At 65.7% G+C, this 104,142-nt stretch carries 100 protein-coding genes, 4 tRNA genes and 4 pseudogenes (1 of these 108 only partly in view); 50 read left to right on the plus strand and 58 right to left on the minus strand.

Features of this window, described 5'->3' with window-relative positions; all coding sequences use genetic code 11:
• The 5 genes from ACQR50_RS04850 to ACQR50_RS04870 form a co-directional block, all read right to left on the minus strand.
• Positions 1–1,085, minus strand: partial view of an efflux transporter outer membrane subunit gene (locus tag ACQR50_RS04850; RefSeq protein ID WP_428970018.1) — the 5' portion only. Its footprint begins 448 nt before the window's first position; 1,085 of the gene's 1,533 nt are visible here — the first part of the coding sequence; its start codon is at positions 1,083–1,085; its stop codon lies beyond the left edge, outside the window.
• On the minus strand, positions 1,078–2,253 hold the full coding sequence (locus ACQR50_RS04855; RefSeq protein WP_428970019.1) for an efflux RND transporter periplasmic adaptor subunit: 1,176 nt from the start codon (positions 2,251–2,253) through the stop codon (positions 1,078–1,080). The genes ACQR50_RS04850 and ACQR50_RS04855 overlap by 8 nt, the downstream gene beginning before the upstream one ends.
• Complete coding sequence (locus tag ACQR50_RS04860) at positions 2,246–5,467, minus strand: efflux RND transporter permease subunit (protein ID WP_428970020.1); 3,222 nt, start codon at positions 5,465–5,467, stop codon at positions 2,246–2,248. The genes ACQR50_RS04855 and ACQR50_RS04860 overlap by 8 nt, the downstream gene beginning before the upstream one ends.
• A 134-nt stretch (positions 5,468–5,601) precedes the next feature.
• The gene (locus tag ACQR50_RS04865; RefSeq protein ID WP_428970021.1) at positions 5,602–6,888 is read right to left on the minus strand and encodes an ATP-binding protein; all 1,287 of its coding nucleotides are present in this window, start codon (positions 6,886–6,888) and stop codon (positions 5,602–5,604) included.
• 55 nt (positions 6,889–6,943) lie between these two features.
• Positions 6,944–7,615 (minus strand): response regulator transcription factor, encoded by a 672-nt coding sequence (locus tag ACQR50_RS04870; protein WP_428970022.1) that lies wholly within the window; start codon positions 7,613–7,615, stop codon positions 6,944–6,946.
• 132 nt (positions 7,616–7,747) lie between these two features.
• Between ACQR50_RS04870 and ACQR50_RS04875 the strand changes: the two genes are divergently transcribed.
• The 4 genes from ACQR50_RS04875 to ACQR50_RS04890 all read left to right on the plus strand — a co-directional run bounded on the left by ACQR50_RS04875 (position 7,748) and on the right by ACQR50_RS04890 (position 11,197).
• Positions 7,748–8,005 carry a hypothetical protein gene (locus tag ACQR50_RS04875; protein ID WP_428970023.1) on the plus strand — a complete coding sequence of 86 codons (258 nt, stop codon included), beginning with the start codon at positions 7,748–7,750 and terminating at the stop codon, positions 8,003–8,005.
• Positions 8,006–8,238: 233 nt separating this feature from the next.
• Positions 8,239–9,831, plus strand: coding sequence for a Tad domain-containing protein (locus tag ACQR50_RS04880; RefSeq protein WP_428970024.1), 1,593 nt, complete (start codon positions 8,239–8,241; stop codon positions 9,829–9,831).
• Complete coding sequence (locus tag ACQR50_RS04885; protein WP_428970025.1) at positions 9,828–10,424, plus strand: TadE/TadG family type IV pilus assembly protein; 597 nt, start codon at positions 9,828–9,830, stop codon at positions 10,422–10,424. Before ACQR50_RS04880 ends, ACQR50_RS04885 begins: the two co-directional genes overlap by 4 nt.
• Positions 10,415–11,197, plus strand: a complete 783-nt coding sequence (locus tag ACQR50_RS04890) for a TadE/TadG family type IV pilus assembly protein (protein ID WP_428970026.1) — start codon at positions 10,415–10,417, stop codon at positions 11,195–11,197. Before ACQR50_RS04885 ends, ACQR50_RS04890 begins: the two co-directional genes overlap by 10 nt.
• Before the next feature lie 70 nt (positions 11,198–11,267).
• Here ACQR50_RS04890 and ACQR50_RS04895 read toward each other — a convergent pair whose 3' ends face one another.
• The 4 genes from ACQR50_RS04895 to ACQR50_RS04910 all read right to left on the minus strand — a co-directional run bounded on the left by ACQR50_RS04895 (position 11,268) and on the right by ACQR50_RS04910 (position 15,335).
• Entirely contained in the window at positions 11,268–13,610 is a 2,343-nt protein-coding gene (locus ACQR50_RS04895; protein WP_428970027.1) for a bifunctional diguanylate cyclase/phosphodiesterase, read from the minus strand.
• Positions 13,611–13,946: 336 nt separating this feature from the next.
• Entirely contained in the window at positions 13,947–14,147 is a 201-nt protein-coding gene (locus ACQR50_RS04900) for a hypothetical protein (RefSeq protein WP_056439252.1), read from the minus strand.
• Positions 14,148–14,156: 9 nt separating this feature from the next.
• Positions 14,157–14,378: a hypothetical protein gene (locus ACQR50_RS04905; RefSeq protein ID WP_428970028.1), complete on the minus strand. Its 222-nt coding sequence runs from the start codon at positions 14,376–14,378 to the stop codon at positions 14,157–14,159.
• A 150-nt stretch (positions 14,379–14,528) separates the two neighbouring features.
• The gene (locus tag ACQR50_RS04910) at positions 14,529–15,335 is read right to left on the minus strand and encodes a transporter (RefSeq protein WP_428970029.1); all 807 of its coding nucleotides are present in this window, start codon (positions 15,333–15,335) and stop codon (positions 14,529–14,531) included.
• A gap of 248 nt (positions 15,336–15,583) precedes the next feature.
• Between ACQR50_RS04910 and ACQR50_RS04915 the strand changes: the two genes are divergently transcribed.
• From ACQR50_RS04915 to ACQR50_RS04930, 4 genes and pseudogenes are all read left to right on the plus strand, one after another.
• A complete protein-coding gene (locus ACQR50_RS04915; RefSeq protein ID WP_428970030.1) occupies positions 15,584–16,831 on the plus strand; it encodes a DUF2254 domain-containing protein in 1,248 nt (415 codons plus the stop codon).
• A gap of 543 nt (positions 16,832–17,374) precedes the next feature.
• Positions 17,375–19,006: a methyl-accepting chemotaxis protein gene (locus ACQR50_RS04920; RefSeq protein WP_428970031.1), complete on the plus strand. Its 1,632-nt coding sequence runs from the start codon at positions 17,375–17,377 to the stop codon at positions 19,004–19,006.
• 377 nt (positions 19,007–19,383) lie between these two features.
• Positions 19,384–20,337 (plus strand): annotated as a pseudogene (locus tag ACQR50_RS04925) (IS481 family transposase); the annotation flags it as partial.
• A gap of 3 nt (positions 20,338–20,340) precedes the next feature.
• A pseudogene (locus ACQR50_RS04930) lies at positions 20,341–20,655 on the plus strand (transposase); the annotation flags it as partial.
• A 450-nt stretch (positions 20,656–21,105) separates the two neighbouring features.
• Here the strand turns inward: ACQR50_RS04930 and ACQR50_RS04935 are convergent.
• The 4 genes and pseudogenes from ACQR50_RS04935 to ACQR50_RS04950 form a co-directional block, all read right to left on the minus strand.
• The gene (locus ACQR50_RS04935) at positions 21,106–21,588 is read right to left on the minus strand and encodes a DUF421 domain-containing protein (RefSeq protein ID WP_428970032.1); all 483 of its coding nucleotides are present in this window, start codon (positions 21,586–21,588) and stop codon (positions 21,106–21,108) included.
• On the minus strand, positions 21,588–22,115 hold the full coding sequence (locus ACQR50_RS04940; protein ID WP_428970033.1) for a hypothetical protein: 528 nt from the start codon (positions 22,113–22,115) through the stop codon (positions 21,588–21,590). The genes ACQR50_RS04935 and ACQR50_RS04940 overlap by 1 nt, the downstream gene beginning before the upstream one ends.
• A 94-nt stretch (positions 22,116–22,209) precedes the next feature.
• Positions 22,210–22,944, minus strand: a complete 735-nt coding sequence (locus tag ACQR50_RS04945) for a phosphatase PAP2 family protein (RefSeq protein WP_428970034.1) — start codon at positions 22,942–22,944, stop codon at positions 22,210–22,212.
• 105 nt (positions 22,945–23,049) lie between these two features.
• Positions 23,050–23,668, minus strand: a pseudogene (locus tag ACQR50_RS04950) (tyrosine-type recombinase/integrase).
• 198 nt (positions 23,669–23,866) lie between these two features.
• Here ACQR50_RS04950 and ACQR50_RS04955 point away from each other — a divergent pair.
• Positions 23,867–24,337, plus strand: a complete 471-nt coding sequence (locus ACQR50_RS04955) for a J domain-containing protein (RefSeq protein ID WP_428970035.1) — start codon at positions 23,867–23,869, stop codon at positions 24,335–24,337.
• A 129-nt stretch (positions 24,338–24,466) separates the two neighbouring features.
• On the opposite strand, the gene ACQR50_RS04960 is transcribed toward ACQR50_RS04955, so the two are convergent.
• From ACQR50_RS04960 to ACQR50_RS04970, 3 genes are all read right to left on the minus strand, one after another.
• On the minus strand, positions 24,467–24,652 hold the full coding sequence (locus ACQR50_RS04960; RefSeq protein WP_428970036.1) for a helix-hairpin-helix domain-containing protein: 186 nt from the start codon (positions 24,650–24,652) through the stop codon (positions 24,467–24,469).
• 198 nt (positions 24,653–24,850) lie between these two features.
• A complete protein-coding gene (locus tag ACQR50_RS04965) occupies positions 24,851–25,798 on the minus strand; it encodes an SMP-30/gluconolactonase/LRE family protein (protein ID WP_428970037.1) in 948 nt (315 codons plus the stop codon).
• Positions 25,795–26,280, minus strand: coding sequence for a hypothetical protein (locus ACQR50_RS04970; RefSeq protein WP_428970038.1), 486 nt, complete (start codon positions 26,278–26,280; stop codon positions 25,795–25,797). Before ACQR50_RS04970 ends, ACQR50_RS04965 begins: the two co-directional genes overlap by 4 nt.
• Positions 26,281–26,451: 171 nt before the next feature.
• On the opposite strand from ACQR50_RS04970, the gene ACQR50_RS04975 reads away from it, so the two are divergent.
• Positions 26,452–27,381: an alpha/beta hydrolase fold domain-containing protein gene (locus ACQR50_RS04975; protein ID WP_428970039.1), complete on the plus strand. Its 930-nt coding sequence runs from the start codon at positions 26,452–26,454 to the stop codon at positions 27,379–27,381.
• Between the two features lie 98 nt (positions 27,382–27,479).
• Here the strand turns inward: ACQR50_RS04975 and ACQR50_RS04980 are convergent, their stop codons facing one another.
• Positions 27,480–28,424, minus strand: coding sequence for an arginase family protein (locus ACQR50_RS04980; RefSeq protein ID WP_428970040.1), 945 nt, complete (start codon positions 28,422–28,424; stop codon positions 27,480–27,482).
• A 52-nt stretch (positions 28,425–28,476) separates the two neighbouring features.
• A complete protein-coding gene (locus tag ACQR50_RS04985) occupies positions 28,477–28,710 on the minus strand; it encodes a hypothetical protein (protein ID WP_428970041.1) in 234 nt (77 codons plus the stop codon).
• A 233-nt stretch (positions 28,711–28,943) separates the two neighbouring features.
• Between ACQR50_RS04985 and ACQR50_RS04990 the strand changes: the two genes are divergently transcribed.
• A complete protein-coding gene (locus ACQR50_RS04990; protein ID WP_428970042.1) occupies positions 28,944–29,195 on the plus strand; it encodes a hypothetical protein in 252 nt (83 codons plus the stop codon).
• Between the two features lie 402 nt (positions 29,196–29,597).
• A complete protein-coding gene (locus tag ACQR50_RS04995; RefSeq protein WP_428970043.1) occupies positions 29,598–30,653 on the plus strand; it encodes a patatin-like phospholipase family protein in 1,056 nt (351 codons plus the stop codon).
• A 26-nt stretch (positions 30,654–30,679) separates the two neighbouring features.
• On the opposite strand, the gene ACQR50_RS05000 is transcribed toward ACQR50_RS04995, so the two are convergent.
• The 4 genes from ACQR50_RS05000 to ACQR50_RS05015 form a co-directional block, all read right to left on the minus strand.
• A complete protein-coding gene (locus tag ACQR50_RS05000) occupies positions 30,680–32,017 on the minus strand; it encodes a DUF2254 family protein (protein WP_428970044.1) in 1,338 nt (445 codons plus the stop codon).
• A 1-nt stretch (position 32,018) separates the two neighbouring features.
• Complete coding sequence (locus ACQR50_RS05005; protein WP_428970045.1) at positions 32,019–32,951, minus strand: DMT family transporter; 933 nt, start codon at positions 32,949–32,951, stop codon at positions 32,019–32,021.
• Positions 32,952–33,033: 82 nt separating this feature from the next.
• Complete coding sequence (locus tag ACQR50_RS05010) at positions 33,034–33,492, minus strand: hypothetical protein (RefSeq protein WP_428970046.1); 459 nt, start codon at positions 33,490–33,492, stop codon at positions 33,034–33,036.
• A gap of 661 nt (positions 33,493–34,153) precedes the next feature.
• Positions 34,154–35,050: an AraC family transcriptional regulator gene (locus ACQR50_RS05015; RefSeq protein WP_428970047.1), complete on the minus strand. Its 897-nt coding sequence runs from the start codon at positions 35,048–35,050 to the stop codon at positions 34,154–34,156.
• 148 nt (positions 35,051–35,198) lie between these two features.
• Between ACQR50_RS05015 and ACQR50_RS05020 the strand changes: the two genes are divergently transcribed.
• On the plus strand, positions 35,199–35,924 hold the full coding sequence (locus ACQR50_RS05020) for an SDR family oxidoreductase (RefSeq protein WP_428970048.1): 726 nt from the start codon (positions 35,199–35,201) through the stop codon (positions 35,922–35,924).
• A 142-nt stretch (positions 35,925–36,066) separates the two neighbouring features.
• Here ACQR50_RS05020 and ACQR50_RS05025 read toward each other — a convergent pair whose 3' ends face one another.
• The 4 genes from ACQR50_RS05025 to ACQR50_RS05040 all read right to left on the minus strand — a co-directional run bounded on the left by ACQR50_RS05025 (position 36,067) and on the right by ACQR50_RS05040 (position 40,144).
• Positions 36,067–36,963 (minus strand): DMT family transporter, encoded by an 897-nt coding sequence (locus tag ACQR50_RS05025; RefSeq protein ID WP_428970049.1) that lies wholly within the window; start codon positions 36,961–36,963, stop codon positions 36,067–36,069.
• Positions 36,964–37,117: 154 nt separating this feature from the next.
• Positions 37,118–38,842, minus strand: coding sequence for an FAD-dependent monooxygenase (locus tag ACQR50_RS05030; protein WP_428970050.1), 1,725 nt, complete (start codon positions 38,840–38,842; stop codon positions 37,118–37,120).
• On the minus strand, positions 38,839–39,264 hold the full coding sequence (locus tag ACQR50_RS05035) for a MarR family winged helix-turn-helix transcriptional regulator (protein ID WP_428970051.1): 426 nt from the start codon (positions 39,262–39,264) through the stop codon (positions 38,839–38,841). The genes ACQR50_RS05030 and ACQR50_RS05035 overlap by 4 nt, the downstream gene beginning before the upstream one ends.
• A gap of 391 nt (positions 39,265–39,655) precedes the next feature.
• Positions 39,656–40,144, minus strand: a complete 489-nt coding sequence (locus ACQR50_RS05040) for a MarR family winged helix-turn-helix transcriptional regulator (protein WP_428970052.1) — start codon at positions 40,142–40,144, stop codon at positions 39,656–39,658.
• Between the two features lie 105 nt (positions 40,145–40,249).
• On the opposite strand from ACQR50_RS05040, the gene ACQR50_RS05045 reads away from it, so the two are divergent.
• The 3 genes from ACQR50_RS05045 (at position 40,250) to ACQR50_RS05055 (ending at position 43,641) form a co-directional block, all read left to right on the plus strand.
• Positions 40,250–41,368: an amidase gene (locus tag ACQR50_RS05045; protein ID WP_428970053.1), complete on the plus strand. Its 1,119-nt coding sequence runs from the start codon at positions 40,250–40,252 to the stop codon at positions 41,366–41,368.
• On the plus strand, positions 41,365–42,624 hold the full coding sequence (locus ACQR50_RS05050) for a carboxylesterase family protein (RefSeq protein WP_428970054.1): 1,260 nt from the start codon (positions 41,365–41,367) through the stop codon (positions 42,622–42,624). Before ACQR50_RS05045 ends, ACQR50_RS05050 begins: the two co-directional genes overlap by 4 nt.
• Before the next feature lie 72 nt (positions 42,625–42,696).
• On the plus strand, positions 42,697–43,641 hold the full coding sequence (locus ACQR50_RS05055; protein WP_428970055.1) for a LysR family transcriptional regulator: 945 nt from the start codon (positions 42,697–42,699) through the stop codon (positions 43,639–43,641).
• On the opposite strand, the pseudogene ACQR50_RS05060 reads toward ACQR50_RS05055, so the two are convergent.
• Positions 43,638–43,874 (minus strand): annotated as a pseudogene (locus tag ACQR50_RS05060) (IS3 family transposase); the annotation flags it as partial. The gene ACQR50_RS05055 and the pseudogene ACQR50_RS05060 overlap by 4 nt on opposite strands.
• An 8-nt stretch (positions 43,875–43,882) precedes the next feature.
• Between ACQR50_RS05060 and ACQR50_RS05065 the strand changes: the two are divergent.
• Entirely contained in the window at positions 43,883–44,083 is a 201-nt protein-coding gene (locus ACQR50_RS05065; protein WP_428970056.1) for an ATP-binding protein, read from the plus strand.
• A 111-nt stretch (positions 44,084–44,194) separates the two neighbouring features.
• Complete coding sequence (locus ACQR50_RS05070; protein WP_428970057.1) at positions 44,195–44,857, plus strand: Dps family protein; 663 nt, start codon at positions 44,195–44,197, stop codon at positions 44,855–44,857.
• Between the two features lie 203 nt (positions 44,858–45,060).
• Here the strand turns inward: ACQR50_RS05070 and ACQR50_RS05075 are convergent, their stop codons facing one another.
• On the minus strand, positions 45,061–47,385 hold the full coding sequence (locus ACQR50_RS05075) for a GH92 family glycosyl hydrolase (protein ID WP_428970058.1): 2,325 nt from the start codon (positions 47,383–47,385) through the stop codon (positions 45,061–45,063).
• Between the two features lie 438 nt (positions 47,386–47,823).
• On the opposite strand from ACQR50_RS05075, the gene ACQR50_RS05080 reads away from it, so the two are divergent.
• On the plus strand, positions 47,824–48,879 hold the full coding sequence (locus tag ACQR50_RS05080; protein WP_428970059.1) for an SPL family radical SAM protein: 1,056 nt from the start codon (positions 47,824–47,826) through the stop codon (positions 48,877–48,879).
• Positions 48,880–48,932: 53 nt separating this feature from the next.
• On the plus strand, positions 48,933–49,364 hold the full coding sequence (locus tag ACQR50_RS05085; protein WP_428970060.1) for a hypothetical protein: 432 nt from the start codon (positions 48,933–48,935) through the stop codon (positions 49,362–49,364).
• A gap of 275 nt (positions 49,365–49,639) precedes the next feature.
• Here the strand turns inward: ACQR50_RS05085 and ACQR50_RS05090 are convergent.
• The 10 genes from ACQR50_RS05090 to ACQR50_RS05135 all read right to left on the minus strand — a co-directional run bounded on the left by ACQR50_RS05090 (position 49,640) and on the right by ACQR50_RS05135 (position 59,514).
• A tRNA-Glu gene (locus ACQR50_RS05090) sits at positions 49,640–49,714 on the minus strand.
• Positions 49,715–49,771: 57 nt separating this feature from the next.
• Complete coding sequence (recJ, locus tag ACQR50_RS05095; RefSeq protein WP_428970061.1) at positions 49,772–51,526, minus strand: single-stranded-DNA-specific exonuclease RecJ; 1,755 nt, start codon at positions 51,524–51,526, stop codon at positions 49,772–49,774.
• An 89-nt stretch (positions 51,527–51,615) separates the two neighbouring features.
• The gene (locus tag ACQR50_RS05100) at positions 51,616–52,302 is read right to left on the minus strand and encodes a prolyl hydroxylase family protein (protein WP_056439303.1); all 687 of its coding nucleotides are present in this window, start codon (positions 52,300–52,302) and stop codon (positions 51,616–51,618) included.
• Positions 52,303–52,375: 73 nt separating this feature from the next.
• The gene (locus ACQR50_RS05105; RefSeq protein WP_428970062.1) at positions 52,376–53,380 is read right to left on the minus strand and encodes an RcnB family protein; all 1,005 of its coding nucleotides are present in this window, start codon (positions 53,378–53,380) and stop codon (positions 52,376–52,378) included.
• Positions 53,381–53,522: 142 nt separating this feature from the next.
• Positions 53,523–54,074, minus strand: coding sequence for a (2Fe-2S)-binding protein (locus tag ACQR50_RS05110; RefSeq protein ID WP_428970063.1), 552 nt, complete (start codon positions 54,072–54,074; stop codon positions 53,523–53,525).
• Positions 54,075–54,110: 36 nt separating this feature from the next.
• The gene (locus ACQR50_RS05115; RefSeq protein ID WP_428970064.1) at positions 54,111–55,235 is read right to left on the minus strand and encodes a CaiB/BaiF CoA transferase family protein; all 1,125 of its coding nucleotides are present in this window, start codon (positions 55,233–55,235) and stop codon (positions 54,111–54,113) included.
• Between the two features lie 148 nt (positions 55,236–55,383).
• Entirely contained in the window at positions 55,384–56,568 is a 1,185-nt protein-coding gene (locus ACQR50_RS05120; protein ID WP_428970065.1) for an acyl-CoA dehydrogenase, read from the minus strand.
• Between the two features lie 211 nt (positions 56,569–56,779).
• Positions 56,780–58,912: a TonB-dependent receptor gene (locus ACQR50_RS05125; protein WP_428970066.1), complete on the minus strand. Its 2,133-nt coding sequence runs from the start codon at positions 58,910–58,912 to the stop codon at positions 56,780–56,782.
• 75 nt (positions 58,913–58,987) lie between these two features.
• Positions 58,988–59,341, minus strand: a complete 354-nt coding sequence (locus ACQR50_RS05130) for a hypothetical protein (RefSeq protein WP_428970067.1) — start codon at positions 59,339–59,341, stop codon at positions 58,988–58,990.
• Positions 59,338–59,514, minus strand: coding sequence for a hypothetical protein (locus ACQR50_RS05135; protein WP_168371576.1), 177 nt, complete (start codon positions 59,512–59,514; stop codon positions 59,338–59,340). Before ACQR50_RS05135 ends, ACQR50_RS05130 begins: the two co-directional genes overlap by 4 nt.
• Positions 59,515–59,610: 96 nt before the next feature.
• Between ACQR50_RS05135 and ACQR50_RS05140 the strand changes: the two genes are divergently transcribed.
• Positions 59,611–60,228 carry a S24 family peptidase gene (locus ACQR50_RS05140; protein ID WP_428970068.1) on the plus strand — a complete coding sequence of 206 codons (618 nt, stop codon included), beginning with the start codon at positions 59,611–59,613 and terminating at the stop codon, positions 60,226–60,228.
• Between the two features lie 137 nt (positions 60,229–60,365).
• On the opposite strand, the gene ACQR50_RS05145 is transcribed toward ACQR50_RS05140, so the two are convergent.
• Positions 60,366–60,551 (minus strand): hypothetical protein, encoded by a 186-nt coding sequence (locus ACQR50_RS05145; RefSeq protein ID WP_428970069.1) that lies wholly within the window; start codon positions 60,549–60,551, stop codon positions 60,366–60,368.
• A 146-nt stretch (positions 60,552–60,697) separates the two neighbouring features.
• Between ACQR50_RS05145 and ACQR50_RS05150 the strand changes: the two genes are divergently transcribed.
• The 7 genes from ACQR50_RS05150 (at position 60,698) to ACQR50_RS05180 (ending at position 70,125) form a co-directional block, all read left to right on the plus strand.
• The gene (locus ACQR50_RS05150) at positions 60,698–60,925 is read left to right on the plus strand and encodes a hypothetical protein (protein WP_056439331.1); all 228 of its coding nucleotides are present in this window, start codon (positions 60,698–60,700) and stop codon (positions 60,923–60,925) included.
• Between the two features lie 112 nt (positions 60,926–61,037).
• A complete protein-coding gene (locus ACQR50_RS05155; RefSeq protein WP_428970070.1) occupies positions 61,038–63,056 on the plus strand; it encodes an autotransporter assembly complex protein TamA in 2,019 nt (672 codons plus the stop codon).
• A complete protein-coding gene (locus ACQR50_RS05160; RefSeq protein WP_428970071.1) occupies positions 63,053–67,207 on the plus strand; it encodes a translocation/assembly module TamB domain-containing protein in 4,155 nt (1,384 codons plus the stop codon). The genes ACQR50_RS05155 and ACQR50_RS05160 overlap by 4 nt, the downstream gene beginning before the upstream one ends.
• Before the next feature lie 39 nt (positions 67,208–67,246).
• The gene (locus ACQR50_RS05165) at positions 67,247–68,221 is read left to right on the plus strand and encodes a quinone oxidoreductase family protein (RefSeq protein WP_428970072.1); all 975 of its coding nucleotides are present in this window, start codon (positions 67,247–67,249) and stop codon (positions 68,219–68,221) included.
• 141 nt (positions 68,222–68,362) lie between these two features.
• On the plus strand, positions 68,363–68,980 hold the full coding sequence (locus ACQR50_RS05170) for a peptidylprolyl isomerase (protein ID WP_428970073.1): 618 nt from the start codon (positions 68,363–68,365) through the stop codon (positions 68,978–68,980).
• 1 nt (position 68,981) lies between these two features.
• Positions 68,982–69,281, plus strand: coding sequence for a putative quinol monooxygenase (locus ACQR50_RS05175; RefSeq protein WP_428970074.1), 300 nt, complete (start codon positions 68,982–68,984; stop codon positions 69,279–69,281).
• A gap of 259 nt (positions 69,282–69,540) precedes the next feature.
• Entirely contained in the window at positions 69,541–70,125 is a 585-nt protein-coding gene (locus ACQR50_RS05180; RefSeq protein WP_428970075.1) for a hypothetical protein, read from the plus strand.
• A 27-nt stretch (positions 70,126–70,152) separates the two neighbouring features.
• On the opposite strand, the gene ACQR50_RS05185 is transcribed toward ACQR50_RS05180, so the two are convergent.
• The 7 genes from ACQR50_RS05185 to aroQ form a co-directional block, all read right to left on the minus strand.
• Complete coding sequence (locus ACQR50_RS05185; RefSeq protein ID WP_428970076.1) at positions 70,153–70,491, minus strand: hypothetical protein; 339 nt, start codon at positions 70,489–70,491, stop codon at positions 70,153–70,155.
• A gap of 72 nt (positions 70,492–70,563) precedes the next feature.
• Entirely contained in the window at positions 70,564–71,976 is a 1,413-nt protein-coding gene (gene glnA, locus ACQR50_RS05190) for a type I glutamate--ammonia ligase (RefSeq protein ID WP_042490094.1), read from the minus strand.
• A 107-nt stretch (positions 71,977–72,083) separates the two neighbouring features.
• Positions 72,084–72,422, minus strand: a complete 339-nt coding sequence (locus ACQR50_RS05195; RefSeq protein WP_007405799.1) for a P-II family nitrogen regulator — start codon at positions 72,420–72,422, stop codon at positions 72,084–72,086.
• A gap of 160 nt (positions 72,423–72,582) precedes the next feature.
• Entirely contained in the window at positions 72,583–72,918 is a 336-nt protein-coding gene (gene arsC / locus ACQR50_RS05200) for an arsenate reductase (glutaredoxin) (protein ID WP_428970077.1), read from the minus strand.
• A gap of 128 nt (positions 72,919–73,046) precedes the next feature.
• A complete protein-coding gene (accC, locus tag ACQR50_RS05205; RefSeq protein ID WP_428970078.1) occupies positions 73,047–74,399 on the minus strand; it encodes an acetyl-CoA carboxylase biotin carboxylase subunit in 1,353 nt (450 codons plus the stop codon).
• Positions 74,400–74,405: 6 nt separating this feature from the next.
• Positions 74,406–74,894 carry an acetyl-CoA carboxylase biotin carboxyl carrier protein gene (gene accB, locus ACQR50_RS05210; RefSeq protein ID WP_428970079.1) on the minus strand — a complete coding sequence of 163 codons (489 nt, stop codon included), beginning with the start codon at positions 74,892–74,894 and terminating at the stop codon, positions 74,406–74,408.
• Positions 74,895–74,908: 14 nt separating this feature from the next.
• Positions 74,909–75,343: a type II 3-dehydroquinate dehydratase gene (gene aroQ / locus ACQR50_RS05215; protein WP_056439353.1), complete on the minus strand. Its 435-nt coding sequence runs from the start codon at positions 75,341–75,343 to the stop codon at positions 74,909–74,911.
• Between the two features lie 113 nt (positions 75,344–75,456).
• Between aroQ and thiS the strand changes: the two genes are divergently transcribed.
• Together thiS and ACQR50_RS05225 are read left to right on the plus strand one after the other, a co-directional pair.
• Positions 75,457–76,467 carry a sulfur carrier protein ThiS gene (gene thiS, locus ACQR50_RS05220; RefSeq protein ID WP_076715492.1) on the plus strand — a complete coding sequence of 337 codons (1,011 nt, stop codon included), beginning with the start codon at positions 75,457–75,459 and terminating at the stop codon, positions 76,465–76,467.
• A gap of 90 nt (positions 76,468–76,557) precedes the next feature.
• Positions 76,558–76,740, plus strand: coding sequence for a CsbD family protein (locus ACQR50_RS05225; protein ID WP_042490204.1), 183 nt, complete (start codon positions 76,558–76,560; stop codon positions 76,738–76,740).
• Between the two features lie 270 nt (positions 76,741–77,010).
• Here ACQR50_RS05225 and ACQR50_RS05230 read toward each other — a convergent pair whose 3' ends face one another.
• Positions 77,011–78,660 carry a thiamine pyrophosphate-binding protein gene (locus ACQR50_RS05230; protein ID WP_428970080.1) on the minus strand — a complete coding sequence of 550 codons (1,650 nt, stop codon included), beginning with the start codon at positions 78,658–78,660 and terminating at the stop codon, positions 77,011–77,013.
• A gap of 123 nt (positions 78,661–78,783) precedes the next feature.
• Here ACQR50_RS05230 and ACQR50_RS05235 point away from each other — a divergent pair, with 123 nt between their 5' ends.
• The 6 genes from ACQR50_RS05235 (at position 78,784) to leuD (ending at position 84,196) form a co-directional block, all read left to right on the plus strand.
• Positions 78,784–79,485: a CoA transferase subunit A gene (locus tag ACQR50_RS05235; protein WP_061779827.1), complete on the plus strand. Its 702-nt coding sequence runs from the start codon at positions 78,784–78,786 to the stop codon at positions 79,483–79,485.
• Positions 79,486–79,781: 296 nt separating this feature from the next.
• Positions 79,782–80,534 (plus strand): HAD family acid phosphatase, encoded by a 753-nt coding sequence (locus tag ACQR50_RS05240; RefSeq protein WP_428970081.1) that lies wholly within the window; start codon positions 79,782–79,784, stop codon positions 80,532–80,534.
• Positions 80,534–81,169, plus strand: a complete 636-nt coding sequence (locus tag ACQR50_RS05245; RefSeq protein ID WP_056439489.1) for a CoA transferase subunit B — start codon at positions 80,534–80,536, stop codon at positions 81,167–81,169. Before ACQR50_RS05240 ends, ACQR50_RS05245 begins: the two co-directional genes overlap by 1 nt.
• Positions 81,169–81,858: a glutathione S-transferase family protein gene (locus ACQR50_RS05250; RefSeq protein ID WP_428970082.1), complete on the plus strand. Its 690-nt coding sequence runs from the start codon at positions 81,169–81,171 to the stop codon at positions 81,856–81,858. The genes ACQR50_RS05245 and ACQR50_RS05250 overlap by 1 nt, the downstream gene beginning before the upstream one ends.
• A gap of 87 nt (positions 81,859–81,945) precedes the next feature.
• Positions 81,946–83,400, plus strand: coding sequence for a 3-isopropylmalate dehydratase large subunit (leuC, locus tag ACQR50_RS05255; protein WP_428970083.1), 1,455 nt, complete (start codon positions 81,946–81,948; stop codon positions 83,398–83,400).
• Between the two features lie 175 nt (positions 83,401–83,575).
• Positions 83,576–84,196, plus strand: a complete 621-nt coding sequence (gene leuD / locus ACQR50_RS05260) for a 3-isopropylmalate dehydratase small subunit (protein WP_428970084.1) — start codon at positions 83,576–83,578, stop codon at positions 84,194–84,196.
• Between the two features lie 32 nt (positions 84,197–84,228).
• Here the strand turns inward: leuD and ACQR50_RS05265 are convergent, their stop codons facing one another.
• The gene (locus tag ACQR50_RS05265; protein WP_428970085.1) at positions 84,229–84,354 is read right to left on the minus strand and encodes a hypothetical protein; all 126 of its coding nucleotides are present in this window, start codon (positions 84,352–84,354) and stop codon (positions 84,229–84,231) included.
• A gap of 231 nt (positions 84,355–84,585) precedes the next feature.
• On the opposite strand from ACQR50_RS05265, the gene ACQR50_RS05270 reads away from it, so the two are divergent.
• From ACQR50_RS05270 to ACQR50_RS05320, 11 genes are all read left to right on the plus strand, one after another.
• Positions 84,586–84,909, plus strand: coding sequence for a DUF1476 domain-containing protein (locus ACQR50_RS05270; RefSeq protein WP_056439368.1), 324 nt, complete (start codon positions 84,586–84,588; stop codon positions 84,907–84,909).
• A gap of 2 nt (positions 84,910–84,911) precedes the next feature.
• Positions 84,912–85,148, plus strand: coding sequence for a BolA/IbaG family iron-sulfur metabolism protein (locus ACQR50_RS05275; RefSeq protein ID WP_042490079.1), 237 nt, complete (start codon positions 84,912–84,914; stop codon positions 85,146–85,148).
• Between the two features lie 25 nt (positions 85,149–85,173).
• A complete protein-coding gene (gene grxD / locus ACQR50_RS05280; protein WP_056439494.1) occupies positions 85,174–85,497 on the plus strand; it encodes a Grx4 family monothiol glutaredoxin in 324 nt (107 codons plus the stop codon).
• Between the two features lie 245 nt (positions 85,498–85,742).
• On the plus strand, positions 85,743–86,111 hold the full coding sequence (locus tag ACQR50_RS05285; RefSeq protein ID WP_056439369.1) for a BlaI/MecI/CopY family transcriptional regulator: 369 nt from the start codon (positions 85,743–85,745) through the stop codon (positions 86,109–86,111).
• On the plus strand, positions 86,108–87,721 hold the full coding sequence (locus ACQR50_RS05290) for a M56 family metallopeptidase (RefSeq protein WP_428970086.1): 1,614 nt from the start codon (positions 86,108–86,110) through the stop codon (positions 87,719–87,721). Before ACQR50_RS05285 ends, ACQR50_RS05290 begins: the two co-directional genes overlap by 4 nt.
• A 92-nt stretch (positions 87,722–87,813) precedes the next feature.
• Complete coding sequence (locus tag ACQR50_RS05295; protein WP_428970087.1) at positions 87,814–88,671, plus strand: MBL fold metallo-hydrolase; 858 nt, start codon at positions 87,814–87,816, stop codon at positions 88,669–88,671.
• Positions 88,656–89,399, plus strand: a complete 744-nt coding sequence (locus ACQR50_RS05300; RefSeq protein WP_428970088.1) for a DUF4230 domain-containing protein — start codon at positions 88,656–88,658, stop codon at positions 89,397–89,399. The genes ACQR50_RS05295 and ACQR50_RS05300 overlap by 16 nt, the downstream gene beginning before the upstream one ends.
• A 45-nt stretch (positions 89,400–89,444) precedes the next feature.
• On the plus strand, positions 89,445–90,431 hold the full coding sequence (gene nadA / locus ACQR50_RS05305; protein ID WP_428970089.1) for a quinolinate synthase NadA: 987 nt from the start codon (positions 89,445–89,447) through the stop codon (positions 90,429–90,431).
• A gap of 62 nt (positions 90,432–90,493) precedes the next feature.
• Positions 90,494–91,276 carry a carboxylating nicotinate-nucleotide diphosphorylase gene (nadC, locus tag ACQR50_RS05310; protein WP_428970643.1) on the plus strand — a complete coding sequence of 261 codons (783 nt, stop codon included), beginning with the start codon at positions 90,494–90,496 and terminating at the stop codon, positions 91,274–91,276.
• A gap of 23 nt (positions 91,277–91,299) precedes the next feature.
• On the plus strand, positions 91,300–91,695 hold the full coding sequence (locus ACQR50_RS05315) for a hypothetical protein (RefSeq protein WP_428970090.1): 396 nt from the start codon (positions 91,300–91,302) through the stop codon (positions 91,693–91,695).
• The gene (locus ACQR50_RS05320; RefSeq protein WP_428970091.1) at positions 91,692–92,399 is read left to right on the plus strand and encodes a ribonuclease T2 family protein; all 708 of its coding nucleotides are present in this window, start codon (positions 91,692–91,694) and stop codon (positions 92,397–92,399) included. The genes ACQR50_RS05315 and ACQR50_RS05320 overlap by 4 nt, the downstream gene beginning before the upstream one ends.
• A 6-nt stretch (positions 92,400–92,405) precedes the next feature.
• On the opposite strand, the gene ACQR50_RS05325 is transcribed toward ACQR50_RS05320, so the two are convergent.
• From ACQR50_RS05325 to aroA, 7 genes are all read right to left on the minus strand, one after another.
• On the minus strand, positions 92,406–92,825 hold the full coding sequence (locus ACQR50_RS05325) for a DUF4112 domain-containing protein (protein ID WP_428970092.1): 420 nt from the start codon (positions 92,823–92,825) through the stop codon (positions 92,406–92,408).
• Between the two features lie 5 nt (positions 92,826–92,830).
• Complete coding sequence (locus tag ACQR50_RS05330; RefSeq protein WP_428970093.1) at positions 92,831–94,240, minus strand: ABC transporter substrate-binding protein; 1,410 nt, start codon at positions 94,238–94,240, stop codon at positions 92,831–92,833.
• A gap of 26 nt (positions 94,241–94,266) precedes the next feature.
• A tRNA-Leu gene (locus tag ACQR50_RS05335) sits at positions 94,267–94,350 on the minus strand.
• Positions 94,351–94,451: 101 nt separating this feature from the next.
• Complete coding sequence (locus ACQR50_RS05340) at positions 94,452–94,739, minus strand: integration host factor subunit beta (RefSeq protein WP_056439404.1); 288 nt, start codon at positions 94,737–94,739, stop codon at positions 94,452–94,454.
• Between the two features lie 147 nt (positions 94,740–94,886).
• The gene (rpsA, locus tag ACQR50_RS05345; RefSeq protein ID WP_056439406.1) at positions 94,887–96,596 is read right to left on the minus strand and encodes a 30S ribosomal protein S1; all 1,710 of its coding nucleotides are present in this window, start codon (positions 96,594–96,596) and stop codon (positions 94,887–94,889) included.
• A 342-nt stretch (positions 96,597–96,938) separates the two neighbouring features.
• Positions 96,939–97,571, minus strand: a complete 633-nt coding sequence (gene cmk, locus ACQR50_RS05350) for a (d)CMP kinase (protein WP_428970094.1) — start codon at positions 97,569–97,571, stop codon at positions 96,939–96,941.
• Positions 97,568–98,899, minus strand: a complete 1,332-nt coding sequence (aroA, locus tag ACQR50_RS05355; protein WP_428970095.1) for a 3-phosphoshikimate 1-carboxyvinyltransferase — start codon at positions 98,897–98,899, stop codon at positions 97,568–97,570. The genes cmk and aroA overlap by 4 nt, the downstream gene beginning before the upstream one ends.
• Before the next feature lie 95 nt (positions 98,900–98,994).
• Here aroA and ACQR50_RS05360 point away from each other — a divergent pair, with 95 nt between their 5' ends.
• The 3 genes from ACQR50_RS05360 to ACQR50_RS05370 all read left to right on the plus strand — a co-directional run bounded on the left by ACQR50_RS05360 (position 98,995) and on the right by ACQR50_RS05370 (position 99,634).
• Positions 98,995–99,318 carry a TIGR02300 family protein gene (locus ACQR50_RS05360; RefSeq protein ID WP_056439502.1) on the plus strand — a complete coding sequence of 108 codons (324 nt, stop codon included), beginning with the start codon at positions 98,995–98,997 and terminating at the stop codon, positions 99,316–99,318.
• Between the two features lie 87 nt (positions 99,319–99,405).
• A tRNA-Ala gene (locus ACQR50_RS05365) sits at positions 99,406–99,481 on the plus strand.
• Positions 99,482–99,558: 77 nt separating this feature from the next.
• Positions 99,559–99,634: transfer RNA gene (locus tag ACQR50_RS05370), tRNA-Ala, on the plus strand.
• Positions 99,635–100,220: 586 nt separating this feature from the next.
• On the opposite strand, the gene ACQR50_RS05375 is transcribed toward ACQR50_RS05370, so the two are convergent.
• From ACQR50_RS05375 to ACQR50_RS05385, 3 genes are all read right to left on the minus strand, one after another.
• Positions 100,221–101,681, minus strand: coding sequence for a methyl-accepting chemotaxis protein (locus tag ACQR50_RS05375; protein WP_428970096.1), 1,461 nt, complete (start codon positions 101,679–101,681; stop codon positions 100,221–100,223).
• Between the two features lie 132 nt (positions 101,682–101,813).
• On the minus strand, positions 101,814–103,829 hold the full coding sequence (locus ACQR50_RS05380) for a M3 family metallopeptidase (protein WP_428970097.1): 2,016 nt from the start codon (positions 103,827–103,829) through the stop codon (positions 101,814–101,816).
• Positions 103,826–103,954, minus strand: coding sequence for a hypothetical protein (locus tag ACQR50_RS05385; RefSeq protein WP_428970098.1), 129 nt, complete (start codon positions 103,952–103,954; stop codon positions 103,826–103,828). The genes ACQR50_RS05380 and ACQR50_RS05385 overlap by 4 nt, the downstream gene beginning before the upstream one ends.
• Positions 103,955–104,142: the final 188 nt, after the last annotated feature.

Genomic DNA, 104,142 nt, shown 5'->3' on the forward strand with positions numbered 1-104,142 from the left:
CGTTTGCCGCCGTCGAACAGGTTCAGGATCGCGCCCGGGCCGATCGCCCAGAAGATGTTGGGGGCCGCGACCAGTCCCGCCAGCGCCGTGCTCTGGAAACCGCCCGTGCCGCCCAGCGTGATCTGGGGGAAGAAGGCCGCCTTGGCGACGCCGATCCGCGCATTGGCCGCCGCCATGCGCCGCTCGGCCGCCGCGACATCGGGACGCTTGGCGAGCAGCGCCGAGGGGAGGCCGACCGGAATGCTCGGCAGATGGAGCGGGGCATCGCGACGCGGGATGGAAAAGATCGAGGCGGGCTGGCCGACCAGGCTGGCGATCGCATGTTCGGTCACGGCGCGATCCGCCTGCAATGCGGCATATTGGGCGCGCGCTTCGCCGAGCAGCGCACCGGCCCGGCCGACATCCATGCCCGTCGCGATGCCGCCGCGAAAGCGGTTGCGGGTCAGCGCATCGGCCCTGGCAAAGGCATCGATCGTCTGGCTGAGCAGCGCCAGTTGCTGGTCCTGCCCCCGCAAACGCACGAAGTCTGCCGCCAATTGCCCCTGAAGGGCGAGCTTGACCGCCGCCAGATCGTCGCGGCTGGCCTCGGCGAGCGCGCGGCCGGAAGCGACCGAGTTGCGCACACGCCCCCACAGATCGGCCTCATAGGATATGTCGCCCCCCAGCGTCGCGGCGGTATAGAAATCCGGCTGGGAACCGCCACGCAGCGGACGCTCGTCCGACTGCCTGTTGCGCAAGAGGTTGGGCGTCAGTTCGACACGGGGAAACAGCCCCGAACGCGCACCTGCGAGCGTGGCTTTCGCCATGTCATAGCGGGCAAGCGCCCCCGCCAGCGTCGGATTGTCGCTGTCGATCCGCGCCTCCAGCCGGTCGAGCAGCGGATCGCCGAAGCCGGTCCACCAGTCGGCGGGCAGGGCGGTGGTCGCGGTATCCACCGGCCTCCACACCGCGTCCCCGGTGGTCGGTATCTCCTTATACGCGACGGGTGCGGGCAGGACCGGCGGGTGATAGGCCGGGGCCATCGAACACCCGCCCAGCAGCGCGAGTGTCGCGCCTGCGACCCAGCGGCGGAGCGGTTTAGCCATGACGCGTCTGCCCCACCCGGACCAGCTCGCCCTGCGCCAGCGAGTCCGGCGGGTTGTCGACGATCTGTTCGCCGGGGGTGATGCCCGACAGGATCTGAACGGTCGGGCCATTGTCCTGCCCGATATGAACCTGATGCATCACGACATGGCCGCGCGGGTCGACCGTCGCGACCTGGGGCCCGCCGGCACCGAACAGGATCGCGCTGGACGGCACCTGCGCCGCACCCGGCTGTCCGGGCAGGGCGAGACGGGCCTGTGCATAGCCGCCCGGCTTCAACAGGCCATCGGGGTTGTCGGCGAACAGCTGGACGCGGAAGGCGCCCGATTGCGGATCGACCGCGCTCGAGAGGCCCGCGACCGTCGCGGTGAATGGGTGGCCCGGAAAGGCGGGGACGGTCAGCGTCGCGGTCATGCCCGGCCTGATAGTGGCCGACAGCGATTGCGGTACGCTGACATAAACACGGATGCGGTGCGTGTCGGCCACGCCGAACATCGGCGTCTGCGTAGCGGCACCGGGACCGACGAGATCGCCGACCTCGGCATTGCGCGCGGTGACGACCCCGGCAAAGGGGGCGCGGACCACGGCGTAGCGCTTCATCGCCTCCAGCCGCGACAGGGCGGCGCGCGCCTCGGCGACACCCGCCGTCTTGACCGCGAGATCGCCGTTCTTCTCGTCGACCTCCTGCCTGGACACCGAAGAGGTGGTCAGCAGATCGCTCCATCGTGCCGCCGTACTGCGCGCCAGCTTCTCATGCGCGACGGCACTGGCCAGCGCGGCACGCGCTTGGCCGATCTGCTGGTCGAGTTCAGGGGTGTCGATCACGCCCAGGGCCTGTCCGGCCACGACATGGGCACCGATATCCTGCGACCAGCTGCGCACATAGCCGCCGACACGGGGGAACAGCCGTGCGGCTTCCCAGGCCTCCAGCGTGGCGGGCAGATCGAGCGCGTCGGTCGCCGCGCCGCCCCTGACGGGGATCAGGTGGACGGTGGGAATGGCGTTGGTCGTGGACCAGCTGGCCGCCGCCGCGACGTCATGGCTTCGGGCCAGGGTTCCCACACTCACGGTGCCGATCGCCAGGACGGCGGCGGCAAGGCCTGCAATCTTCAGGCCTTTGGGCGTGGGCGTGTCGGCCGACACAGCGGGGGCCGGGGCGGCGTCATGCATGGATGGCTTCTCCGATGGGCATCAGGGGGGAGGGCGCGGTCGCCTGCCAGCGGCGGTGCGCGATGGCGAAGACGACGGGGACGAAGACCAGGGTGGCGAGCGTGGCGCACAGCAGGCCGCCGATGACGGCCCGGCCGAGCGGCGCATTCTGCTCACCGCCCTCTCCCAGACCCAGCGCCATCGGGGCCATGCCGATCATCATAGACAAGGCGGTCATCAGCACCGGGCGGAAGCGGGTGGCGCCCGCCTCCATCGCCGCCTGGATCGCATCGCCGCAGTCGGCCAGCCGTTCGCGGGCGAAGCTGACCACCAGCACGCTGTTCGCGGTCGCCACGCCCATGCACATGATGGCGCCGGTCAGGGCAGGCACGCTCAGCGGCGTGTGCGTCGCGAACAGCATCCACACGATCCCAGCGAGCGCGGCGGGCAGGGCCGAGACGATCACCAGCGGATCGATCCAGCTCTGGAAGTTCACGACGATCAGCAGATAGATCAGGATGACCGCGCCCGCGAGGCCGAGGATCAGGCCGGTGAAGGCGGTGTTCATCGTCTCCACCTGTCCGCGCATGGCGACCGTGGCGCCCTTGGGCAGCTGGCCTTTGGTCTGGGCCAGAACCCGGTTGATGTCGGCGGCGACCGCGCCCAGATCGCGACCCTGCGGCGTCGCATAGACGTCGAATACCGGCTGCACCGCATAATGCGAGACGAGCGCGGGGCTGGGTTCGCGGTGCAGCGTGCCCAGCGCCCGAAGCGTCTGGAAGCTGCCCGGCGCATTGCCGGTGATCGGCAGATTGTCGAGCTGTTCGATGGTGCTGGCGCGATATTGCGGCGACTGCACCACGATCGGATAGGACACGCCGTTCTTCGGGTTGAGCCAGAAGGTCGGCGCGATCTGCGCGCTGCCCGCCAGATTGACCGACAGGCTGCGGGTCACGTCGTTTTCGGTGATGCCCAGGCGGCTGGCCTGCGCACGGTCCACGTCGACCGCATATTCGGGATAGTTGGACGCCTGTTGCAGGCGGACATCGGCCAGCCCCGGCACCTTCGACAGCCGGGCGACGAGCATCCGGGCATAGGCCTCGTTGCCCTTGGTATCCGGCCCGGCGACCTGCACGTCGATCGGGGCGGGCGAGCCGAAGTTCAGGATCTGGCTGACGATGTCGGCGGGCAGGAAGGCGAAGGACGATCCGGGGAAATCCCGGGGCAGCCGTTCGCGCAGCGCCTTGACGAAATCGGCGGTCGGGCGGTGGTCTTCCTTCAGCGTGACCAGAATGTCGCCGTCCTGCGGACCCACGCCGCCGGTATTGGAATAGGCGCGGTTGATGCCGCTGACCGGCAGGCCGATATTGTCGACGATGGTGTCGAGCTGGTCGGCGGGAATGACCTGGCGGATGCGGCTCTCGATATGGTCGAACAGCGCCGCCGTCTCCTCGATCCGGGTGCCGACGGGGGCGCGGACGTGGAGGCTGATCTGGCCCGCATCGACCGCGGGGAAGAAGTTGCGGCCCAGCATCGGCACCAGCGCGAACGACATCAGCACAACGATCATGAAGCCGATGACGAAGGGCCGCCGCCGGGCGAGCGCGAAGTCGAGGAGGCCAGTATAATAGCGCCGCACCGCCTCGAACCCGCGTTCGAAGCCGTGCTGGAACCGGCGCAGCGGGTTGCGGCTCTCCGGGCGACCGGCCTGCGCATCGTGGCTGACCATCACCTCGGCGGTGTGCGCCCCGCCATGATCGCGCAGCAGATAATTGCCCATGGTCGGGACCAACGTGCGCGACAGGATGAACGAGGCGATCATCGCGAACACCACCGCCATCGCCATCGGCGCGAACAGGAAGCCCGCGACGCCCGGCAGGAAGAACATCGGCACGAAGGCGATACAGATGCACAGCAGCGAGACGAAGGCGGGGCCGACGATCTGTTTGGCGCCGTCCAGTATCGCGTCGCGCACCGACTTGCCCTGTTCCAGATGCCAGTTGATGTTCTCGATCGTGACGGTCGCATCGTCGACCAGGATGCCGACCGCCAGCGCCAGCCCGCCCAGCGTCATGATGTTGAGCGTCTGCCCGGCCAGCGCCAGTCCGGCGATGGCGGCCAGGATGGCGAGCGGGATCGAGGCGGCGATGATGACCGTCGACCGCCAAGAGCCGAGGAACAGCAGGATCATCAAGCTGGTCAGCGCGGCGGCGATCACGCCTTCGCGCATCACGCCCGATACCGCCGCCTTGACGAACACCGACTGGTCGGACAGCGGTTTGACGCTCAATCCCGGCGGCAGCGTCGCCGCCAGCCTGGGCATCAACGCCTTGACCTGATCGACGATGGCGATGGTCGAGGCCGACCCGCTCTTCAGCACGGTCATCAGAACCGAGCGCGCGCCATCGACGCGCACCTCGTTACGCTGCGGCGGCGAACCGTCGCGGACATGCGCCACGTCGCGCATCATGACGGTGGTCCCGTCGATCGTCTTGATCGGCAAGTCGTTGAGCGCGTCGATCGCGTCGGGACTGTTGTTCAGGCGGAGATTATATTCGTACTGGCCGATCCTGGCGGTCCCGGCGGGCACGATCTGGTTCTGCTGCGCCAGCGCGTTCGCGACGTCGGTCGCCGACAGCCGATGCGCCTGAAGCGCGGCGGGATCGAGGTCGATCTGGATCTGGCGTTCCTTGCCGCCATAGGGGGAGGGGATCGCCGCCCCCTGCACCGAGGCCAGCGCCGGGCGGATCATGTTCTGGCCCAGGTCGTAGATCTTCTGTTCGGACAGCCCCTTGCCCGACAGCGCGAGTTGCAGGATCGGCACGGTCGAGGCGTTGTAGTTCAGGATCAGCGGCGGGGTGATGCCCGGCGGCATCTGCTTCAGCACGGTCTGCGAGGCGGACGTCACCTGTGCGGTGGCGGTGCGGATGTCGACGCCGGGGCGGAAGAAGATCTTCACGATGCCGACGCCGGACAGCGACTGGCTTTCGATATGGTCGATGTCGCCGACCGTCGAGGACAGCGAGCGCTCGTAATAATAGATGACGCGCCCCGACATGTCGCGCGGCGGCAGGCCGCGATAGCTCCACACCGCCGCGATCACGGGAATGCGGATGTCGGGAAAGATGTCGGTCGGTGTCTCGACCGCCGCGATCCCGCCCCCCAGCACGATCAGGATCGCGAGGACGACGAAGGTATAGGGCTTGCTGAGGGCGAGCTTGACGAGCTGAAGCATGGGCGTCCCGGTGACCGTCAGGGATGGGCGGTGTCGGCGACGGCGCGGGGATCGAGGGGGTGGGGAACCCACTGCCCGTCGTCGACGGGGGGCTTCATCGCGCCAATCGCGGGCGCAGGCGACTTAAATGAATTTCACGCCGACAGGGGCAGCGAGATGCGCACGCATAGGCCCGGCGCGGCATCGGACAGGCCAAGATGGAAACCATGCAGGTGCAGGATCGCCACGACCAGGCTGAGGCCCAGGCCACTGCCGGGAATGTCCTGCACGCCCTGTCCCCGGTGGAACCGGCGCAGCACCGCATCGCGTTCGCCGGTCGGGATGCCGGGGCCGTCGTCCCGAACCTCGATCGCACGTCCTTGAACGTCCTCGACCAGGGCTATCGCGACGCGACCGCCGGGGCGGCCGAACTTGATGGCATTGTCGAGCAGGTTGCTCAGCGCCTCGAACAACAGCTTGTCATCGCCGTCCACCGACCATGGCCGGATCGCGACCGACAGGGTGACGCCGCGATCCTCGGCCAGCGGTTCGTAGAGCTCGGCCACCTGTGCGACGAGGATGCCCAGATCGATCGTGCGGAACCCGGCACGGCGTCGCCCCGCCTCCAGCTCGGAAATGCGCAGCAAGGCGGCGAAACGCTCCAGCACCAGATCGAGATCGGCCGTCGCCTGTCGGATGCCCGCCGTCACCTCGACCGCGTCATGCGGCCGGTGATGCAGCGCGTTCAGGGTCGCGCGGACGCGGGTGAGGGGGGTGCGCAGATCATGGGCAATGGCGTCGGTCGCGCCCTTGACCTGCGCGACGACGCGGCCGACCTCCTCCACCGTCGCATTCACCGTCGTCGCGAACTGGTCGAGCTCGTCATGCCGCCCCGCGATCGGCATGCGGACCGAAAAGTCGCCCGCCGCGATCTCCCGGCTGGCGCGTTGCAGGGCCCGGACCCGGCGGAGCGGTGCCCGGCTGAACCAGATGGCGGCGGTGGTGACGCATAACAGGGTCAGCAGGCCGCTGACGATCAATGTCTCCAGGATCGTCCGGCGCAGGTCGCGCAGCAGGCTGATGTCGCGCCCGACCAGCAACGTCTCTCCCTCGCGGGTGCGCAGCGCGACCAGTCGCAAGGGGCCGCGCGATCCGCCCTCGACATCGACGGGCAGGCCGGGCGGCAGGGGGCGCAACAGGCGGATATTGCCCACGATCGGGGTGCCGTCGGCGGCGATCAGCGACAGATAGTTGAACCCGGCGCGATCGCGGCGCAGCTCGTAGCGGATACGATCGGGCAACTGGTCGGCCGGGACCTGCAACAGGCGCTGCGCGGCGGCATGAAGGATCCGATCGCTGCGCGCGGTCAGGTCGCGGGCGGTCGCGGCATAGACGACGCCCAGCATCGCGATCAGCCCGATGACGAACACCGCCCCCAGCATGGCCGAAAGCCGGAACGTGCTGATCCGGATGATATCGCGCCAGCGCAGCGGCGCGTCAGCCTTCGAAGAGATATCCCTCTCCCTTCACCGTCAGGATCGGGGACGGTCGGCCCGGCCGGTCGATCTTCTTGCGCAGCCGGGCGATATGGACGCTGATGAGATTGGCCCCCGGATCGAAATAATAGCCCCAGACGCGTTCGAAGATGATCCGCCGGGTCATGACCTCCCCGCGATTGCGCATCAGGAATTCGAGCAGGCGGAACTCCATGTGGAGCAGCCGGACCGGCTCGCCATCCACCTTGACCGTGCGGCGGACCAGGTCGCATTCGATCCCGCCCCCGCGCAGCACCACCGCCTCGGCCTGTTCGCGCCGCCGGAGCAGCACCTCGACCCGCATCGCCATTTCGGCGAAATCGAACGGCTTGGTCAGATAGTCGTCGCCGCCTGCGCGGAGCCCCGCGATCCGTTCGTCGACATCGCTCAGGGCGCTGAGCATCAGGACGGGAATGGTGACGTGCCGTTCGCGAAGCCGGGCGACCAGGGTCAGGCCATCCAGTCCGGGCAGCATCCGGTCCAGCGTGATCGCGTCGAAGGCTTCACGGGTGGCCAGGTCCAGCCCGCTATCGCCATCGGCGGCCCGCATGGCGTCGTGCCCGTGCCGATCCAGTTCGGCCATGATCGCCGCAGCGGTGGCGTCGTCGTCTTCGATGACCAGAATGGCTGCCATGGCGCATGGCATAACCCCATGGCCGCGGCGTGGCCAAGGCGCATCGCCGCAGGTGAAATTCATTTAAGTCGGCAGGCGCGAGCTTTGGGAGGACAGAGGCCTTCTCACGGAGTCGGTTCAAAAGGGTTTCGCATGCGCCTCTTCCGCACAGGGATGATCATCATCCCGCTCGGCCTGATCGCTTCTCCTGCCATGGCCTCGCGCAACGACAGGGACATGAGCAACGACTGTTTCGACGTGGCGGCGCCCATGGCCGAGGCGACACCCTGTTTCGAACCCGACCGTCACACCCACCCCCATCACGCTCGCCATGGTCGAAACGCAGCCGGTGTGGCCCCCAAAAGACGCGACACGGCAAGCAACGGCGCACGAAGGAACCCGGCCGAATAGCCGCCGAGCGGACGCCCGTTCGGCGGCTGGCAGCATGTCGAAAGCGGAATGGACCATCGGCAGAGGGGTGATGATCCCCGTCCATAAACCTGCCCTTTACGTTATGCCGATAGGGCAAACGGATGGACTGTCGATTCCCCTGTCATGGAATGTCTCGACGACGGCATCGCCCGTCACGTTTCCCGGCATTCGGCCTTCTTGCGAGGATTGCCGCCGATCGGCGTGGAAACGTCATGTTGCTTTGGGCGTTCTTCCTTATCCCGCTCGTGGCCCTGGTCGGATCGGCCATCGACCTGGGCACCGAATATGTGGCGCGCAAGCAGATGCAGATTGCGTGCGACGCGGCGGTTCTTGCCGGTCGGCGCGCGATGACCGACGGGACCGTCGATGACCGCGTGCGGGCCGAGGCGACCAAGTTCTTCAACTTCAATTTTCAACAGGGCATGTTCGGATCGAAGCCGTTCACGCCCTCCATCTCCAGCGCCACGACGGCGAAGACGACCGTCGTCATCAATGCCGCCACGACGATTCCGACGTCGCTGATGCGGATATTCGGCTTCGTCGAACTGCCGGTGAGCGTCAGTTGCAACGCTTCCCAGGATTTCGTGAACACGGACATCGTCTTCGTGCTGGATACGACCGGCTCGATGCGGGACAAGGCGACGTCCAGCGACTCCCAGACCAAGATCGAGGCGCTGCGTTCGGCGGTGCTGGCGCTATACGATCAGCTGTCGCCGGTGCAGAAGCAGCTGGAGGCGTCCGGCATGCGTCTTCGCTACGGCGTCGTTCCTTATGCCAGCGCCGTGAATATAGGTGCGTCGATCCGAGCGGCCAATCCCAATTACTTGTTGTCCGGTCCGTGGACCTATCAATCCCGGCAGGCCGTGTCTGCCAAGATGAGTTCGGACTACTGCAAATATTACTACGGCAGCTATAATTCTTGGTCCGGCGTCTGCACCTATTTCCGGTATCTGCCTCGGACTTTCGACACCTCACAATACGTGTCAGGAGCAAATGTCGATGTGTCGCAACTCATCGGTACTGCCGACGACAGCGGTGATACACCGGTTAAAACGACGCCCAAGACCGTCACTTGGGCAGGGTGCGTCGAAGAACGCCAGACGGTACGCATGGGCTCAACTGATACGGCGATCCCGTTGGGCGCAACGGATTTGAACATCGATCTGATACCGAACAGCGATGCGACGAAGTGGAAGCCCTATTGGCCAGAAGTAGAATACACGAGTTATATGCTGCGGTATAATAGTAATCGCTTCAAGCCGCAAGTTGCGTGCCCATCACCGGCCGCATCTATGCAGGGATGGACACGGGACGATTTGAATAATTACCTCAATACGCTTGTCCCGGACGGCGGCACCTATCACGACAACGGAATGATGTGGGGTGCGCGCTGGGCTTCGTCCGGGGGTATTTTCGGCAGCAATAACCCCGAAAAGTACAATATGATGCCCGTCAAGAAGTACATCATCTTCATGACGGATGGGCTGTTCGAAACCGGCTATGCTGGCCTCTATTCATCCTACGGCGTGGAGCGGCTCGATGGTCGCGTCACGCCCGGTGGCGACTATTCCGACCAGACCGACCAGCTTGCCCGCCACCAGCAGCGCTTCAACCTGCTCTGTTCGCAGGCCAAGTCCATGGGATATTCCATCTGGGTGATCGGATTCGCCACGTCGCTCGACGCATCGCTGACCAACTGTGCGAGCACGCCCAGCCAGGCGTCCACCTCGTCAAACCAGGCGGCGTTGATGGCGCGCTTCGTGGAAATCGGCAAGAATATCGGCGCCTTGAGGCTGACCCAATGAGGGTGGGATGTGGGGGTGCGCTGCGCCGTATCGGCCGCGATCGTCGGGGCGCCTCGGTCGTCGAGTTCGCCCTGATCTCGTTGCCCGCCATCGTGATCATGTGCGGCCTGTTCGACCTGGGCTACCGCCAATATGTCGCCACGCAGGTCCAGGATGCACTGGACCGCGCGGCCCGGCGGGTCACGATCGGGACCAGCACGACATCCGCCCAGTTGACCGCGATGGTCTCCGACAGCGTCAAGGCGATTTCGCGGGACGCCGATGTCGTCGTCGTTCCCACCAGCTACGGCAAGTTCCAGCAGGTGTCCAAGCCCGAGCCGATCACCACCGACACGGCGCCGCTGGGGCAGTATAATGCCGGGGACTGTTTCCTCGACGTCAACGGCAATGGCGTCTGGGACGCTGACGGCGCGCGCGCGGGCACCGGTGGTTCGGACGATGTGGTGCTGTATACCGCGACGGTGACCTATCCCGAGATCGTACCGATGAGTCGATTGATCGGCTGGAGCGGGATGACCAGGCTGACCGCGACGACCATGTTGAAAAACCAGCCCTATGCGTCGCAAGCCGAGCCGGTGACCCTGTGCCGATAACGTGTCTTGCCAAGCGGTTCGGCCATGTGACGGGCAATCGGCGCGGCGTCGCGATGATCGAGTTTGCGCTCGCCGCGCCGGTGATCCTGTTCATTGGCCTCGGCGGGATCGAGGTCGGCAATTACGTCACGGCGAACCTGCGCATTTCGCAGATCGCGATGGCGGTCGCCGACAATGCCGGTCGGGTCCGCACCACGATCGACGAAGCCGATGTGACGGAGATCATGATCGGCGCGATGAAGATGGGGGAACCGCTCTCCCTGGCGTCCAAGGGGCGGATCATCCTGTCCGATCTCGAACAGCGGACATCGACCACCGGGACGGGCGGCAAGGGACCGGTGTCGGCCACCAATCCCAACGGATACCGTCAATGGTTCCGGTGGCAGCGTTGCGCCGGTGCGCTGGCGGCCCCGTCATCGATCGGCGGTCCGATGAACGATGCCGGGGCCCCGATCACCAATCTGGACGACAAGACGAATGACGATCATGGCGCAGTGGAAACTGCGTCGACCATCGACGGCGTCGGCAAGGCGGGGAGCCAGATCGCCGCTGCGGGCGGCACCGCCGTGATGGTCGCCGAGGTCGTCTATGATTACCAGCCCATCGCGCCGGTCAGCCTGATCACCACCGTGTTCGGCAAGCTGAGGATCAAGCGCGTCGTCGCCTTCAACGTCCGTGAGAGAAACAGCTATTCCCTGCGCAATGACGGCAATCTGACCGGGGCCAAACGCGCGGACTGCCAGATATACAGTGCGGTGGCTCCGACGGTGTAAGTGCCGCGCCGAAACCGGCCTGGGCGTCCGGCGGGATGAATTCGATCCGCCGGACGCCCAGGCCGAACGCCTAGGCGGCGTGTTTGGCGGATCCCGGCTTCTCGACGCCTCGATCCGGCTTCATCAGTCCGGGACGGCCCAGCAGATAACCCTGCGCTTCGTTGCATCCCTCGGCGCGAAGGAATTCGAGTTGCGAACTCGTCTCCACACCCTCGGCCAGAATGGGGATTGCCAGGCTTTCCCCCAGCGCCAACACCGCCCGGATGATCGCGGCCGACTGCGGCGCGATATCCAGTTCGGTCATGAACGAGCGGTCGAGCTTGATCTTGTCGAAGGGGAAGGAGCGCAGCGTCGATAGCGACGAATAGCCGGTGCCGAAATCGTCCATCGCGATCGACACCCCCAGCGACTTCAACTGACGCAACACATGCGTCGTGCGCTCGGGGTCCGTGATCATCGCGGACTCGGTGATCTCCAGTTCGAGCCGGGTGGGCGCTAGGCCGGTCTCGATCAGAATCTGATGGACGAGCCGGGGCAGGTCGACGTGACCGAGCTGGACGGGGGACAGGTTCACCGCGATCTTCCACGGGACGGGCCAGGCCGCCGCTTCCTGGCAGGCACGCCGCAGGACCCATTCGCCGATCGGCAGGATCAGACCCGTCTGTTCGGCAATGGTGATGAACTCGAACGGCGAAACACGCGTGCCATCGGGCTTCGTCCAGCGCAGCAGCGCCTCATAACCGGTGATCTCGCCCGTCTCGACCGATGCCTGCACCTGCCAATGGATGGCGAACTGGTCATGGTCCAGCGCGTCGCGCAGTTCGGTGGCGATACGACGGCGGGCGCGGACCGTCTGGTCCATTTCCTCCTCGTAGAAGCAAAAGTCCGTCGCGATGCTCGATTTCGCGCGGTACATGGCGAGGTCGGCATTGTTGATCAGCGCCGAAATCTCATCGGCGTCCTGCGGCCACAGTGCGACGCCCACGCTCATGCCGCAGCTCAGCGTCGAGCGGTCATATTCGACGGGCATGGTGATCGCGGTCCGCAGGCGATCGATCAGGTCGATCGCATCCTCGTGACTGTCGATGCCGATCAAAGCGACGAATTCGTCGCCGCCCAGGCGGGCCAGGAACTCGCCGGGCCGCGCCAGCGCCTTCATCCGCATGCCGATCGTCGCCAGCAGATGATCGCCCGCGGCATGGCCATGCGTGTCGTTGACTTCCTTGAACCGGTCGAGATCGATCGACAGCAAGGCCAGCGGACGCCCCGGTCCGTCCGGGGCCGCCTGGCGATGCGACCATTCCAGAAACGATGCGCGATTGGGCAATCCGGTCAGGCCGTCATTGCGCGCCAGATGCGCGATGCGCCGCTCCTGCGCCAGTCGCTGACGCACGTCGCGAAGGGCGTAGATCATGTAGGATTTTTTTTCGCTCGTATCGACGCGAAGGGCGATCTCGACGGGGATGGGGGAGCCGTCGGCGGCTTGCAGCGTACGCTGCGCCAGGGAACCCGGCTCGACCGACCCGATGTCCGAAACCCAGTGGTGCAGCGATTGGCCGATGACATCGTCGTCGGTGCCCAACAGCTCGGTGAAGGCGCCGTTCGCGGCGACGATCACGCCGCCGCTTTCCACGATCATCGCATCGACGCTGCCCTCCATCACCTGGGCCAGACGACGCTGCGAGGCGGCGCTTGCGGATATATCGAGGACATAGGTGGCGAAACCCGTGCCGAGTACGACCAGTCCAACCGCCGCGACGGCAAATGCCATGATCATCGTGGCGCTCTGGCTGTCCGCCTGGCCCAGTTCCGGGGCGACCGGAACAACCGTCAGGGCCGCCATGCCCGTGAAATGGAGCAGCACGATGCTCGTCACCATGAGCGCGGTGGCAGGCCATGGATTGCCCCGCTTGCCGCGCGACAAGGCGCGGCGGAACGCCATCGCGCCGAAGAGAACGGAGAACAGGATCGACGCCGTCACATAGGCGGGCGACCATTCCACCAGCCCCCTGGCCGCGAAAGCCATCATGCCGGTATAATGCATCGCGGTGACCGCCAGGCCGAAGAGCATGCCCCCCGCCGCCGGTGCAAACGGACGACGACGGACCGCAACGGCCAGTGCGATCGAACTGCCGAAAATGGCGATGACCAGCGAAAGGGCGGTGAGCAGCGGGTCATAGGCCACCGCCACGCCCGGCTGATACGCCATCATCGCAATGAAATGCGTGCACCAGATGGTCGCGCCGGTCGATACGCCGCCCATGAACACCCAGGCCAGAAGGGTGCCGGGATCGGCGGAGCGCAGCCGCTGAAGCAGTCGGATCGTGATCGCGGATCCCGTCAGGCAGAATATCGCGGCGAGCACGACCAGACGGAGATCATGGTCATAGGCAAGACAGGTTAGAAAGCGCATTGGTCCTCCAGACCGGCGGCACTAGAAACATAAGTTAAACCACTGACTAAAATGGACAGTTAAGGAACATGGTTAATTTTGCGCGATTTGGTCGCGACCTCGACGTTTCGAACCGAGGGCAGCGGCGATTTTTGGGCGGAATGTCATGATGAACGGGAAAAACTCGTCGAGCCTCCCATTCCCCCGATCGTTAACAGGAAGCCCGACGCGAAACCGCATCGCGGTTAATGCGCCGTGCTCTCGATCAGGGGTGCCGCTCCCGTCGCCGCATCGACGATGACGACCTTTCGCGGCGAATGTGCCGGGTCCCGCCCAAGGGCCGCCTGACGTTTGGCCTTACACCTCCCGGATGTCGGGAAAGCTGTAGAGGGAGGGTTCGTCCTCTGCCGTTCCCGTTGCAAACACCGCCATGTCGTCGGGCTGTATCTCCAGCTTCGCCCAGCGGTCCCAGCCGATATGGATGAAGTCCGGCTGGCCGAAGACCCGCACCGCGCGGGCATATTCGTCACCGCGAAAGCCCACGAAGTGCAGGGCCATTCCGGTGGCTCAGGCGCCTTCGCGCCGCGCGCCTGTGATCATGCGCCGGGCGATCTCGCGAACCGCCGCGTCGTCCTTGTCCGGACCGTCCGAAGGATCGCCCAGATGATCCAGGCTGGCTTCCAGAAAGTCGAGCAGGCCGGGATGCTGGGCTTCGACATATTCCATCGTCTTGAACAGCAGATGCTCGGTCGCGATCTCGCGTCGGCGGGTCTGGGCGGCTGAATCCATTATCCTGTCCTTCTTCGGCGTTTCGGAGCCGGGTGAACGCATGACCTTGCCGATCGGGCAAACGCATCGACACCGGCCATGCCTGCGCCGCCGTCCGGCTCCGACGGATCGCACGCTCCCGGAAGATGGGGCGGGGTGTGGACGAGAGGGTCAGAACAGAATGGCGCCGCCCGTGACGAGACGCAGATGGGGCGCGGCCGCATTGAGGCCCGTCGCCGCCAGAATGTCGAACTGAAGGACTTTGGTCGGCCGCCAGGCCGCCGACAGGGCGGCCAGGGCCAGCGTCTCATGCTGATCGGGTTCGTCGTCGCGCTCCAACGACATTTCGGCCGTGGCCGTAACCGCGTCGGTGAACTTGTAGCGCAGGCCGGTGATCTCGTTATAGGCCAGATGGCGCCCATGGCCGGACTGGTTCGCCGCGGCATCGGCTTCCCCCGTCACGGCGATCGCCAGCTTTTCCGTCAGCTCATATTGGACCGGGATGATGATCCCCGTCGACCAGCTTCCCGCACCGATCGGATAGCGCCCCGTCGGCGCGGTCACGAAGGCCTGCACGCCTGCCGAGAAAGGCTTGCCCTTTTGCCCGGCCAGATGCTGGCGGATGGCGAAGGTCACGTCGCCGGTGCCCGTTGCGGTGTCGACCAGCGCCGTGGCCTTGTCGCGCGTCCGGTCCCGACCATAGCCGACCCAGTCGAGTTGAAGCTCGGTGTTTTTGCCGATACCCACGCGGGTCAGGATGTCGGCGGTGACGATACGGTCTTCGCGCTGATCGGGCTGGTCGTCCCGCTGCCAGTCCAGCGCGGATATCTCGAAATGCACCCGTCCCGGCTCGGTCGTGCAACTCGATCCGCCGAGGTTCGGTCGCGTGGGGCAGAAACGGGGTTCGTCTTCGGCAAGGGCAGGAACCCCGATCGTCATCATCGCGGCACCCAGCAGCCAACCCCAAGCCTTCACCATCGCCGCCCCCTGTAACTATCTGATCCATAAGCCTTGCATCGGTTCGTTGGCGCGATGCAACGGTAAAGCCGTGCGTGGTTTCAAGAGAAACGCGTCCGGGGCGCCCGGGGAAAACCACCGATCGAATGAGGGGTGGTGGGCCGAACGTCCGCGCCTTGCGTATTAGCTGCCGTGTACCCGGCGGTTCGCTGTCGGCCTTTGATCGCGTCCGCAGCCGCACCGGCGGCGAAAGGGAATGAAGGACCCCGATGATTTCCAAGGCCCGTATCGCATGGCTGCTCCATCGCATCGCCCGGAAAATATGGTTTCGTGCGGCCCTTATCAGCCTGGCCAGCGTGGTGGTCGCCGCGTTCGCGGGCATTGTCGCCCGGGCGCTGCCCTATCATTTCACCGGCGATATCGGTCAAAATGCCGTCGGTACGGTCCTGCAGATCATCGCCTCGTCGATGCTGGCCGTGACCACCTTTTCGCTGACGGCGATGGTCAGCGCCTATTCGTCCGCGACCCAGCTGGCGACGCCGCGCGCGACGCAATTGCTGATCTCGGATCGCATGTCGCAAAATGCGCTGTCGACGTTCCTGGGCGCCTTCATCTTTTCCGTCGTCGGCATCATCGGCCTGCAAACGCGGCTTTATGGCGGGCAGGGGCGTGTGCTGCTCCTGATCTCCACGGTCTTGCTCGTGGCGCTGGTGGTCGTGACCCTCTTGCGCTGGATCGCCCATCTCGCCGCCTTTGGGCGGATGTCGGACGTGATCGACCGGGTCGAGGATGCGGCGCTGTCCGCGATCGTGGCATTCGCGAAAGACCCCCATCAAGGCGGGCGACCGGCCGTCCCGGTCCCCGCAAGCGCACGACCGGTGTTCTCGCCGAGCATCGGCTATGTGACGCATGTCGATATCGGGCGCCTCGCCGACGTGGCGCAGGATCACGGCATCATCGTGCATGTGGAAGCAATTCCCGGCACCCTGGTGCACAAGGGGCGTCCGCTGCTCCGGGCGGTCGGGGCGCGTGCGGAACTCGATGGCGAATTGTCACGCGCCTTCGTCATCGAGCGGCATCGCGATTTCGATCATGATCCTCGACTGGGGCAGATCGCGCTGGGCGAGATCGCCGGACGCGCGCTGGCACCGGCCACCAATGATCCGGGTACCGCCATCGAGGTGTTGAATGCGCTGCTCAGAACCCTGAGCGAACTTCCGGCGCAGGCGTCGCCACCGGACGAAGAACGGCCGCCCGTGCATGTCCCGCGTCCCTCTGTGGACGAACTGATCCGGGCCGGTTTCGCGCCGATCATACGCGAGGGTGCCGGGGAAGAGGAGGTGGCCATTCGCGCCTTCAAGGTGCTCCACGCCTTGGGGGAAACCCTGCCTCACGCCCTGCCGACCACGCAGGCGCTCGGAAACGAACTGAAGCAGAATGTCGAGCGCATGATGCGCGACCAGGCCGCGTTGGCCAGAACGCTGGCCGTCTATCAGGACGATATGCGGGGGCGGTAGTCTCCCATCGCCACTTCGGCAGCCGAGCCACACAGCAATAGTATTGATCATACGTACAATTGCAATACGTGTTGAGTATATCACATCGTGTCGAACAGCGGATCAATTTGGAAAAACGTGGAATAATGCGCGAATTCACGCATGGTTCCCTGGAAGACAACCAGCCATCAAAAAATCTCAGTTGTTTGAAATTGCGGTGTATTTGAAGAATGTATACCGGTTTTTAACGGGGTGCTTCCTATCAGGCCGCCCGCCGTGACTGCGAAGACGACTTGCATGATCGCTTTGGCGACATACTCGTCTGGAATCCGCGGTCGGGGCTTGTAGTCGGCTTATCGTCAAGTGCCCGCGTATGGCAGGAGGCGAGTATCATCGGAACATGATCTTATGCGCTTTTTTGATAACCTTACAATGGTAAGAAAGCTTGCCCTGTGTTTGGGGATTATTCTAGCGCTGACCTTGACGACGAACTTCGTCATATACACCAAAAAGGATCAGGTTCGCGAAACGACGAATATCAACGAGCACACGTACAAGGTCATCATGGCCTCCAACAAGCTCGTCGAGGCGATGATCAATCAGGAAACGGGGCTTCGCGGCTATCTATTGACGGCCAACCGGGATTTTCTGGCGCCCTATGACCAGGGGGCGTCGGACTTCGACCGCGCCATGACGCAAGCCCGTCAATTGACCCGCGACAATCCGGGGCAGCAGGTTCGCCTGACCGATGTCGGTGCGTTGGCCAAGCGCTGGCGTGACGAGGTGGCGCGGCCCAATATCGCGTTGATGACCGTGCCCGCGACACAGGCGGAGGCGCGCGCCAGTGCGGCGAAGGGACTGGGCAAGGCGCTGATGGACCGGCTGCGTGCACAGGCGGGGGCCGTGATCGCGACGGAAAACCGGTTGCTGGCCGAAAGGCAGGCGTCGCAGGAGGCGGCCTTCGTCATGATTTCCCGCGCCATCTTCGGGGGAATGCTGATCAGCCTGTTGCTGGCCGTCGCCATCCTCGTCCTGCTGGTCCGGCAGATCGCCCGGCCGGTGAACGCCGTCACTCATGGCCTGACGGCATTGGCGAGCGGGAACATGGCCGTGACGTCGATCGATGCCGACCGGCGCGACGAGGTCGGGCAGCTGGCGGCCGCGCTCGACAATCTGCGCGGGCGCTTGCTCGCGGCGGACGAGGCCAAGAACGCGCAGGCCCGCCTCATCGTCGACAGCGTGGGGGCGGCCCTGTCCAAATTGGCGGAGGGCGATCTGCTGTCCCGGCTGGACAGCGATCTCGACGGTCCCTTCGCCGCGATCAAGCGCGACTTCAATCGGGCGGCGGACGCGCTTCAGGCCGCCATGGCCCAGGTTTCCGCCTCGACCGGCGGCATCATCGACGGCGCTTCGGATATCCGCCAGGCCTCGGACGACCTGTCGCAGCGGACCGAGCAACAGGCGGCCAGCCTGGAGGAAACCGCCGCTGCGATGGCCGAGATCACGACCACCGTGCGCAAGACGGCCGAGCAGGCGGGGCTGGCCCGCCAGATGGTCGGCCAGGCCAAGGACGAGGTCCAGCATTCCGGCCGGATCATGGAAGATGCGGTGGCGGCGATGAACGGGATCGAGCGCGCCTCGACCGAAATCTCCGACATCATTTCGGTCATCGACGGCATCGCGTTCCAGACCAATTTGCTCGCGCTGAACGCCGGGGTCGAGGCGGCGCGGGCGGGCGATGCCGGAAAGGGCTTTGCCGTCGTCGCCTCGGAGGTTCGTGCGCTGGCGCAAAGATCGGCCGATGCGGCCAAGGACGTGAAGGCGCGCATCTCGGTGTCCGCCGAACAGGTCGATGCCGGTGTCGGGCTGGTCAACGAAACGGGCCAGGCGCTGGCGCGTATCGTGACGCGCATCACGGAGATCAACCATCTGATCAACGACATCGCCGTCTCTGCGGAAAACCAGAGCAGCGGGCTTCAACAGGTCAACATCGCGGTCGGCCAGATGGACATGGTGACGCAGCAGAATGCCGCCATGGTCGAAGAGGCGACGGCGGCGGTCCGCAGCCTGGCGGGGGAGGCCGACGAACTCTCCCGGCAAATGGCGCGCTTCTCGATCGCCCATCATGCAGGACGGACCACGACGAATATCGCCAGCCTGGACGACCACCGTTATCGGCGCGCCGCCATCGGATAGGACGCCCCGCTGTCGGGCACGACCCGACGGTGATCGCCATCCATGCCCCGCAGCAAGGGTGATCCCCTCGCTGCGGGGCATGGATGGCGCTGCCGGAAATGGAAGGCCCATCCCTGGAGTGTTCGATCGCCGAACATGTCGAATGTCGTCGCGCCCAAGAATGGCGAGAGCATGGAGCGGGTCGGAAAACACGGCTCCGGTCGCAGAAAGGGCTACTGGCCAGGAAGTTTGGCCAAGTTCGGCGCGCGGAATTGCTCTCCCGGCTTTCGGAATGAGTATGAGAGGAAAAGGGCGCACTCAATAGCCAGGATTCGCCCTAGGTGTTTGATCCCACGGTTTGATGGTGCGATCCTTTCGTTCGAATGGAAGGATGCCGTATGGGACAGGTACGTCATGGGTGCGCCACGACCACGCACGCCGTACGAGCAGCAATACAGCGATCGCAAGCTTCGCTCGCGACGCTGAGCCGTGAGTTGGGGATCAACCCGAAGACGGTCGCGAAGTGGCGTAAGAGGGCGACGGTCGAGGACCTGAAGACCGGGCCGAAGGCCCCTCATTCAACGACTTTGTCCGAAGCCGACGAGGCGATGGTTGTGGCGTTCCGACGACACACCCTGCTGCCGCTCGACGACTGCCTCTATGCGTTGCAGCCGTCGATCCCGCACCTGACCCGGTCAGCACTGCACCGATGTCTGCAGCGGCATGGTATCTCCCGCCTAACAGATGTCGAGGGCGACAAGCCAAAGCGCCAGCGCTTCAAGCGCTACCCCATTGGCTTCTTCCACATCGATATTGCCAAGGTGCAGACTGCCGAAGGCAAGCTCTATCTGTTCGTCGGCATCGACCGCACGAGCAAGTTCGCCGTCACCCAACTGGTCGACAAGGCTGACAGGCGTACAGCGTGGGAATTCCTCGAGCACCTGCTGAAAGCCGTGCCGTACCGCATTCACACCATCCTCACCGACAACGGCATCCAGTTCGCCGAGCAGCCCCGCAACCGGAACACCGCCTGGTCCCGTCAGATGCGCTTCGATATGATCTGCGAGGCCAACGACATCGAGCACCGGCTCACCAAACCGAACCACCCGTGGACCAACGGACAAGTCGAGCGGATGAACCGGACCATCAAGGAAGCGACCGTCAAACGCTTCCACTATGAGAGCCACGACCAGCTCCGGACGCACCTCGCCGACTTCATGGCCGCCTACAACTTCGCCCGCCGGCTCAAGACCCTCAGCGGTCTCACCCCCTACGAATACATCGCCAAGATCTGGACGTCAGAGCCAGACCGGTTCATCGTCGATCCGATCCACCAGATGCCGGGACTGAACACTTTGAGCTTCTTCATGACCGCGGGCCAGGTCAGCGACTACGCTGGCGCTGCAGCGCTGCTCGGCGACCGCGGCTACGACGCCGACTGGTTCAGGGACTCCCTCCAAGCCAAAGGTATCCAGCCCTGCATCCCGGGTCGTAGGTCGCGCAACAAACCGGTCCGGTACGGCAAGCTCCGCTACCGGCGTCGTAGCCGCATCAAGATCATGTTCGGCCGCCTTAAGGACTGGTGCCGCGTCGCAACCCGCTACGACCGCTGCCCCACCGCATTCTTCTCCGCCGTCGCCCTCGCTGCCACCGTTATCTTCTGGCTGTGATCAACGAGTCCGGACCCTAGCGATCGATCTGGTTGGGAGATAGCGGGGCTGCCGGATCGGAGATGGGGCAATCCGGATCTTGGTGCGGCTCATACGCAATGACCCATTGCGGATAGCCATCCGGTGACATGGTGATGTCGGCATGGCCAACCGGGTCGTTGCCGGTCTCGATCCACCCGGCCCCGTGGCAATAATCGCAGATTGCCCGCTTGCACCGGAAGCTGACCAGATCGATCTCGGTGTTCCATTGCCCGTATCCCCGGCAAATCGGGCATTTCGCATCGAGGTTCCCGTTTCGTGGCTGAAGCGGGATGATGTCGAAAGCGTGGGGGCTGTTTGGTCCGTCGCAATAGACGACGTTGCTGGCATGGGCGATCGGTCTTCTCCTACACCCCGGCCGAACGAATTATCCAAGATGGGGTTTCCGCCATCGTGACGGAGTGGATGGCGTTACGCAGCACCGGCGTCATTGTCGTCGGGCTGCACCTCGCCACCATCTTTGCGGATGAAGCTGATCTTGCCCTGCGTCTCGAGGATAGCCCAGGCGACCTGATTCATGTGGGCAATACCGGCCAGTCGCATCTCTGCTTCGACCTCTGCGCGCGTGATGCGGTCGCGGCGGAGATTTGCGTCGATCAGTTCACCATCCCGAATGATGACCTGCGGTCGGCCGTCCAGCAGCGTCTCCAGCTTGGGTGAGAGGTAGGTCGCCCAGCTCATCACCAGCGCCCAGAAGGCGAACGTGGCGATAGCCAGGATCGAACCGGTCAGGCTGAAGTCGTTGTGCGTGACGCCTTGCTGGACCAAATCGCCCATTACCACGATGACCACCAATTCGAATGGCGTCAGCTGTCCGATCTCGCGTTTCCCCAGCAGCCGCAGCAACAGGTAGAGCGCCGCGAATGTGACGGAAGCCCGCAGGACGATGTCCATTATGGCAGGACCGGGATGGTGACATGGGCCTTGGTCAGGGGGGTATCGTCATCCAGAAGCGTGACGTTTCCCGCTACGCGCCCGATCAGTGGCGGATTTGTCTGGCCGTCGATTTTGACCTCCAACGTCTCCCCCGCCTTCAAGGGGCCGTACTCAAAGCGATACTGCCCGTCCTTGAAGCTTTCGTTGGCGGGGGCTGGTACCTGGCTGTTGATGGTCAGATCGCGCCACAGGGATGCGTCCACCCCGATCACCGGCTTGGCAATGGCTTGTCGGGCGGTGACCCGGATGTGGGTCTCGAAAAACAGGCCGCTGCGCAGCGGGCGGGCGATCTTCAGCTCCAATGAAGCGGCGGGAGCAGAGACAAACGTCACGGGCGCAGGTGCACCGCCGAGCAGTCCACTCGCCGCGACGGCCATAGCCGTGCCCAGCACAATGAATGCGAGCGGGCTGGCGTGCGCCCGAAGCCCCCGCACGGGTGCCACATGGCGCTCTTCGATGCCATCGGGCAGGTCGGTGTCACCCATCTGCGTCACCGAGCCAATTTGTCTGGCAGACGCGTAGACACGACATCATTTAGCTCAGTCCTCGGGGTCCATCCCATCATGAGGCATAAGGGCCTCATGGGTGAGCCAATGCAATAAACTCAGGTGAATCAGGTGCCGGTTGGGACGATCCCACGTCCTCGCCATTTTGCTGGATGCGAGGCGACGACAGCGCCACTGCACGACGGATGACTGGCGTCGCGCCGTCATCGCTGATGCCACGCTGCCGTTTTGCGAAGCCGCGCTCGGCCCATTGAACCGCTGAATCGATCGCCGCATTGCTCACGCGTTCAGCGATCAGGCCAATGGCGATCCCGGCCAGGACATCGCCAGCATAATGCGTTCCGCGCGGCACCTGTACGACGGACACCGACAGTGCCGCACCACGGGCAAAGACCGCATGGCCTGGATATGCTCGTGCGATGGCCTCTCCGACTGCGACGGCACCAGCGCTGTGCCCAGATGGGAACGAATTCTCCTCGTGGCGGTCGCTATCACCTTGACGCACCCGAGGATCGTCACCGTCTTTCGGGCGCCTGCGGTTGATCACGGCTTTGATCCTGCTCTTAGCCCAGGTGGCAAGGGTGTGAGCAGCCAACATTCTGACGCCGGCCCCGGCGAGGTACGCATCCCGTTGGGCGATACCAACCGCGACCGTGGCGGCGCAAATCATCCGCATCTGTGGCTGATCACCGATCTCGCTGGCGGCACCGATCAACCGCACTGGCCAGCTATCGCGCTCGTTGTTCACCTCTGAGGTGATTTTCTGGTCGGCCTGTTCGACAGCGGTAGGTCTGCGTTCCCCATCCATGGCGGTTCAACAGATGGATCAATCCTTTGGCTCCGTCTCGGCTCAGGCTTTCTCATTCCATGTGGTAAGAAGTTTTCGTTCGTGAGCGTCAGGTTCTGGGTCCGGTTAAACGTCCGTTCGTTCGGCTAATCGAAAAGCGTCCTCCACATCGACCCCCAAATAGCGGACGGTGCTGTCAGCCTTTGCGTGACCAAGGAGAATTTGAACGGCGCGGAGCTTGCCGGTCGCCTTGTAGATAATCGAGGCCTTGCTTCGCCGAAGCGAGCAGGTTCCGTAATCCTGCGGGGGCAGGCCGATGCCGATCACCCATTCCCGTATAAGATAGCCATATCGGCGTGTGCTCATGTGAGCCATGGAATCGTTGCGGCTCGGGAAGACGAAATCGTTGAGTGTACCACCGCGCCGTTCCAGCCAAGCACCTATTGTTTTACGGGCCGTGTTCATCAGATCTAACCGAACAGGACGCTTGGTCTTCTGCTGTACGATGATGGCGCAATCCCGGACACGCCCGCCCGATACCAGATCGCCGATGCGAATTTTGACCACGTTGCAACCGCGTGATTTGCTATCGATAGCAAGGTCGGACAGCGCTCGATCACGTAATCGCTGGTGTTGATCGAGCCAAAAGCGAATGCCCCCAAACCTGCTGCTGCTTAAGCGCCCGCTTGGCACCGACCAACCGGCCTTTATTCCAGGGGAGAAGTTCGTGGAAGGCAAGGCTCATCGCCGAGCGACCCAACGCTTATCTCCATGGCGCGGAGGCGATTGTCGTTTTGTCGAAACACCAAAGTTGCGTATGATGGGAGTGGCCATCTGACGGTTGGTGCCAAAAGCTGCACTTCGCATCGCCGAGAAGGCCCGATTGCGATCACCCGCCAGGTAGCCGTTTGTTTTTTGCGTTGTAGCGACAGGTGACAACCGAATGGCTCTATCACCCGACTATTATGCCGTTCTCGGGGTGCCCTCGACGGCCAGTCGCGATGCGATTCACCGCGCGTGGAAGGCGCTGCTTCGTCAATATCACCCCGATGCCAATCATGGTGTGGACGTTTCTGCTCGCGCGAAGGAGATCAACGAGGCGTATGCCGTTTTAGGCAAGAAGGAAGCGCGCGCTGCCTATGATCGTTTGCAGTCCAGGCCGTCCGTCCATCAGGCTACCGCGGATCGCCCGCTTCACACAAGGAAAGCCGGCAGGCGGCCGATGCGACCTAACCCGTCAATGCAGCCCAGCGGTAGCTTCTCGCAGCCGTTAGATACCAACGACTGGCTGATCGGCCTGCTACTGCTGATCCTCACCGCCGCGCCATTGGGTACGATCCTGGTACTGTGTTACGAGGAGTCTGGATCAACATCTACCGTCCGACATAGCGTGACCGTTCACCGCGTTCCCTAGCTTGCCGCCAAAGCCGTCCACACGTCATCGGGCACGGTCGACAGCCTGCCTCCTAAAAGTCGCCGAAGTCGGGCAGCGGAAAAGGGGTCACGAACGCTTGATCCTGGGTCTTCATGGCATTGAACGACGTCATTCAACCGAGACGGCGGCCTCCGCCCCGTTCCACTTGCCTGCGAGACCCGGCACCTCCTCGAGTTGGCGTACCTTGCTGAAGTTGCCACGCTCGTCCCGATATCTCACGATCTCAAAACCATGCCCTCTCAACTGGGGCACGGCATCCAGTTCCGCAGCGGTCGCGCTGTTCAGGTCGATCATCAACGTCTCCTATGGACCCACATGAACGAACGGTGCTGGATGGCGTGCCATCGATTGCCAGACCGGCGTTTGTTTGTCGGATGGGGCGGGGCAGCGGCTATGCCGAGGTGGTGTCATCCCGATGCGGGTATCGCGATCTCGGGCCGCGCATCTCTGCGGGATGCCGCCCTGCCGGGCAATCGGTGCAACCGGCAGTGGCTATGCCAGATTCAGCATCCAAAGGTGTACGCCGCCAGTCACAAATAAACGCTCTTCGTTCATATCGAACGCGCAATTGCTGCACGTTCCAGGGGTCGGTACCGTCGCGAGATGCGTGCCTGCGGCGTCGAACAGTTCGACCCCCTTTGCCGAACTGCTCCATAGCCAGCCGCGTCGGTCGACGGTGAAGCCGTCGGGTATTCCTTCAGCCACCGTCGCGAACTGGCGTCGGTTCGACAGCGTGACCCCGTCCCAGTCGAATGCATAGATGGCGACCTCGCCCTCGCCATGCTCGGGCGTTTGTGAGGCGTAAAACGTCCGCTGATCGGGCGAGAAGGCGAGGCCATTGGGCTGCGCCATGTCGGCCATCCGCTGCACCGTGCCGTCATTGCCGATCCGACAGATTGCGGTGCGCCCGCTTTCCGAACTGCCGGGCACGCCTTGTTTGGGATTCTCCAGTCCAAAGGTCGGGTCGCTGAACCAGATCGCCCCATCGAGGGCGACGATCAGGTCATTGGGCGCGTTGAGACGGCTGCCTTCTGCTGCCCATGCGATCGGCGTTGCAACGCCTTTACCGTCGGACCGGCTGATTGCGCGGCGACCATGTTCGCAGTGCACCAGCGCGCCATCCGGCATCACGGCATTGCCGTTGATGAACGGCGTCGCGTCGAGCAACACGTCGACTGCACCGTTCTCGCGCCAGCCCAACACACGGCGGCCGACAATGTCACTCCATACCAGCGTTCGTTCGCGCGGCCACCAGGTCGGCCCCTCGCTCCAGCTCGCCCGGTCGTACAGCGTGACGAGCCGAGCGTCACCGAGCACCGCGTTCGCGTCGGCATGGTGGATCACAGGGGGTGCCACCTCGGTCGGCTCGGGCGGTCCGGGCTGACGCAACCGGGCAGGGATCAGCAACGGGGCGAGCGGCGTCGCCTGTGCGCCCGTCATGCCCCGAACGGGTCGCGTGTCTGCGCGGCGGGCGACGTGGCGAACTGGATCATGATCTGGAAACAGGGCTCGTCGCCGATCTGGCCCGATCGGTGCCCCTTGGCATCGGTCGTGTCCTGGTCCTGGCCGAAATGGATGTCGCCCGGCCCCATCTCCACACGATTTCCGTCCATCGTCTCGATGAACCAGCGTCCGCGCAACGGAATCACCCACTGCGGCTTGGGACTTTCGTGCCAGTCCCCGACCCAGCCCACCGGCAAAATCGCGAAGTTGATCGCGCTTACTTCGCCCGGGAACGGCCGCATCCATTGCGGGTCCGCCCCGCCGCCCACGCTTTTCTGACCAAAGCCGGTCATGTGCGACAGGTCGATCCGGCTGCCGCCATCCGCCCCGGTCCAAATATGGAGGAAGGGTAACACCGGCGGCTGCTCGGCATCGGTGCCGTCGTTGTCGAGCGTCACCCCGGTCGGCAGATCGGTCATCCTCGTTTCCTCCACCCAGACGACCCGGCAGGATCGCGCAGCGATGGCCCAACGGCGTAGGGGCGCGGAGGTTTCGTGCGATCCGGAACGTCGCGGGCTTCGGAACCAGCGGCGCGGTCTCACGATTGAGCGCGATCGCCCTGAAGCAGGGCGGCCGTAGAAAGGGCTGGCATGGTTTCCGATACTCCACCGACGCATACCGGCGACCGCGCGAAGGCCAGCACACTGACCATCACCACGGACCGGCCCCGCATCGACGAGGTCGGGGAGGTGATTTATCATCAGGTGAAGCGGATCGATGCGGTTCGCGGGATGCGCATGACGCTGCTGGTGCCGCGTACCTCCGATCGGAAGCCTGCGATCCTCTATGTGCCGGGGGGCGGCTTCACGTCGGCGGCACACCGCAAATTCATCGAGATGCGGCTCGCGCTCGCCCAGGCAGGGTTCGTCGTCGCCGCTGCCGAATATCGGGTCGTGCCCGATGTCTTTCCAGCTCCGCTCGAGGATGGCAAGGCCGCCATCCGTTATCTGCGGTCGCACGCCGACGAATACGGTGTCGATCCCGACCGGATCGGCGTGCTCGGCGACAGCGCCGGGGGCTGGCTGGCGCAGATGCTGGCGATGACTGGCGACACTTCCGACTATGACCGGGGCGATTGGCTGGACATGTCATCCGCCGTGCAGGCGGCGGTGTCCCTCTATGGCATTTCAGACCTGCGCAACATCGGTGCGGGATTTTCCGACACGGTTGGCCAGGTCCATGCCTCGACCGCCTCGACGGAAGCGTTGCTGGTTCACGGCGTCGCGTTCGGCGATTTTGCAGGAGCGACCATCGGCAGCGATCCGGCCAAGGCGCTCGCGGCCAGCCCGATCGGCCATCTGTCGGGGCCAAAACCCCCGTTGTTGCTGATGCACGGCAGTGCCGACGATCTCGTCTCACCGGTGCAGAGCGAGCAGATGGCCGCGGCCTTGCGAGAGCGTGACGCCGAGGTCGACCATGTGGTGGTGGACGATGCCGGGCATGGCAACGGCCCATGGTTCCAACCGGCGTTGATCGAGTATGTCGTCGCGTGGTTCCGGGAGAAGCTCTTCAAGCGCTGACAATCGCAATGCCTTGGCCGCGAACCCGGTCCGCACACAATATGAAGTCGAGTGCCAAGCGGATTGCACGCTCCAATCTGTCAATGTGATCGTTGACGCTATTCGCATTGCCGACGCATCGTCGCCATGAGTGTAAGTCCTAACCGTGCCGCGAGCAGGGCGGACGAGCGTGCGGCATCATCTCGGTCGGGAGCATATTCGGCGATGACGGCTCCGGCTATCGTGCCCCGTGCCGTGAGGCCGTCGAACAGCGCGAGCATATCCTCGTAGCCAAGACCTCCCGGCGTCGGCATCGCCACCGCAGGAAATACGGCCGGGTCCAAGCCGTCGCAGTCGATCGAGAGGACGAAACGGCCTCCCGCGGGAAGACAATCCAGAACGGCATCCGCCCCATCCCGATGCCATTCCCGGCTTGTGACGAGCTTGCTTCCCCAGGCTCGAGCATCGTCATGTTGCCACGCTTCACCGCTTCCAAGGCCCCGTATCCCGATTTGCAGCATAGCCTCGACCCAGGGCAACTCGGCGATCCGACGCATCGGCGAACCATATCCCATATTCTCCCCCCGGATTTCGTCGGCCCAGTCGACATGGGCATCGACCTGTACGATCGTCACCGGATCGTGCCCCTCGAACCCGGCAAGAAAGGGAATGGGCACGGAATCGTCTCCGCCCAAGACAAGCGGGAATGCACCCGCCGCGAGGATGCCTGCTGTTGCGGCGGCGATCCTGCTGCGATTGCCCGCGGCATCGCGCACGCGCGTTTTGACATCGCCCAGGTCTCTTCCGACCGATCTCATGGAGAGTTCTTCGGACAGCAAGGTCCGTCCCGTATCAAAGTCGTGCTGCTTGAGTTGGCCGGCCAGTGCCTTCGACGCGGCTCGGATCACGCCCGGTGCTTGCGCCGAATGGCTGGCGATGGCAGCATCGTACGGCGTTGCCTCGCTTGCTCCGAAAACCGCAACCTGCCCCGGCGCGAGGTCGTCCAGGCGTCCGCCGGGGAGGCCAGCGAAGGTCGGATACTCAAAATCAACAGCTTTGCTCATCGGCATCCAATGATCTTGTGCGGATCTTGTTGCGGATATGGCGCGCGCGCCGTCAGCCGTGGATCGCTCCCGATATCGGACGCCGAATGGACGATCGGCCAATTTTGGGAAGCATTTGAATGATGCGGCGCGCCCGCCTCTGTGTCTGGTCCGACAGTCGAGGCGGGAAGCGCCCCACGACCCGCCATCCGTTGTCGCTGTTGGTCAGGATTATGATGCCGTCGCCGCACGCGCGATTGATCGCGGCGAAGGTGAAGGCCCCCACATCCTTGCCGGTGTTAAGCATCGTCGTGCCGTCGGGAAAGCCAAGAAGCTGTCAGCCTAGGCGAAAGCCGGTCCAGGGCGGACAGCTAGTGGCTTTCGTTCCGGCGCCTATCTCGGATGTCAGGTCGGCCTGTGATTTGCTGCGCTCGTCATGAACCGTTTCAATCCAACAGCGGCGCCAAATTTTTTAAAATAGCCGAAGCGGAACTATATAGTTCTGACCCATGTTGTGAAAACGATTTTGGGAGATCCGATATGAATGATGTTCAGTGGAAAGCTACTGCCATTCTAACCGGTCGCAGGATCGCTACCAAGTTTGGAAACTTGGCTACTTGCATCGCAGAGTTCGAGGCTCTGAACACCGCACAACGCTTGTCCGCAAGGATCATCGTACCGGGCTGTATGAGCATCGGCAAGGGCGCCGCAGTTCGTACTCTTTCTACTGATACAATCCGGGTGCTGGCAGCGCAGCTTTCGGCCGCAAAGCGCCGTGTGCAGGTTATTTGACCTAGGATGCCCAGTTGCGGAAAGGCCAATAATCACCGATAGGGGAGGCGGATTGCACAAACCATTTGTTCGATTCAGTTCACCAATCGGCTCTTTATCATTTTATCAGCTTCGGTGAGCCGCGTAGTTCCCCTAGACATACCGTACGCGGGTGGAAATTCGTGCGAGTTTGCTGAACCAGGAAAGGTTGCGCATTGCTGTTTCCAGTCCGGCATCTGGTAGGTCGGTTCGTCATCGGTTCAATGCACCAGATGCCCGCACCAAACACTTGCCTGCCCCTCTGAAGCTTTAATCGAGCAGCGTTATGCTGCACTGCATCCAAAGTTGCTGCTGCCCGTTAGGCCCGGACCGGACCATGGCTGACCTCATACATCGAGGGCAGGGGATCCTTTGGGAGCAGTTATGAGCGAATGTAGATCATCCCCATCCAACACCAGCAAGCCTCGACTGGCCCTAGCGCTTCAGGGCGGCGGAGCGCACGGCGCCTATGGCTGGGGCGTGCTTGAGCGGCTGCTGGAGGAGGACATCGAGATCGTCGCCGTCAGCGGTGCAAGCGCGGGAGCTTTGAACGGTACTGCCCTGGTCGCCGGGCTCGCCGACGGCGGACGGGCCGGGGCGCTGGCGGGACTGGAGCGGTTGTGGAAGGCGGTCGCAGACGGATCGCCGCTGCGGCCGTTCGACCATCAATGGGGCGGGCCGCTATTCGAGCCATGGTTCCGCCGCTCACTGGAAATGTCCAAGATGATGGGGCGCTATGTCGCTCATCTGTCGCCGCAATTGCGCGAGATGCGCGCGCTGCGCCGAGTGGTGGCGTCGAGCATCGACCTTACCGCATTGACGCGCAATGCGGCATTGCCGCTCTATATCGCCGCGACAGCCGTGTCGAACGGTGCGGCGCGGCTGTTCGGCAACGACGAGATCACGGTCGATGCGATCATGGCCTCTGCGTGCCTGCCCGATCTGTTCGCGGCGGTGACGATCGACGGCGAGGATTATTGGGATGGCGGCTTTTCCGCCAACCCCGCGCTCGAGCCCTTGATCTTCGACGGACATGGCGCGACCGACCTTCTGATCGTGCAGATCACGCCCTTTGCGGTCGAGGACGCGCCGACCTCGCTGGGCGGCATCATCGGGCGGATGAGCGACATCGGTTTCAACGCCTGCCTACTCCGCGACCTGAAGGCGCTTACCGAGATACAGACGATCGCGCGTACGGCGCGGTCCTCCGATCCGGCGATGCAGGCGCTGGCCGCGACCAACCTGCACATGATGCCCGCGCCCCCGGCCCTGGCCGAACGCGGATCGGCCAGCAAGCTCGACACCCGCTGGTCGAAGCTTCAGGAACTGCGCGCGCTGGGCCGTGCCACGGCGGATGCCTGGCTGGATGAGAATGCCGACCAGTTCCGCCGGTCCTCGACCCTGACCGACGACGACTTGCCGGAAGCCGTCGCCGCCTGATCCGGTTCGCCGGTCTGGTCCGTCGATCAGACCGGCGACTGGCCGCAGACGACGCTACTCAGCATGGCGGCTTCGTCATGTAGGCCATGGCGTCGGCAGGCCTGCTCGCACTGGGCAAGGGCCTGACCCATCACGCGCGTTGGGGTATGCGACGCGGCAAGTTGAGCCGCGGTCCGCATGACGCCGGGCATGGCGCGTCTCTGAACGTCCGGCATGACGGGCAGGATAGCCGCCAGCGTATCCAGGATCAGCGCCATGGTCTGATGCTGTCGCGACTCGCTGCTGGCGACCATCAGGCTCTCGATCGTATCGACAAGCTGTAGCGGCAGGCGATCCTCATAGGTCAGCCGCGTGTCGGGGCCTGCGCGGGGCGGGTCCTGCCGCCATGCGACGGCAAGGTCGCGCAGCGCCTGGACAGCGATAGAGCCTACGGCCGGATCCGACCGCGCCGTGGAGATCGCCGTCCAGCCGATCGTGTGGAGATGGTGGAGGCTATAGCCCGCATCGTCCGCGATATCCCGTTTCCGGGTCAGGACCATGGCGGCGCTGACGGCTTGCACGATATCGTCGTCCGCATGAGCGAGGCTGGCCAGCGGGTCGCCGATCGTGACGAAATCGCCGATCGCCGGGTGGATCGCGATACGCAGATCGGGATGCCTGGCAAGCAAGGCCTCAAGCGCGGATATGTTGACGCGGGCGAGGTGGCCGCTGAGCGGCGCGGGAACGACGGTGCCCGTGACTTGGCCGTTGGGGGCCTTGCTGGCGGTGAGCAGGGGAAGCTGGCGTTGCCGTGCCGTGACGGCGGTGTCGACCATCGCCTCGATCAGCGTCGCCGGACGCATCTGATCGATCGTGCCGTAGATCAGCAGGATCAGCGCGAACAGGGCGACCGCGCCCAATATGGTCGACATCATCACGCCGAAGATCGGCGCCCGCGTATGGGTGGTCTGCACGAGCGTGATCAGCGCGAACAGCGAGATGCCGACGAAAAAGCCGAACCAGGCCCGGTTCGACGATCGCCGCAGATAATGGTCGACGATCTGTGAGTTGAGGACGGTCGCGCCCTGCTGCACCGCCAGGATCAGGATCGAGAAGGTGATCGACGTGACGGTGAACAGACTGCCCGCGATCGCCGTCAGGACGCCGATCGCCGACTGCGTGTCGCCGACATATTGGGCAAGCCATCGCCGCAGGGGGCTCCAGGAGCGCGCCGGACCTGCATGATTGTCCAGCCAATCGATCGCCTCCGCCAGAATGACGAAGGCGAAGACGATCAGGGCGGGAACGGCGATAAATTCGAACAGCGAGCGATGCAGGCGCTCGATGGTCGTGCGGACCGTTTGCCGGGCGGGGCCTTGCACCATGTCAGTGCATCTTGCCGATTGAGATCATCAGAATGCCGATGATCGTCACGACCACGCCTGCCAGTCGCAATTTGGTGATCGGGGTTTTCTTCATGCCGAGCCAGCCGAAATGGTCGAGCACGACCGCCATGATCAGGTTGGCGGTGATGAGAAGGCCATTGAAAACGCCCGCGCCGACCTTGTCGATGAACAGGAGGCCGGTGAACACGGCCAGCGCACCGACCAGCCCTGCGGTCGGCATCCACCATCTGACGGTAGCGACATCGTCGCGGGTCGGTAGCGGCATGGGGCGCAGGATGAAGATCAGCAGGAAGAGCGAGGCAACGGGGATGAATGACAGATCGGCGGCCATCCAGGGATTGGTGACGGCGTGGCGGAGTTCGGCGTTCAGGGCTGCGCCGATCGCCTGCAAGCCGCCACAGACGAGGATGAAGGGGTAAAGCAGCTTGCCCGCCAGCCCCTTGCCTTCCTCTTCGTCATCCTTTTTGCCAGCGCCCAAGGTGATACCGATCACGCCGACGATCATGACGGTGCCACCAATCCACGGGAGTGGCTCGAAACCGCTCTTTTGCAGGCCCAGTACGCCGAAGGCATCCAGGGCTAACGATGCCAGGATGTTGCCCGTGACGGTCAGGCCGTTGAGCGGCCCCGAGCCGACTTTGTCGACGAACAGGAGGCCGGCGACGACGGCGGCCGATCCGGCAACGCCGCCAAAGGCGTCATACCAACGGATCTTGGCGAAGCTGTCCATCTGCGGCAGCGGGAAGGGGATCGCGAAAACGACGAAAGTCAGCACGATGATGATCGGGACGAAGGTCACGAAGGCGGCCAGCCACGGATTGACCAGGCTTTTGCGCAGGAGCGCGCTGAGGGCTGCGCCCATGGCCTGGAACGCGCCGCTCAGGACGATCAGCGGATAGGTAAAAGCCAGCATGGCACGCCCCCTGTTTGGCTGTCACATAGTCTGAGTGGGGACCGCCCCCGGCGCTTCCATGCGCCGGGAGCGGCAAGAGGGATCAGTCGACCAATTCGGCCTTCTTCACGCCGTCCTTGTGAACATGCACCTTGTGACGCTGGCCGTCCTTGGTCGCCATGACCTCGACATGCTTGGGCTTGCGGGTCCGCTCGGCATGATCGCTATAGCCTTCCTCGTCGAGCAGCCTGGTGACATGCTCGTCGGTCAGCTCCGAATCCCCGCCATGTGCATCGCCCCTGTCATGGGGCGGCTTGGGCTGATGCTTCTCGTCGGCCTTGACGGCCTGCCACTCAGCCCCGGCGATACGGATTTCCTTCGCCTTGAACTCGGCGGGCTTATCCTCCCCCTTCACGCTGATCGTCTGACCAGCCGACAGGCTCAGTTCGCGTTCACCACCCGGTCCCAGATCGACCAGCTTGTTGCCTTCATCCGTTTTCAGCGTGAAGCGGTGGGCAAAAACATCTTCGACAGTACCAGTCAGCTCAACAATATTGCTCATGTCAGCGTCCTTCAGCTTTTGCCTATGAGGCGCCGCTCACAACCGATTGCATACGATATCGTTTCTGAAATTCGCGCAATGGCATCGATTATTTGGTGAAGCGGTGTCGAAAGGTTGAACATGAAGAAAAGATGAAAATAAAATGACGGGCGGGGCTTTGGTATTATGGAGGCCGTACGCTCGTAAAAGCAAAAGAACGGCACGTGGTCACCTGTTGACGAGGGGGTGCCTCCTATAATTATTTCTTGTGATCAAGTTATTGGCGTATGCGGTAGGCTATATCTGCAATATAGCCATTGATCCGGAGTGGAATTCCTGTCGGAATCACGCAGTGGCTACAGGGTTGCGGGCAGACAATTACGGGTTATCAGAAAGAATTTGCCAGAGAGCGAAGCGCAATTGCATCCAGGAACAATCGCACCTGTGCGTAGATCGGCGTTTCCCGGCTTGTTCACTCAAGCCGGAGATTTCGGCGAATAGGCGCTCACGCCAATCCAAAAGGGTCGGTACGGGCCGCGTCTCGGACTTGATCGGCGGCCAGAGTGAATGAATGGCTGAAATTGGGACCGTGAAAACTGGACGTGGCTGACCGCAACTCCATTTTTTGCCAGCCTCAGCCGATCCCAGGAGTTCGCAACACCAGCCGCAATCCAAGCCATCGTCACAGCGCCATGGCTGCTGCTGGCGCGGCATGGAGCCGTTCGATGTCGGCACGGGGAGGGGCACCGAACAGTCGCCTGTATTCGCGGCTGAATTGCGATGGGCTCTCATAGCCGACGGCAAAGCCTGCCGTGCTCGCCGTGGCACCCTCCGCCAGCATCAGGCGTCTGGCCTCCTGCAACCGCAGCTGCTTCTGATATTCCAGCGGCGTCATGCGGGTGATCGCCTTGAAATGTGCGTGGAGCGAGGAGGAACTCATCCCGGCCTCGGCTGCGACGTCGTCGATGCGGATCGGCGCATCGAAACGGCGGCGGATGGCGGCGATCGCGCGGCTGACCTGATTGAGATGGCTGCCAGCGGTCGCGACGTGACGAAGCATCGGACCGTGCGGTCCGGTGAGCAGACGATAGAGGATCTCGCGCTCGATCAGCGGCGCCAAGGCGCGGATCGTGTCGGGTCGGTCGAGAAGCCCGACCAGCCGGCATGCCGCGTCGATCAAGTCGGGATCGCCAGGGTAGACGCCGAGCACCGGCAAATCCGTACGGACCACCCCGCCGCCTTCGCTCGCCATGAGATCGGCCAGCATCGCGGCATCGAGATCGATCTTGCAGCAGAGATAGGGTCGCTCGGGGCTCGCATCGAGCACATGACCGACCAGCGGCAAGTCGACCGAGACCAAAAGGTAATGGGCCGCATCATAGACCACGCTGTGCTCGCCGATCGACACCCGCTTCGACCCCTGGGCTATTATGCAAAGGGAGGCCTCGTAGACGGCAGGCGTGGGGGTGCTCGGTGCGTCGGCCCGGATCAGCGACACATGCGGCATCACCGTGCTGCAAATGCCTGTGCCCACGACGTGTCTACCAATAAGGGCGGCGAGTTCGGCGATCCGGTCCATGCCGCCGATCCTTCACCACCCGCGCGTCACGGGCAAGCGCCGGGCGATAATTCTGGAGGATCGTGCAAGCCATTCGGACGATCGCTCTACCGCCCGACATGGGCGATGGCCCATCTGCCTCCCGTCACCACAACGGAAGGACTGCATCATGGCAGGAACTATCGACAAGGTCGTCCTCATCACCGGCGCGTCGAGCGGGATCGGGGAGGCAACTGCGCGCGAACTGGCTGAGACCGGCGCCCGGCTGTTCATCGGCGCGCGTCGCGGAGAGCGTCTGAAGGCACTGGCGGAGGAACTGGGCGAGACCGTCGCTTGGCGCGAACTCGACGTCACCGACGGCGCCGACTTCGACGCGTTCGTCGAGGCCGCTGAAGCACGCTTCGGACGTGTCGACGTGCTGGTCAACAATGCGGGTGTGATGCCGCTCTCGCCGCTCGCTGCGCTCAAGCGCGACGAATGGAAGCGGATGGTCGACGTCAACATCCACGGCGTCCTCAACGGCATCGCCGCCGTGTTGCCCCGGTTCGTGGCGCAGAAGAGCGGCCATGTCGTCAATGTCGCCTCGGTCGCCGCGCACATGGTGATGCCGACCGCCGCGGTTTATTGCGCCACCAAACATGCCGTACGCGCCATCACCGAGGGACTGCGGCAGGAGCATGACGAGGTCCGTTCAACGTTGATCTCGCCGGGCGTGGTCGCCACCGAGCTGGGTCATGACATCACCGATCCTGAGGTTGCGGCGGCCCTGACCGGATGGCGGAAGAAGTCGCTGACGCCGGACGCGATCGCGCGAGCCGTTCGCTATGCCATCGAGCAGCCGGAGGGTGTCGACATCAATGAGGTGATCGTACGCCCGACCGCAGCGGACATGTGAGTGCGTGGGCGTGCCGGTGCCGTAGCAGGCACGCCCACACGACCGGTTCGCCGACACGATCTGCTCGTCCGACCACGATGAACCTATGTTCGGTTACGGGAAGCTAGTTAATGGACCTGAGCGGCCGGTTTCGGGTCTGGACCTAGTCCATTGGCAGACCATGCGTAGCGTCCGCGGCGTGACTGGCGTTAGGGCGCTCACCGCGAACGACGACAATGCTGCCCAGCACGATCAGCATTCCGCCCAGCAGGACCGGCCATCCTATCGGATCACCGAAAAGGCCGATGCCGAGCGCGGCACCGATCAACGGCTCGATGTTTATGAACACCCCTGCACTGGCGCTATCGACGCGGGCCGCGCCATACTGCCATGCGGCCGTGGCGAGGAAGGTGGAGAGGAGGCCCTGCCCGATGATCCCGCTCCAGGCGACCGCGCTGAGCGCGAATGGGGGCGCGCCATGGAGCAGCAGGGCGATCGGCAGCACGGTGAGCGTGGCCACAACCAATGTGACGGCGGGCACAGCCATCGCCGATCGCGTCGCAGGCACGCGCTTCAGCGCCAGCAGCCACGCCAGGAAGACCAGTAGCGATGCCAAAGAGAGTGCGATGCCGATCGCAGTGCCGGCACCGCCAGGCTTTCCGGCGATCAAAGCCGCGCCGCCGGTGGCGGCGACGACGCCGATCCACGACGCGCGCGTGACACGTTCGCCCATCAGATAGGCCGAGACCGCGATCAGCGCAGGCATCGCTCCGACCAACAGGGCAGCAAGAGTGACGGTAACCCCGGCCAGCCCCTCGAACTGGATCACAAAGGCCAATCCGTAAAGCGCACCCGTCAGCAGCACCGGCGGCGAACGGAACAGCGCGCGCGTCTCCTTCGTGGCAAGCGCGAATGGACAAGCAGCGATGCTGGCAACGATGAAGCGGAGCAGCACCATATGCGCTGGGTCGAGTTCGCGCAGGGCCAACTTGCCGAGCGGAAAGCCGAGCCCCCAGGCAAGTCCCGCCAGAGCGAGGGCAAGAAGGGCAAGACGATTCATGCCGTTTCGTTGCCGCATTTCGAAGCTTTTAGCGATAGGCGATGCCGGATGGACCAACGTCCGCTACGGCAGAGCCGGATACGAGCAGCGAATGGCCGCAACGGGGTCATCTTCGACATCGACTCAAGGTTATCTTTTTTCAGCAAGGCGATCGTTACACGCGTGGGGCTATCACCGTCGTTCGTATGCCATTCGGATCGGCAAATACGCGTTTACAATAGGCATGGAGTAAGTCCGGACGATCAGCGCGGCCGCGGAAAGCGATGTGACCGTCGGGGCGCACGAGGACCAACGCAGCCTCGTCGTTGATCCCATAGGCCGTATGCGCCTCGCCATCGAGGTCCGATAGCGTCATGGCGTCATCGGCTTCGGGAACGGACGCCCCCAGCACCAGCCTCGGCCTCACCCATTCCCAGGACGTGACCGTCGCGATGGCTTTCCGCAGAGTTGGCATGGCATCGGGGTTGCGTCCGTCGAATGCGAGCAATGTCCACCCCCAGCTTTGGCCATCGGGGTTGTAAAGCTGGGCGAACAGCGTCGTCGAGGCGCCGTCCGCTGCTACGAGCTTCGCGTCAGGCGCCCGTTCGCCCGCCTTGGGCGCATGGCGGCTCAGCAGATCGCGCACGCTGCCGAGATGGTCCTCGCTGATCGGGCTGTCCGGATAGCCGACGGTCAATTGCTGAAGGTCGGCGCTACCCTGAATCAGCGTGCCGATATTCGGCAAGAAGCGGGCGGCGACGTCCATGACCGCATCCTTCACCTTGCCGCGATATACGCTGTTCTGGAACCCGCGCACCTGCTGCGCATCGAGCCGGCGATGCTCGCCACCACGCTCGTGGTCGTAGGAGTCGAGCAGGACCGGATCGCCCGTGCCGGCCAGCATCATCGCGAGCCGCCATGCCACCCCGATCGCGTCGTGGAAGCCCGAGTTCATGCCCTGTCCGCCTGCGGGGAGAGAGAGGTGGCCCGCGTCGCCGACCAGCAGCACCCGCCCCTTGGCGTAATGCGCCGACGCGCCATGCTGGAAGCGGCTGTGCGTCAGCCAGGTCGGGTCGGTCAGCGTCAGCGTCTCGTCCTCCGTCACCTCGCGCGCGATCGCCTGCATCTCTTCCAGCGTCGGATCGCGGTCGGGAATGCCGGTATCGTCGGCGAGGAAGAACAGCCGGTGGTAGCCACCCCAAACCGGCAGCACGCCGCAGAAACCGCGCGGATAATAGAAGAACCAGAGATGGTCGAAATCGGTCGAGCGCCGCCAGCTGAGCTTCGCATCGACCTGCCGGTTCATGCAGTTCGGCAGCTTGTCGGGTACGAAGTCGAGGCCCAGTTCGCGGCGGACGAAGCCCTTCGCCCCGTCCGCGCCGATCATGTAGCGGCAACGCAGCGTCCGCTCGGTCCCGGCGACCTCGGTCTCGTCATCGTCACCGACATCGACGATCGTCAACGTCACACCGTCATCGTCCTGGACAAAGCCGGTCAGCTTGCGTCCCCGTTCGATGCGCGCGCCCTTTGCCCGCGCCTGCTCGGCGAGCGTGCGCTCGATGACGTCCTGCCCGCTGTACAGGACCGGACCATAGGGGCTGGGCACGTCCGCGATCACGACGGGATCGACGACGCGGCCGTTGAGCAATGTGTTGACCTGGGTGATGTCATAGGCGTTTGCGGCGATCGCGTCGCGGACGCCGATGCTGGCAAGCAACTCCTGCGGGCGCGCCCACAGGTTGTTGGCGCGCGACCACTCCTTCACGTCGTGCCGCTGCTCGATCAGCAGGCAGTCGACCCCGTGATGGCCGAGCGCGCAGGCCGTGGTCAGGCCGATCGGTCCGCCACCCACGATGATGACGTCGGCGTCGAACCGAGTGTCGGAAGTCGAACTGGTCATGCTGGGTCCTCCTCGTCGGTGGCGACGAATGATGGCGGGATGTCTGCGAAATAGTCGGCCATCGCGGCGTTCATTGCGCGTAGCGCGGTTATGGCGATGGCAAGGCGCTCCGGCCCGATCCGGTCGAGGATGGCCTGGTCGAGCGGCGCGACGGCTTGTTCGGCCTTGGTCAGCGCGGCGCGTCCTTCGGGCGTGAGGACAATCAGCTTCGCACGCTGGTGATGCGGATTAGGCCGTTGTTCGACCAGGCCGCGGTCGACAAGCAGATCGACCACGCGCTGAACCGCCTGCCGGGTCAGCCCCATGTTGCGGGCGATATGCGCGACGGGCAGTGGATGCGACGAATAGCCCAGCGCGCCCAGCACCTGCCACCACGCCGTCGTCAACCCGGCCGGGCGGACCAGCGCGTTGCCCGCGTCCACCAAACGCCCGTTGGTCTCAAAGACCGCAAGCGCGAGATTTCTTACAGAGACTTCGCCCTCATCCACCAATTTAGCATCCTGTCGTTATGACAATATGCTGTCCAAATACATGTGATCAGGTGAGGTTCCCGCCCGTGCCGATCCATCGATCACGCACGAGCCTCAACAGGCTGAAGATTCTCATTTCACCACCGCTGTCGGAGAAACTCGCAGGGTAGCGGGCAGGGTCGAAGCTCAGCGCTTCCCAGGCGGTTCATCCCACGGTTCGATGATGCGATCCTTTCGATGGAATGGAAGGAAGCCGTATGGGACAGCTACGTCACGGGAGCGCCACGACCAGGCACGCTGTCATTGTCCGCTCCGATCCGACACAGAGATCGCAACGCATCTTTCACTTCGCTTCCGCGAATTGCGCAAGGTTGCTCGAGACACGTTCCAGCAACGCATTCAAGTGGGCGATCTCCTCTCCGGACATGCCTGCGAAAGCCTCGGCATAGAGCGCGCGCGCATGCTCCCATGCTTCGGTCCCAGCGACCTCGCCTTTGGTGGTCAAGGCGACGTCCGATACCCAGGGCTTGTCCGGACGCGGTTGTCGCCGGACGAGATCGTCCTGTTCCATGCGCTGGATGATCCGGGTCATGGTCGGAAGCTTCTCGCCGGCGTGCTTGGCGATTTCGCTGACGCTGGCGACCTTGTCCTGGTGCAGCGTCATCAGCACGCGCCAGCGAGGCATGTCGATGCCCGACGCGCGAAGCTTCGTTTCCATGCCCTCGCGATAGCGGCCACTGGCACGGGCCAGCCAGTAGAAGGGCCAGCTTCGATAGGTGAACGGCGCGGCGGTCCCGGGGCCTGCGCCTGCTGGCGTATCGTTCCTGTCCATCGCAGCGCCATAGGCCAAAACCGTCGTCAAACTAATGGGGTTGAATATTCAACATCCCATGCTAGCTATAGGTTGAATATTCAACGTCAAGGATGGTGAGCGAACTTGCCCGATGCAATTCTCCTCGAGACGATGGCTCTGGGGTCGGAAAGCGGCCCCCGAGTAGCGGTAAAGGACTGCATCGATATCGCGGGCTATCCCACGCGGTGCGGCAGCGCCGCGCTTCGCGACGTCCCGGCGGCCGAGCATCATGCCGTTGTCGTTCGCAACCTGCTCGCCGCAGGTGCCCGGATCGTCGGGAAAGCCAATCTGCATGAGTTGGCCTATGGCGTGACCGGTATCAACGACGCCTTCGGAACGCCGGTCAACCCGCGGTTCCCGGCACTTGTCCCGGGCGGGTCGTCCAGCGGGTCGGCGGCGGCGGTGGCAGCAGGTCTGGTCGATTTCGCGATCGGCACCGATACCGGCGGCTCGATCCGTCTGCCCGCCGCCTGCTGTCACGTCTTCGGCGTAAAGCCGAGTTTCGATCGGGTAAGCCGGGTGGGCTGTCACCCGGCCCGTTCCAGCCTCGACTGCATTGGCATATTGGCGCGCGATCTATCCCGGTTGATGACCGGCATGCGCAGCATCGATCCCGGTTTTGGCGAATGCCCGGTTGCCAGCGGGATACGGCTTGGTCGACCCGCCGGGCTGGCCGATGACCGCATAGAAGCCGCACTCGACCATGCACTCCAAGCCGTGCCTGCGGAAACCGCCTCCGTGGAGCTGCCGGGTCTGGATATGGCGCAGGCGGCAGGGTTGACGATCATCGCGGCCGAGCAATGGGCCGCCTTCGGCACGCTGGCGAACGACGCCCGGCTGGGCGCGGATGTCCGAACGCGCCTCCAGGCGGCAGCGAAGGTGACGACAGAGGATGTCGCCGCTGCGGAACTCGTACGCCATGGCTTTACGCTGGCGGTGGACGCGTTGCTGGAGTCGGTGGATGCGCTGGTCCTGCCGACGCTGCCCGTTCTGCCGCCCGCGCTTGCGGAACTGGGGGACGCCGCCGCTATTTTGCAACTGACGGCGCTGGTTCGCCCGTTTAATCTTTCGGGGCATCCGGCGCTCTCGGTGCCGATCGCGCTGGTCGACGGGCGACCGGTTTCGCTTCAGCTGGTCGGTCGGCGGGGGCAGGACGAACAGTTGTTCGCCGTGGCCCGCGCGCTGTTCGGGGCGGTCGCGTGACCCGGCTGGCGACCGAGGCGCGGCTGTCGCGTCTGGAGGCGGAAAGTGCCATCCGGCACGTCACGGCCCGCTACTTCGCCCTTTGCGACACGCTGGGGCCGGAGACGCCGCTCGATACGCTGCGCGCCTTGTTCACGACCGACGCCGTCTGGCAGGGCGCCGCGCTGCGTTGGGTTCAGCAGAACGCGGCCGCATTCGGCGGGGACCCGGGCAATGTCACGATCGCGGGCGAGAGCGCGGGCGGTATGTCGGTCCACATCCTGAACACCTCGCCGCTCGCCCGGGGCCTGTTCCACAAGGCGATCGTCATGTCCGGCGGCGACACGCGCACCGATGGCCGCGGCATCGCGGATGTCGAGAAGATCGGCATGGACTTCGCAAGGTCGAAGGGGATCGATCCGGCGGCCTCCGATGCGCTGACCAGACTGCGCGGGCTCAGCCCCGAGGAGGTGACCGACGGTCTCAGCATGATCGAATTGTTCCAGCCGAAGCCCGGGCCGCGCACGTTCAGCAGCCCGGTGCCGGACGGCACGGTGATGGTGGATCCCGAGGCGGCCTATCGCGGCAACAAGTCGGGGCGCGTGCCGATGCTCATCGGGTCGACCAGTGCAGATTCGGGCGGTAAGTCGGGCTTCCTTATCGCCGGCGCGCGGGAGGCCGCGCGGGCTGTGGCGGGTGCCGGCGTGCCGGTGTGGTATTATCGCTTCTCCTATGTCGCGGAATCGCTCGGTCAGCCGGGCGCGCTCCATGCCACCGATATCCCGTTCTTCTTCGATACCGCCGTTGCCAAATATGGCGACAAGATGACGCCGAGGGATCAGGCGATGGCGAAGGCGATCAGCGGCTATGTCGTCCGCTTCGCGAAGAGCGGGAATCCGAACGGAGCCGACGCGCCGACCTGGCCCAAATTCACCGTGGCAGGCGACGAGATGATCGACTTCGCCCCCGATGCGGTGCCGGTCGCGCAGCGTGACCCGTGGGGCAAGGAGATCGACGACGCGGTGGCGCGGCTCGCGCGGGCGCGCGCGTCCGGGCATTACACCAGCCTGACGACGCTGGTGGGGGTCCTGATCGACGACCCCGCTGCCCGGGCGGTGCTCGAAAAACACGTTCCCGACCTGGTCCATAGTCCGCAGATCGACATGGCCCGGGGTGCCACCCTGGAGCAGCTGCAGCCCTATATGCCCGGCCTGACACCCGCGAAGATCGAGGCGATCAACGCCGACCTCGCCAAGGTGCCGACCAAGGCCAACTGAGGCTGGCCGAGGAGAGGGGTGGCGTGCCGCCGCGCGCCGCCCTCTGCTCACATTGACGGCATGCGAACGGGCATGCGAAGGATCGACATGCGTCGCCCGCCCAGCATGGCTAGCCTGCGTCTGTTCATGCAGGTGGCCTATAACCGCAGCTTCAGCGAAACGGGGCGCCTCGCCAACCTGTCGCAGCCGGCATTGAGCCGGACGATCCGGTTGCTCGAAGAGCAATTGGGTACGCGCCTGTTCGACCGGGACTCGCGCAACGTCCGGCTTACCCAGGCGGGCGAGATGCTGCTGCCGATCGTCGAGCGTCTTACCGCCGACTTCGACCATGCCTTCTCGGATCTGGCGCTCACCTTCGCGGGGCAGCGGGGACGTGTGGTCATCGGCGCACTGCCGTCGGTCGCGGGCGGGGTGCTCCCCGAAGCGATCGCCAGCTTCAAGGCAAGCCATCCCCAGGTCGAAATCGTCGTACGCGACCATCTGTCGGGCACGCTGCAACGCGAAATGCTGGAGCGACAGATCGATCTGGCCATCACCACGGAGACGAATGCGACAGACATCGCATTCCACCCGCTCTTCGAAGAGCAGCTGGTGCTGCTACTGCTTCCGGGCAGTTCGTTGGACCAACCGGGACCGAGCAACTGGAAGATATTCGCCGATCATCCCTTCATCGCCATGGCGCCGCGGAGTAGCGTCCGCCAACTCACGGACGCCGCTTTCCTGAAGGCAGGGATCGAGGTGCCAGCGCTCTACGAGTGCGGCCAGTTCTCGACCGTGGCGGCAATGATCGGCGCTGACCTCGGTATCAGCGCGGTTCCCCGCTCGATCGTGGACATGCTTCCCGGCACCAATCTCGCGTGGCGCCCCTTACATGGTCCGAGAGTCGCAACCATGATCGGCGTTGCCTGGCCGCAAGCAAGAACGCTGGTACCGGCCGCCGAAGCGTTCCGGCAGCACCTTATCGCCAGCGTCAAGCGCTCCGACCCGGGCGATGTTCGGCTGCCGAAAGTGCCCTAGGTGCTGAGTCCCGGCATCTGGTGGATCCGGTCGACGATGAACCGGTCGGGCTCTGACGTCCGGATCTCGGCGATGTATTCGTAGGGTGTGAGCCCGCTGAGCGTCTTGAGCCAGCGGGCGAAGTTGTAGGCGGCCATGAAGTCGGCGAGGTACGTCCGGAGCTGGTCTTGGCTCTGGTAGTGGAAGCGTTTGACGGTCGCTTCCTTGATGGTCCGGTTCAATAGCTCCAATCGTATTTAGCGTGGCCGATGACGGCGGCGGCGTGCCCCCGGGCGCGCACGCGCTGGTGCTGCAACGCTTCGATCGCGGCCGCGCGAACCAGCCGGGGGTTGGGCTGAGCCTGGCGCTGGTCAAGGCGATCGCCGATCTCCACGGCTTTGTCCTTGCCTTCGCGACGCAGGGCAGTGCGGTGTCGCTCATCTGGCCCGGCGCGGCAAAATGAACATAAATTAATAGAACCCTATTCCGATGGTCGCGTTCACCGTGCGCCGATCAACGGCCTGAGCCGAACTCCATTCCCCCGGCTGAGCCCCTTATCGAAGGAACAGGAACGATGCGTTACGCTTCGCTCGCGCTGGTCGCGTGCCTTTTTGCCGCGCCCGCTTTCGCCCAGACCGGCGACACTCAGACGGGCAACGGATTTCCGCAGAACAGCCTGTCCAGCCAGCCGCATGGCGGCCCGCAGGGCGAGGCGCAGCGTGCCTCGATCATGGCGCTTCAGCAGACGCTGATCGAACTCCAGCAGCTTCAGCTTCAGACCAAGCAGGCGCATTGGAATGTGTCGGGCACGCTGTTCTATCCGCTGCACGAGCTGTTGCAGGACCATCATGACGGTGTCGCCAAATATGCCGACGAAGTGGCCGAGCGGCTGCTGGCGATCGGCGCATCGGCGGACGGCCGCGCCAATACCATCGTCCGCACCAGCCGCGTGCCCGAGATGCCGGGCGGCTTCATCGACGATGCGCAGGTGATCGGCTGGTTTGCGAACAACTACCGCGTGGTCAGCGACGAGATCGGCCAGGGCATCAAGGCCAGCGAGGATGGCGATCCCACGACCTCCAACCTGTTGCAGGAAGTGCAGCACGCGATCGACAAATATCAGTGGCAGATGCGCGCCATGATGCAGCCGACCCCGACCGACGCCAATAACGGCGCGGACCTGAACGGCGGCCGCCCGGTGCCGCCGATGGCACGGACGGCCCCCGGCGCGCGATAGGCATCGACGCCCGTCGCGCTCGACCCGGTGCCGGGGGGCTCAAGGCCTTACGGCAGTTGGGGGCGAATGGGATGATCCTATCGAACCGGAGCCGGCAACGGCCTGCTGGCTCCGGGTACGTCGCGCTCGTATCGCATCTATATGCCGCCCGCATAGGTAAGACCGGATCAGTTGACCGCTGAATCTCGTGTTGTGGGTCCTTCTCACCGCGTCGTGCTGGCAGAATATGGTCGATCCTTGGAGTGCGTCGCCCAGGCGGTGTTCGGCGTCGTCTGCATCGTGAAACGCAACTCGCCACCAGCCATGATCTCGTCGTGCCGCAGATAGGCGCGCGTTACGGGTACCCCGTTCAGCATCACCTTCCCGACATAAGGATGCCGGTCGTCCAGCCGATCGGCGATCACGGTCAGCTGCCGCCCGTTGGGTAGGGAAAGCGCGGCTCGATTTAGAAAAGGACGACCGATCACATATTCCAGGCTGCCGGGCGTCACCGGGTAAAAGCCCAGCGCGGTAAAAACGAGCCAGGCGGACATCTGCCCGAGATCGTCATTGCCGGACAGTCCGTCGGGCGTCGGGCGATACTGGCTCTCGACGATTTGCTTCAGCCGGGCCTGTGTCCGCCACGGTGCCCCGGCATAACTGTAGAGATAGGCGACATGGTGGCTGGGTTCGTTGCCGTGAATATATTGGCCGATCAGCCCGGCAATATCCTCGGCATGGCTATAGTCGAGTTTCGAATTGTCGAATTCGAACATCGCATCCAGCTTGGCGATGGTAGCCGCATCGCCGCCGAGCACGCCGACGAGTGAAGCCTGATCCTGCGGCACGAACCAGCTATATTGCCAGGCATTGCCCTCGGTATAGTCCGATCCGTAGTTGATCGCCGTTGGATCGAACGGCGTGCGGAACGATCCGTCGCTCTTGCGCGCACGGATGAAGCCGGTCCGGGCATCGAAGCTATTCCGCCAGTTGCCTGCACGTCTTTCGAATGTCGCAGCGATATCGGTGCGGCCCATGGCGCGCGCCATCCGTGCGATCGTCCAGTCGTCATAGGCATATTCGACGGTCTTGGAGGCGGCCTCCGGCTCGTGATCGATCGGGACATAACCGCGCTTCATATACTCGCCCAAGCCGCCGTACGGCGCATAGGTCGCGCTCGCGACCATGGCTGCAAGCGCCGCGTCCGCGTCGAAACCTCTGATTCCCTTCAGATAGGCGTCGGCGATCACGGGTGCGGCGTGATAGCCGATCATCGTCCACGTCTCACGCCCCTGAAACTGCCAGACGGGGAGGATGCCATCAGGACTATCCTTGCGGCTGGCCACGAGTGACCGCACGATCTCGCTCGACAGGCTTGCTGGCTGGATGAGGGTCAACAGCGGATGCTCGGCGCGGAACGTATCCCAAAGCGAGAAGGTCGAACGGAATGTGTAGCCTTCCGCACGATGCACCTGATTGTCGGGACCGCGATAGCGACCGTCCGCATCGCTGGCGACGGCGGGTGCCAGCAAGCTGTGATACAGCGCAGTCGCCACGGACGTGGCGATCGGGGCAGGCGCATCGATCTTCACCGCGTCGAGGGCTGCGCGCCACGCCCGGGCCGTCTTTGCCCGGATCGCATCGAAATTCCCGGCTTCGCTCGCCAGGTTTGCGATCGCGCCTGCCTCATCGACCGATGAGATCGCGCTTGTCACTTCAAGCGGTCGGCCCAGGGGGCCGAAATCGAAGCGAGCGACCAGGGCGCGTCCGGCGCGATCCGCAACCGCGTCACTGCCGCGCCCCGGTCCCTGGAAGCCCTTATAAGGGACGTCCGTCTCGGTCGAGACGAACGCATGCCCCTTCAGCGGCGCGGAAAAACGGATCGCAAAGCACAGGTTTCGGTCGGGCGCCCAGCCGCGCGTCTGTCGGCAGCCGGTCACGATGCCGTCGGGACGCAGCCTGATCGAGGACCACAGGACTTTCCCGGGATAGTTGTAGAGCGAGCTGCGCAGATCGAGCACCAGATGCAGGGACGGCGCGCCGGACGTGGTACGATAGCGGGCGACGCCGATCCGCGTCCCCGCGGTCAGCTCCGCCTGGACGCCTCGATCCTCCAGCTTGACGGCGTAATAGCCCGGCCGGGCAACCTCCGTCGCGTGATCATAGCGCGAGCGATAACCCGACCCCGGCTTGCCGGCGTTGCCGGGTTCCAGTGGCACGCTATCCCCACTGACCGGCATCATGAGGAAATCGCCGAGATCCGAATGCCCGGCACCGGAGAAGTGCGTCAGCGAAAAACCTTGGATGGTCGGATCTTCATAACGATAGCCCGCCGCATGGCTGTAGCATTCCCGAATGACGCAAGTTGTGTCGGTATCGGGCGAAAATTGCACCATGCCAAAGGGAGCGACCGCCCCGGGAAAGGTGTGGCCTTCCCCACCCGTGCCGATCATCGGGTCGACCCGATCATAGGTCGATTGCGCGGACAGCGGCATCGCGGCAAGACTGGCGAGCAGGGCCAGCACGGCCCCCGGACGGGAATGCTTCATCGCCGCATTAAAGCATCCCGGGGCATTTGGCGAAAGTCGCTCGCCGCTGTACGTCCACAATTTCAGGGGCTTGGCTCGATCGTGGCGCACAAGAGGAGCAACACGGCCATTCTATCTGAGCGAATGGAACACCTTATCCCGACCACGCCGATCGCTGAGGTTCGCGCGGACGGATGTTCGACGTCGGCGGGGTGATAGAGGCCGCCGGGTGACCGCATATGGGCTCTCCGCCGACCACAGCCCCATCGGTGCGGGTATCGCGGAGCGAAGCCAGCGTACGGCGTGTGTCGAGGAAGTGCAGGTTGGCCCCCTGTCGCGTTGGAGCGCCGACCCCAAGACGATCTGGCGGTGCCTGTCGATCGGTCGGACCATCTGCGGGTGCCGTTCGTTGCCTCGGTTATGGCGACGATATCGACAGCACCGACGATGGCCAGACCGGTGGCAGGTTGGCGCCCGCGTCGGTTGCTGGTGACGCGCTCGGCGCTGGGCTTCGCGCATGGACGAGGGATCGTCGCGCGTGCTGAAGTGCAGGGCGTTGAGGTAGAGACACTCCCAGGCGATCGCCTTGCACTAGGTCTGCCCGACGATCCGCGGCGCGCCTATGCGGCAGCAAAATCGACGCTCGCGGTGGTGGTTGCGCCGCCGTCCAAACGACGGCTCCAGCCCATCGCACCCAGCGCCGACTGGCGGATCGACCTCGCCGAGGGGTGTCCGGCGCATTGCAGCTATTGCTATCTCGCAGGGTCGCTGAAGGGGCCGCCGATCACCCGCGTCTACGCCAATCTCGAGGAGATACTGGACGGGCTGCCAGCCTATCTGGGGCAGGGCAGCATCACCTCGCGCAGCCGCGACCGCGCGCATGAAGGCACGACGTTCGAGGCGTCCTGCTACACCGATCCGCTGGGGCTGGAGGCGATCACCGGATCGCTCTCGACGGCGATCACCTGGTTCGGTCGCTGGGAGGCTGCGGCGCAGCTTCGCTTCACCACGAAGTTCGCCGACGTCGGGCCGCTGCTTGGCCTTGATCATCAGAAACGTACGCGGATGCGTGCGTCGATCAATCCGGCGATGTTCGCCCGGTTCGAAGGCGGTACGGCGCCCGTTGCCGCCCGGCTCGCGGCCTTGGCGGAAATGGCGCGCGCGGGATATCCGATCGGCCTGACGATCGCACCGATCATCGCCGCCAAGGGCTGGCGCGAGGCCTATGGCGCCTTGCTCGCCGATGCGGCGGCGGCCCTGGCGGGGATCGCCGGTGTCGACCTGACGATCGAGCTGATCACGCACCGCTTTACGCCCGGATCGAAGGCGGTGCTGGAAAGCTGGTACCCCGGCTCTTCGCTCGACATGGGCGCGGAGAACCGCACGACGAAACGCACCAAGTTCGGGTCCGAAAAGCAGGTCTACGACGCGCCGACGATGCGCTCGCTGCGAACGTTTTTCGAGGAGAGGATCGCGGCATTGCTGCCGATGGCGCGTATCCTCTATTGGACATAGCGTTCGCGTTGCCAAGCGTGCCTTGGCCCGAACTGCCCAGCCATCGGCTGAACATGCTGAGCAAGTTCCTCGGCATTCGGCACAAACGTCACGATGCACTCAAGGACGCCCGCGCCGCTAGTATCGTAATCGTGCGCGCAATCGAGCATACCGGTATCGGTCTTTCCGGATGGCTCGCACCCGCAAGCACCCGACGCGGCCCGGCTCCCAAGACAGCTGCGGATGGTCCCCTGAAAGGTGAGCGGGTCGCCCTCTTGGGCGCTGCTCGAGATGGAAGACTGGCACGATGTCTGGCGGGAGTCGGGGCGCGGATCATGTCAGGGGTTGGCACCACCACAACGACGCTCGTCATCATTGACGACCAACCCTTTGGCCGCTTTGTGTCAGGTCATGCCGAATATCGCCGCGCTGAAGAGCTGGGGAAGCAAGGAGCATCGGTCACGACTGTGCTGGAGACGGAGATGCTAACCTGGATGCAGCGCTAAGCGAAATAACTTGGTCAGGATCAGCCTGTTTTCGAGCGCGCTTCGGGCTTTCATCGATCGGAAAAAGCGGCTCACGCTCGAAGCGTGGCGGCCGTTATGGAGCCCGGAACCACACTCGGATGCGAGACGCAATGGCATATCCGAATCGATAACTTTCGACCCAGGGCGGCTCATTTCCAACCATCACAGCCAGATTATTTTGGGGGACGAGATGATGTCGCTAATCGCACCGTGTCCGCAAAAAGCGCATATTTCTGCCGCTTTTGCCTTGACAATGGTGACCCCTACGGGAATCGAACCCGTGTTTCAGCCGTGAAAGGGCCGCGTCCTAACCGCTAGACGAAGGGGCCGCCGGGTGGCGTGGAGGGGCCTCTAAGGGAGGGTGCGGAAACCGTCAAGCGCTTTTTTTAGTCGGCCCATGCGGCATCCTCGACATGGAGTTCGGCGACGTCGCGGCCGGACCAGTCGTCGACCTTGGCACGGCCGACCAGCCACAGGCGGCGGGTGCCGCCCGCGCCGAGCAGAGCCTGGCCGAGCGCGGTGTCGGCCTGGCGGAAGGCCATGGCTTTCAGGCTGCGGCCGTCGGCGCCCGCGACGATGGCGCGGACGTGATTCGTGCCGACCAGATCGGCGCGGATCACGCGGAACGGTCCGGCGGCGATGCGCGGGGCGGGCCAGCCCATGCCATAGGGGCCACCGGCCTCCATCGCGCCGACCAGGCCGGGATTGACGCCGCCGGGCGCCAGGACCGCATCGACCAGCAGTGCGCGACCCGCGCTGGCGCGCACGACGGCGTCGGCGAGGCGTTCCTCCAGAAACTCGGCCAGCTCGCCGATCCGGTGCGCCTCGACCGTCAGGCCCGCCGCCATGGCGTGGCCGCCGCCCGCGATCAGCAGGCCATGCTCCTTGGCGGCCAGGATCGCCGCCCCCAGATCGACGCCCGAGATCGAGCGTCCCGAGCCCTTGCCCATCCCATGCTCGTCAACCGCGATGACGATGGCCGGGCGATCGAGCTTCTCCTTCAGCCGTCCCGCGACGATGCCAATGACGCCGGGATGCCAGCCTTCGCCCGAAACGAGCGCGACATGCCGGTTGCGGTCGACGGTGGTCTCGGCGGTGGCCTGTACACCCGCCTCGATCGCGCGGCGTTCGTCGTTGAAATGGTTGAGCTCCTCGGCGATCGCGCGTGCTTCGGCGGGATCGTCGGTGGTCAGCAGCCGCACGCCCAGATCGGCGCGACCGACACGCCCGCCCGCATTGATGCGCGGCCCCAGCGCAAAGCCCAGATCGGAGCAGGTCGGCGCGCGGGTCAGCCGGGCTGCGTCGGTCAGCGCGGCCAGACCGATATTGCGCCGCTGCGCCATGACCTTCAGGCCCTGCGCCACGAACGCCCGATTCAGTCCCCGCAGCGGCGCGACATCGGCAACCGTGCCCAGCGCCACCAGATCGAGCAGGTCGAGCAGGCGCGGTTCGGCCCGGTCGGCGAAGAAGCCTCGCGAACGCAAGGTACGGATCAGTGCGGCACCCAGCAGGAAGCATACGCCGACCGCCGCCAGATGGCCGTGGGCGGCTCCCTCGGTCTCGTCGAGGCGGTTGGGGTTCACCACCGCATGGGCGCGGGGCAGTTCGGTCGCGCATTTGTGGTGGTCGACGACCAGTATCTCGATCCCGGCGTCTTGCGCGGCGGCCAACGGCTCGAACGCCTGCGCGCCGCAATCGACCGTGACGATCAGGTTCGCGCCCTCTGCCTGGAGGCGCAGCAGCGCCGCTTCGGTCGGGCCATAGCCTTCGGTCATCCGGTCGGGGATATAGGCGCGCGGGGACAGGCCCAGGTCACGGAGCAGGCGCACGAGCACGGCGGCAGAGGTCGCGCCGTCGACATCGTAATCGCCGAAGATCGCGATCGGTTCGCGCGCGATCACCGCATCGGCGAGGCGGGCGGCGGCGCGGTCCATGTCGCGGAAGATCGACGGATCGGGCATGAAGCCCCGGATCGAGGGGGTGCGATGCGCCTCGATTGCGTCGGGCGGGCACCCCCGGGCGAGCAGCAGCTGGGAAACCAGATCGTCATGGCCCAGGCCGTCGCGGGTATCGGCGGCCAGCGCACGCCAGCGCCAGGGCTGGCCCAGGATCGACTGGGCGATGCCGAGAACGTCGGTCATCGGCGGAACTTGAAATCAGGGAAATTCACGCGAAGGCCATGCCACGGAGCGCAGCATCGCGACAAGAGCGGCGGGAGAGGCTTGGGGGGTCAGCTGACCCAGTTGCCCTCGCGAAACCATTTGGTGATGACATATTTGGTGCCCTCGACCACGGGCATCCCCTCGTGCAGCGTCATCTCGTTCGGGCTGCCGTCCGGCTTCATGTTGTTCCATGCCAAGAGCAGGCCCTGGCGCGGTGCAACACGGATGCCCGCCTGCGGAAACCAGGTCGCGCCGCCTTCGGCCACGTCGTTGAGGTAGATCATCGCGGTCCAGGTCCGCTGTCCGCCATGGACGCGCACCTTTTCCCAATAGCTTTCGCTTTCGTGGAAATAGTCGTGATGGGCGCGGAACTGCTGGCCGGGGGCGTAGCGCTGACCCTGCATCGTCTCGCCCTGTTCGGGCGCGATGCCGAGCAGTGCGGCAATCGATTCGTCGATCGGCTGAACATCCGGCGACCAGCGCGCCATGTCGCAGCTTTCCGACGTGCGGAACCCGTAATCGGGTCGATCGGACAACAGGGTGGAGGGCCGCCGATTGGCGTCGATCATCGCCATCAGCGTCGCGCATTGGGCGGGCGTCAGGAAGTCGGGATAATAATAGATCTGCGCCGTGTCCGTCGCCACGCGCGTCACCGCCGGGTTCGCATCGAGATGCTCGGCAACCGTCACCGCGAAACGGGCGCGCAAGGGCGAGGCGGCGGGGTGGCCCTTCGGCTTCCTCTGGAAGAACGACATGTTCGCGGATGTGCGACGATGCGGGGCCAAAGACAAGAGGGGAGGGACGCTTCGCGCGTCCCTCCCGCCCCGATCACCAGAAGATGTCGTACACCACGTCGACGACCATGCCGCTGCGCAGGTCGACCAGCACCGCGTCATTGTAATAGCGTACCCAGCGATACGAGCCGTAGGCGGGCGGCAGACGATAGGCATAGGGATCGTCCAGCCAGTAATTCTCGCCGAAGAACATCGGCTCCAGGATCACCCCGCTGGAGAAACGCTGATAACCATAGCCGCCGTTCGGCCCGTAATAACGCGGCAGGTGATAGGCGCCCCGGTTCATCGAGCGCCAGCCCATCCAGTCGTAACGCCGGTCGCCGCGCCAGCCGCGATTCCACTGGTTCGCCCAGGCACGACGTTCGCCGAAGCCATAGGCCTGGTCGTTCTGGTCGCGCCAGTCGCCGAAGCTGCGCCGCCAGCGGTCGCGGTCGTCACGCTGGCGCCGCTCGTCGTCGCGCCAGCGCCGATCCTGTTCACGCGCTCGATCTTGCGCCCAGTCTTGCCCTCGATTTTGCCCCCGATCTTGCCAGCGCCGCTGGTCCTGCCACTGGCCCCGGCGGTCGTCACGCCATGAGCCGGGGCCGCGATCCTGTCGGTCGACCCGTACGCCGCTGGGCCCCGGATCGGGTTGCGGCCTCGAATCGGGTCGGGGCTGATCGCGCCAGTTGCCGCGATTGCCACCCCAGGAGCGCTCTTCGCCCGGGACCGGCGCGGGCGAGGGCTCGGGCCGCCAGCGGCCGCCACGTCCGCCGCCATCGCGCTGCTCGAACCGGGGAGCGGGTTGGGGCGCGCGGGGTGCTTCGGGATGGTCCGGGCGGAAGGCCGGGCGGTTTTCGGGGAAGGCTTCGCGATTGTTGAAGATGGGGCGTCCCTCGCTCCGCTCGACTCGACCGGCAGGGCCACCACCGGGGCCACCACGCGGCGGGCCGCCTTCGGGGCGACCTTGCGGGCCGCGATCCATCATCATCGCCTGCGCGCTCGCCATGCTTGGCATCGCCCCTGCCACCATCGCGGTCGCCGCCAGCAGAGCCGCCATCCAATGCCTGTTCATTATGCCCTACGTCCCATGTGTCGGCGCACGAGCCGACCCTGATCATGACGGGTTTATGGCATGATGGCGTTGAGCGATTGCTGAACTGGCCTGTCAGCAAGCGGAAAGAATCGGCGCCATAGTGGCTTCACTCGTCCCGCATCGCGGCGGGCACCAGCGCGGGTACGGCGCGGGCGGCATCGCCGGGATCGGTGCCGGGCATGGGGGCGGCGGGAATGGTCTCCTCGCCCCGTGCCGCGCGGGCGGCGCGCTGGATCGTTTCGACCAGGCGGGGGTAGATGCCGCAGCGGCAGAGGTTGGTGATCTGCGCGCGGATGAGTTCTTCGGACGGATCGGGATTTTTTCGGATCAGCGCGGCGGCGGCCATCACCATGCCGGGAATGCAATATCCGCACTGGCTGACATTGGCGGCCAGGAACGCCTGTTGAACGGGGTGCGAGCGGTCGCGCGACAGCCCCTCGATGGTGGTGACGACGCTGCCCTCGATCCGGCCGATCGGCACTTGACAGCTGCGGACCGCGCGGCCGTCGATATCGACCGTGCACGCGCCGCAATCGCCCGTGCCGCAACCATATTTGGTGCCGGTCAGGTTCGACGCATCGCGCAGCGCCCAGAGCAGTGGCGTGTCGGGCGGCAGGCGATAACGAACGGGCTGATTGTTGACGGTGAAGCTGGACATCGCGGAAGCGGGCTTAGCCGATGCCGGGGCAGGGGGCTACCGATCCAGCATCGGCGCGGCGCGATCGAGGGCGAGGTCCGCATCGGAAAAGCGGATCGGGGTGCGTATGCCCGGCACGGTCGAACCGTCGGGCCGTTCGGGCTGGATGGCCAGACCGCGCGCGACGACCTGCGGGTCGGCAAAGGCCTGTTCGACCGTGTTGATCGGCCCCGCCGGCACGCCTGCCGCCTCCAGGGCCATGAGAAGTTCGTCGCGCGGCCAGCGGGCGGTCGCGGCTTCGATGATCGGCGTCAGCGTGGCGCGATGTTCGCAGCGCAGGGCATTGGTCGCGTACAGCGGATCGTCGCCGTCGATCCCGACGACGTTCGCGAAACGGCGGAACTGCGCGTCGTTGCCGACCGCCAGGATGAACCAGCCGTCACTCGCCGGGAACGCCGCATAGGGCACGATGTTGGGATGGGCATTGCCCAGCCGGGTCGGCGTCTTCCCCGAGGCAAGATAGTTCATCGCCTGGTTCGCCAGCACGCCGGTCATCGTATCGAGCAGCGCCATGTCGACCTGCTGACCGCGCCCCGTCCGCGTCCGCATGTGCAGAGCCGCCTGGATCGCGATGACGGCATAAAGCCCCGTCATGATGTCGGCGAGCGCCACGCCGATCTTCTGGGGTGCCCCGCCGGGCTCGCCGGTCAGGTCCATGATGCCGCTCATGCCCTGCACGATGAAGTCGTATCCGGCGCGCGGCGCATAGGGGCCGTCCTGGCCGAAGCCGGTGATCGAGCAATAGATCAGGCGGGGATTGACCGCCGACAGGCTGTCATAGTCCAGGCCGTAGCGGGCCAGGCCGCCGAGCTTGAAATTCTCGATGACGATATCGGCGTCGGCGATCAGCGCGTAGACCTTGGCTTGTCCCTCGGGCGTGGCGAAGTCGGCGACGACCGAGGTCTTGCCGCGATTGGCGGCGTGGAAATAGGCGGCGTCCTGCGTCCCGTCGGGATTGGGGATGAAGGGCGGCCCCCAACGGCGCGTATCATCCCCCTCGGGGCTTTCGACCTTGACCACTTCCGCGCCGAGATCGGCCAGCACCTGCCCCGCCCACGGACCGGCGAGGATGCGGGCCAGCTCGACGACCTTCAGACCAGCGAGGGGGGCGGGTCTGGTCATATCTCAATCCTCCCCAAGCTGTGCTTGGGGAGGGGGACCGTCGTGCCAGCGATGGTGGAGGGGCCGGACGGACCGGCCAAGCCCCTCCACCACGCCCTGCGGGCGCGGTCCCCCTCCCCATCATAGATGGGGAGGAATGGCGCAGCGATCAAAACGCCGCGATCCCGGTGATGGCGCGGCCCAGGATCAGCGCGTGGACGTCGTGCGCGCCTTCATAGGTGTTGACCGTCTCCAGGTTCATCAGGTGGCGCATCACCTGATATTCCCCCGAAATGCCGTTGCCGCCATGCATGTCGCGGGCGACGCGGGCGATATCCAGCGCCTTGCCGACATTGTTGCGCTTGACGATCGAGATCATCTCCGGCGCGAACCGGCCTTCGTCCATCAGCCGCCCGACACGAAGCGACGCCTGCAAGCCCAGCGCGATCTCGGTTTCCATATCGGCCAGCTTCTTCTGGTAGAGTTGCGTCGCGGCCAGCGGTCGTCCGAACTGCTTGCGGTCCAGGCCATATTGCCGCGCGGCGTGGAAACAGAATTCTGCCGCGCCCAGCGCCCCCCAGCTGATGCCGTAGCGCGCACGGTTGAGGCAGCCGAACGGCCCCTTCAGCCCCTCGACATGCGGCAGCAGCGCGTCCTCGCCGACCGCCACCTCGTCCATCATCACCATGCCGGTGATCGAGGCGCGCAGGGACAGCTTGTTCTCGATCTTCGGCGCGGACAGGCCCTTCATGCCCTTTTCCAGCACGAAGCCCCGGATCGCGCCGCCATGCGCCTCCGACTTGGCCCAGATCACGAAGACATCGGCGATGGGCGAGTTGGAGATCCAGGTCTTGGCGCCCGACAGGACATAGCCGCCCTCGACTTGCCTGGCGGTGGTGCGCATGCCCCCGGGGTCGGAACCGGCATCGGGTTCGGTCAGGCCGAAACAGCCGATCCACGCGCCGCTCGCCAGCCTGGGCAGATAACGGCTCTTCTGTTCGTCCGAGCCGTAGGCATGGATCGGATACATGACGAGGCTGGACTGCACGCTCATCATCGAGCGGTAACCGCTGTCGATCCGCTCCACCTCACGCGCGATCAGGCCATAGGCGACATAGGATGCGCCGACGCCGCCAAACTCCTCCGGGATGGTGGGGCCGAGCAGGCCCAGCTCGCCCATCTCGCGGAAGATGTCGGGATCGGTATGTTCGTTGGCAAAGGCGTCGATGATGCGCGGGGCCAGCCGGTCGTCGGCATAGGCGCGCGCGGTGTCGCGGATCATCCGCTCGTCATCGCTCAGCTGGTCGTCGAGCAGGAACGGGTCCGCCCAGTCGAACTTGCCCATCGGGGACATTGTTTTCTCTCCTTATGTCCCCGCTTCTCGGGAAGGCGGCACGCTTTGTCCACCCCCGGTGCCTATTCCTCCCCTGCAAGGGGAGGGGGACCATGCGCAGCATGGTGGAGGGGTGTCACCCGTGGTGAGGGTAGGAAGCCTCGCCAGCCGGGACACCCCTCCGACAGGCCTTCGGCCTGCCACCTCCCCTGCAAGGGGAGGAAAGACTGGCTTACAGCTTGAAGCTGAGCGTCGCGCGCAGGTCGCGACCGCTGAGCGGGGCGAAGTCCTTCAGCACGCTGGCATGACGGCGGGCGTCGACATCGAAGATATTGTTGGCCGACAGGGTCAGCGTCGTCGGATTGACCGCGCCCCACGGCTTCAACTGGACCGAGGCATTGACCAGGGTGAAGCCGTCGGTCGGCGTTTCCAGACCCAGCACACGGGTCTGCTTGAAGCTGCGCTCCACCTCGACGCGTGCGTTCACGCTGTCCGAATGCGCTTCCAGCCCGCCGAGCAGGCGCAGCGGCGGGATGCGCGGGGCAGGGCCGGTGCCGATGATCTGGGCATGAACATAATCGCCCAGCAGGTCGGCATTGATCGCATAGCCGCCGATCGTGGCAAGCCGCAGCGAGCCCTCCGCCTCGATGCCGTAATAGCGGGCATCGGCCTGGGCATAGGTGAAGCAGGGCAGGTCGACCTCGCGACCCGACGGCGCGGCAGCGGCTTCGCACGGACCCTGCTGGACCAGCGCGTCATAGATATAGTTGGAGAAGCGGTTGTAATAGGCCGAGGCGTCGAAGCTATAGCCTTCGCCATGGCCGTGGACGGTCGCCTCGATGCCCCAGCTCGACTCCTTCTTGAAGTCCGGATTGCCCAGCTCATAGGCTTCGGTCCCGGCGTGCGGCCCGTTGGCGAACAGTTCCTCGGCGGACGGTGCGCGTTCGGTGCGTGACAGGTTCAGGCCCGCCCGCCAGTCGGGCGCGAAGCCATAGCTGGCGCCGATCGAGCCCGAAAAGGCGTCGAAGCTGCGCTGACCGCGGAAGAAGCGGTCGTCGCTGACGGCCGTCCGCGCAGTCAGCGAGGTATGCTCATAGCGCGCCCCGGCCTCCATCTTGAAGGCGCCGCGATCCAGCTGTTGCAGGGTGAACAGGCCCACCTGCGCGGTGTTGTTGCGCGGCAGGAACGCCTCCTCGCCGCGCACGTCGAAGTCGCGGTTGAAGAATTGCACGCCCGACGCACCCTGCCAGCCATTGCGCTTGGTCTGGACCAGTTCCAGGCGGCTTTCGATGCCCTTGTTGTAGAAAGCAGTGCCGACCTCGCCATCCTCTTCCAGCTCGAAGTGGCGATATTCGGCGGCACCGGCGCGCAGGCGGATGCGGTCGAGGAAGCCGCCGCCCGTCTCGATCTCGCCGCGCAGGTCGAGGCGGTTCTGGAACAAGCTGAGGCGCGGGGCTTCGGGTTCCTCGCTGCCCGGCGTCAGGGCGTAGCGGACCGGCACGCCGTACAGGCTGTCATAATGGCTGTACGCGATGCCCAGCGAGCCGGTGTCGGTGATCAGCGACCCGCCGACCCCCGCCGTCCATGTCTCGCTGGCGGTATTGGGCAGGCGGCCGCGCAGGTTGGCGACACCCGCAAAGTCGAGCGGGTCGTTGGGGGCCTGCGCCGCCGAGGCCTGGGCCTCGGCACGGGCACGCGGGGACAGGACGTAGCCGCCGATCTTCAGATCGTCGGTCTTCAGGTACGATCCATCGGCGTGCAGCACGAACTGCTTGCCGACCGCGACATCCGCCGCGCCCGCGACCGAACGTTCGGTCGCGGCCGAGCCATAGGTCGCCATGCCCGACAGGCGATAGCCCTTTTCCGGTACCGAGCGAGGGATGCGCGTGTCGATGACGTTGACCACGCCACCCACCGCCGACGATCCGAACAGCAGCGCGGAGGGGCCGCGCAGCACCTCGACCCGCTCGGCGAGCAGCGGGTTGATGACGACGGCATGGTCGACGCTGGTGTTCGATACGTCGATCGAGCCGATCCCGTCGGTCAGCACGCGGATACGCTCGCCCTGGAAACCGCGCAGCACGGGGCGCGAGGCGTTGGGGCCGAACGACGTCGCCGACACGCCCGGCTGGCGCGCCAGCGTCTCGCCGATGGTCGGGCGGATCGAGCGTTCCAACTCCGCGCCGGTGACGATCGAGGTGCCCGACAGCACATCGGCCTCTGACTGCTGGACCGGTGCGGTCACGACGATCTCACGGCCGCGATTGGTAGCCATGGCATTGGCGGTCTGCGCGGTGGCGGGAGCGGCCAGCAGGCTGGCAAGCGCGGTGGCGGACAGGCCGGACAGGAGGACGGGCTTGAACAAGGGACGGCTCCGATTTGTGATGCCATGCCGACTACAGTCTTGTTACAACATATCAAGGAAAATTTCATGCGCCTGTCATCCGTTCGCCGCGTCTTGACACAGCAGGACACGCAACCGGCATGGCTCCGCCTCCACCGCGATGTCGGCGATCAGGTCGCGGCCGAGCGGAATGTCCGCCTCGGGCAGAGCGGCCAGCCAGCGGGTCAGGGCGGGGCCGGGCATGGCGTCGAGTGTCAGGGCGATCACCGATCCGCTGAACGTCGCCGAGCACCAGGGTTCGACCATGGCGACGGTCAACCGCACCACGCATCCGGTGCGCGCCGCATGGGCCACCAGCGTGCGGGCCAGCCGTTCGCCACGATCGGCGGGGCGGCGGCAGGGGATGGTGCGCGGCGGCATGGCACGCTCGATCCGGGCATGGACGGTCATGCGGTCTGTCCCTTGATGAAGGCGGTGACGCGCGCGATCATCTCAGGCCCCGGCTCGCGCCCCTTGCGCAGGTCGCTGACTAGCCGAGGATCGTTGACCGCCAGCCGCCCGAACTTCGTCTCGGGCATGAGGCTGGCTTTCAGATAGCGGTCGATCATGCGCAACAATTCCATGGACATTCTCCCAAAGTCCGATTCCTGTTCCGCTGTTCATGATCTGTTCCGATTTCCAACTTGTCTAGGAAAAATCCTATGGCTATATTCGGTCCTATGGCGGAGGCGGATATCAGGGTGACATTACAGGCGCTTGCGGCAGACGCCCGGGTGAGCCTGGCGGCATTGTCGCGGATGATCGGGCGCAACGATGCCTATCTCCAGCAATTCGTGCAGCGCGGCACGCCGCGTGTGCTGGCCGAAGGCGACCGGCGGCAGCTGGCGGAGTTTTTCGGGGTGGCCGAGACGCGGCTGGGGGCAGTGGCTGCCACCGGACCGATGCTGGTGCCCCGGCTGGCCGTGGCGGCGTCGGCGGGGCCGGGGGCGACGGTCGATGACGAGGTGATGATCGGTGTCGAGGCGATCGATCGCGGGCTGGCCCGGCGGCTGGGCCTGAGCGACGGGGCGGCTTCGGTGATCCGGGTGCGGGGGGATTCGATGGCGCCGGGGCTGCTCGACGGCGATCATCTGGTGGTCGACCAGCGCGATGTCCGGCCCAATGCGCGCGGCGGGCTTTACGTGATCCGGGTCGGCGATGCGCTGATGGTCAAGCGGGTAAGGCTGGGGGCAGGGGGGCTGGTCGCCACCAGCGACAACCCCGCCGCGCCGCCTGTGCCGGACGGTCCGATCGCTGTGATCGGGCGCGTCGTCTGGCAGATGCGCTTGCCTTCCTGATCCTCCCCGCTCGCGGGGAGGGGGACCGTCGCGTCAGCGACGGTGGAGGGGGATTGCGACGAGGGACGACCTTTGTGGAAGCCCCCCTCCGTCAGGCCTTCGGCCTGCCACCTCCCCGAACCGGGGAGGATTATGACTTACCTACCCCGCCACCAGATCAGCAGTGCCACAGCGACCCCGACCGCCAGTCCGATCAAAACCCCCATGGTGACCTCGCCGGTCGCCAGCCCCGCGACGATCCCGCCGACCACGCCCAATGCGATGAAGATGCCCCCGGCATGAGCGGAAGACTGGGGAGAGCGCGGTCTTTGCGGGTCGGTCATGGCGCCATTCCTGCCATGCGCGGGGGCACGAAACCAGCCATCCATGGTCGAAATCGGGTTAACCATTTCAGGGGGTGGTTAAATTCATAACCCGCGCCTAGGGGTGCCCTCCGAAGTTTCACAGCGCGGTTCCGGGGGGAGATTCCATGCGCGATTTTCGCGACGCCTATGTCGCGCCGTTCCTGACCGATCGAGACGTGGCGGACGCCGCCGAGATGATGGAAACCTTTGGCCTGGCGGCAAGCGGCGAAGCGGCCGCGCGCGCCGATCGCAGTCGCGATCAGGGCAATCACATCCATTTCTGCCGCTGGCGCCAGATCGAGCGGCTGATCGACCTGTTGTCCAGCGAAGAGGCGATCGGCACCGTTCACTAGGTGGACCGTCCGGCGGACCCGAAGCGCTTCGCGACGACCGGATCCGCAAATCTGTCTAGATGATGGTGCTTTGGGGTGTCGCTGTCGCATCCGCGCGGCTAGGGATTGGCGCATGATGGTCCGCGTCGGGCGGCCGCGCCGCTCGGCCGCCATCATATGCTTGGCAATGGGTCTTGGCGGCGCGGGCTGGCCCGCCGTTGCGGCTGCGCAGGTCGCGAGCCCCGCTGCCCCGCCGACGTCCACGACGCCTATGGGGCAGACGATACCGGGCAGCGACCTGCCCGACGATCCGACCATGCTCGACCCCTCGGCCCCGCTGGCGCCCCTGCCGGAGATCGGCGTCGCCTGGCCCGATCTGGCGACCGCGCCGGGCGATCCGATGGCGACCATGGCCGCCACCGTCGATGCTGCGGCCGAGCGGCGCTATCGCTGGCGGGTCGACGGGATCGACGGCGCGGGCGAGCTGGTCCGCCAGCGTTTCGAGCAACTCTCCACCCTCGACGCCAATGACGGCGAGCCCGCCAACGCCGCGCAACTCGACCGGCGCGCGCGCGAGGATGCCCAGCTGCTGACCAATTTGCTGCGCGGGGCGGGCTATTACGACGCGCAGGTGACGACCCGGATCGAGCCGGGCAACGAGCCGACCGTCCTGCTGGAGGCGGTGCCCGGCAATCTCTATCGCTTCGCCGGTGTGACGCTGGATGGGGTGACGGCGGCGGGGGACAAGGCCGCGCCGCTGGAAAAGGCGTTCGGGATCAAGCCGGGCGATCCGGTGAATGCCGATACCATCGTCGCGGGCGAGGCGCGGCTGAAGACCGTGGTGGGCGAGGAGGGCTTCCCCTTCGCCAAGGTGGGCGATCCGCAGATCGTGGTCGACCGCGCCGCGCGCACCGCGACGCTGGACCTGACGGTCGATCCGGGGTCGTCCCGCCGCTATGGACGGATCGTGATGGCGAACGACACGCTGTTCGACGCCAAACATGTCCAGGAGATCGCCCGCTTCTCGCCCGGCCAGCCTTACGACTCCGCCGGACTGGACGATCTGCGCCGCGCGCTGGTGCAGACGGGCCTCGTGTCGTCGGTCGAGGTGAAGCCCGTGCCCGGCGACACGCCCGAGACGGTGAACATCGCCGTCGCGTTGGAACCCGCGCCGCCGCACACCATCGCGGGCGAGCTGGGTTACGGCACCGGCGAGGGCGCGAGCGCGACGGTGAATTGGACCGACCGCAACCTCTTCCCGCCCGAGGGCGCGCTGACCTTGCGCAGCGTGCTCGGCACGCGCGAACAGCTGGGCGCGGTCGTGTTCCGCCGCAACAATTTCCAGGGCCGCGACCGGGTGCTGACCGCGCAATTCTCGGCCGCGCACATCCTGCGCGACGCCTATGAGGCCAAGACGCTGTCGCTGTCGGCGGGACTGGAGCGCCAGACGAACATCTTCTTCCAGAAGACCTGGACCTGGTCGCTGGGGGGCGAGCTGCTGACCTCCGACGAGCGCGACGTGATCGAGAGCACTGGGCAGCCGCGCAGGCGAACCTTCTTCATCGGCGCCCTGCCAACCAGCCTGAATTACGACGGCTCGGACGACCTGCTGAACCCGACGCGCGGCTTCCGGCTGGGCGGGCGGATCAGCCCGGAGGTGTCGTTGCAGGGCAGCGTGTTCGGCTATACCCGGACCCAGATCGATGCGAGCCTCTACCACCCGTTCGGCGACCGGGTGGTGCTGGCCGCGCGAACCCGGCTGGGTACGATATTGGGGGCGCCGCGCGACCAGATCGCGCCGTCGCGGCGTTTCTATGCGGGCGGCGGCGCTTCGGTGCGCGGCTATGGTTTCCAGGCGATCGGGCCGCGCGACGCGAACAACGACCCGATCGGCGGGCGCAGCCTGGCCGAGTTCTCGATCGAGGCGCGGGTGCGCACCTTCGGGAATTTCGGCGTGGTGCCCTTTCTGGATGCGGGTAACATCTCCACCTCGCCGCTGCCGCGCCTGACGGGCCTACGCTTCGGCACCGGGCTGGGCGTGCGATATTATTCCAATTTCGGGCCGATCCGCCTCGATGTCGGCACCCCGCTCAATCCGCAAAAGGGCGATAGTCGGGTCGCGGTCTATGTCTCGCTGGGACAGGCGTTTTGACCGAGGATGTGGAGCCCGCACCTGTCGCGCGGCGCGGCTTTCGTTGGGGGCGTGCGGTCGCGATCGCGGTGGCGGCGCTGGTCGGTATCGTGCTGGCGGCGCTGGGCATCGTCGATACCTCGATCGGGCACCGCTGGGTCGCGGACCGGATCGCGACCATCCGCACGCCAACGGGACTTCGTTTCTCCGTGGGGCGGATCGACGGGTCGCTTTATGCCGATATGCGGCTGGTCGACCTGCGCGTCTATGATCTGGACGGGCTGCTGGTGCAGGTGCCGCAGGCGCGGCTCGACTGGCGGCCCCTGAACTGGGCGCGCGGCACGCTCGACATCCGCCGGGTCGAGGCCGCGACGGCGACGCTGTTCCATGTGCCGCATACCCGGAGCACGGGGCGGCAGACCCCGATCCTGCCCGATTTCGATATCCGCATCGACCGGTTGCGGCTCGACCGGCTGGTCCTCGCGCCGCGCGTGCTGGGCCGCGAGCGGGTGGCGAAGGTCGAGGGGCGGGCGGACATTCGCGACGGCCGTGCGGTCGTCACGCTGAACGGGGTGGTGGCGGGCAGCGACCGGCTACGCCTGCATCTCGACGCGCGGCCGGATTACAACCGTTTCGATCTGGCGGTCGAGGCGCGGGGCGCGAAGGACGGCGTGCTGGCCAGGGCGGCGGGCGTCCGTGCCCCCGTCTCGCTCGACGTTGCCGGGGCGGGACGCTGGACGCGCTGGGACGGTGTGGCAAAAGGCCGGATCGGCGGACAGCGTGCGGTCGACCTGCGTCTGTCGGCCCAGGCGGGCCGATACGCCCTGTCGGGACAGATCGCGCCATCGCTGGTGCTGCATGGGCGGCTCCAGCGGCTGACCGCGCCGCGCGTCATCGTCGCCGGACAGGCCGATTTTGCCGACCGCCAGTTGAACGGCGCATTGGTCCTGCGTTCGCCCGCATTGCGTGTGAAGGCGCGGGGCGTCGTCGATCTGGGCGCGAACCGGTTCGAGGGGCTGCGCGTCGACGCCAGGCTGGTCCGGCCCGAGGCATTGTTCCGCAACATGAGCGGACAGGCGATCGCCATGACCCTGCGGCTCGACGGGGCGTTCGACCGGGCGGCATTCGACTATCGGCTGGCGGCGACGCGCTTCGCCTTCGACCAGACCGGGTTCGAGCAGGCCGTCGCGACGGGCAAGGGCCGGTTGCAGGGCCGCTGGCCCTTGACCCTGCCGGTGCGCTTCACCGCGACGCGGGTGACCGGCGTGGGCGAGGCGGCGGGGGGCATCCTCCACCGGCTGTCGGCGGCGGGCGACCTACGCATCACCCCGCGTGAGATCATGGGGCAGGGGCTGGCGCTCCGCTCGGACAAGTTGGCGGGGCGACTGAACCTGCGCATCGACCTGACCAACGGGCGTTATGACGTCGGGCTGGACGGCGCGCTTCAGCGTTACCTCATCCCTGGCCTCGGCATCGTCGATGTGAAATCGCGCCTGTCCGCCGTGCCCGGCCCGGACGGCCATGGCACGCGTGTCGTCGGGCGTGGCGAAGCCCAGGTCCGGCGGCTCGACAACGCCTTTCTCCGATCGCTGGTGGGCGGGCTGCCGCACCTGACCACCGATCTGGAGCGCGGCACCGACGGCGTCTTCCATTTCCGCCGCCTGGTGCTGACCGGACCCGACATCCGCCTGACCGGCGAGGCGATCCGGCGGCGCGACGGCACCTTCCACTTTGTCGGCGGCGGGCGGCAGCGGAGCTATGGCCCGGTCCAGATGGTGCTGGACGGGCGGATCGACCGGCCGACGCTCGACCTGCTGCTCGCCTCGCCCAATGCGGCGATGGGCCTGCGCGACGTGCGGCTGCATCTGGACTCCAATGATCAGGGCTTTGCCTTCCGCGCCGCAGGCGGCTCGCGGCTGGGGCCGTTCCAGGCGGGCGGGGCGATCCTGCTGCCGCGCGGGCAGAATGCGGTGATCCAGATTCAGCCTCTGCTGGTCGCGGGGGCGCGGGCGACGGGCGCACTCACCGTCGTGCCGGGCGGTTTCGCGGGGCGCATGGACATCGGCAGCGGCGGCCTGTCGGGCGAGCTGCTGTTCCGCCCGGTCGGCGAGGTTCAGCGGATCGAGGCGCATCTGGCCGCACGCCAGGCGCAGATTTCGGGGGTGACCGTCCGACAGGGCCGCGTCGACCTGATCGCGCTGCTCGATCCCGCCGGAGCCTCGGTCGAGGGCACGGCCAATGCGCAAGGGCTGCGGCGCGGCGCGTTCAACATCGCGCAACTGACCGGCACCGCCCGGATGCGCGGCGGCAACGGCGAAGTGCGGGTCGGCATTTCGGGATCGCGCGGCCGTGCCTTTTCGATCCAGACCGTGACGCAGGTTGCGCCCGATCGTTTCTCGACCACGGCGCAGGGGACGCTCGACCGGCGGCCGTTGCAATTGCTGTCGCCAGCCGTCGTCACCCGTGACGGCGACGGCTGGGCGCTTGCGCCGACGCGGTTGAGCTTTGCGGGCGGCGAAGCGACGCTGGCGGGCCGGTTCGACCGGGACTCGACCGCGATCCAGGCCAGCCTGACGCGGATGCCGCTCGCCGTGCTCGATATCGGCTATCCGGGGCTGGGGCTGGGCGGCACCGCGACCGGCACGCTGACCGTCCGCCAGGCGACGGGCGCGCCGACCGGCAAGGCGGACCTGACCATCCGGGGTCTGACCCGGGCGGGCCTCGTCCTGACCTCTCGCCCGATCGACATGGGTGTGGCGGGTGTGCTGTCCGCCGACCGATTGGGCGTGCGCGCGGTCATGGCCTCGGGCGGCAAGATCATCGGGCGCGGCCAGGCGCTGATTATGCCCGGCGGCGCAGGCGACTGGGCCAGCCGGATGCAGGCGGGACGGCTGATCGCACAGCTTCGTTATGCCGGACCCGCCGATACGCTGTGGCGGCTGACCGGGGTCGAGATGTTCGACCTGTCCGGCCCGGTCGCGATCGGCGCGGACGTGACGGGATCGCTGAGCCAGCCGGTCATCCGGGGCGCGGTGAAGGCGGTCGGCGCGCGGATCGAGAGTGCGACCACCGGCACCGTCCTGACCGACGTGCAGGCCAGCGGCCGGTTCGGCGGATCGCGCCTCGTCATCGATCGTTTCGCCGCGCAGGCGGGCAAGGACGGGCGGGTCAGCGGCACCGGCCAGTTCGACTTCGCCGCCGCCAAGGGGGTCGGCCTCGATCTGTCGCTCAACGCCGCCAATGCGACAATGATCGCGCGCGACGATATCGGTGCGACCGTGACCGGGCCGCTGACCTTCCATTCCGATGGCGCGGGCGGCACGATCGCGGGCGATGTGGTGCTGAACCGCAGCCGCTATCGGCTGGGCCGCGCGACGGCGGCGACCGCCGTGCCGCAGCTCAACATCCGCGAGATCAATATCCCGGGCGGCGGCGAGGAGGACGATGTCCCGCGCAAGCCCTGGACGCTGGCCGTGAAGGCGCGCGCGCCGGGCGGGCTGATCGTGTCGGGCCTGGGGCTGAACAGCGAATGGTCGGCGGACCTGAAGATCGGCGGGACGCCGGACAATCCGGCGATCACCGGCCAGGCGACGCTGATCCGCGGCGATTATGAATTTGCAGGCCGCGAGTTCGATCTGGCACGCGGCATCATCCGCTTCGGCGGCGAGGTGCCTGCCAACCCCGCTCTCGACATCGCGGCCAACGCCAATGTCCAGGGCCTGAGCGCGACGATCCGCGTGACCGGCACCGCGCTGAAGCCCGAGATAGGCTTTTCCAGCACGCCCGCACTGCCCAATGACGAGCTGCTCTCGCGCCTGCTCTTCGGCACCTCGATCGCCAGCCTGTCCGCGCCGGAAGCGTTGCAGCTCGCCGCCGCCGTCGCCGCTCTGCAGGATGGCGGCAACGGGCTGAACCCGATCAACGCGGTGCGGCGCGCGGCGGGGCTGGACCGGCTTCGCGTGCTGCCCGCCGACGTCCAGATCGGCCGCGCCACTTCCGTGGCGGCGGGCAAGTACATCACCCGGCGTTTCTATGCCGAAATCATCACCGACGGGCAGGGCTATTCGGCGACGCAGATCGAGTTCCAGGTGACGCGCTGGCTGTCGCTGCTCTCCAGCATCTCGACGCTGGGGCGGCAGAATGTGAATGTGCGGATATCCAGGGACTATTGAGACGTTGGCCCGCGCGAATGCGAACAGGAGTTTGTCGCCATGGAAAAGACCGCCTTCATCGACAAGACCGGCGGGCCCGAGGTCATCCAGTGGCGTGACGAGCAACTGCCCCCGCCCGCGCCGGGCGAGGTGCGGATGCGCCACCATGCGGTCGGGCTGAACTATATCGACACCTATCACCGCAGCGGGCTGTACCCGATCGACCTGCCGGGCAAGCTGGGCTCCGAGGCGGCGGGCGTGGTCGAGGCGGTGGGTGAGGGTGTGGCCGACTTCGCGGTCGGCGACCGGGTGGGCGTGTTCGGCCCGGCGCGCGGGGCCTATGCCACGGCGCGCAACGTCGCGGCCGACCTGCTGGTGCCGCTGCCCGACCATGTCGACGACCGGACGGCGGCGGCGATCCTGCTGAAGGGCGCGACGACCGCTTTCCTGATCGAGGATTGCGCGAAGGTACAACCCGGCTGGACCGTGCTGGTCCATGCGGCGGCGGGCGGGGTCGGGCATCTCGCGGTCGGTTGGTTGAAGGCGATCGGCGCGACCGTGATCGCGACTGTCGGGTCCGAGGCCAAGGCGGAGAAGGCCCGCGCGGCGGGGGCCGATCATGTCATTCTCAACCGGCAGGAAGACGTCGCCGCCCGCGTGGGCGAGATCACCGGCGGCGCGGGCGTGCCCGTGGTGCTGGACGGCGTGGGCAAGGCGACCTGGGAAGCCTCGCTGAACAGCACGGCGCGGCGCGGGCTGGTAGTCAGCTTCGGCAATGCCTCGGGTGCGGTGGACAGCGTCAATCTGGGCATCCTGGCCGCGAAGGGCTCGCTGTTCGTGACCCGTCCGACCTTGTTCGACTATGCCGTCACGTCGGACGAGAAACGCAGCCTGATCGCGCGGGTCTTCGCGATGCTGGAAAAGGGCGCGATTACGCCGGAGATCGGCCAGTCCTTCGCGCTGACCGATGCGGCCGAGGCGCACCGGGCGATCGAAGCGGGGGAGACGGTGGGAAGTACGGTTCTTATTCCGTAAGGGCGCGCATGGGCTTCGACTTCGGGTGTTTGGTGTGATCTGCCCCAACCCCGTTCAGGCTGAGCGAAGTCGAAGCCCAAGGGATACACCCCGCCCCAAATCCCCGCTACCCTGACGCCAGTTCCGTACCCGGAGATCCCGATGATCGCGCTCCTGCCCCTCGCGTTGCTTGCCGCCCAGACCACCTCCGCGACCCCGCCAGCCCCCGCCACCATTGAGGCCCCCAAGCCCGTCATGGTCCGCATTGCGATGCAGACTAGCCTTGGCCCCGTGGTGATCGACCTCGACCGCACCCATGCGCCGATCACCACCGCCAATTTCCTGCGCTATGTCGACCAGCACCGGCTGGACGGCGTGACCTTCTATCGCACGGTCCGCGTCGCGCCCGATTTCGGCTTCGTCCAGTTCGGCATTCAGAACGAGCCCAAGCGCATCCTGCCCCCGATCGCGCATGAGCCGACGACCAAGACCGGCATCAAGCATACGGACGGCACCATCTCGATCGCGCGCCTCGCCCCCGGATCGGCGCGCGGCGACTTCACCATCATGGTCGGCGACCAGCCCTCGCTCGACGCCGATCCGTCCAAGCCCGGCGACAATCTGGGCTATGCCGCCTTTGGCCATGTGGTCGAGGGGATGGACGTCATCCACAAGATCCTCGACCAGCCCGCCGACCCCGCCAAGGGACCGTTCAAGGGCGAGATGCTGGCCGCGCCGGTCAAGATCCTGTCGGCCAAGCGGGTGGCGGTGGCGAACTGACATGCTGCTGATCGTCGGCACCATCCGCCTGCCGCCGGAAAACCTTAATGGCGCACGGCCGGTCATGCGGCGCATGGTCGAGGCCAGCCGCGCCGAGCCGGGATGCCTGGACTATGGCTATGCCGAGGATGTGCTCGATCCCGGCCTCATTCATGTGAAGGAATTGTGGATCGATCAGGCGGCGCTTGATCGACACTTTGCTTCGCTGCATATCGCCGAATGGCGGGCGGCGTGGCCTTTATTGAGGATCGGTGAGCGGCGGCTGTTCGTCTATGAGGTCGCCGCGCCGTGCGCGACCTGATCCGTCAGGCCGGGGCTTCTGTCTGGCAGCGCGTTTTGGTTCCGATGACCTCGGCCATCGCGCGCATAAGTCGCCCCTGGCGTTGCCGGGTCGGGCCGCGGGCGCGGCACCGGTCGCTGCCGACAGCGCCGCCGCTGCGACCGGTACTCGAACAATGACTGTCATACCGATGCGCCTCCGTCACGGCGGCATAAGATAATGCCGATCGGCGAACAGTCCGGGCCTTGCGGCGCCATGGGGCTTCGCAAATATTCTCCATATGAAGGTGGGTCGATACGCTACAATTCTTGTCCTGGCGGGCACCCTGATGGGTTGCCGCAAAGCCGTACCGGCGGAGCCAGCGGCGACGCCTTCGCCATGCGAGGCGGCGACGGCGTTTGTGGAAATGGTGATTCACGCGGACATGGGCAGGCCGATGGTTTTTACCAGCCAAGACGAGCCCCTTCATGCGGACTTGGCGAAATTGGTCTGGGAAACGGTCGGAAAAGGTCCATCGAAGGACGCGGCCGCCCCGTCCGCAACCCTGATGAGGGCGTTCCAGCAGGTCGGCGATCGTAATGCCGTCAGCAGATGTCCCTCTGTCCGCAATATTCTGGCCCGGAACCATATAGCTTATGGTGGTCGAGCCGTTTCCAAGGTCGTCAAGACCAGCCTCGATCGGCCGTTCGAGGCGGTCGTTCAAACCGTTTCGATCCCGGCCGTCAGTTCCGACGGCGCAACGGCCATCATCGCCTACAGCCAGAGCATGGGTTCGCTGGACGGTACGGGTAACCTTTATATGCTACGGCGTAAGCCGGATGGAGCGTGGCAGATTGTGGCGGGTTCGCGGCTCTGGATCGCCTGACCTCACACTTTGCTGACCGTTGGCCGTTCAAACGGCTTCGGCATCGCCATGGCGGTGGCTGATGCGCGCCCGGCGTTGCCGTATCTTGAGCGGTACGGCGATGATGACGAACAGGGCCATAGCCGCTATGACGAGGGTGGCGTCGTTCTGCTTGCGTAGCACCGCGAGCGTGATGGCGCAGGGTATGGCGATGACCGGGGTCAGCTTGGTAAGCCACCACAGGACCGATCCCCATCCGGGTTGGTCCATGACATGGCGTCCGGCCATAAGCATAACGATCGTCGCCACGGCCTTGGCGCCAAGCGTCAGCAGTATGATCCAGCTCAGCAGATCGGTCAGGGTCAAAAAACCGAAGCTGAAAAGCACCTTTCCACTCCTCTCAAAAAGAAAGGGGCCTTGCGGCCCCTTTCCCCGTAGTGACATCGTGCAGGGGCTGGATCAGCCGCTGTAATACATGTCGTATTCGACCGGGCTGGGGGTCATTTCCCAGCGCATCACTTCGTGCATCTTCAGCTCGATATAGCTTTCGATCTGGTCCTTGGTGAACACGTCGCCCTTCAGCAGGAAGTCGTGGTCGGCGGCCAGCGAGTCGAGCGCTTCGCGGAGCGAACCGGCGACGGTCGGGACCTGGGCCAGCTCGGCGGGCGGCAGGTCGTACAGGTTCTTGTCCATCGCCTCGCCCGGATGGATCTTGTTCTGGATACCGTCCAGACCCGCCATCAGCAGTGCCGCATAGGCGAGATACGGATTGGCCAGCGCGTCGGGGAAGCGCACTTCGACGCGCTTCGACTTCGGGCCGGTGCCGTACGGGATGCGGCACGAGGCCGAGCGGTTGCGCGCAGAATAGGCGAGCAGCACCGGCGCTTCATAGCCCGGCACCAGACGCTTGTAGCTGTTGGTGGTCGGGTTGGTGAAGGCGTTCAGCGCCTTGGCATGCTTGATGACGCCGCCGATGAAGTACAGGCAGGTCTCCGAAAGCCCTGCATAGCCGTTGCCGGCGAACAGCGGGGTCTTGCCTTCCCAGATCGAGAAGTGGGTGTGCATGCCCGAGCCGTTATCTTCCTTGATCGGCTTCGGCATGAAGGTCGCGGTCTTGCCATAGGCCTGCGCGACCTGATGCACGACATACTTGTAGATCTGCATGCGGTCGGCGGTCTGGGTCAGCGTGCCGAAGGTCATGCCCAGTTCGTGCTGCGCGGCGGCGACTTCGTGGTGGTGCTTGTCGCAGGGCAGGCCCATTTCGAGCATGGTCGAAACCATCTCGCCACGGATGTCGACGGCCGAGTCGACCGGCGCGACGGGGAAATAGCCGCCCTTGGCACGCGGACGGTGGCCGAGATTGCCACCCTCATATTCGCGGCCGGTGTTGGTCGGCAGCTCGATATCGTCGATCTTGAAGTAGGACGATGCATAGTTCGTGTCGAACTGCACATTGTCGAACATGAAGAATTCGGCTTCCGGACCGACATAGACGGTGTCGCCGATGCCGGTGGTCTTCACGAACGCCTCGGCGCGCTTGGCGGTCGAGCGCGGATCGCGGGCGTACAGCTCGCCGGTCGACGGCTCGACGATGTCGCAGAACACGATCAGCATCGGGGTGGCCGAGAAGGGATCGGTGTACACGGCGTCGAGGTCGGGCTTGAGGACCATGTCCGACTCGTTGATCGCCTTCCAGCCCTCGATCGACGAACCGTCGAACATCAGGCCGTCGGTCAGCTCATCCTCACCCAGGATCGAGGCGACCATGGTCAGGTGCTGCCACTTGCCCTTGGGATCGGTGAAGCGCAGGTCGACCCACTCGATCTCTTCGTCCTTGATCTGCTTCAGGATATCGCTGGCCGTATTCGCCATGTTCCGTTCTCTCTCTGCTTGGCCGCCCTCCGGCGAAAGGCCGGGGCCGGTGATACGTGTTTAGTCGGGCCGAATGTCAGCCCGGTGACGGATGAGTGCCGGGTGCGTCAGATCGCCGCGTCGTCGCGTTCGCCCGTGCGGATGCGCAGCGCGGTCTCGACGGGGATCACGAAGATCTTGCCGTCGCCGATCCGGCCGGTCTGCGCGGCGGCGGCGATCGCCTCCACCACGCGTTCGGCCAGCCCGTCCTCGACCACCACTTCCAGCTTCACCTTCGGCAGGAAGTCGACGACATATTCGGCACCGCGATAGAGCTCGGTATGGCCCTTCTGGCGGCCGAAGCCCTTCGCCTCGGTGACGGTGATGCCGGACACGCCGATTTCATGCAGCGCCTCCTTCACCTCATCGAGCTTGAACGGCTTGATGATCGCCTCAATCTTTTTCACGAGCCTGACTGCCCCCGATGTTGTTCGAACCCTCGCCCGACCCTGCGCGTAGCAGGGATCGTGCCAACTGCCTTTCCCTCGTAGGAGGGTAAGAAATTGATCAGAATTGCGCCCGAAAAGCGGGCATGGCACCATGCGCTGCTCAAATTATGGGCAGCGGTCACAGGATGCCCCGCACCGCTTCGGGAGGCCGTCCGATAACGACGCCGTTGGGCGTTTCGACCAGTGGCCGCTCGATCAGGATGGGATGGGCGGCCATCGCGGCCAGCACGGTCGCATCATCCGCGTCGGCCAGCACCTTGGCCTCGGCCTCCGCCTTGCGCAGCCCGTCGCGCGGCGACAGCCCGCCCTTGGCATAGAGCCGCGCCAGTTCCTCGGCGCTCGGCGGCGTCTTCAGATATTCGATCACCGTCACATCCGCGCCGGCCTCGTTCAGCAGGGCCAGCGCCTCGCGCGACTTGGAGCAGCGCGGGTTGTGGAGGATCGTCGCCTTCATCGCCGACGCTTTTGGCATGGGTGGCGGGGAATGTGGAGGGGTAATCCCCGCTTCCGGGCATGAAAAAGCCCCCTCCCGACCGGGGAGGGGGCCAAGTTTTCATCCCCTGCGAGGGGAGGAGTAGGAAGTTACGCGCCTTGCTTGGCCAGCCATTCCTCCAGCCACTTGATCGTATAGTCGCCCTTCTGGAATTCGGGGTCGTCGAGCAGCGCCTGGTGGAGCGGGATGGTGGTCTTCATCCCCTCGATCACGAACTCCTCCAGCGCGCGGCGCAGACGGCGCAAGGCGCCTTCGCGGGTCGTGCCGTACACGATCAGCTTGGCGATCATGCTGTCGTAATAAGGCGGGACCTTATAGCCCTGGTAGAGGCCGCTATCGACGCGGACATGCATGCCGCCCGGTGCGTGATACATCTTCACCGTGCCCGGCGAGGGGGCGAAGGTGCGCGGGTCTTCCGCATTGATGCGGCATTCGATCGCATGGCCGCGGAACTGCACGTCCTGCTGGCGCAGGGTCAGGGGATGGCCCTCGGCGATGCGGATCTGCTCGCGCACCAGGTCCAGTCCGGTGATCATCTCGGTGACGGGATGCTCGACCTGAAGGCGGGTGTTCATTTCGATGAAATAGAACTCGCCGTCTTCCCACAGGAACTCGATCGTGCCCGCACCGCGATAGCCCATATCGGCCATCGCCTTGGCGACGACGCCGCCCATGCGGGCGCGCTCCTCGGCCGTGATGATCGGCGAGGGGGCTTCCTCCAGCACCTTCTGGTGGCGGCGCTGGAGCGAGCAGTCGCGCTCGCCCAGATGGATCGCCTGGCCGTTGCCGTCGCCGAACACCTGGAATTCGATATGCCGGGGATTGCCCAGATATTTTTCCATGTAGACGGTCGAGTCGCCGAACGCGGCCTTCGCCTCCGAACCGGCCTGCTGCATCAGCGTTTCGAGCTGGTCCTCGGAGGACACGACCTTCATGCCGCGTCCGCCGCCGCCCGAGGCCGCCTTGATGATCACCGGATAGCCGATCTTGGTGGCCAGCGCCTTGGCCTCCTCGAGATCCGAGATCGCGCCGTCCGAACCGGGGACGAGCGGCAGGCCGAGCGCACCGGCGGTACGCTTGGCCTCCACCTTGTCGCCCATGATCCGGATATGCTCGGGCTTCGGGCCGACGAAGATTAGGCCGTGCGCCTCGACGATCTCGGCGAACTTGGCGTTTTCCGAGAGGAAGCCGTAACCCGGATGGATCGCGTCCGCGCCCGAAATCTCGGCGGCCGAGATGATGTTCGGGATGTTGAGATAGCTGTCGGCGGCCGCGGGCGGGCCGATGCACACCGCCTGGTCGGCGAGGCGCACATGCATGGCATCGGCGTCGGCCGTGGAGTGCACGGCGACGGTCTCGATCCCCATCTCGTGACAGGCGCGGTGGATGCGAAGCGCAATCTCACCGCGATTGGCGATCAGGAGTTTCTTGATCTGCGCCAAGGCGGCTTACTCGACGACGACCAGGGGCTGGTCGAACTCGACCGGCTGGCCGTTCTCGACCAGGACGGCGGTGACGGTGCCCGCCTGGGTCGCGGTGATCGGGTTCATCACCTTCATGGCCTCCACGATCAGCAGCGTGTCACCGGCGGCGACCTTCTGGCCGACGGCGGCGAAGGGCTTGGCACCCGGCTCGGCCGACAGATAGACGGTGCCGACCATCGGCGACTTCACGGCGTTGGCCGACACGGCCGGAGCCGAGGCACCGACTTCCGCTGCGGCGGGAGCGGCGGGCGCGGCCGCCGCCGGGGCGGGCGCTGCCACAGGCGCGGGCGCATAACCCATCTGGGCGACGGCCGCGGCCTTGCGCGCGACGCGGATCTTGCGGTCGCCATGCTCGACCTCGATTTCGGTCAGGGCGGTGGCGTCGAGCAGCTCGGCGAGCTGACGGACGAGGTCGACATCGACCTTCATCGCTTGTTCGGTCTTTTCGGTCATGGGACGCGCTCCTGTCAGAACCGGGCCGCGGCTTCAAGCGCGAGCAGATAGGAATGCGCGCCAAAACCCGCGATTGTGCCTTTTGCGGCACGCCCGATGAAGCTCTCATGGCGGAATGGCTCCCGCGCATGAGGGTTGGATAGGTGAACCTCGATCACCGGGGTCGTCACCGACTTGATCGCGTCATGGATCGCGATCGACGTGTGGGTGAAGCCCCCGGCATTGAGCAGCACGGCTTTCGCCTCATAGGCCTGGGCCTCGTGCAGCCAGTCGATCAGATGGCCTTCATGGTTGGACTGGCGCATGTCGATCGCCAGGTCCAGCTCCCGCGCGCGATCCTCCAGCAGCCCCGCAATATCGTCCAGCGTGTCATGGCCATAGATATGCGGCTCGCGCAGGCCGAGCAGGTTCAGGTTCGGCCCGTTGAGGACATAAACGGTCGCGGGCATCGGCACTCCCATGGTTGCGGCTCGGGATGGCCGGGCCTAGATCGAGGGCCTTCCTTAACCGCATGCCCTATCCCACGTCGAGCGGGCAGCGACTTGCATGGTAAGTGACACATATGCCCCATACCGATGGAACCGTGACGATCACCGTGAATGGCGAGCATAAGCGAGTGGCGGCGGGCCTGTCGCTGGCCGATCTGGCGAACCAGCTGGGGCTGGTGCCCGAAAAGGTGGCGGTGGAGCGCAATCTGGAGGTGGTGCCGCGCTCGACGCTGGCGCAGGTCGAGGTCGAGGATGGCGACGAGATCGAGATCGTGCACTTCGTCGGCGGCGGCGACCATGCGGTGACGGTCGCGGACGATGATTCGTGGGAAGTCGCAGGCCAGCGTTTCCGCTCGCGCCTGATCGTCGGAACCGGCAAGTACAAGGATTTCGCGCAGAATGCGGCGGCGGTCGAGGCGGCGGGGGCGGAGATCGTCACGGTCGCGGTGCGCCGGGTGAACGTGTCGGACCGCAATGCGCCGATGCTGACCGATTTTATCGACCCCAAGAAGATCACCTATCTGCCCAACACGGCGGGCTGCTTCACCGCCGAGGATGCGATCCGCACCCTGCGGCTGGCGCGTGAGGCGGGCGGCTGGGATCTGGTCAAGCTGGAGGTGCTGGGCGAGGCCAAGACGCTTTACCCGGATATGTACGAGACGCTGCGCGCGACCGAGATCCTGGCCAAGGAAGGCTTCAAGCCGATGGTCTATTGCGTCGACGATCCCATCGCCGCCAAGCGGCTGGAGGATGTCGGCGCGGTCGCGATCATGCCGCTGGGCGCGCCGATCGGCTCGGGGCTGGGCATCCAGAACAAGGTCACGATCCGCCTGATCGTCGAGGGGGCGAAGGTGCCGGTGCTCGTCGATGCGGGCGTCGGCACCGCCTCGGAGGCCGCCGTCGCCATGGAGCTGGGCTGCGACGGCGTGCTGATGAACACCGCGATCGCCGAGGCCAAGGACCCGGTGCTGATGGCCCGCGCGATGAAGGCGGGAGTCGAGGCGGGGCGCATGGCGTACCGTGCCGGGCGCATGGGCATGCGGCGCTACGCCGACCCTTCCAGCCCGCTTGCCGGCCTGATCTAACTTTAATTTCACGGAACTTGCCGCGTAACGAACCGTTGTGTTTCCGAGTGTTCAACGGGATTTGTCAATCCCCAGTAAATGGAGGCCGCAATGGGTGAGCTGACCGACAAGATCAAGGGCAACGTCAACGAGCTGGTTGGCAAGGCCAAGGAAGCCATTGGCGAGCACAACAACAACGACAAGCTCGTGGCCGAGGGCGAAGCCCAGCAGGCCAAGGGCAAGGGCGAACAGATGAAGGGTTCGGTCAAGGGCGCTCTTGGCGACAACATCTGAACCTGCTAGTCGTTTTCTGACTAAAGCAATCAGCAACGAACTCGCCGCCCCGGTTCACGCCGGGGCGGTTTTGTTTTGTCTGGGCTCTCCAAAGTTATGCAATCGATTTTATGATAGCGTTACTTTGAGTGCACGATGAGGTCTTTGCCCGGTGAAGCTCTTGCAAGCAGAGCGAATGTCTCAACTCGGCTTCGTTCTCGGCCTTCCACCCCGAGGTCGAAGGCCCATGCGCAAGCTGGCACCTGCAACGATGCCTCCCGCCAGTAGGGTCTATCGCTGGGCGATTCGTGACAGTGTGGTGGCGGGCGTGATGACCTCGATATCCGTCTTCAGGTGCAACAGGCGCACGCCCGTCTCCGCCATTGCGCGGGACAGGGCAGGGGCGAAGTCCTCGGTCCGCGTCACCGTCTCGCTCCAGCAGCCATAAGCACGCGCCAGCGCCGCAAAGTCCGGATTAGCGAGCGCGGTCGCCGCCACGCGGCCGGGATATTCGCGCTCCTGATGCATGCGGATCGTGCCATATCCGCCATTGTCGACGACGATCACCAGCATCGAGGCGCCATGCTGCACGGCGGTCGCCAGTTCCTGTCCGTTCATCAGGAAGCAGCCATCGCCCGCCAGCGCCACCACCATCCGCTCCGGATGACGCAGCGCGGCGGCGGTGGCGGCGGGCATGCCATAGCCCATCGCGCCGCAGGTCGGAGCCAGCTGACACCCCGGCTCGTAGCGCCAATAGCGATGCCACCAGCCCGAATAATTGCCTGCGCCGTTGCAGAGGATCGAATCGGCGGGCAGGGCCTCCCGCATCGCCGCGACACATTGGCCGAGATCGAGCGTCACGCCGTCGCGCGGGGTCGGCTCGGTCCATGCGCGATAGGCGGCATGGGCTTCCGCACCGGAGGGATGCGGCGCGGCGGCTTCCGTGGTCAGCAGTTCCAGCATCCCCAGCGCCCGGTCCACATCGCAACACAGGGCCAGATCGGTGCGATAGGTGCTGTGCAACTCCTCCGGGTCGGGATGGATATGGATCAGCATCTGGCCCGGATGATCGGGCGTGATCAGGCTATAGCCGTCGGTCGTCGCTTCCCCCAGACGCGCGCCCAGCACGATCAGCAGATCGGCCTGCTTCACCCGGGCGACCAGTGCGGGATTGGGGCCATAGCCCAGATTGCCCGCATAGACCGCGCAGTCGGCCGACACCGCGTCCTGCCGCCGGAATGCCGCGACCAGCGGGATGCCCGCCGCTTCGCCCCATTGCTCGGCTAGTGCCACCGCATCGTCATCCCAGTGCGCGCCGCCGATGATCGCGACCGGGCGCTCGGCCCTGGCGATCAGATCCTGCACGGCCATGACGTCCTCGATCCGCACATCCTGCGACGGGCGTTCGATGCGGGGGCGGGGCGTGCCTTGGATCATGTCGCACAGCATGTCCTCGGGCAGCGCGAGGACGACCGGCCCCGGCCGCCCGCTCATCGCGGTGGCATAGGCGCGGGCGATATATTCGGGGATGCGCGCGGCATCGTCGATTCGCGCGGTCCATTTGGCGAGCGGAGCGAACATCGCCTGGAAATCGACCTCCTGAAAGGCTTCGCGGTCGCGGGTGCCCCGATCGACATCGCCGATGAACAGGATCATCGGTTGTGAGTCCTGCCGCGCGACATGGACCCCGATCGCCGCATTGGTCGCGCCCGGCCCGCGCGTGACGAAGGCCACGCCCGGCCGCCCTGTCAGCTTGCCGTCGGCGCACGCCATGAAGGTCACGCCGCCCTCCTGCCGACAGGTCACCAGATCGATCGCGGGCGTGTCGTGCAGCGCGTCGAGCACCGCCAGGAAACTCTCGCCCGGCACGGTGAAGATACGGTCGCACCCCTGTTCGAGAAGCGCATCGACAAGCAGGCGTCCGCCGGTTTTCAAGGTCATGGACGGCAGCCTAACGCCGCTTCATTGCAAAGCGCAAACGCTGGCCCGCGCAAAGCGCAAAGGCTGGCTTGACCCGGCTCCGTGGCTCCGCCTAACGCTTCCTCCATCACAGGGAGGACGCCCATGCAGAAGCTCTATTCCGACGCGGCCGCCGCGCTCGACGGCCTGCTCCATGACGGCATGACGATCTGCGCCGGGGGCTTCGGCCTGTGCGGCATCCCGGAACGGCTGATCGACGCGATCGAGGCCGCCGGGGTCAAGGATTTGACCATCGCCAGCAACAATGCCGGGATCGACGGCGTGGGGCTGGGCAAGCTGCTCCGCTCGCATCAGGTGAAGAAGATGATCTCGTCCTATGTCGGCGAGAATAAGGAATTCGAGCGGCAATATCTCAGCGGCGAACTGGAGGTCGAGTTCTGTCCGCAGGGCACGCTCGCCGAGCGTTGCCGGGCAGGGGGCGCGGGCATCCCCGGTTTCTATACCAAGACCGGCGTCGGCACGAAGGTCGCCGAGGGCAAGGAAGTGAAGAGCTTCGATGGCGAGGACTATATCCTCGAGCGCGGTATCCGTGCCGACCTGTCGATCATCAAGGGGTGGAAGGCCGACGAGGCCGGGAACCTGATCTTCCGCAAGACCGCGCGTAACTTCAACCAGCCGATGGCGACGGCGGGGCGCATCTGCGTGGCCGAGGTGGAGGAGGTGGTGCCGGTCGGTTCGCTCGATCCCGACCAGATCCATCTGCCTGGCATCTATGTGAAGCGGATGATCGTCGGCGCGCCGTATGAGAAGAAGATCGAATTCCGCACGGTGCGCGAACGGGTTTGATTTCGAATGGGGCGGGGGATGCGGAGAGCGCCAGCCCTCCCCCCGACCCCCTCCCGCGTGCGGGAGGGGGAGCGCTTTTGGCGGAGGGCATGGCTTTGAAACGCATGAGAATGAAGCAGTGCGCTAGCCCAGCAACCTCTCCCCTCCCGCAAGCGGGAGGAGTTGGGGGAGGGAGCGCCGCTAGGAGGCTAGGCATCGCCCTAACCTCGGCCCTGACTCTATCCGGCTGCGTCGCAGCCGTCGGCAACAACAGCCCCGTATCCCCACCATCCGCGACCAGCCCCAAACTCGCAGGGATGCAATATCTCTACGGCTCGGCCGAAGCCGATGCGATCTCGCGCCAGGCGTGGAACGCGCTCGTCACCTATGCCGCCGACCGCATCCGCCGCCCGCAGATCGACAGCGTCGTGCTGGCGCAGGGCGCGAGCCTCGAAAACCCCCGCTTTGTGCCGTGCGCGGGCATGCGACCCGCCGCCGTCTTCGATGTGGACGAGACGGTCCTCCAGAATCTCGGTTTCGAATATGACGATTTGAACGGGCGTTCGGGTCGCGATTTCAACACACGCTGGCGCGCCTGGGAGCAGAGCGACGGCCATGCCGTCCTGCCCACGCCCGGCGCGGCGGCGGCGATCGCCGATCTGCGGACCATGGGCGTGACCGTGATCTTCAACACCAACCGCGACGATCCGGCAGGTGCGGCGCGCGTGATCGACGCAGCGGGGCTTGGCCCGGCGGTGCATGGCGACACGCTGTTCGTGCGCCCCGACACGGGGAGCGGGGACAACAAGGACCCGCGTCGCTGGCAGATTGCGCAGCGTTACTGCGTGATCGCCATGGGCGGCGATCAGCTGGGCGATTTCAGCGAGTTGTTCAACGCATCTGCCACGGTGGCGGAACGGCGCGTGCGGGCCGATGGCTCGCGCATCGCGGCCCTTTGGGGGCGCGGCTGGTTCGTCTTCCCGAACCCCGTTTACGGCAAGGCGCTGAAGGGCAGCGCGGACGACATCTTCCCCGCCGACCGGCGGTGGCACCCGACAGGAGAGCAGTGATGGCCTGGACCCGCGACGAAATGGCCGCCCGTGCGGCCAAGGAGCTGAAGGACGGTTTCTACGTCAATCTCGGCATCGGCATCCCGACGCTGGTGGCCAACCATATTCCGCAAGGGGTCGAGGTCACGCTGCAATCCGAAAACGGGATGCTGGGCATCGGGCCGTTCCCCTATGACGACGAGGTCGATCCCGACCTGATCAACGCGGGCAAGCAGACGATCAGCGAGCTGCCGCACTCGGTCTATTTCTCGTCGGCGGACAGCTTCGCGATGATCCGGGGCGGGCATATCGACTTGACCGTGCTGGGCGCGATGGAAGTGTCCGAGGGCGGCGACATCGCCAACTGGATGATCCCCGGCAAGATGATCAAGGGCATGGGCGGCGCGATGGATCTGGTCGCGGGGGTCAAGAAGATCATCGTCGTCATGGAGCATAACGCCAAGGACGGCAGCCCGAAATTCATCCCCGAATGCACCCTGCCGCTGACCGGCCGCAACGTCGTCGACATGATCGTCACCGACCTGGCGGTGTTCCAGCGCCCCGATCACGACAGCGCCTTCCGCCTGATCGAATGCGCGCCAGGGGTCACCGCCGATGAGGTGGCGGCGAAGACTACGGCGAAGTTCGACCGCTGATGGCCTATACCCTCGTCACCGCGAACCGGAATTATTCCAGCTGGTCGCTGCGCCCCTGGTTGCTGATGAAGGCGTTGGGGATCGGCTTTGCCGACCGGATCGAGCCGTTCGCGGCGGCGGAGAATTACGAGGCGTTCCGCGCCTTTTCGCCGACGGGGCAGGTGCCGGTGCTGATCGATGGCGAGCGGACCGTTTGGGATTCGCTGGGCATCACGCTGTATCTGGCCGAACGGCATCCGGGTGTCTGGCCCGAGGACGAGGCGGCACGTGCCTGGGCGATGTGCGCGGTGGCGGAAATGCATGGCGGCTTCGGCGCGCTGCGCGCCGAGCGGACGATGAATATCGGGGTGCGGGTGGACGCGAAGCCAGCGTCACCCTGGCTGGAGCGCGATGTCGCACGGCTGGCGGAATTGTGGGGCGAGGGGCTGTCGCAATTTGGCGGGCCCTGGCTGGCGGGCGATCGGTTCTCGGCGGTCGATGCCTTCTACGCGCCGGTCGCGTTCCGGGTGCGGACCTATGGCATCGATGTCGGTCCGGTGGGGGCAGCCTGGATCGAGACGGTCCTGGCGCATCCGGCCATGCGCGACTGGGAAGCGCAGGCGCTGGCGGAGACGTGGCGCGACCCGGACCATGAGATCGATCTGGCCGAGTGCGGCGGGGTGACGACGGATTATCGCGCGCAAGGGTGAAAGGTCGCGAGAATTCGCCCCCAAAGCGAAATAACATTGCGCCACACCTTTGCGTCGCGCATCTTTTCGGATAACAGCGCCCGCATCATGGCCCAACGACCCCAGACTCTGTACGAGAAAATCTGGGCCGCGCACGTTGTCGAACGGCGGCCCGATGGCACCTGCCTCATCTATATCGACCGTCACCTCGTTCACGAGGTGACGAGCCCGCAGGCGTTCGAGGGGCTACGTGCCGCCGGGCGCAAGGTACGCCGTCCCGAGCTGACGCTGGCGGTGCCCGATCACAACCTGCCGACGACGCCGCGCAAGGACGCGCACGGCAACCTCCTGCCCATCGCCGACCCGGAAAGCGCGCAGCAGCTGGACGCGCTTCGCCGCAACACCGCCGAGTTCGGCGTCGACTATATCGACGCGACGGCGGCGGCGCAGGGCATCGTCCATGTCGTCGGGCCGGAACAGGGCTTTACGCTGCCGGGCACGACGCTGGTGTGCGGCGACAGCCATACCTCGGCGCATGGTGCGCTGGGTGCGCTGGCCTTCGGCATCGGCACGTCGGAGGTCGAGCATGTGCTGGCGACCCAGACTTTGCTGCTTTCGCCGTCCAAGACCATGGAAGTGCGCGTCGACGGCGTGCTGGGTCACGGCGTGTCGGCCAAGGACGTCGTGCTGGCGATCATCGGCAAGATTGGTGCGGCGGGCGGGACCGGCCACGTCATCGAATTCACCGGCAGCGTCATCCGCAACCTGTCGATCGAAGGTCGCCTGACCATCGCCAACATGTCGATCGAGGGCGGCGCGCGCGCTGGCCTGATCGCGCCGGACGAGACGACCTTCGCCTATCTGAAGGGGCGTCCGATGGCCCCCAGGGGCGCGGATTGGGACAAGGCGGTCGCCTGGTGGCGGACGCTGCCGACCGATCCGGGCGCGGTCTACGACAAGGTCGTGACGCTCGACGCCGCCGACATCGCACCGAACCTGACCTGGGGCACCAGTCCCGAGGACGTGGTGCCGATCACCGGCGTCGTGCCCGATCCCGACAGCTTCGCCGATCCGTCGAAGCGCGAAGCGGCGCGCAAGTCGCTGGATTATATGGGTCTGACCCCTGGCACCGCGATGCAGGACGTGCCCATCCAGCATGTCTTTATCGGCAGCTGCACCAACAGCCGTATCGAGGACCTGCGCGCCGCCGCCGCCGTGGCGCGCGACCGCAAGGTGGCGGACGGCGTCCGTGCGCTGGTCGTGCCCGGCTCGGGCCTGGTCAAGCGCCAGGCCGAAGAAGAGGGGCTGGACCGCATCTTCGTGCAGGCGGGCTTTGAATGGCGCGAGCCGGGCTGTTCGATGTGCCTGGCGATGAACCCGGACAAGGTGCCTGCGGGCGAACGCTGCGCCTCGACCTCGAACCGCAATTTCGTCGGTCGCCAGGGCCCCGGCGCGCGCACCCATCTGCTGTCCCCCGCCATGGCCGCCGCCGCTGCGGTGACCGGGCGCCTTTTCGATGTTAGAGAGTTGAAGAGTCACGATTTCGATCGTGAAGGCATCTGACAGGGACGATAGGGGATACGCATCATGAAGCACGTATTGGTCATGCTCGTCACCGGCGCGGTTCTGTGCGGCGCGGCGGCCTATGCCGCAGGCATCGCGTCACGCCCCGCCGTGGCCGAGCAGCGTCCGCAACGCGCGGGCTGAACGCGCGGGTTTCGAATACAGGGATGATGGAATGAACCCGGTTACGACCGTCTCCGGCACTGCCTATCCATGGGGTGCCAAGAATATCGATACGGATGTCATCATCCCGGCACACTGGCTGAAGACGATCACCCGCGCCGGTCTGGGGCGCGGCGCGTTCGAGACGGTGCGCGCGCAACCGGGCAATATCTTCGATGATCCGCGCTATGCGGGCGCGCCGATCCTGATCGCGGGCGACAATTTCGGTTGCGGGTCCAGTCGCGAGCATGCGGCCTGGGCCTTGGCGGACATGGGCATCCAGGCGGTGATCGCGCCGAGCTTTTCCGATATCTTCTCGGGCAACGCCTTCAAGAACGGGATCGTCCCGGTCGTCCTGCCGCAGGACGCCGTGGACCGGTTGGTCGAGGTGGCGAAGGACCAGCCGATCACGGTCGATCTGGAAACGATGACCGTCACCACCCCGTTCCAGGACCGCTTTGTGTTCGAACTCGATCCGTTTCGCCGCGAATGCCTGATGAAGGGGCTCGACGAAGTCGGCCTGACGCTGGCCCGCGACGAAGCGATCGGCAGTTTCGAAGGGCAGATGGCCGAGGGGCGGCCTTGGATCGCGGGCCGTCAGCGCCTGGACGCCGCCACGGCGGGAACCGCCTGACGAGGGCTGGTGCCAGCGTCCCGGCGAAACCGTCAGGACGCGGCGACGATGACCCCGGCGATCAGGGCCCATAGGGCAAGCGAACCAATCAAGCCGTTGATGATGCCCAGCATCGGATTGTCGACGCGGTCGGGCGGCATGACGTGGGAATGGGTCACGATGCTCTCCTAAGTTGCCGGTGATATCCCCGTTTTCCGGGGGTTTATCCCGTTTTTGTTGTAGTTACACTACGCATCGATCACGACCCGGTTCCCGTTGTTTCACCTTCGCAACGATCGCTCTGGGCGCCGGGCAACACCCGATCGGCGCATCGGTTGCACGCGGGCGCGACGCCCCCTATCTCGGAACTTATGTTTGGATGGCCCATAGGGCTGGGGGATGGCGAACCGATGGACAGTTTCGACGATCGCAGGAAGGGCTTCGAGGCCAAGTTCGTGGCCGATCAGGACATGATGTTCCGCATCACGGCGCGGCGCAACCGGCTGGTCGCGCAATGGGCGGCCGAGCGGATGAAGCTGACTCCCGCCGAGACCGATGCCTATGCCAAGGCGGTCGTACAGGCCGATTTCGAGGAAGCGGGCGATGAGGACGTCATCCGCAAGCTGCTGGGCGACCTGACCGCCGCCGGGATCGACGTCGACGAGGTCGAGGTCCGCCGCGCGCTCGACGAACAACTGGTCGAGGCGCGTCGCCAGTTGATGGAGAGCCGCTGACCATGCCGATGGCCGCCGATGACATCGCCACGATGATCCGTACCGCCATTCCCGATGCCGAGGTCCAGATCACCGACCTTGCCGGGGACGGCGACCATTATGCCGCGCATGTCGTGGCCGCCAGCTTTGCGGGCATGAGCCGGGTCGCACGCACCCGCGCCGTCTATGCCGCGCTGGGCGGACGCATGGGGGGCGAACTCCATGCGCTGCAACTGACCACCGCGGTTCCGGCCGCCTGATCCCATTCCCTCAAGGATGAATGATATGACCGACGATACGAATGCGCGGATCGATGCGCTGGTGAAGGACAATGCCGTCCTGCTTTTCATGAAGGGCACGCCGCTCTTTCCGCAATGCGGCTTTTCCAGCCGTGCGGTGGCGATCCTGAACCATCTGGACGTGCCGTTCGAGAGCGTCGACGTGCTCCAGGACCAGGGCATCCGCCAAGGCATCAAGGCCTATTCCGACTGGCCCACCATCCCGCAGCTTTATGTGAAGGGTGAATTCGTCGGCGGTTCGGACATCATGATGGAGATGTACGAAAGCGGCGAACTGGCCGAGCTGGTCCAGGACGTGAAGACCGCGTGATAGGCCGGCGATCGTAAGATTTGAACAGGGGCTGGATTACGATCCGGCCCCTTTTTTTATTCCTCCCCTGGAAGGGGAGGTGGCAGTCCGAAAGACTGACGGAGGGGTGTCACGGCCAGTGGGGACATCCTCTACCATCCTTCAGATGGTCTCCCTCCCCTGGAAGGGGAGGAATGGATCGACCCTATTGACTACGCCTGTAATCGGAATAGGATTACGCTTGTAGTCAATAAGAGGGCGAGTCGATGGCCGAGCGTATCAGCGATGCCGAACATGCCGTGATGGAGGTCCTGTGGGAGGAGGCTCCGCTGACCGCGCAGGATGTCGCGGAGCGGGTCGATCCCGAACGCGGCTGGAGCACCAACACCGTCAAGACGCTGCTCGGCCGCCTGCTCGCCAAAAGCGCCATCGCGCATGAGGAGCAGGGGCGGCGGTATCTGTATCGCCCGCTGGTCGCGCGCGACGATTATGTCGTGGGCGAATCCCGCCGCCTGATCGACCGGCTGTTCGGCGGTCGCCTGACCCCGCTGGTCGCGCATCTGGCCGAGCGGGACGAGCTGACCGCACAGGACATTTCCGAAATCGAGGCGCTGCTCAAGGACCTGAAGGCATGAGCGGCGCGCAACTCGGCTGGGCGGTGGAGGCGATGATCGCCTCCACCCTCCTGATGGCGCTGGTCCTGCTGGCCCGCCGCCATGTGCGCCAGGCCTTCGGTCCGCAGATCGCCTATGCACTCTGGGCCTTGCCGCTGCTTCGCCTGCTCCTGCCGCCGCTGCCGCGCGGGCTGTCCGAGCAGGCGACCCCGCCGCTGGCCGCCGCGAGCGAGCGCTTCGCGACCTATGTCGTGCTGCCCATGACCGCGCAGATTCCCGATGCGGTGGATGCGCCCGGCATCTGGCCGATGGTGGAGCAGGGTGTTGCGCTGTTCTGGATCATCGGGGCGGCGAGTTTCCTGGGCTTCCAGCTCTTTCGCCACTGGCGCTTCCGCACGCGGTTGCTGGCCGATGCCGAGCCGCTGGAGGCGGTGGAGGGCGTGCGTGTGGTCGCCAGCGACGGCGCGCCGGGGCCGCTCGCCTTCGGCATCTGGCATCGCTACGTCGCTTTCCCGCGCGATTTCGCCGAGCGTTACGACGCCGATGAGCGCGACCTGGCGCTGGCGCACGAGCTGGGCCACCACGCCCGCGGCGACCTGATCGCCAACTGGATCGCGCTCGCCGTGCTGGCTCTCCACTGGTTCAATCCGCTGGCGTGGCGGGCCTTCCACGCTTTCCGTGCCGATCAGGAACTGGCCAACGACGCCCGCGTCCTGAAGGGGCGCAGCCGTGCCGACCGGCATGTCTATGCCTGCGCCATCGTGAAGGCCGCGCATGGCCGCGCGCTGTCGGGCGCCTGTCACCTGCACACCATCGATGATCTGAAAGGGAGGCTGAAGATGTTGACCACTTCTCCGAAATCGCGTCGCCAGCTGGCGATGGGGGGCGCCACCGTGTCGCTGTTGGTCCTGGCCGGGCTGGGGGCGACCGCCTCGGGCACGCCGGCGGCGGCGGCGCTGACCAAGAAGGTCGAGCGGACGCTGGGCGTCGACCTGACCAGCACGGTCGCGGTCCTGCCCGCCGTCGCCCAGACCACGCCCGAGGCACCCGAAGCGCCAACGGCGCCGTCCGTGCCTGTGGCTCCGGCTGTCCCTGCAAAACCCGTGGTCGCGATCGCCGCGACGGTTCCGGAGGCGCCCGCCGTTCCCGCTGTACCCGCGACTCCTGAGGCCGCCGCGGTTCCCGCCGCCCCGCAGGCACCCGCCGCACCCCGTGTCCGCGTCGTGACGCTGCGCAACGGGCACAAGGTCAAGTTCGTCGGCGACAATGGCATGGTCCCGATGGTGCCCATGCCCCCGATCCCGATGGTCCAGGCGCGCGCCTGTGGGACGGGCAACAGCGATACCCGCACCAGCTATATGACGGTCGACGGCAAGACCCGGCGGCAGGCGACGATCATCTGTACCGACCGGATCGAGCGGGATGCTCGTCAGGCCTCGCTCGCCGCCGTCCATGCCCAACGCTCGGCGCAGGTGAACATGCAGATCGCGCTCGCCAGCATCGAGAGTGCCCGCGCCTCGATCACCCGCGACCGCAACCTGTCCGAGGATGCCCGCCGCGACGCACTGAACGGCCTGAACGAAGCGACCGCCGAGCTGAAGGCCGAAATGGCGGACCGCGATCGCGACTGATCCGACCACGACTTTACCCCAACTCGATCCCTGTGCCCGTCCGACGGGAACAGGGGTTGCCCTTTGTCCGCCGCTTGCCCACATGGTTCGGAATGGCTGAGCACCCGACCGGCATTCCGATCCTGCTTGAGCCGCTGGTCACCCGCGTGCTCGCCCCCAATCCGTCGCCCTTCACCTATACGGGCACGCAGAGCCATGTCGTGGGCGACCGCGATCTGGCGGTCATCGATCCGGGGCCGGACGATCCCGCGCATCTGGATGCGCTGACCCGCGCCATCGCCGGGCGGCCGGTGGTGGCGATCCTGATCACTCATCATCACCGTGACCACAGCCCGGCCAGCCGCCCGCTCGCCCGGCTGACCGGCGCCCCGATCGTCGGGGCGGCCCCGTTCGCCGCCGACTATCAGGGTGGCCAGTCCGACGCCGCGTTCGACCGCGACTATGCGCCGGACCGGGTCCTGGCGGAGGGCGAGGGGGTTTGCGGCGATGGCTGGACGCTGAACGCCATCGCGACGCCGGGCCACACCTCCAACCATCTCGCCTTTGCGCTGCCCGAGACCAGGGCGCTGTTCTCGGGCGATCACGTCATGGGCTGGTCGACCAGCATCGTGTCGCCGCCCGATGGCGACATGAGCGCCTATATGGCCAGCCTGGAAAAGCTGATGGAGCGCGACGACCGCGTCTATTATCCGGGGCACGGCGAGGCGGTCGACAATCCGCAGCGGCTGGTGCGCGGGATGCTGGGCCATCGCAAGCAACGCGAGGGGCAGATCCTGCGCCTGCTGGCGGCGGAAGAGAGGTTGCCGATCGCGGCGATGACCGCCCGTATGTATGTCGGCCTGAATCCCAAACTGATTCCGGCGGCGGAACGATCGGTGCTGGCGCATCTTTATGACCTGCGAAACCGCGGGCTGGTTCGCGAGGAAGGAGCATCATGGATCAGCGCGTGACGCCGCCTGCCGACACGCCGCCGCCATCGTCACGGCCGCGCGGCGGGGTCGGCCTGTTCCTGACCAAGGTGGCGGGGGTACTGCTCCTGCTGGTACTGGCCGGACTGATCATGGTGTGGGGCGTGCAGCGCTATGTCGAGGATCGGCTGACCCCCGACCCGACCACCATCGCCCGCGCCAGCCTGGACGGCCTGCGCGAACAGAACCGGCTGTCGGCCTTCGCGGCTCGCTACGTCGCCGTCGTGACCTCGCGCCAGTCGCAGCTGGGTTTTTCGACCGAGCGGACGCTCATCATGCCGGGCATGGTCCGTTACGAGGTCGATCTGGGTAAGCTGCGCCAGCAGGATGTGCGCTGGGATGCGAATGCCCATGTCCTGTCGGTGACGCTGCCCCCCGTCGAGATCGACGGGCCGCAGGTCGATCTGTCGGCGATCCGCGAATATGGGTCTGGCGGCCTGCTGACCACCTTCACCGATGCCGAGCAGCGGCTCGACGCCGCTAATCGGACGGCGGGACAGGTCGAACTGATGCGACAGGCGCGCGCGCCCGCGCCGATGAAGCTGGCCCGTGACGCGACCCGGCATGCGGTCGAGCGCAGCTTCGCCATGCCGCTGCGCGCGGCAGGGGTGGAGGGCAGCGTCAAGGTCCGCTTCTCCGACGAAGCGACGGGTGACGAACGCTGGGACACGACGCGCAACCTGCAAGAGGTTCTTGGCAATAGCGGCTGACGTGGACAATTGTCGGCGCGAGCCCATGCGCCTAGGGGGAATGCCATGACCATCCAGACGAATCTGACGGGCCTCGACCTGCGCGCCGAGATCGACCGGCTCCGCAAGGAACGCAACGCCGTCATCCTCGCCCATTATTATCAGAAGCCCGAGATTCAAGACCTGGCCGATTTCGTCGGCGACAGCCTGGACCTCAGCCGCAAGGCGCAGGCGACCGACGCCGACGTCATCGCCTTTTGCGGCGTGCGCTTCATGGCGGAGACGGCCAAGATCCTGTCGCCCGAGAAGATCGTCGTGCTGCCCGACATGGCCGCTGGGTGCAGCCTGGAGGATAGCTGCCCGCCCGAACAGTTCGCCGAATTCCGGGCCCAGCACCCGGATCACATCGCGCTGACCTATATCAACTGCTCGACCGAGGTGAAGGCGCTGTCCGACATCATCGTGACGTCGTCCTCGGCGGAGCAGATCCTGGCGCAGATCGACCCCGCGCAGAAGATCATCTTCGGCCCCGACCGCAATCTGGGCGGCTATTTGGCCCGCAAGACCGGACGCGACATGCTGCTGTGGCCGGGCGTCTGTATCGTGCACGAGGCGTTCAGCGAGACCGAGTTGCTGAAGCTGCGCGCCCAGCACCCGGACGCGCCGATCGCGGCGCATCCCGAATGCCCCGCCGTGATCCTGGACCATGCCGATTATGTCGGCTCGACGCGCGGCATCCTGGAGTTCGCACAGACCGTGACCAGCGATACGCTGATCGTCGCGACAGAGCCGCACATCATCCACCAGATGCAAAAGGCGATGCCGGGCAAGACCTTCATCGGCGCGCCGGGCGCGGACGGCAACTGCAACTGCAATATCTGCCCCTACATGGCGCTCAACACCCTGGAGAAGCTGTACCTGGCGCTGCGCGACCTGACCCCGCGGGTCGAGATCGAGGAAGGCCTGCGGCTTCAGGCCAAGAAGAGCCTGGACGCTATGCTGACGCTGGCCAGCGGCACGGTCGGCAAGGGCGATCTGGGCCCGCGCCCGTGACGGAAAGCGTGATCGACGGGTTCGACCTCAGCGCCTTCGTCACCGGAACGCTGGCCGAGGATATGGGACCCGGCGGCGACATCACCTCGGCGGCGGTGATCCCGGCGGAGGCGCGGTTCATCGGCACCATGGCCAGCCGCGATGCAATCACCGTCGCCGGGCTGCCCTTCGCCGAGGCGTTCTTCCGCCATCTCGACGCCGATGTCGTCATCGAGCGGCTGGTCGAGGATGGCACCAGCGTTCCGGCGGGCACCGATCTGCTCCGCCTGTCGGGCAAGGCGCGCGCGATGCTGACCGCCGAACGTTCGGCGCTGAACACCGTCCAGCATCTTTCGGGCATCGCGACGATGACGGCGGCTTATGTCGCGGCGATTCAGGGCACCGGGGCGACGCTGCTCGACACGCGCAAGACCATTCCGGGCCTGCGCCTCCTGGAGAAATACGCCACCCGCATGGGCGGCGCGCAGAATCATCGCATGGGCCTGTGGGATGCGGCGATGATCAAGGACAATCACGTCGCGGTCGCAGGCGGCATCGGCCCGGCGGTCTCGGCGGCGCGAGAGGCGGGGATTGCGCGGATCATCGTCGAGGTCGACGCGCTCGACCAGATCGAACCGGCGCTGGCGGCGGGGGCGACCCATTTGCTGCTCGACAATATGAACCCGGCGCAGCTGGCCGAGGGTGTCGCGCTGGTCGCGGGCCGGGTGCCGACCGAGGCGTCGGGCGGCGTACGCCTCGACACCATCCGCGCGATTGCGGAATCGGGTGTCACCTATGTCAGCGTGGGTCGCTTGACCCAATCGGCCCCGGCGGCCGATATTGGACTGGATTTCGCCGCCGCCTGAGGCGGGCTTGGAAGGGGAAGATCGTGCGACCGAAGTCGGTGATATTGGGCGAGCGGCTGTCGCTGTTCGCCATCCTGTTGCTGGTGGTGCTGGCGGTCATCGGCTGGGCCGACACGGTCGCGCAGGCCGGGGTCGCTATCGCGATCATCGCCAATGGCCTGTTGATCGGGTTGTTCCTGTTCGGCACGCTGCTGACCACTCGCCTGGCCAGCCGGGTCGGGCTGGGGCTGCTGGTCGTGCTGACGATCCTGAACCTGCTCGGTTTTCTCTATCAGGTGTCGGTCGGTGCGCTGGCCGAGGGTGCGTTCGGCGTGCTGACGGCGGTGCAGGCGGCCACGTCGCTGGTCGCGGTCGTGATGCTGATGCGGCCCAATGCCCTGGCCTGGTATCGCGCGATGGCGGAGGTGAGAGAAATATGAAGCATGTAATCATCGGTATGGCGCTGTTGGCCGCTCCGCAGCTGCTGTCGGCGCAGACGCTGCAATGCACCGCACCACGCGGGGCCCAGTCCATCCGCCCCGACGTGCCCAGCCAGAGCCAGCCGACCCGCGTGCTGCCGATCGGCGGCTACACGCTGGCCATCACCTGGAGCCCGCAATTCTGCCGCGACCCCAAGGGGAATAGCAGCTTCCAGTGCGGCGGCGCCAACCGCTTCGGCTTCACCCTGCACGGGCTGTGGCCCGATGGCGTGGACAAGGATTGGCCGCAATATTGCCGCCCGACCGCGATCATCCCGCAAGCGGTGGTCCGCCGCCATATCTGCGCCACCCCCTCGGCGCAGCTGATGCAGCATGAATGGGCCAAGCATGGCACCTGCATGAGCGGATACAGCCCGGCGCGCTATTTCCAGCGGTCGAACGCGCTGTATTACGGGCTGCGCTTCCCGGATATGGACGGGCTGTCGCGTCGGAACGGCCTGACCGCAGGTGATCTGGCGACCGCCTTTGCCGCCGCCAACCGGGGGATGACCGCCGACATGATGCGCGTGACCGCTACGCGCGAAGGCTGGCTGGACGAAATCTGGATCTGCCTGAACAAGGCATTCCGCCCCGCCCGCTGTCCGGTGCATCAGGGCGGATTGTCGCCCAACGCGCCGCTGAAGATCTGGCGGGGCAGCCGCTGACCGCGCTTACCCCTCCAGCACCACGCTGGAGGGGTGATGCTTGTCCAGATGCTTGCGGATGATCCGCAGGTTGCGCGTGTTCGACCGGAACAGCACATCGGCGGCGTCGCCGATCAGCGGCACGAAGCCCAACAGCGCGTCGAAGCCGACATTGCCCATCATCCGTGCCATCTGGAATTTGGACAGGCCCAGATTGCGCGCTTCCCAGATGATGTAGCTGCCCAGTGCCGCAGCGGCGATGTCGCCGACGATCGGGACCAGACCCAGTATCACGTCCAGCCCGATCGACCGGTTGAGGCCGGGCAGCACGACGACACGCTCCAACAGCCGCTCCATCGCCTCGATCCGCTGGCGGCTGGCGGCGATGCTCTTGTCGAGCGGCAGAGCGTCGAATGCCGTGGGGTCGATGCGGGTCGTGTTGGCCATGCCGTTCAATTGGTGATGGCGCGCAATCGGTTCAATGGATGCCAGGCGCGGCTGTTGGTCTGGAATTGCCGCAGCCGAGGCGTGGTGAGCGACCAGCGCAGCGGGCGGGCCAAGGGGATGAAGGGCGTGTCGGCATTGATCGCCGCATCCGCCGCCGCGATCGCCGATCCGCGTACCGCCAGCGTCGGGGCCAGCCGCGCTTGCTCGATCGCCGCCATCGCCGCCTCTCCACAGGGCGCGCAGGCGGTCGCGAGATACCAGCGCGCGCTGTCATAGGGGGCGACCGCATCGATCAGGCGGAGGTCGGCCGGGTCACCGAGCGCCACCCGTTCGGGTGTGATGCCGACCGCCAGCAGCGTCGCGCCGATCTGGCCATAGAGCAGGTTCGCCCCCGGCCCCTGCGGCAAGGCGATGCGCAGCCGCACCGGCTGGCCCCAGGCGGCGACCCGAGCCCGCGCCCCGCTGCGCCGCTCGTCCAGATTGAGAAGCGCCCAGCCGGGAATTTGCGGCGGGGCGTCCGAGTCGAGCGTGTCGGGCAGCAGGCGGTCGGCGGCTTCCCAATTGGGGGCGACCGCCGCCAGCATGGTAGCCCGGTCGAACGCCGCCGACAGCGCCTGGCGGTTGCCGGCATCGGCCAGGAAGCCGTCGCGACGGACGATGCCCAGGCCGAAAAGACCGGCCGCCGGATCGATCCGGATGGCCGCCTGGTTGATCCGGACCGCGTCGAGCAGCGGCCATGTCTCGAACCGGCCGCCGAGCAACAGGTCGGACCGGCCGCCCGCAAAGCGCAGGATGGCGCGTGCCGGAGTCTCGGCGATCAGGCGGACATCCTCCTCGGGAGCGGGCGTGGCGTCATCTTCCGGCTCGACACGGCGGGGGTCGGGAATGGGGCGTAGCAGCGGGGGTGGCCCCGCCCGGATGATGCGGAACGGCCCGGTGCCCCGACGCCCGCGATCGACGATCGCCATTTCGGGCTGGGCGAACAGCTTCAACAGGTCGGGGCGGGGGCGTGACAGGCGGATTTCGATGACCTGCGGCGTCATCACCACGATCTCGTCGATCGCCGTCAGGAAGGGGGCCAGCGGATTCCCTGAATTAGGCGACACCAGACGACGCAGGATCGGCACGACCTGCTCGGCGGTGACGGGTGAGCCGTCATTCCATTTCGCCTCGCGCAGGCGGAAGATGAAGCTGCCGCCCTCGTCGATGACGATCCAGCGTTCGGCCAGCCCCGGCTCGATCTGGCCATTGGCGTCGAAACGCACCAGCCCCTGTGCCAGCGCATCGCGCAGCACGCGGCGCGACGTATCGTCATCGGTAAGGGGCGGGCCACCGGACCGGGCGGAAGGTGGGGTGGATTGGACGGTGCTGACGACCACCGCCCCATGATCGGCATGGCGCTCGCAGGCCGTCATCGTCAGCAGGGCGGCGGCCCACCCGATGGTGCGGACGGCGGGACTCGAACCCGCACTCCATAGGAAGCCGATTTTAAGTCGGCAGCGTCTACCGGTTTCGCCACGTCCGCGCACAGGCCAACGAAGATACCAGGATGCCGCGAAGGTCAAGGGCGCAGCTGTCGTAAAGCCGGAATAGCCGCGCCCCGGTCACCTCAAGACCGGAATGTGATCACTCCGCGTCGACGTTCAGACGCGCGCGCATTTCCTTGCCGGGTTTGAAATAAGGAACGCGCTTGGCGCAGACATCGACGGTTTCGCCGGTGCGGGGATTGCGGCCGGTGCGGGCACCGCGCGCGCGGGTCGAAAAGGCGCCGAAGCCGCGCAGTTCGACGCGACCATCATCCGACAACCGCTTGGTAATCTCATCGAAGAAAATCGTGACGATCAGTTCGACTTCACGCGGGTTCAGTCCCGGATTACGCTGACCGATTTTTTGCACCAGTTCCGAACGGATCATCGTCTAGTCCCAAGCTTAAGACGGATCGTTCTTAACCTGTGTTTCTCGCTGCTGAAAGTAGTTTTATTATACGATTAAACGACGCTGCGGTGTCGTTTGGCCGGAACCGGGACATGTTTCCGAAAAAACATGCCCCGATCCAGTGACTTACTTCTGGGTGCGCGCCTTCAGCGCTTCGCCCAGAATGTCGCCCAGCGACGCGCCCGAGTCGGACGAACCGTACTGAGCCACCGCCTGCTTCTCTTCGGCGATCTGCATCGCCTTGACCGAGAAGGTCGGCTTCTTCGAACGATCGAAGCCGGTGACCATCGCGTCGAACTTCTGGCCGACCTGGAAGCGCTCGGGGCGCTGCTCGTCACGGTCGCGACCCAGATCGGTGCGCTTGATGAAGCCGGTCGCACCATCGTCGCCCGCCTGGACTTCGAGGCCCGCGTCGCGGACTTCGAGGACGGTCACGGTGACGACCTGGTTCTTGTTCAGGCGATCGCCAGCCGCAGCCACGCCGCCGGCGACGGGGCCGCCGCGCTCGAGCTGCTTCATGCCGAGCGAGATGCGCTCCTTCTCGGGGTCGATGTCCAGAACCACGGCCTGAACGACTTCGCCCTTGCGGTGCAGGTTGAGGGCATCCTCACCCGACACGCCCCAGGCGATGTCCGACATGTGGACCATGCCGTCGACATCGTTGTCCAGGCCGATGAACAGGCCGAACTCGGTCGCGTTCTTGACTTCGCCCTCGACGGTCGAGCCGATCGGATGGGCAGCGGCGAAGGCTTCCCACGGATTGGCCTGAGCCTGCTTGAGGCCGAGCGAGATGCGGCGCTTTTCCTGATCGACCTCGAGGACGACCACATCGACTTCCTGCGAGGTCGACACGATCTTGCCCGGATGGACGTTCTTCTTGGTCCAGGACATTTCCGACACGTGGACCAGGCCTTCGATGCCCGGCTCCAGCTCGACGAACGCACCGTATTCGGTGATGTTCGTGACGCGGCCCGACAGCTTCGCGCCGACCGGGTACTTGGCGCCGGCGCCATCCCACGGATCGCTCTCGAGTTGCTTCATGCCGAGCGAGATGCGCTGCGTGTCCTTGTTGATGCGGATGATCTGCACCTTCACGGTGTCGCCGATCGCGATCATCTCCGACGGATGATTGACGCGCTTGTACGACAGGTCGGTGACGTGCAGCAGGCCGTCGATGCCGCCCAGGTCGACGAACGCACCGTAATCGGTGATGTTCTTAACGACGCCGTCGATGATCTGACCTTCGGCCAGGCTCTGGATCAGGCCCGAACGCTGCTCGGCGCGGGTCTCTTCCAGGACCGCGCGACGCGACACGACGATGTTGCCGCGCTTGCGGTCCATCTTCAGGATTTGGAACGGCTGCGGGATGTCCATCAGCGGGGTGACGTCGCGGACGGGGCGGATATCGACCTGCGAGCCGGGCAGGAACGCCACGGCGCCGTTCAGGTCGACGGTGAAGCCACCCTTCACGCGGCCGAAGATCACGCCTTCGACGCGGGCCGACTTCGAGAATTCGAGCTCCAGCTTGTCCCAGGCGGCCTCGCGGCGCGCGCGGTCGCGGCTGAGCATCGCTTCGCCGTGCATGTTCTCGACGCGGTCGACATAGACCTCGACTTCGTCACCGACCTTCAGGTCGGCCTTCTGGCCGGGGGCAGCGAATTCGCGGAGGGGCACACGGCCTTCCGACTTCAGACCGACGTCGATGACGGCCATGTCGTTTTCGATCGCGGTGACGGTGCCATGCACGACGCGACCCTCGAAGCTGTCGGCACCGCCGAACATGTCATCGAGCATCGCCGCGAAATCGTCGCGCGTGGGCTGGGGGTTGGTTGCCATAAAAGGGTTAGGTTCCTGAGAGTTTTTCGTCTCCGGCTCGGGGCGATTCCCGAGACCTTCGACGATGGCCGCGCCGACCCCATGTCGACGCCACCAGGCCCGAAGATGATGCTGAAACACGGAAAAGCGGCGGTCCGCGACAAATGCGGAAAGGACGCTGGGGCAAGGCCCCGCGTCAGCCTCTCCGCGGAACAGGGTCCGCGAGCGGGGGCGCCTTAGCGGAAAATGGGGTTTTGCGCAAGGCGAGGGAGATCCTCCCCGGCACGGGGAGGGGGACAGCCACGAGGCGGTGGTGGAGGGGGCGTGCCGCGAATGATATCGCTTCGCGGCGGCCCTCCTCCGTCAGCGCGCCTTGGCCGCCACCTGGGCGTCGACGAACTGGATCGCGCGGGCGACCGCCGCCTCGATCGTCAGGCTGGAGGTGTCCAGCGCCGCCGCATCGGCCGCCTGGGTGAGGGGGGCGGTCGCCCGGCCGCTGTCGCGTTCGTCGCGAGCCCGGATATCCGCCAGTACCTGGTCGAACGACACGTCCGAGCCATTCGCCGCCAATTCGTTATGCCGCCGCCGTGCACGCACTTGTGGACTGGCCTTCACGAACAGTTTGGCGTCCGCATCGGGCGCGATGACCGTGCCGATGTCGCGCCCGTCGAGGATCGCGCCGCCCGGCTGGTTGGCGAAGCGCTTCTGCCGCTGGAGCAGCGCCGCGCGGACCAGCGGATGCACCGACACGACCGAGGCGAGCTTGCCCGTCTCGTCATCACGCAGGGTGGGATCGGCGAGCAGGCTGTCGTCGAAGCTGCACGCCGCGACGGCATCGGCCTCGCGGGTCGGATCGAGATGCATCGCGCGCACCGTCGCCGCCACCGCGCGGTAGAGCAGGCCGGTGTCGAGATGCGGCAGGCCGTAATGCCTGGCCAACGCGCGGGCGATGGTGCCCTTGCCGCTGGCGGCGGGGCCGTCGACCGCGATGATCATGCCATCGCTCCCAGCTTTTCCAGCGTATCGAAAAACACGGGATAGCTGGTCGCAACCGGTGCGGCATCGTCCAGCGTGATGGGATCGCGGGCGTTCAGCGCCGCGATGGTCATGCTCATCGCGATCCGGTGGTCGAGCAGGGTCGCAACGGTCGCGCCGCCGGGGATCGGATCGCCGCCGGTGCCGGTGACGGCCATGCCGTCCTCGAACTCCTCGCAAACGACGCCGCATGCCCCGAGGGCGTTCGCCATGGCGGTGATGCGGTCCGATTCCTTGACGCGCAGTTCCTCGGCGCCGCGCGCGATGGTCGTGCCAGTCGCGAAGGCGGCCGCTACGAACAGCACCGGATATTCGTCGATCATGCTCGGCGTCAGCTCGGGCGGAACCTCGATCGCCGACAGGGCTGCGTGACGGACGCGCAGATCCGCCACCGGCTCGCCGCCGACGATGCGCGCGTCCAGCTCGGTGATGTCGGCGCCCATCATCTTCAGCGCTTCGATGATGCCGGTGCGGGTCGGGTTCATGCCGACATTGGTGATCGTCACGTCGGCATCCGGCACGATCGAGCCCGCGACCAGCCAGAAAGCGGCCGACGAAGGGTCGCCCGGCACGACGATATTCTGCGGCTTCAACTCCGCCTGCCCCCGAATCGTGATGACCCGGCCCTCGGGCGAAGGGGTGACGGTCAGGTCCGCGCCGAAGCCCGCCAGCATTCGCTCGCTATGGTCGCGGGTCGCGATCGGCTCGATCACGGTCGTCTCGCCCGGCGTGTTCAGACCCGCCAGCAGGATCGCCGACTTCACCTGCGCCGAGGCGACGGGCAGGGTGTAGCGGATCGGCACGGCCGGGTTGATGCCCCGGACCATCAGGGGCAAGCGGCCGCCCGGCGTATCCTGGAACTGCGCCCCCATCTGCGACAACGGCTCGATGACCCGGCCCATCGGGCGCTTGGACAGCGAGGCGTCACCGATGAAGGTCGCGGTGATCGGGTGGCTGGCCACCAGACCCATCAGAAGCCTTGTCGAGGTGCCCGAATTGCCCATGTCGAGCGCGGTTTCGGGCTGGAGCAGCCCGCCGACGCCGACGCCGTGGATCACCCACACCCCGTCATCCTGCCGGACGATGTCCGCACCCATGGCGCGCATCGCGGCGGCGGTGGCGAGCACGTCCTCGCCCTCCAGCAGCCCTTCGACGCGGCTTTCACCGACCGCGAGCGCGGAGAGCATCAGCGAGCGGTGGCTGATCGATTTGTCGCCCGGAACGGCGATGGTGCCGCGAAGGGCGGCGGCGGCTCGCACGGTGCGAGGCTGGGGAAGGGGATGCGCCATGATGGCGCGGGCTTTTGACAGGGGCCTTGCGCTGTGGCAAGGCGCGCCCACTTTTCGCTCAGGCGGAAAACCCAATTCCGAAAGGTATGAACGGCATGATCAAGCCGGAATGGGGCACGAAGCGTACGTGCCCGAAATGCGCGACGCGTTTCTACGACCTCGAAAAGGACGACCCCGTCACCTGCATCAATTGCGGGACGCAGTGGGAGCCCGAGCCCATCCTGAAGTCGAAGCAGCCCCTGCCGTTCGAGCAGGTCAAGCCCGAGAACAAGGAAGCCGACAGCGATCTGGCGGGCGGCGACGACGAGGATCTGGACATCACCGGTGAGGACGAAGAGCCCTCGCCCGACGATGAAGTCGATCTGGGCGGCGACGACGATCTGGGCGTGGAAACGTCCAGCGAGGACGACGAACACTGAGTTGTCCGAACGGGCTCGGCAGGTGCTTGAAAAAAGTGCTTGCCGAGCCACGGCGGCCCCGCTAGTGGGCTGCCTCCACAGCGGAACGGGGCCGTAGCTCAGCTGGGAGAGCGCTGCAATGGCATTGCAGAGGTCAGGGGTTCGATCCCCCTCGGCTCCACCATTCCGCTGGAACAGCCGCATGGTATCCATGCGCTGACAGGCTAGCCCGCATCCCGCCGGGTCCGCGCCGAAATCGTTGGGGCCGTAGCTCAGCTGGGAGAGCGCTGCAATGGCATTGCAGAGGTCAGGGGTTCGATCCCCCTCGGCTCCACCATTTCCCCGATATCGCTGATTTTCGACCGCCCCTGATCATCAGTGGGTGGTTTTCGGCGTTTCAGGTGCGTTTGAATATCGCCCGACGTCACGTTCCTTTTTCTCAAGCTCCATTCAGACTGCGCAAAGTCGAAGGCAAGGGGGCAAGTCTCCGCCCAAGCCGCAAAGGTTCGCTGTGCGTTTCGACTTCACTCAGCGTGAAGGGGAGTCCTGACGTTCGCAATGACCTCCCCACGCCCAGTCGACATCCATAACGCTTCTTTCCCCTCTCCCCTGGACGGGGGAGAGGGTTAGCGGAGCCTGCCAGCGTGCTGGCTAGCGCAGCTTGGGTGAGGGGTCGGGCGAGCCTCCGGCTTGCGCGCTCGGGAACCGAGCGCTCTATCCCTCACCCGGTTCCGCTAAGCCTTTGCTTTCGCAACAGACCAAGTCTGCGCAACCCTCTCCCCTCTGCGAGGGGCGAGGGGGAAAAGGGCGTGTCTGAATAAGAATCTCCCGAGAAAGCAAAAACGTCCGATTGCGCTTACTGTCGGCCAACAAAAAAGGCCCCGACTTGCGTCGGAGCCCAGTGGGTCCTCGGGGGGTGAGGATCAGATGGCGGCGAGGCGTCGCTGCATCTGGTGGACCGGGTTGCGTGGGTCGCCCGTGATGTCGGCCAGACGGAAGCGGGCGACTTCGCGGGCCAGCGTCTCGGCTTCCTGCGCCAGGGTGCGGGCGGCGTCGGTGGCCTGTTCGACCATGGCGGCATTGCGCTGGGTCACGCCGTCCATCTCGGCGACGGCGGTGTTGACCTGTTGCAGGCCGATCGATTGCTGGGTGGCCGAGGCGGCGATCTGCGACACCAGGTCGCTGATCTCGCCGATCCGGCCGATGATCCGTTGCAGCGCCTCACCCGCCTCGTTGACGAGTTCGACGCCCGCGCCGACCTGGTCGGAGGAGGCGAGGATGCGCGTCTTCACATCCTTGGCCGCTTCGGCCGAGCGCTGCGCCAGGGCGCGCACTTCGCTGGCGACGACCGCGAAGCCCTTGCCCGCTTCACCCGCCCGGGCGGCCTCGACGCCCGCATTCAGCGCGAGCAGGTTGGTCTGGAACGAGATGCCGTCGATGACGCTGATGATCTCGCTGATCTCGGATGAGGAGCGTTCGATGCCGCCCATCGCCTCGACCGCGCGGCGGACGATCTGGCCCGATTCCTCGGCCTCGGTCCGGGCCTCGCCGACGATCCGGTTGGCGCGCGAGGCGCCGTCGGCGGTCTGGCGGACGGTCGAGGTGATCTGCTGCATGGCGGCGGCGGTTTCCTCCAGCGAGGCGGCCTGCTGCTTGGTGCGGTCGGACAGGTCGTCCGACGCCTGGCGGATATCGCCTGAGCCGACGCGAATATGCTCGCCCGACTGGGTGACGACGCCCAGCGTCGCGCACATCTGGGCCCGCATCGCCTCGAAACTGTCGGCCAGCGCCTGATATTCGGACGGCAGCCCGTCGAGCGAGGCGGTCAGGTCGCCCTTGGCCATCCGGTCGAACACCGCGCCGCAGCGTTCGATCACCGCGCGACGCCCCGCCTGCTCGGCCTCGAAATAGGAGGCCAGCGCGATGTCCATGTCGATCAGCGAGGCCTTGACCAGCGCGGTCGCCGCCCGTGCCCGGCGCCGCGCGCCGAACGGCCAGAACAGCCGCCCCAGGATCAGCTTGGGCAGGACATATTCCAGCATTCGGGCATAGCCGCTGATATACCAGGTCGGCGCCAGCCCGATCCGTGCATGGACCTGTCCGATATGGGTCGAAGCGGCGGCATAATCGCGATCGAGCGGGCGGGAGAACAGCTTGCGCCAATGCTCCATCTGCTTGTCGCGGGCATGGTCCATCCGCGCCTGCGATGCGAATAGCCCCCGGATCTGCGAGGTATCGGCGATATGCCGGTAAAGCGCGGTCAGGGCGGCGGGCGCATGCCGCTCGATCGCGCGCTTGATTGTCGGGAAGGTCGCGTAACTCTGCGCGCCATAGTCGAAAGCAGCCAGCCGCTGCTCGAAATCAATATGTTCCGATCCGCTCACAGCACATCCTCCATATCCCCCCTGGATAGGCAAAGAGGGTTAAGAAGCTGTCGAGAAACGGATTTTTCTGTATAATCCAGATTACATTACGGAACGAAACCGGGGCCGCCGACCGCGGCCCCGGAATGCTGGTCAGGCCGCCAGTCCGTGATGACGCAGCAGCGCATCCGGCTCCGGCGCGCGGCCGCGGAAAGCGCGGAAATTGTCGGCCGCCGGGCGGCTCGCCCCACGCGCCAGCACCTCGCGACGGAACCGATCGCCTGCCGCCTGGCCTTCCTCGGCAAAGGCGGAAAAGGCATCGGCCGACAGCAATTCGGCCCAGAGATAGCTGTAATAGCCCGCCGCATAGCCGCCCGCGAAGATATGGCTGAAGCTGTGCGGGAAGCGATTCCACGCGGGCGGACGAATCACCGATATTTCGTCGCGAACGCCGTTCAGCACCTCCATGACGCGGCCGCCCAGCGCCGGATCGTAATCGCGGTGCAGGCGCAGGTCGAAGGTCGCGAACTCGACCTGACGGAGCAGGAACAGCCCCGCCTGGAAGCGCCGCGCCGCCAGCATCTTGGCAAACAGCTCGTCGGGCAGCGGCTCGCCCGTCTCGACATGCGCCGACAGCGCGGTCAGCGTGTCGCGGTCCCAGGCGAAATTCTCCATGAACTGGCTTGGCAGTTCGACCGCATCCCACTCCACGCCCGAAATCCCGCCGATCGAGGGCAGGTCGACCTCGGTCAGCAGATGGTGCAGCACATGGCCGAACTCGTGCAGCAGCGTGACGACATCGCCATGCGCCAGCAGGGCAGGGGTGTCGCCGGTCGCGGGCGGGAAGTTGCAGGTCAGATAGGCGATGGGCCGGTGGAACCGGTCGGCATCGCGGAAGCGCGGACGGCATACGTCCATCCAGGCTCCCCCGCGCTTGCCCGCCCGCGCATGGAAGTCGCAATAGACGCCCGCGACGATCTCGCCACTCTGGTCCTGCACATCATAATAGCGGACATCGGCATTCCACACCGACACGTCCTGCCGCTCGACCAGGCGGATGCCGTACAGCCGTTCGATCAGCGCGACGGTGCCCTCCATGACGCGGGGCAGGGGGAAATAGGCGCGGATCGCCTCGCGATCGACGCCGAAGCGTTCGCGGCGCATATGCTCGGCGACATATCCCGTATCCCAGGGCTCCAGCTTGGCGATCCCGAACTTCTTGGCGGCATAGGCGCTCGCCTCGGCCAGTTCGCGCTGCGCCAGCGGGCGGGCACGGGCGGCGAGATCGGACAGGAAGGCCAGCGCCTCGTCCGCCGACTGCGCCATCTTGGTCTCGACCGAGCGGGCGGCGGCGTTCTCGAAGCCGAGCAGCCGGGCCGCCTCGTGGCGCAGCTCCAGGATCCGGTCGATGCGGGCGCTATTGTCATGGGCGGGATCGGCCGCCTGGTCCGAGGCGCGGGTGGCATAGGCCTTGGCGACCCGCGCGCGCAGATCGCGATTGTCCGCCTGGGTCAGGATCGCCTGCACGCTAGGTTCGCGTAGCGTGACCAGCCAGCCGTCCAGTTCCTTCTCTGCAGCATAGGAGGCCAGGATCGCCTTGGCATTGTCGGTCAGGCCGGACAGCAGGGCCTCGTCGGTGACATGCTCGCTCCAGGCTTCGGTCGAGTCGAGCACGGCATTGCCGAACTCGGTGCTCAGCCGGTTCAGTTCGACGCCGATCTCGCGGAAGCGGGCCTTGGCCGCGTCGTCCAGGCCGACGCCCGACAGGGTGAAATCCCGCCGCGCCAACACGACCGCGCGTGCCTCGGCCTCGGTCAGCGGCGCCAGATCGACGCGGTTGAAGGCGGCGAACAGACGCGGGTCCTGGCCCGCCTCCATGCCATATTCGGCCAGCATCGCCTGCGCCTCGGCATAGGCGGCACGCAGCTCAGGCGTGTCGGCGACCGAATGGAGATGCCCGGCGGGCGACCAGCCCCGCGCAATCGCGAAGCCCGCCCGCTCACTCGCCAGCACGACATCGCCAAAGTCGCTGGCGTTCGATCCGCCGATCCGGTTGGCGGCGGCGCGTGCGTCGGCGATCATCTGGCCGACCGCGGGCACCAGATGCTCGGGACGGATCGCGGCGAAGTCGGGCAGGTCGGTATCGGCGAGCAGGGGATTGGTGGTCATTCGGCATCCTTGCGCTTTATCGTCGGGATCATCTCGGCAGCCGCACCGTGTTCGGCAAGACCCTTGCGGTCGATCGGACCGATCCGTGCGGTCGCCATGGCGGGCACGGCAGGGGCGCTGGGCAATCCAAGTCACTGTTACCGCTCCCAATTGCATTTCCTGCAATTATCATTGCCGAGGTTGCAATTGCGAACATGGGTGCTGCGGTGCACAAGGATCGGGCCTTTCAGGCATCCTCTCCTAAAAACTTTCCGGCCGGTCGCAAGACCGGCCTTTTTTTTGGCCGCGATTTCCCCTACGGAACGCTCGTATC

This window comes from Sphingomonas sp. Xoc002 (assembly GCF_050408055.1).
GTDB classification, from domain to species: Bacteria; Pseudomonadota; Alphaproteobacteria; order Sphingomonadales; family Sphingomonadaceae; genus Sphingomonas; species Sphingomonas yabuuchiae.

What these genes read in the sequence shown, in the direction of transcription:
- ACQR50_RS04855 (WP_428970019.1), bottom strand. Translation starts at nt 2,253, where the DNA reads ATGCATGACGCCGCCCCGGCCCCCGCTGTGTCGGCCGACACGCCCACG.
- ACQR50_RS04860 (WP_428970020.1), bottom strand. Translation starts at nt 5,467, where the DNA reads ATGCTTCAGCTCGTCAAGCTCGCCCTCAGCAAGCCCTATACCTTCGTC.
- ACQR50_RS04865 (WP_428970021.1), bottom strand. Translation starts at nt 6,888, where the DNA reads ATGCTGGGGGCGGTGTTCGTCATCGGGCTGATCGCGATGCTGGGCGTC.
- ACQR50_RS04870 (WP_428970022.1), bottom strand. Translation starts at nt 7,615, where the DNA reads ATGGCAGCCATTCTGGTCATCGAAGACGACGACGCCACCGCTGCGGCG.
- ACQR50_RS04875 (WP_428970023.1), top strand. Translation starts at nt 7,748, where the DNA reads ATGCGCCTCTTCCGCACAGGGATGATCATCATCCCGCTCGGCCTGATC.
- ACQR50_RS04880 (WP_428970024.1), top strand. Translation starts at nt 8,239, where the DNA reads ATGTTGCTTTGGGCGTTCTTCCTTATCCCGCTCGTGGCCCTGGTCGGA.
- ACQR50_RS04885 (WP_428970025.1), top strand. Translation starts at nt 9,828, where the DNA reads ATGAGGGTGGGATGTGGGGGTGCGCTGCGCCGTATCGGCCGCGATCGT.
- ACQR50_RS04895 (WP_428970027.1), bottom strand. Translation starts at nt 13,610, where the DNA reads ATGCGCTTTCTAACCTGTCTTGCCTATGACCATGATCTCCGTCTGGTC.
- ACQR50_RS04900 (WP_056439252.1), bottom strand. Translation starts at nt 14,147, where the DNA reads ATGGCCCTGCACTTCGTGGGCTTTCGCGGTGACGAATATGCCCGCGCG.
- ACQR50_RS04905 (WP_428970028.1), bottom strand. Translation starts at nt 14,378, where the DNA reads ATGGATTCAGCCGCCCAGACCCGCCGACGCGAGATCGCGACCGAGCAT.
- ACQR50_RS04910 (WP_428970029.1), bottom strand. Translation starts at nt 15,335, where the DNA reads ATGGTGAAGGCTTGGGGTTGGCTGCTGGGTGCCGCGATGATGACGATC.
- ACQR50_RS04915 (WP_428970030.1), top strand. Translation starts at nt 15,584, where the DNA reads ATGATTTCCAAGGCCCGTATCGCATGGCTGCTCCATCGCATCGCCCGG.
- ACQR50_RS04920 (WP_428970031.1), top strand. Translation starts at nt 17,375, where the DNA reads ATGGCCTCCAACAAGCTCGTCGAGGCGATGATCAATCAGGAAACGGGG.
- ACQR50_RS04935 (WP_428970032.1), bottom strand. Translation starts at nt 21,588, where the DNA reads ATGGACATCGTCCTGCGGGCTTCCGTCACATTCGCGGCGCTCTACCTG.
- ACQR50_RS04940 (WP_428970033.1), bottom strand. Translation starts at nt 22,115, where the DNA reads ATGGGTGACACCGACCTGCCCGATGGCATCGAAGAGCGCCATGTGGCA.
- ACQR50_RS04945 (WP_428970034.1), bottom strand. Translation starts at nt 22,944, where the DNA reads ATGGATGGGGAACGCAGACCTACCGCTGTCGAACAGGCCGACCAGAAA.
- ACQR50_RS04955 (WP_428970035.1), top strand. Translation starts at nt 23,867, where the DNA reads ATGGCTCTATCACCCGACTATTATGCCGTTCTCGGGGTGCCCTCGACG.
- ACQR50_RS04960 (WP_428970036.1), bottom strand. Translation starts at nt 24,652, where the DNA reads ATGATCGACCTGAACAGCGCGACCGCTGCGGAACTGGATGCCGTGCCC.
- ACQR50_RS04965 (WP_428970037.1), bottom strand. Translation starts at nt 25,798, where the DNA reads ATGACGGGCGCACAGGCGACGCCGCTCGCCCCGTTGCTGATCCCTGCC.
- ACQR50_RS04970 (WP_428970038.1), bottom strand. Translation starts at nt 26,280, where the DNA reads ATGACCGATCTGCCGACCGGGGTGACGCTCGACAACGACGGCACCGAT.
- ACQR50_RS04975 (WP_428970039.1), top strand. Translation starts at nt 26,452, where the DNA reads ATGGTTTCCGATACTCCACCGACGCATACCGGCGACCGCGCGAAGGCC.
- ACQR50_RS04980 (WP_428970040.1), bottom strand. Translation starts at nt 28,424, where the DNA reads ATGAGCAAAGCTGTTGATTTTGAGTATCCGACCTTCGCTGGCCTCCCC.
- ACQR50_RS04985 (WP_428970041.1), bottom strand. Translation starts at nt 28,710, where the DNA reads ATGCTTAACACCGGCAAGGATGTGGGGGCCTTCACCTTCGCCGCGATC.
- ACQR50_RS04990 (WP_428970042.1), top strand. Translation starts at nt 28,944, where the DNA reads ATGAATGATGTTCAGTGGAAAGCTACTGCCATTCTAACCGGTCGCAGG.
- ACQR50_RS04995 (WP_428970043.1), top strand. Translation starts at nt 29,598, where the DNA reads ATGAGCGAATGTAGATCATCCCCATCCAACACCAGCAAGCCTCGACTG.
- ACQR50_RS05000 (WP_428970044.1), bottom strand. Translation starts at nt 32,017, where the DNA reads ATGGTGCAAGGCCCCGCCCGGCAAACGGTCCGCACGACCATCGAGCGC.
- ACQR50_RS05005 (WP_428970045.1), bottom strand. Translation starts at nt 32,951, where the DNA reads ATGCTGGCTTTTACCTATCCGCTGATCGTCCTGAGCGGCGCGTTCCAG.
- ACQR50_RS05010 (WP_428970046.1), bottom strand. Translation starts at nt 33,492, where the DNA reads ATGAGCAATATTGTTGAGCTGACTGGTACTGTCGAAGATGTTTTTGCC.
- ACQR50_RS05015 (WP_428970047.1), bottom strand. Translation starts at nt 35,050, where the DNA reads ATGGACCGGATCGCCGAACTCGCCGCCCTTATTGGTAGACACGTCGTG.
- ACQR50_RS05020 (WP_428970048.1), top strand. Translation starts at nt 35,199, where the DNA reads ATGGCAGGAACTATCGACAAGGTCGTCCTCATCACCGGCGCGTCGAGC.
- ACQR50_RS05025 (WP_428970049.1), bottom strand. Translation starts at nt 36,963, where the DNA reads ATGAATCGTCTTGCCCTTCTTGCCCTCGCTCTGGCGGGACTTGCCTGG.
- ACQR50_RS05030 (WP_428970050.1), bottom strand. Translation starts at nt 38,842, where the DNA reads ATGACCAGTTCGACTTCCGACACTCGGTTCGACGCCGACGTCATCATC.
- ACQR50_RS05040 (WP_428970052.1), bottom strand. Translation starts at nt 40,144, where the DNA reads ATGGACAGGAACGATACGCCAGCAGGCGCAGGCCCCGGGACCGCCGCG.
- ACQR50_RS05055 (WP_428970055.1), top strand. Translation starts at nt 42,697, where the DNA reads ATGCGAAGGATCGACATGCGTCGCCCGCCCAGCATGGCTAGCCTGCGT.
- ACQR50_RS05070 (WP_428970057.1), top strand. Translation starts at nt 44,195, where the DNA reads ATGCGTTACGCTTCGCTCGCGCTGGTCGCGTGCCTTTTTGCCGCGCCC.
- ACQR50_RS05075 (WP_428970058.1), bottom strand. Translation starts at nt 47,385, where the DNA reads ATGAAGCATTCCCGTCCGGGGGCCGTGCTGGCCCTGCTCGCCAGTCTT.
- ACQR50_RS05085 (WP_428970060.1), top strand. Translation starts at nt 48,933, where the DNA reads ATGCTGAGCAAGTTCCTCGGCATTCGGCACAAACGTCACGATGCACTC.
- recJ (WP_428970061.1), bottom strand. Translation starts at nt 51,526, where the DNA reads ATGACCGACGTTCTCGGCATCGCCCAGTCGATCCTGGGCCAGCCCTGG.
- ACQR50_RS05100 (WP_056439303.1), bottom strand. Translation starts at nt 52,302, where the DNA reads ATGTCGTTCTTCCAGAGGAAGCCGAAGGGCCACCCCGCCGCCTCGCCC.
- ACQR50_RS05105 (WP_428970062.1), bottom strand. Translation starts at nt 53,380, where the DNA reads ATGGCGGCTCTGCTGGCGGCGACCGCGATGGTGGCAGGGGCGATGCCA.
- ACQR50_RS05110 (WP_428970063.1), bottom strand. Translation starts at nt 54,074, where the DNA reads ATGTCCAGCTTCACCGTCAACAATCAGCCCGTTCGTTATCGCCTGCCG.
- ACQR50_RS05115 (WP_428970064.1), bottom strand. Translation starts at nt 55,235, where the DNA reads ATGACCAGACCCGCCCCCCTCGCTGGTCTGAAGGTCGTCGAGCTGGCC.
- ACQR50_RS05120 (WP_428970065.1), bottom strand. Translation starts at nt 56,568, where the DNA reads ATGTCCCCGATGGGCAAGTTCGACTGGGCGGACCCGTTCCTGCTCGAC.
- ACQR50_RS05130 (WP_428970067.1), bottom strand. Translation starts at nt 59,341, where the DNA reads ATGACCGTCCATGCCCGGATCGAGCGTGCCATGCCGCCGCGCACCATC.
- ACQR50_RS05135 (WP_168371576.1), bottom strand. Translation starts at nt 59,514, where the DNA reads ATGGAATTGTTGCGCATGATCGACCGCTATCTGAAAGCCAGCCTCATG.
- ACQR50_RS05140 (WP_428970068.1), top strand. Translation starts at nt 59,611, where the DNA reads ATGGCGGAGGCGGATATCAGGGTGACATTACAGGCGCTTGCGGCAGAC.
- ACQR50_RS05145 (WP_428970069.1), bottom strand. Translation starts at nt 60,551, where the DNA reads ATGACCGACCCGCAAAGACCGCGCTCTCCCCAGTCTTCCGCTCATGCC.
- ACQR50_RS05150 (WP_056439331.1), top strand. Translation starts at nt 60,698, where the DNA reads ATGCGCGATTTTCGCGACGCCTATGTCGCGCCGTTCCTGACCGATCGA.
- ACQR50_RS05155 (WP_428970070.1), top strand. Translation starts at nt 61,038, where the DNA reads ATGATGGTCCGCGTCGGGCGGCCGCGCCGCTCGGCCGCCATCATATGC.
- ACQR50_RS05165 (WP_428970072.1), top strand. Translation starts at nt 67,247, where the DNA reads ATGGAAAAGACCGCCTTCATCGACAAGACCGGCGGGCCCGAGGTCATC.
- ACQR50_RS05170 (WP_428970073.1), top strand. Translation starts at nt 68,363, where the DNA reads ATGATCGCGCTCCTGCCCCTCGCGTTGCTTGCCGCCCAGACCACCTCC.
- ACQR50_RS05175 (WP_428970074.1), top strand. Translation starts at nt 68,982, where the DNA reads ATGCTGCTGATCGTCGGCACCATCCGCCTGCCGCCGGAAAACCTTAAT.
- ACQR50_RS05180 (WP_428970075.1), top strand. Translation starts at nt 69,541, where the DNA reads ATGAAGGTGGGTCGATACGCTACAATTCTTGTCCTGGCGGGCACCCTG.
- glnA (WP_042490094.1), bottom strand. Translation starts at nt 71,976, where the DNA reads ATGGCGAATACGGCCAGCGATATCCTGAAGCAGATCAAGGACGAAGAG.
- arsC (WP_428970077.1), bottom strand. Translation starts at nt 72,918, where the DNA reads ATGAAGGCGACGATCCTCCACAACCCGCGCTGCTCCAAGTCGCGCGAG.
- accB (WP_428970079.1), bottom strand. Translation starts at nt 74,894, where the DNA reads ATGACCGAAAAGACCGAACAAGCGATGAAGGTCGATGTCGACCTCGTC.
- aroQ (WP_056439353.1), bottom strand. Translation starts at nt 75,343, where the DNA reads ATGCCCGCGACCGTTTATGTCCTCAACGGGCCGAACCTGAACCTGCTC.
- thiS (WP_076715492.1), top strand. Translation starts at nt 75,457, where the DNA reads ATGCCCCATACCGATGGAACCGTGACGATCACCGTGAATGGCGAGCAT.
- ACQR50_RS05225 (WP_042490204.1), top strand. Translation starts at nt 76,558, where the DNA reads ATGGGTGAGCTGACCGACAAGATCAAGGGCAACGTCAACGAGCTGGTT.
- ACQR50_RS05230 (WP_428970080.1), bottom strand. Translation starts at nt 78,660, where the DNA reads ATGACCTTGAAAACCGGCGGACGCCTGCTTGTCGATGCGCTTCTCGAA.
- ACQR50_RS05235 (WP_061779827.1), top strand. Translation starts at nt 78,784, where the DNA reads ATGCAGAAGCTCTATTCCGACGCGGCCGCCGCGCTCGACGGCCTGCTC.
- ACQR50_RS05240 (WP_428970081.1), top strand. Translation starts at nt 79,782, where the DNA reads ATGCAATATCTCTACGGCTCGGCCGAAGCCGATGCGATCTCGCGCCAG.
- ACQR50_RS05245 (WP_056439489.1), top strand. Translation starts at nt 80,534, where the DNA reads ATGGCCTGGACCCGCGACGAAATGGCCGCCCGTGCGGCCAAGGAGCTG.
- ACQR50_RS05250 (WP_428970082.1), top strand. Translation starts at nt 81,169, where the DNA reads ATGGCCTATACCCTCGTCACCGCGAACCGGAATTATTCCAGCTGGTCG.
- leuC (WP_428970083.1), top strand. Translation starts at nt 81,946, where the DNA reads ATGGCCCAACGACCCCAGACTCTGTACGAGAAAATCTGGGCCGCGCAC.
- leuD (WP_428970084.1), top strand. Translation starts at nt 83,576, where the DNA reads ATGAACCCGGTTACGACCGTCTCCGGCACTGCCTATCCATGGGGTGCC.
- ACQR50_RS05270 (WP_056439368.1), top strand. Translation starts at nt 84,586, where the DNA reads ATGGACAGTTTCGACGATCGCAGGAAGGGCTTCGAGGCCAAGTTCGTG.
- ACQR50_RS05275 (WP_042490079.1), top strand. Translation starts at nt 84,912, where the DNA reads ATGCCGATGGCCGCCGATGACATCGCCACGATGATCCGTACCGCCATT.
- grxD (WP_056439494.1), top strand. Translation starts at nt 85,174, where the DNA reads ATGACCGACGATACGAATGCGCGGATCGATGCGCTGGTGAAGGACAAT.
- ACQR50_RS05285 (WP_056439369.1), top strand. Translation starts at nt 85,743, where the DNA reads ATGGCCGAGCGTATCAGCGATGCCGAACATGCCGTGATGGAGGTCCTG.
- ACQR50_RS05290 (WP_428970086.1), top strand. Translation starts at nt 86,108, where the DNA reads ATGAGCGGCGCGCAACTCGGCTGGGCGGTGGAGGCGATGATCGCCTCC.
- ACQR50_RS05295 (WP_428970087.1), top strand. Translation starts at nt 87,814, where the DNA reads ATGGCTGAGCACCCGACCGGCATTCCGATCCTGCTTGAGCCGCTGGTC.
- ACQR50_RS05300 (WP_428970088.1), top strand. Translation starts at nt 88,656, where the DNA reads ATGGATCAGCGCGTGACGCCGCCTGCCGACACGCCGCCGCCATCGTCA.
- nadA (WP_428970089.1), top strand. Translation starts at nt 89,445, where the DNA reads ATGACCATCCAGACGAATCTGACGGGCCTCGACCTGCGCGCCGAGATC.
- nadC (WP_428970643.1), top strand. Translation starts at nt 90,494, where the DNA reads ATGGGACCCGGCGGCGACATCACCTCGGCGGCGGTGATCCCGGCGGAG.
- ACQR50_RS05320 (WP_428970091.1), top strand. Translation starts at nt 91,692, where the DNA reads ATGAAGCATGTAATCATCGGTATGGCGCTGTTGGCCGCTCCGCAGCTG.
- ACQR50_RS05325 (WP_428970092.1), bottom strand. Translation starts at nt 92,825, where the DNA reads ATGGCCAACACGACCCGCATCGACCCCACGGCATTCGACGCTCTGCCG.
- ACQR50_RS05330 (WP_428970093.1), bottom strand. Translation starts at nt 94,240, where the DNA reads ATGACGGCCTGCGAGCGCCATGCCGATCATGGGGCGGTGGTCGTCAGC.
- ACQR50_RS05340 (WP_056439404.1), bottom strand. Translation starts at nt 94,739, where the DNA reads ATGATCCGTTCGGAACTGGTGCAAAAAATCGGTCAGCGTAATCCGGGA.
- rpsA (WP_056439406.1), bottom strand. Translation starts at nt 96,596, where the DNA reads ATGGCAACCAACCCCCAGCCCACGCGCGACGATTTCGCGGCGATGCTC.
- cmk (WP_428970094.1), bottom strand. Translation starts at nt 97,571, where the DNA reads ATGATCATCGCGGTCGACGGCCCCGCCGCCAGCGGCAAGGGCACCATC.
- aroA (WP_428970095.1), bottom strand. Translation starts at nt 98,899, where the DNA reads ATGGCGCATCCCCTTCCCCAGCCTCGCACCGTGCGAGCCGCCGCCGCC.
- ACQR50_RS05360 (WP_056439502.1), top strand. Translation starts at nt 98,995, where the DNA reads ATGATCAAGCCGGAATGGGGCACGAAGCGTACGTGCCCGAAATGCGCG.
- ACQR50_RS05380 (WP_428970097.1), bottom strand. Translation starts at nt 103,829, where the DNA reads ATGACCACCAATCCCCTGCTCGCCGATACCGACCTGCCCGACTTCGCC.